Source organism: Actinomadura gamaensis, assembly GCF_042652125.1.
Classification (GTDB): Bacteria; Actinomycetota; Actinomycetes; order Streptosporangiales; family Streptosporangiaceae; genus Spirillospora; species Spirillospora gamaensis.
Map to the genome: position 1 here is coordinate 787,664 of NZ_JBHSIT010000001.1, position 113,940 is coordinate 901,603.

99 protein-coding genes and 2 pseudogenes (2 of these 101 only partly in view) are annotated in these 113,940 nt (G+C 72.9%); 56 read left to right on the forward strand and 45 right to left on the reverse strand.

What is annotated here, in order from left to right; all coding sequences use genetic code 11:
* A protein-coding gene (locus tag ACFPCY_RS03685; protein ID WP_378252111.1) for a hypothetical protein crosses the window boundary here: on the forward strand, positions 1–160 show its 3' end. Its footprint begins 170 nt before the window's first position; the window shows 160 of its 330 coding nt (coding positions 171–330); its start codon lies beyond the left edge, outside the window; the stop codon is at positions 158–160.
* The gene (locus ACFPCY_RS03690) at positions 150–545 is read left to right on the forward strand and encodes an ATP-binding protein (protein WP_378252112.1); all 396 of its coding nucleotides are present in this window, start codon (positions 150–152) and stop codon (positions 543–545) included. Before ACFPCY_RS03685 ends, ACFPCY_RS03690 begins: the two co-directional genes overlap by 11 nt.
* 36 nt (positions 546–581) lie before the next feature.
* On the opposite strand, the gene ACFPCY_RS03695 is transcribed toward ACFPCY_RS03690, so the two are convergent.
* The 4 genes from ACFPCY_RS03695 to ACFPCY_RS03710 all read right to left on the reverse strand — a co-directional run bounded on the left by ACFPCY_RS03695 (position 582) and on the right by ACFPCY_RS03710 (position 5,724).
* Entirely contained in the window at positions 582–2,165 is a 1,584-nt protein-coding gene (locus tag ACFPCY_RS03695) for an AMP-binding protein (protein WP_378252113.1), read from the reverse strand.
* A complete protein-coding gene (locus tag ACFPCY_RS03700) occupies positions 2,165–3,217 on the reverse strand; it encodes a hypothetical protein (protein ID WP_378252114.1) in 1,053 nt (350 codons plus the stop codon). The genes ACFPCY_RS03695 and ACFPCY_RS03700 overlap by 1 nt, the downstream gene beginning before the upstream one ends.
* Entirely contained in the window at positions 3,214–4,281 is a 1,068-nt protein-coding gene (locus ACFPCY_RS03705; RefSeq protein WP_378252115.1) for an LLM class flavin-dependent oxidoreductase, read from the reverse strand. The genes ACFPCY_RS03700 and ACFPCY_RS03705 overlap by 4 nt, the downstream gene beginning before the upstream one ends.
* Positions 4,282–4,404: 123 nt before the next feature.
* Positions 4,405–5,724 (reverse strand): lysylphosphatidylglycerol synthase transmembrane domain-containing protein, encoded by a 1,320-nt coding sequence (locus tag ACFPCY_RS03710; RefSeq protein WP_378252116.1) that lies wholly within the window; start codon positions 5,722–5,724, stop codon positions 4,405–4,407.
* Positions 5,725–5,944: 220 nt separating this feature from the next.
* On the opposite strand from ACFPCY_RS03710, the gene ACFPCY_RS03715 reads away from it, so the two are divergent.
* A complete protein-coding gene (locus tag ACFPCY_RS03715) occupies positions 5,945–7,432 on the forward strand; it encodes a hypothetical protein (RefSeq protein ID WP_378252117.1) in 1,488 nt (495 codons plus the stop codon).
* 53 nt (positions 7,433–7,485) lie between these two features.
* Here ACFPCY_RS03715 and ACFPCY_RS03720 read toward each other — a convergent pair whose 3' ends face one another.
* Complete coding sequence (locus ACFPCY_RS03720) at positions 7,486–9,054, reverse strand: NHL repeat-containing protein (protein ID WP_378252118.1); 1,569 nt, start codon at positions 9,052–9,054, stop codon at positions 7,486–7,488.
* Positions 9,055–9,179: 125 nt separating this feature from the next.
* On the opposite strand from ACFPCY_RS03720, the gene ACFPCY_RS03725 reads away from it, so the two are divergent.
* Positions 9,180–9,869: an HAD family hydrolase gene (locus tag ACFPCY_RS03725; protein WP_378252119.1), complete on the forward strand. Its 690-nt coding sequence runs from the start codon at positions 9,180–9,182 to the stop codon at positions 9,867–9,869.
* A 129-nt stretch (positions 9,870–9,998) separates the two neighbouring features.
* Here the strand turns inward: ACFPCY_RS03725 and ACFPCY_RS03730 are convergent, their stop codons facing one another.
* From ACFPCY_RS03730 to ACFPCY_RS03740, 3 genes are all read right to left on the reverse strand, one after another.
* Entirely contained in the window at positions 9,999–10,349 is a 351-nt protein-coding gene (locus ACFPCY_RS03730) for a hypothetical protein (RefSeq protein ID WP_378252120.1), read from the reverse strand.
* Between the two features lie 121 nt (positions 10,350–10,470).
* Positions 10,471–10,959, reverse strand: a complete 489-nt coding sequence (locus ACFPCY_RS03735; protein WP_378252121.1) for a ferritin-like domain-containing protein — start codon at positions 10,957–10,959, stop codon at positions 10,471–10,473.
* A complete protein-coding gene (locus ACFPCY_RS03740) occupies positions 10,956–11,510 on the reverse strand; it encodes a hypothetical protein (protein WP_378252122.1) in 555 nt (184 codons plus the stop codon). The genes ACFPCY_RS03735 and ACFPCY_RS03740 overlap by 4 nt, the downstream gene beginning before the upstream one ends.
* 184 nt (positions 11,511–11,694) lie before the next feature.
* Between ACFPCY_RS03740 and rimP the strand changes: the two are divergent.
* The 8 genes and pseudogenes from rimP to truB all read left to right on the forward strand — a co-directional run.
* Positions 11,695–12,297, forward strand: a pseudogene (gene rimP, locus ACFPCY_RS03745) (ribosome maturation factor RimP); the annotation flags it as partial.
* A 253-nt stretch (positions 12,298–12,550) separates the two neighbouring features.
* A complete protein-coding gene (gene nusA, locus ACFPCY_RS03750) occupies positions 12,551–13,675 on the forward strand; it encodes a transcription termination factor NusA (RefSeq protein ID WP_378252575.1) in 1,125 nt (374 codons plus the stop codon).
* 4 nt (positions 13,676–13,679) lie between these two features.
* A complete protein-coding gene (locus tag ACFPCY_RS03755; RefSeq protein ID WP_378252123.1) occupies positions 13,680–13,982 on the forward strand; it encodes a YlxR family protein in 303 nt (100 codons plus the stop codon).
* A gap of 108 nt (positions 13,983–14,090) precedes the next feature.
* On the forward strand, positions 14,091–17,222 hold the full coding sequence (gene infB / locus ACFPCY_RS03760; RefSeq protein ID WP_378252124.1) for a translation initiation factor IF-2: 3,132 nt from the start codon (positions 14,091–14,093) through the stop codon (positions 17,220–17,222).
* A gap of 229 nt (positions 17,223–17,451) precedes the next feature.
* The gene (locus tag ACFPCY_RS03765; RefSeq protein WP_378252576.1) at positions 17,452–17,748 is read left to right on the forward strand and encodes a DUF503 domain-containing protein; all 297 of its coding nucleotides are present in this window, start codon (positions 17,452–17,454) and stop codon (positions 17,746–17,748) included.
* Between the two features lie 37 nt (positions 17,749–17,785).
* Positions 17,786–18,265 (forward strand): 30S ribosome-binding factor RbfA, encoded by a 480-nt coding sequence (rbfA, locus tag ACFPCY_RS03770; protein WP_378252125.1) that lies wholly within the window; start codon positions 17,786–17,788, stop codon positions 18,263–18,265.
* The gene (locus tag ACFPCY_RS03775) at positions 18,262–19,314 is read left to right on the forward strand and encodes a DHH family phosphoesterase (RefSeq protein ID WP_378252126.1); all 1,053 of its coding nucleotides are present in this window, start codon (positions 18,262–18,264) and stop codon (positions 19,312–19,314) included. Before rbfA ends, ACFPCY_RS03775 begins: the two co-directional genes overlap by 4 nt.
* Entirely contained in the window at positions 19,311–20,183 is an 873-nt protein-coding gene (gene truB, locus ACFPCY_RS03780; protein ID WP_378252127.1) for a tRNA pseudouridine(55) synthase TruB, read from the forward strand. Before ACFPCY_RS03775 ends, truB begins: the two co-directional genes overlap by 4 nt.
* A gap of 13 nt (positions 20,184–20,196) precedes the next feature.
* Here the strand turns inward: truB and ACFPCY_RS03785 are convergent, their stop codons facing one another.
* From ACFPCY_RS03785 to ACFPCY_RS03795, 3 genes are read right to left on the reverse strand one after another with little or no spacing between them, the layout of a single operon-like run.
* Complete coding sequence (locus ACFPCY_RS03785) at positions 20,197–21,219, reverse strand: SCO family protein (RefSeq protein WP_378252128.1); 1,023 nt, start codon at positions 21,217–21,219, stop codon at positions 20,197–20,199.
* A 41-nt stretch (positions 21,220–21,260) separates the two neighbouring features.
* Entirely contained in the window at positions 21,261–21,872 is a 612-nt protein-coding gene (locus tag ACFPCY_RS03790; protein ID WP_378252129.1) for a hypothetical protein, read from the reverse strand.
* 26 nt (positions 21,873–21,898) lie between these two features.
* Positions 21,899–22,855 (reverse strand): endonuclease/exonuclease/phosphatase family protein, encoded by a 957-nt coding sequence (locus ACFPCY_RS03795; protein WP_378252130.1) that lies wholly within the window; start codon positions 22,853–22,855, stop codon positions 21,899–21,901.
* A gap of 260 nt (positions 22,856–23,115) precedes the next feature.
* Here ACFPCY_RS03795 and ACFPCY_RS03800 point away from each other — a divergent pair, with 260 nt between their 5' ends.
* The 8 genes from ACFPCY_RS03800 to ACFPCY_RS03835 all read left to right on the forward strand — a co-directional run bounded on the left by ACFPCY_RS03800 (position 23,116) and on the right by ACFPCY_RS03835 (position 31,470).
* Positions 23,116–24,087, forward strand: a complete 972-nt coding sequence (locus tag ACFPCY_RS03800; protein WP_378252577.1) for a bifunctional riboflavin kinase/FAD synthetase — start codon at positions 23,116–23,118, stop codon at positions 24,085–24,087.
* 268 nt (positions 24,088–24,355) lie between these two features.
* Positions 24,356–24,625 (forward strand): 30S ribosomal protein S15, encoded by a 270-nt coding sequence (gene rpsO, locus ACFPCY_RS03805; RefSeq protein WP_378252131.1) that lies wholly within the window; start codon positions 24,356–24,358, stop codon positions 24,623–24,625.
* A 354-nt stretch (positions 24,626–24,979) separates the two neighbouring features.
* A complete protein-coding gene (locus ACFPCY_RS03810; protein WP_378252578.1) occupies positions 24,980–27,313 on the forward strand; it encodes a polyribonucleotide nucleotidyltransferase in 2,334 nt (777 codons plus the stop codon).
* A 91-nt stretch (positions 27,314–27,404) separates the two neighbouring features.
* Positions 27,405–28,754 (forward strand): M16 family metallopeptidase, encoded by a 1,350-nt coding sequence (locus ACFPCY_RS03815; RefSeq protein WP_378252132.1) that lies wholly within the window; start codon positions 27,405–27,407, stop codon positions 28,752–28,754.
* 78 nt (positions 28,755–28,832) lie between these two features.
* On the forward strand, positions 28,833–29,213 hold the full coding sequence (locus ACFPCY_RS03820; RefSeq protein ID WP_378252133.1) for a phage holin family protein: 381 nt from the start codon (positions 28,833–28,835) through the stop codon (positions 29,211–29,213).
* Between the two features lie 61 nt (positions 29,214–29,274).
* Positions 29,275–30,021, forward strand: coding sequence for a 4-hydroxy-tetrahydrodipicolinate reductase (gene dapB / locus ACFPCY_RS03825; protein WP_378252134.1), 747 nt, complete (start codon positions 29,275–29,277; stop codon positions 30,019–30,021).
* Complete coding sequence (locus ACFPCY_RS03830; RefSeq protein ID WP_378252135.1) at positions 30,018–30,596, forward strand: transglutaminase domain-containing protein; 579 nt, start codon at positions 30,018–30,020, stop codon at positions 30,594–30,596. The genes dapB and ACFPCY_RS03830 overlap by 4 nt, the downstream gene beginning before the upstream one ends.
* A gap of 16 nt (positions 30,597–30,612) precedes the next feature.
* On the forward strand, positions 30,613–31,470 hold the full coding sequence (locus ACFPCY_RS03835; protein WP_378252136.1) for an SCO6745 family protein: 858 nt from the start codon (positions 30,613–30,615) through the stop codon (positions 31,468–31,470).
* Here the strand turns inward: ACFPCY_RS03835 and ACFPCY_RS03840 are convergent.
* From ACFPCY_RS03840 to modA, 3 genes are all read right to left on the reverse strand, one after another.
* Complete coding sequence (locus tag ACFPCY_RS03840) at positions 31,467–32,144, reverse strand: Uma2 family endonuclease (protein ID WP_378252137.1); 678 nt, start codon at positions 32,142–32,144, stop codon at positions 31,467–31,469. The two genes, ACFPCY_RS03835 and ACFPCY_RS03840, sit on opposite strands and share 4 nt — an antisense overlap.
* 74 nt (positions 32,145–32,218) lie before the next feature.
* On the reverse strand, positions 32,219–34,363 hold the full coding sequence (ftsH, locus tag ACFPCY_RS03845) for an ATP-dependent zinc metalloprotease FtsH (RefSeq protein ID WP_378252138.1): 2,145 nt from the start codon (positions 34,361–34,363) through the stop codon (positions 32,219–32,221).
* Between the two features lie 183 nt (positions 34,364–34,546).
* Positions 34,547–35,320, reverse strand: coding sequence for a molybdate ABC transporter substrate-binding protein (gene modA / locus ACFPCY_RS03850; protein ID WP_378252139.1), 774 nt, complete (start codon positions 35,318–35,320; stop codon positions 34,547–34,549).
* A gap of 211 nt (positions 35,321–35,531) precedes the next feature.
* Between modA and ACFPCY_RS03855 the strand changes: the two genes are divergently transcribed.
* A complete protein-coding gene (locus ACFPCY_RS03855; RefSeq protein WP_378252579.1) occupies positions 35,532–36,218 on the forward strand; it encodes a uracil-DNA glycosylase in 687 nt (228 codons plus the stop codon).
* 330 nt (positions 36,219–36,548) lie between these two features.
* Here ACFPCY_RS03855 and ACFPCY_RS03860 read toward each other — a convergent pair whose 3' ends face one another.
* The 4 genes from ACFPCY_RS03860 to ACFPCY_RS03875 are packed head-to-tail and all read right to left on the reverse strand — an operon-like array spanning position 36,549 to position 40,515.
* Entirely contained in the window at positions 36,549–37,415 is an 867-nt protein-coding gene (locus ACFPCY_RS03860) for a 1,4-dihydroxy-2-naphthoate polyprenyltransferase (protein ID WP_378252140.1), read from the reverse strand.
* A 60-nt stretch (positions 37,416–37,475) separates the two neighbouring features.
* Positions 37,476–39,218: an MFS transporter gene (locus ACFPCY_RS03865; RefSeq protein WP_378252141.1), complete on the reverse strand. Its 1,743-nt coding sequence runs from the start codon at positions 39,216–39,218 to the stop codon at positions 37,476–37,478.
* Positions 39,219–39,276: 58 nt separating this feature from the next.
* Positions 39,277–39,822 (reverse strand): GNAT family N-acetyltransferase, encoded by a 546-nt coding sequence (locus ACFPCY_RS03870; protein WP_378252142.1) that lies wholly within the window; start codon positions 39,820–39,822, stop codon positions 39,277–39,279.
* A 21-nt stretch (positions 39,823–39,843) separates the two neighbouring features.
* On the reverse strand, positions 39,844–40,515 hold the full coding sequence (locus ACFPCY_RS03875; protein WP_378252143.1) for a CGNR zinc finger domain-containing protein: 672 nt from the start codon (positions 40,513–40,515) through the stop codon (positions 39,844–39,846).
* A gap of 127 nt (positions 40,516–40,642) precedes the next feature.
* Here ACFPCY_RS03875 and ACFPCY_RS03880 point away from each other — a divergent pair, with 127 nt between their 5' ends.
* The gene (locus ACFPCY_RS03880) at positions 40,643–41,002 is read left to right on the forward strand and encodes a VOC family protein (protein ID WP_378252144.1); all 360 of its coding nucleotides are present in this window, start codon (positions 40,643–40,645) and stop codon (positions 41,000–41,002) included.
* Between the two features lie 58 nt (positions 41,003–41,060).
* On the opposite strand, the gene ACFPCY_RS03885 is transcribed toward ACFPCY_RS03880, so the two are convergent.
* Positions 41,061–42,455, reverse strand: a complete 1,395-nt coding sequence (locus ACFPCY_RS03885) for an aminotransferase-like domain-containing protein (protein ID WP_378252145.1) — start codon at positions 42,453–42,455, stop codon at positions 41,061–41,063.
* Between ACFPCY_RS03885 and ACFPCY_RS03890 the strand changes: the two genes are divergently transcribed.
* Positions 42,454–43,533, forward strand: coding sequence for a DMT family transporter (locus ACFPCY_RS03890; protein WP_378252146.1), 1,080 nt, complete (start codon positions 42,454–42,456; stop codon positions 43,531–43,533). The two genes, ACFPCY_RS03885 and ACFPCY_RS03890, sit on opposite strands and share 2 nt — an antisense overlap.
* 76 nt (positions 43,534–43,609) lie before the next feature.
* On the opposite strand, the gene ACFPCY_RS03895 is transcribed toward ACFPCY_RS03890, so the two are convergent.
* Positions 43,610–43,771, reverse strand: a complete 162-nt coding sequence (locus ACFPCY_RS03895; protein WP_378252147.1) for a hypothetical protein — start codon at positions 43,769–43,771, stop codon at positions 43,610–43,612.
* Positions 43,772–43,883: 112 nt separating this feature from the next.
* Here ACFPCY_RS03895 and ACFPCY_RS03900 point away from each other — a divergent pair, with 112 nt between their 5' ends.
* From ACFPCY_RS03900 to ACFPCY_RS03960, 13 genes and pseudogenes are all read left to right on the forward strand, one after another.
* Complete coding sequence (locus ACFPCY_RS03900; protein ID WP_378252148.1) at positions 43,884–44,894, forward strand: glycoside hydrolase family 18 protein; 1,011 nt, start codon at positions 43,884–43,886, stop codon at positions 44,892–44,894.
* Positions 44,895–45,038: 144 nt separating this feature from the next.
* Complete coding sequence (locus tag ACFPCY_RS03905; RefSeq protein ID WP_378252149.1) at positions 45,039–45,233, forward strand: hypothetical protein; 195 nt, start codon at positions 45,039–45,041, stop codon at positions 45,231–45,233.
* Positions 45,234–45,610: 377 nt separating this feature from the next.
* Positions 45,611–46,534 (forward strand): 4-hydroxy-tetrahydrodipicolinate synthase, encoded by a 924-nt coding sequence (gene dapA, locus ACFPCY_RS03910; protein WP_378252150.1) that lies wholly within the window; start codon positions 45,611–45,613, stop codon positions 46,532–46,534.
* Positions 46,531–48,219 carry a ribonuclease J gene (locus ACFPCY_RS03915; protein ID WP_378252151.1) on the forward strand — a complete coding sequence of 563 codons (1,689 nt, stop codon included), beginning with the start codon at positions 46,531–46,533 and terminating at the stop codon, positions 48,217–48,219. The genes dapA and ACFPCY_RS03915 overlap by 4 nt, the downstream gene beginning before the upstream one ends.
* Positions 48,220–48,442: 223 nt before the next feature.
* The gene (locus ACFPCY_RS03920; protein ID WP_378252152.1) at positions 48,443–50,239 is read left to right on the forward strand and encodes a bifunctional protein-serine/threonine kinase/phosphatase; all 1,797 of its coding nucleotides are present in this window, start codon (positions 48,443–48,445) and stop codon (positions 50,237–50,239) included.
* A 127-nt stretch (positions 50,240–50,366) separates the two neighbouring features.
* Entirely contained in the window at positions 50,367–53,081 is a 2,715-nt protein-coding gene (locus tag ACFPCY_RS03925) for an FtsK/SpoIIIE family DNA translocase (protein WP_378252153.1), read from the forward strand.
* Positions 53,082–53,320: 239 nt separating this feature from the next.
* A complete protein-coding gene (locus ACFPCY_RS03930) occupies positions 53,321–54,082 on the forward strand; it encodes a helix-turn-helix domain-containing protein (protein WP_378252154.1) in 762 nt (253 codons plus the stop codon).
* Between the two features lie 49 nt (positions 54,083–54,131).
* A pseudogene (gene rimO, locus ACFPCY_RS03935) lies at positions 54,132–55,625 on the forward strand (30S ribosomal protein S12 methylthiotransferase RimO); the annotation flags it as partial.
* 5 nt (positions 55,626–55,630) lie between these two features.
* The gene (pgsA, locus tag ACFPCY_RS03940) at positions 55,631–56,227 is read left to right on the forward strand and encodes a CDP-diacylglycerol--glycerol-3-phosphate 3-phosphatidyltransferase (RefSeq protein ID WP_378252155.1); all 597 of its coding nucleotides are present in this window, start codon (positions 55,631–55,633) and stop codon (positions 56,225–56,227) included.
* A gap of 86 nt (positions 56,228–56,313) precedes the next feature.
* The gene (locus ACFPCY_RS03945; protein ID WP_378252156.1) at positions 56,314–57,612 is read left to right on the forward strand and encodes a CinA family nicotinamide mononucleotide deamidase-related protein; all 1,299 of its coding nucleotides are present in this window, start codon (positions 56,314–56,316) and stop codon (positions 57,610–57,612) included.
* A 111-nt stretch (positions 57,613–57,723) separates the two neighbouring features.
* Complete coding sequence (locus ACFPCY_RS03950; protein ID WP_378252157.1) at positions 57,724–58,080, forward strand: helix-turn-helix domain-containing protein; 357 nt, start codon at positions 57,724–57,726, stop codon at positions 58,078–58,080.
* 219 nt (positions 58,081–58,299) lie between these two features.
* A complete protein-coding gene (locus ACFPCY_RS03955) occupies positions 58,300–58,767 on the forward strand; it encodes a Dps family protein (protein WP_378252158.1) in 468 nt (155 codons plus the stop codon).
* Between the two features lie 256 nt (positions 58,768–59,023).
* The gene (locus ACFPCY_RS03960; RefSeq protein ID WP_378252159.1) at positions 59,024–59,743 is read left to right on the forward strand and encodes a GNAT family N-acetyltransferase; all 720 of its coding nucleotides are present in this window, start codon (positions 59,024–59,026) and stop codon (positions 59,741–59,743) included.
* Here the strand turns inward: ACFPCY_RS03960 and ACFPCY_RS03965 are convergent.
* The gene (locus tag ACFPCY_RS03965; protein WP_378252160.1) at positions 59,725–61,992 is read right to left on the reverse strand and encodes an ATP-binding cassette domain-containing protein; all 2,268 of its coding nucleotides are present in this window, start codon (positions 61,990–61,992) and stop codon (positions 59,725–59,727) included. The genes ACFPCY_RS03960 and ACFPCY_RS03965 overlap by 19 nt on opposite strands.
* Before the next feature lie 71 nt (positions 61,993–62,063).
* On the opposite strand from ACFPCY_RS03965, the gene ACFPCY_RS03970 reads away from it, so the two are divergent.
* Positions 62,064–62,852, forward strand: coding sequence for a TetR/AcrR family transcriptional regulator C-terminal domain-containing protein (locus ACFPCY_RS03970; protein WP_378252161.1), 789 nt, complete (start codon positions 62,064–62,066; stop codon positions 62,850–62,852).
* Positions 62,853–62,935: 83 nt separating this feature from the next.
* Here ACFPCY_RS03970 and ACFPCY_RS03975 read toward each other — a convergent pair whose 3' ends face one another.
* On the reverse strand, positions 62,936–63,832 hold the full coding sequence (locus ACFPCY_RS03975) for a LysR family transcriptional regulator (protein WP_378252162.1): 897 nt from the start codon (positions 63,830–63,832) through the stop codon (positions 62,936–62,938).
* A gap of 75 nt (positions 63,833–63,907) precedes the next feature.
* Between ACFPCY_RS03975 and ACFPCY_RS03980 the strand changes: the two genes are divergently transcribed.
* Positions 63,908–65,152: an MFS transporter gene (locus ACFPCY_RS03980; protein ID WP_378252163.1), complete on the forward strand. Its 1,245-nt coding sequence runs from the start codon at positions 63,908–63,910 to the stop codon at positions 65,150–65,152.
* On the opposite strand, the gene ACFPCY_RS03985 is transcribed toward ACFPCY_RS03980, so the two are convergent.
* The 7 genes from ACFPCY_RS03985 to ACFPCY_RS04015 all read right to left on the reverse strand — a co-directional run bounded on the left by ACFPCY_RS03985 (position 65,120) and on the right by ACFPCY_RS04015 (position 72,410).
* The gene (locus ACFPCY_RS03985) at positions 65,120–66,010 is read right to left on the reverse strand and encodes a LysR family transcriptional regulator (protein ID WP_378252164.1); all 891 of its coding nucleotides are present in this window, start codon (positions 66,008–66,010) and stop codon (positions 65,120–65,122) included. The genes ACFPCY_RS03980 and ACFPCY_RS03985 overlap by 33 nt on opposite strands.
* A 229-nt stretch (positions 66,011–66,239) precedes the next feature.
* Positions 66,240–67,019: an Fpg/Nei family DNA glycosylase gene (locus ACFPCY_RS03990; protein WP_378252165.1), complete on the reverse strand. Its 780-nt coding sequence runs from the start codon at positions 67,017–67,019 to the stop codon at positions 66,240–66,242.
* A gap of 4 nt (positions 67,020–67,023) precedes the next feature.
* On the reverse strand, positions 67,024–67,488 hold the full coding sequence (locus ACFPCY_RS03995) for an RrF2 family transcriptional regulator (RefSeq protein WP_378252166.1): 465 nt from the start codon (positions 67,486–67,488) through the stop codon (positions 67,024–67,026).
* A 181-nt stretch (positions 67,489–67,669) separates the two neighbouring features.
* Complete coding sequence (locus ACFPCY_RS04000) at positions 67,670–69,124, reverse strand: glycoside hydrolase family 3 protein (protein WP_378252167.1); 1,455 nt, start codon at positions 69,122–69,124, stop codon at positions 67,670–67,672.
* Positions 69,121–69,978 (reverse strand): carbohydrate ABC transporter permease, encoded by an 858-nt coding sequence (locus ACFPCY_RS04005; RefSeq protein WP_378252168.1) that lies wholly within the window; start codon positions 69,976–69,978, stop codon positions 69,121–69,123. Before ACFPCY_RS04005 ends, ACFPCY_RS04000 begins: the two co-directional genes overlap by 4 nt.
* Positions 69,975–70,997: a carbohydrate ABC transporter permease gene (locus tag ACFPCY_RS04010; protein ID WP_378252169.1), complete on the reverse strand. Its 1,023-nt coding sequence runs from the start codon at positions 70,995–70,997 to the stop codon at positions 69,975–69,977. The genes ACFPCY_RS04005 and ACFPCY_RS04010 overlap by 4 nt, the downstream gene beginning before the upstream one ends.
* A gap of 123 nt (positions 70,998–71,120) precedes the next feature.
* Positions 71,121–72,410 (reverse strand): extracellular solute-binding protein, encoded by a 1,290-nt coding sequence (locus tag ACFPCY_RS04015; RefSeq protein ID WP_378252170.1) that lies wholly within the window; start codon positions 72,408–72,410, stop codon positions 71,121–71,123.
* 260 nt (positions 72,411–72,670) lie between these two features.
* Here ACFPCY_RS04015 and ACFPCY_RS04020 point away from each other — a divergent pair, with 260 nt between their 5' ends.
* Positions 72,671–73,888: an ROK family transcriptional regulator gene (locus tag ACFPCY_RS04020; RefSeq protein WP_378252171.1), complete on the forward strand. Its 1,218-nt coding sequence runs from the start codon at positions 72,671–72,673 to the stop codon at positions 73,886–73,888.
* Between the two features lie 313 nt (positions 73,889–74,201).
* On the opposite strand, the gene ACFPCY_RS04025 is transcribed toward ACFPCY_RS04020, so the two are convergent.
* Positions 74,202–74,333, reverse strand: a complete 132-nt coding sequence (locus ACFPCY_RS04025; protein ID WP_378252172.1) for a hypothetical protein — start codon at positions 74,331–74,333, stop codon at positions 74,202–74,204.
* 209 nt (positions 74,334–74,542) lie between these two features.
* Between ACFPCY_RS04025 and secA2 the strand changes: the two genes are divergently transcribed.
* Positions 74,543–76,945 carry an accessory Sec system translocase SecA2 gene (gene secA2 / locus ACFPCY_RS04030; protein ID WP_378252173.1) on the forward strand — a complete coding sequence of 801 codons (2,403 nt, stop codon included), beginning with the start codon at positions 74,543–74,545 and terminating at the stop codon, positions 76,943–76,945.
* Between the two features lie 207 nt (positions 76,946–77,152).
* On the opposite strand, the gene ACFPCY_RS04035 is transcribed toward secA2, so the two are convergent.
* Complete coding sequence (locus tag ACFPCY_RS04035; RefSeq protein WP_378252174.1) at positions 77,153–82,009, reverse strand: Lhr family helicase; 4,857 nt, start codon at positions 82,007–82,009, stop codon at positions 77,153–77,155.
* A 116-nt stretch (positions 82,010–82,125) separates the two neighbouring features.
* On the opposite strand from ACFPCY_RS04035, the gene ACFPCY_RS04040 reads away from it, so the two are divergent.
* Positions 82,126–83,379 (forward strand): alpha/beta hydrolase fold domain-containing protein, encoded by a 1,254-nt coding sequence (locus tag ACFPCY_RS04040; protein ID WP_378252175.1) that lies wholly within the window; start codon positions 82,126–82,128, stop codon positions 83,377–83,379.
* A gap of 9 nt (positions 83,380–83,388) precedes the next feature.
* Positions 83,389–83,583 carry a DUF3046 domain-containing protein gene (locus ACFPCY_RS04045; protein ID WP_378252176.1) on the forward strand — a complete coding sequence of 65 codons (195 nt, stop codon included), beginning with the start codon at positions 83,389–83,391 and terminating at the stop codon, positions 83,581–83,583.
* Positions 83,584–83,689: 106 nt separating this feature from the next.
* Here ACFPCY_RS04045 and ACFPCY_RS04050 read toward each other — a convergent pair whose 3' ends face one another.
* From ACFPCY_RS04050 to ACFPCY_RS04065, 4 genes are all read right to left on the reverse strand, one after another.
* Complete coding sequence (locus ACFPCY_RS04050; protein ID WP_378252177.1) at positions 83,690–84,157, reverse strand: DUF350 domain-containing protein; 468 nt, start codon at positions 84,155–84,157, stop codon at positions 83,690–83,692.
* 94 nt (positions 84,158–84,251) lie between these two features.
* Positions 84,252–85,409 (reverse strand): glutathionylspermidine synthase family protein, encoded by a 1,158-nt coding sequence (locus tag ACFPCY_RS04055; RefSeq protein ID WP_378252178.1) that lies wholly within the window; start codon positions 85,407–85,409, stop codon positions 84,252–84,254.
* Between the two features lies 1 nt (position 85,410).
* Positions 85,411–85,791, reverse strand: a complete 381-nt coding sequence (locus ACFPCY_RS04060) for a hypothetical protein (RefSeq protein WP_378252179.1) — start codon at positions 85,789–85,791, stop codon at positions 85,411–85,413.
* A gap of 75 nt (positions 85,792–85,866) precedes the next feature.
* A complete protein-coding gene (locus tag ACFPCY_RS04065) occupies positions 85,867–86,727 on the reverse strand; it encodes an ATP-grasp domain-containing protein (protein WP_378252180.1) in 861 nt (286 codons plus the stop codon).
* 250 nt (positions 86,728–86,977) lie between these two features.
* Between ACFPCY_RS04065 and recA the strand changes: the two genes are divergently transcribed.
* Together recA and recX are read left to right on the forward strand one after the other, a co-directional pair.
* Entirely contained in the window at positions 86,978–88,126 is a 1,149-nt protein-coding gene (recA, locus tag ACFPCY_RS04070; RefSeq protein ID WP_378252181.1) for a recombinase RecA, read from the forward strand.
* 139 nt (positions 88,127–88,265) lie between these two features.
* A complete protein-coding gene (gene recX, locus ACFPCY_RS04075; protein WP_378252182.1) occupies positions 88,266–89,900 on the forward strand; it encodes a recombination regulator RecX in 1,635 nt (544 codons plus the stop codon).
* A gap of 184 nt (positions 89,901–90,084) precedes the next feature.
* Here the strand turns inward: recX and ACFPCY_RS04080 are convergent, their stop codons facing one another.
* The gene (locus ACFPCY_RS04080) at positions 90,085–90,990 is read right to left on the reverse strand and encodes an LLM class flavin-dependent oxidoreductase (RefSeq protein ID WP_378252183.1); all 906 of its coding nucleotides are present in this window, start codon (positions 90,988–90,990) and stop codon (positions 90,085–90,087) included.
* A 92-nt stretch (positions 90,991–91,082) separates the two neighbouring features.
* On the opposite strand from ACFPCY_RS04080, the gene ACFPCY_RS04085 reads away from it, so the two are divergent.
* The 5 genes from ACFPCY_RS04085 to ACFPCY_RS04105 all read left to right on the forward strand — a co-directional run bounded on the left by ACFPCY_RS04085 (position 91,083) and on the right by ACFPCY_RS04105 (position 95,800).
* Complete coding sequence (locus ACFPCY_RS04085; protein ID WP_378252184.1) at positions 91,083–91,535, forward strand: MarR family winged helix-turn-helix transcriptional regulator; 453 nt, start codon at positions 91,083–91,085, stop codon at positions 91,533–91,535.
* Between the two features lie 9 nt (positions 91,536–91,544).
* Positions 91,545–91,964 (forward strand): hypothetical protein, encoded by a 420-nt coding sequence (locus ACFPCY_RS04090; protein WP_378252185.1) that lies wholly within the window; start codon positions 91,545–91,547, stop codon positions 91,962–91,964.
* Between the two features lie 731 nt (positions 91,965–92,695).
* Positions 92,696–92,887, forward strand: coding sequence for a hypothetical protein (locus tag ACFPCY_RS04095; RefSeq protein WP_378252186.1), 192 nt, complete (start codon positions 92,696–92,698; stop codon positions 92,885–92,887).
* 52 nt (positions 92,888–92,939) lie between these two features.
* Positions 92,940–94,547 (forward strand): ribonuclease Y, encoded by a 1,608-nt coding sequence (gene rny, locus ACFPCY_RS04100; RefSeq protein WP_378252187.1) that lies wholly within the window; start codon positions 92,940–92,942, stop codon positions 94,545–94,547.
* A gap of 407 nt (positions 94,548–94,954) precedes the next feature.
* Complete coding sequence (locus ACFPCY_RS04105; RefSeq protein ID WP_378252188.1) at positions 94,955–95,800, forward strand: trypsin-like peptidase domain-containing protein; 846 nt, start codon at positions 94,955–94,957, stop codon at positions 95,798–95,800.
* A 111-nt stretch (positions 95,801–95,911) separates the two neighbouring features.
* On the opposite strand, the gene ACFPCY_RS04110 is transcribed toward ACFPCY_RS04105, so the two are convergent.
* The 6 genes from ACFPCY_RS04110 to ACFPCY_RS04135 form a co-directional block, all read right to left on the reverse strand.
* Complete coding sequence (locus ACFPCY_RS04110; protein WP_378252189.1) at positions 95,912–97,879, reverse strand: S9 family peptidase; 1,968 nt, start codon at positions 97,877–97,879, stop codon at positions 95,912–95,914.
* 88 nt (positions 97,880–97,967) lie between these two features.
* Positions 97,968–99,095: an NAD(P)-binding domain-containing protein gene (locus ACFPCY_RS04115; RefSeq protein ID WP_378252190.1), complete on the reverse strand. Its 1,128-nt coding sequence runs from the start codon at positions 99,093–99,095 to the stop codon at positions 97,968–97,970.
* 68 nt (positions 99,096–99,163) lie between these two features.
* Positions 99,164–100,141, reverse strand: coding sequence for an amino acid ABC transporter permease (locus ACFPCY_RS04120; protein WP_378252191.1), 978 nt, complete (start codon positions 100,139–100,141; stop codon positions 99,164–99,166).
* Complete coding sequence (locus ACFPCY_RS04125) at positions 100,138–100,824, reverse strand: amino acid ABC transporter permease (protein ID WP_378252192.1); 687 nt, start codon at positions 100,822–100,824, stop codon at positions 100,138–100,140. The genes ACFPCY_RS04120 and ACFPCY_RS04125 overlap by 4 nt, the downstream gene beginning before the upstream one ends.
* A gap of 74 nt (positions 100,825–100,898) precedes the next feature.
* On the reverse strand, positions 100,899–101,768 hold the full coding sequence (locus ACFPCY_RS04130; protein WP_378252193.1) for a glutamate ABC transporter substrate-binding protein: 870 nt from the start codon (positions 101,766–101,768) through the stop codon (positions 100,899–100,901).
* A gap of 265 nt (positions 101,769–102,033) precedes the next feature.
* Positions 102,034–102,816 (reverse strand): amino acid ABC transporter ATP-binding protein, encoded by a 783-nt coding sequence (locus ACFPCY_RS04135; protein ID WP_378252194.1) that lies wholly within the window; start codon positions 102,814–102,816, stop codon positions 102,034–102,036.
* Positions 102,817–103,037: 221 nt separating this feature from the next.
* On the opposite strand from ACFPCY_RS04135, the gene miaB reads away from it, so the two are divergent.
* Complete coding sequence (gene miaB / locus ACFPCY_RS04140; RefSeq protein ID WP_378252195.1) at positions 103,038–104,576, forward strand: tRNA (N6-isopentenyl adenosine(37)-C2)-methylthiotransferase MiaB; 1,539 nt, start codon at positions 103,038–103,040, stop codon at positions 104,574–104,576.
* Positions 104,577–104,738: 162 nt separating this feature from the next.
* Here the strand turns inward: miaB and ACFPCY_RS04145 are convergent, their stop codons facing one another.
* Positions 104,739–105,014, reverse strand: a complete 276-nt coding sequence (locus tag ACFPCY_RS04145) for an antitoxin (RefSeq protein ID WP_378252196.1) — start codon at positions 105,012–105,014, stop codon at positions 104,739–104,741.
* A 123-nt stretch (positions 105,015–105,137) separates the two neighbouring features.
* Here ACFPCY_RS04145 and miaA point away from each other — a divergent pair, with 123 nt between their 5' ends.
* Together miaA and dapF are read left to right on the forward strand one after the other, a co-directional pair.
* The gene (miaA, locus tag ACFPCY_RS04150; protein ID WP_378252580.1) at positions 105,138–106,025 is read left to right on the forward strand and encodes a tRNA (adenosine(37)-N6)-dimethylallyltransferase MiaA; all 888 of its coding nucleotides are present in this window, start codon (positions 105,138–105,140) and stop codon (positions 106,023–106,025) included.
* A gap of 32 nt (positions 106,026–106,057) precedes the next feature.
* A complete protein-coding gene (gene dapF / locus ACFPCY_RS04155) occupies positions 106,058–106,894 on the forward strand; it encodes a diaminopimelate epimerase (protein ID WP_378252197.1) in 837 nt (278 codons plus the stop codon).
* Positions 106,895–107,159: 265 nt separating this feature from the next.
* Here dapF and ACFPCY_RS04160 read toward each other — a convergent pair whose 3' ends face one another.
* Positions 107,160–109,217: a sensor histidine kinase gene (locus ACFPCY_RS04160; protein WP_378252198.1), complete on the reverse strand. Its 2,058-nt coding sequence runs from the start codon at positions 109,215–109,217 to the stop codon at positions 107,160–107,162.
* A gap of 141 nt (positions 109,218–109,358) precedes the next feature.
* Positions 109,359–109,970 (reverse strand): TetR/AcrR family transcriptional regulator, encoded by a 612-nt coding sequence (locus ACFPCY_RS04165; protein ID WP_378252199.1) that lies wholly within the window; start codon positions 109,968–109,970, stop codon positions 109,359–109,361.
* Between the two features lie 105 nt (positions 109,971–110,075).
* Here ACFPCY_RS04165 and ACFPCY_RS04170 point away from each other — a divergent pair, with 105 nt between their 5' ends.
* The 4 genes from ACFPCY_RS04170 to ACFPCY_RS04185 form a co-directional block, all read left to right on the forward strand.
* A complete protein-coding gene (locus tag ACFPCY_RS04170) occupies positions 110,076–111,122 on the forward strand; it encodes a hypothetical protein (protein WP_378252200.1) in 1,047 nt (348 codons plus the stop codon).
* A gap of 106 nt (positions 111,123–111,228) precedes the next feature.
* Positions 111,229–112,227: an ABC transporter permease gene (locus ACFPCY_RS04175; protein WP_378252201.1), complete on the forward strand. Its 999-nt coding sequence runs from the start codon at positions 111,229–111,231 to the stop codon at positions 112,225–112,227.
* Complete coding sequence (locus ACFPCY_RS04180) at positions 112,224–113,141, forward strand: ABC transporter permease (protein ID WP_378252202.1); 918 nt, start codon at positions 112,224–112,226, stop codon at positions 113,139–113,141. Before ACFPCY_RS04175 ends, ACFPCY_RS04180 begins: the two co-directional genes overlap by 4 nt.
* Positions 113,138–113,940, forward strand: partial view of a dipeptide ABC transporter ATP-binding protein gene (locus ACFPCY_RS04185; RefSeq protein WP_378252203.1) — the 5' portion only. 1,243 nt of this gene lie beyond the right edge of the window; the window shows 803 of its 2,046 coding nt (coding positions 1–803); its start codon is at positions 113,138–113,140; its stop codon lies beyond the right edge, outside the window. Before ACFPCY_RS04180 ends, ACFPCY_RS04185 begins: the two co-directional genes overlap by 4 nt.

Genomic DNA, 113,940 nt, shown 5'->3' on the forward strand with positions numbered 1-113,940 from the left:
CGGGGCCATGGTGTGGTTCGGAGCGCATACCGGACGCTGGTGGGCCGTCCTCGGCGGGTGCTTGGTCGAGGCCGACGATCCTGCGGGATTGGCGCGTGCTTTCGACATCATCGCGCCCGAGGTGCGGCGGCGTGGGAGCGGTGGCCGGAATGGGCGCTGAGTTCATGGCGCTCGAACGCCTGGGGACGGCCACGTTCGCGTCCGAGGCCGCGCAGGTGGCGGCGGCGCGACGCTGGGTTCTCGAAGCGGTCGGGCGGGCGCATCCCGCTGCGGACGACTGCGTCCTGCTCGTCTCCGAGGTCTTCACCAACGCGTTGCGGTACGGCGCGGGTGACAGCATCGAGGTCGGCGCGTTCGCCGACGCTCAGGCCGTCCGCGTCGAGGTGGTGGACGGCGGCGGCGACACCTTGCCGCACCTCGTCGATGATCCGTGCGGCGAGAACGGTCGGGGCTTGCCGATCATCCGGGCGCTCGCCGCCGACTGGGGATGCGAACGTCTCGGTGACGGGCGTCTGTGCGTCTGGTTCGTGGTGGAGGCGAACTGAGGACCGTCGGCGAGTCGCGGGGCGGCTCGCCGACGGTCAGGCGCGGGCGGCTGCGGCCCGGCGGTGGAGGGTCGGTTTGTCGATCTTGCCGTTCGCGTTCACGGGCAGGGCGTCCACCGGGACGACGCGGCGGGGGACCTTGTAGTTCGACATGTTGTCGCGGGCCCAGGCGATGATCGCGTCCGGGTCGGCCTTCTCGCCGGGCGGCGGGACGACGTAGGCCCAGCCCACTTCGCCCTGCTGGTCGTCGGGGACGCCGATCACGGCGACCTGGGCGACCTGCGGGCAGCTCAGAAGGAGACCCTCGATCTCCGCCGGGTAGGCGTTGAAGCCGGAGACGATGAACATCTCTTTCTTGCGATCGACGATCGCCACGTTGCCGGCGTCGTCGATGACGCCGATGTCGCCGGTGTGCAGCCACCCGTCAGGGTCGATGACCTCGGCCGTCCTGTCCGGGTCATCCCAGTAGCCGCGCATCACGCCGTAGCCGCCGACCAGGATCTCGCCGGGTTCGCCCGGAGCGAGATCGTTGCCGTCGTCGTCCACGACGCGCACCGAGACGCCCGGGACGGGACGGCCCGTCGAACCGGCGATGACCTCCACCGGGTCCTCGGGACGGGTCATGGAGACGACCGTGCCCTCCATGAGGCCGTAGGCGTTGATCATGCGCTCGATGCCGACGCGGTCGACCAGGCGGCGGATCAGCTCGGGCGGTACGGCGGCGGCACCGCAGATCAGGACGCGCAGGGACGACACGTCGCGGCCGTCCAGCTCGTCCAGGATCTTGAAGAACATCGGCGGCGCGCCCGCCAGGATGCTCACCCGGTTCTCCTCGATCAGGTCGAGGAGGCGGGCCGGGTCGAACAGGGCGATCGGCATCATCGTGGCGCGGCGCAGGACGCAGGCGAGCAGGCCCGCGTTGATCCCGAAGCCGTGCGAGAACGGCGCGATGATCGGATAACGATCGCCCTCCCGCAGGGTGACGATCTCGGCCCAGTCCCAGTAGCCGCGCAGAAGCTGCGAGTGGTGCAGCATGACGCCCTTCGGCGTGCCCGTCGTGCCGGACGTCGCCATGATCGAGGCGATGTCGTCCTGGCCGACCGCGGCGGCCCGCTCCTCGGCCTCCGCTCGGGAGATCTTCTCTCCGGCGGTCAGGAAGTCGTGCCAGGACATGGCTCCCGCGGGCGGCTCGCCCTCGCCCAGGACGACGCGGTGGCGCAGGTCGGGCAGGTCGGCGTCCGCGATCATGCCGAGGTAGGACGCGCCCATGAAGCCCTCGGCGGCCAGGAGCGCCGTCGCGCCGACCTTGGCGAGCTGGGCCGCCGCCTCCAGGCCCTTGAAGCGGGTGGACACGGGGGCGATGATCGCGCCGGCGTCCCAGATGCCGTAGGCGGCGACGACGAAGTCCGGGGTGTTGGGTGCCCAGACCGCGACCCGGTCACCCGGCCGGACGCCGAGCGCGATCAGCGAGCGGGCCACCTCGGACGCGCGTTCCGCCAGCTCGCCCAGGGTGAGCCGGACGTCCCCGGCGACCACCGCCTCGACCGCCGGGTGGTTCGCGGCCTGGTCGCGCAGCATCCGCGGGATCGTGCCCCAGGCCGGGACGGGCTCAAGGTCCATCAGACCCCCAGCGCGGAGCGGTCGCGGCCGAGGTGGTGGCCGCGGGCGTCGGTGACGGTGCCGGGACCGCGGGTCTCGGCGACCTCGTCCGCGACGACGACCTCGATCGAGACCGGCGTGAGCGCGTAGAGGGCCTGGGCGACGCGTCCCTTCCACATCGGGTTCTTGACGAGCGTGTCGCGGTTGAACCGGACGTGCAGCGCGGCGGCGTCGAGGGTACCTTCGCGGGTGATCTTCAGGTCCCAGGTCGCGATGCCGTCGATCTTCGACAGCGCCGCCTCGATCTTCGGGACCGACAGCCAGCGGCCCCGGACCAGGACGTGTTCGCCCGCGGTATGCGTCGGCGCTGGAATGCCCTGCTCGCCGCCGGAGAGCCGCACCGCATGGCCGGTGCGACGGATCTCATCGCCCGCGAAGACGACCAGCTCGGCGAGCCCGGCATCGTAGGGCGCGTCCAGGACGATGTCCTTGTCGAGCGGAGCCAGCCCGAGCAGGCCGTCCCGGACGGGCGTCAGCGCCTTTTCGGACGGCTTCCGCTGCGCGATCGGGACGCCCAGGAACGGGTCGGCGTACAGCTCTCGGACGTCCGCCTCGAACTCGGCGGCGAGCTGCGCGGCCGTGTTCGGCGACGGGATCTCGCCGACGATCAGGATGTGGTCCAGCTCCAGATCGAGCGGATCGAGCAGGAATTCCAGGTGCAGCCGGGCGAGGAAGTCCATGGCTCCGGTCGGCGTGATGATCAGCGTCGTCGCGCCGACCGACTCCAGCGCGGAGTGCAGGCGCAGACGCCCCCGTGCCCCGACTGAGGCGGACGCGGCGGCGACGGACGCGGCGGCCCGCGCGATCAGCGATCCGCTCGGCTCGCCGTCGTCGTTCAGCGCGACGACCACCCGGTCGGACGGCCCGATCCCGGCGGCGCGCAGCGTCTCGGCGGCCGGCTCGACCGCGTCGTCCGGGAGCGGCACCACCAGGTCGCCCTCGGACGAGACCGCGAGCGGCCCGCGCGCGTTTCGGCCGGCCGGGAAACCGTGCCTGGTCAGCCAGCGGCTCACTGCGCGACCTCCTGCATGAAGAGCTTCATCGAGTTGCACACGTGCTCGTGCCCGAGCCCGCCGACCTGCGCCTGGAGGATCAGGTCGGTCGCCCCGGCCGCCTCGATCGCCTCGACGGCCTTCCGCGAGCCCGCCACGTCGTCGATGACGACCATGGTCTGCTCGCGCAGCACGGCCATCGCCTCGTCCGGCGGCATCCCGACCGCCTGCTGGCCGAGGACGCGGTGGGTGGCGTGCCGGGCGTCGGTGTAGCCGGGCGGCGCGACCAGGTTGATCTGGCGGCGCAGGTACCACAGGACGGGGTCGGCGGCGGTGTCCACGGCCTCCTGCTGCGTCGGCGCGACGTACCAGGGGATCATCAGCGCGATCCGCCGGGACTCGGGGTCGAACCCGTTGTCGGCCAGGCACTCCTTGTACTTGGCGATGTCGGCGGCGACGTCGTCCAGGCCCTTGAGCATCGTCATGCCGAGCAGGTTGTAGCCCTGCTTGGCGGCGGCGAGGTAGCCGTCCAGGGACGTCGAGGCCACCCACACCGGCGGATGCGGATCCTGGACGGGACGCGGGTAGACGCCCACGTCCGGGATCTCGAAGAACTCGCCGCTCCTGGTCACCGGCGCGCCGTCCGCCTCCCAGATCGCGAGGACGGCCTCCAGGTGCTCCTCCCAGAGCTTGCGCGACTGCTCGAACGGCCGCTGGAACGCCTGGTACTCCAGCGGGGACGCGCCGCGCCCGGTGCCGAACTCGACCCGTCCGTTCGAGATCACGTCCAGCGTGGCGACCCGCTCGGCGGTGCGGATCGGGGACTGGAACGGCAGCAGCACCACGCCGAGGCCGAGGTGGATCCGCTCGGTCCGCTGCGAGATCCCGGCCAGCACCAGGTCCGGCGCGGACGAGTGGGAGAAGCCCCGGGTGAAGTGGTGCTCGACGAACCAGGCGGTGTCGTAGCCGAGCTGGTCGGCCAGCACCACCTGCTCCATGACGTTGTGGAACGCCTGCCGCTCCACCTCGCGGGAGCGACCGCGCACCTCAAGTTCGTAGCCAAGGCTGACCCGTAGCGACGTCATGGAGCCTCCGTGCCGTTTCAGGCTGAGTTCGAGCGACCTGCTGTGCTGACATGTGAAATATAACCAAGCGCTCGCTTGGGATGCTAGTCAGTGCAGCACCGGAGAGCCCTGTCAGGGAGGACGTCAGCTAGGCGGCGGTTCGGCGGGCGTGGATGAAAGGACCGCCGCATAGGGGCTGAGCGCGGTGAATCCGCTGCAACCGCGGAGCAGTGCATGACCCGAGCGGCCGAGGAACGCGCGCGCACGAGCGCCGGCGCGGTCCTGGAGGGCGAGCCAGGCGACCCAGCCCGCACCGACGACGCCCCAGTACGAGACCAGGCGGTAGAGGCCCACGGCCGCGGCGGCCGGGGCGACCGCCGCGCCCATCGCGACCAGGGACGCGGCCATGCTCGACTCGATCGCGCCGATGCCGCCGGGAAGCAGCGGGAGCAGGCTGCCCGCCGCCTGCGCGGCGAAGTAGGCGAGCGTGACGCCGGTCGGGTCCAGGTCGAGGCCGACCGCGCGGGCCGCCGCGAACAGCGCGAGGATGTCGCACACCCAGTTCATCACCGCGAGGACGGCCAGGACGCCGACGTCCCGCACGCTCGGACGCAGCAGGACCGCCGCGTCCAGCAGCTTCTCCACCCAGGGCGCGATCTTCGGGTGCGCCGTCAGGCGGCGGTGCAGGTACCGGAACGGGACGGCCAACCGGACCCGCAGCGGACGCCACAGCAGCGCGGGCGCGAGCACGGCCGCCAGGACCGCCGGGTAGGACAGCGTGGTCAGCGCCGGACCGCGCGCGACCGGGTCGGTGAGCAGCGCCAGCAGCCCGATCAGCGTGTAGGTGCCGGTCGTGATCACGCCGCCGACCACGATCACCGCCGTGGCCACCCGCGCGGACGCGCCGGACCGCCGGAACTGCTGGAACGTGAAGACCACGCTCACCGCCGGGCCTGCCGGGAGCGTGGTGGACAGCGCGTTGCCCGCGTAGGTGATCGCGAACGCGCGGCGCACCGGCATGCGGTGCCCGCCGATCCGCAGCAGGCGGCGCTGGAGCCGGGCGAACGCGCCCATCGACAGCGCCTCGGCGAGGACCACGACGACCAGCCACAGCCGATCGGCGTCGAGGGTGGCGCGCCACATCGCGTGGAAGTCGGGGAGCTCGTCGCTGAACAGGAAGAGCGACCCGAGCGCGGCGGCGACGAGCCCCCACTGCACGAGCGCGCCGATCCGCCTGGCGCGGCGCGACCGCGTGTCGCGCGACGGCGAGGCGAGCGGAAGATCCGGGACGACCGGCAGGTCGGGGGCTTGCGGGGCCGCGGCCTCGGCCGAGGCAGGCTCGGCCGGAGCGGGCTCGGCCGGGAAGGTGTCGGCCGGGGCGGGCTCGGCGGGAGCGGGCTCGGCCGCCGGCAGGGAGGGGACGGAGTCCTCGGGGGAGGCCGGGACCGCGACGGACGCTGTCATGTCACGGTCACCTCGCAATGCTCCCTCAGCTGGGGCAACTCCGCGATCAGTAAGAGTGTTCCCGCCGTCCGGTCACGGAATCGCAAAGTGAGTCCCGTCACAAAGCGTTACAGTCCAGGAGTGTCCGACCTGCACTGAATTGCCGGATTCCGTACGCTTTCCGCGATCTTCGCCCCTGCCAGGGGCCGAGCCCCGTGGGAAGGACGTCATGCCCCCCAGCGTGCCCACCCCCCGACTGCGTTCCCGGCGCGTCACCCTCCTGCTCGGCGTCGCCTCCGGCGCGCTGGCCACCGGCCTGCTCGCGGCCGGGATAGCCGCGGCGCACGACTCGCCCGGCACGGTCGCGGCCGCCCCGCGCGCCGCGGTGTCCGCGACGCCGGGGCAGACGACGACGCTGTCCGGCGTCTCGTTCAAGCTGCGCTGGAAGCCCACCGACGCCGCCGCGATGACCGCGCTCGACCGCCTGGTCGCCGACAGGCGCACCGCGATGAAGGCCGTCTCGCTGCGCGACGTCGCCGCCGACCGCACCGACCTGCGCCGCCTGACCTGGAAGAACAGCGGGTGTTCGAGTACGGCCAGGTCGGCGGTCGCGGCGCTGGACGCGAGGATCAAGGTCGGCGCGTGGTGTCCGGACTACCGCAGCGGCAAGAACGATGAGGGCACGGCCAACTGGATCCCGCAGGGCGTCGCGATCAGCCGCGGCGCCGCCTTCGACGGCCTCGCGCTCAGCTGGTACCACCTGAAGGATCCGAACGCCGCCGAGCCGGTCACCGACATGGCCCGGCTGACCGTCGGGACGCGTCCCGAGGTGAACAAGACGGGCGGCTACCACGCCGTCCAGCTCGCGATCCCGACGCGCGACGCGTCCGGGAAGGTCGTCGCGAAGGACGTGGACATCCGCCTCGGCGAGGCGGGAACCGGGACCGGAACCGCGGCCGGGGCCGGGGCCGGCGGGATGGGCGCGCAGGGCGTCGCCGAGGCCCCGCAGCACGCGGGCGGCCTGTCGATCGTCGGCAACTACGCCTACCTGCCCGACACGTCCGCCGGGCTGCGGGTCTACGACCTGCGCCGCACCTACCGGATCACTCCGGGCGGGGGCCTCGGCGTCGGCTCGGACGGGAAGTTCCACGCGCACGGCGAGCGGTACGTGCTGTTCGAGGTCGGCCGCTACGTGATCGACCAGAAGGCCACGGGAACGTGCCCGGCCTGGAAGACCAAGCCGTCCGCGCTGAACAAGCAGCTCTGCTTCAGCACGGTCTCCTACGACCCGAGCTACCCGACGCCGAGCCTGCTGACGGCCGAGTACAAGCTGAGCGGCGGGGTCGGCTCGGCCCGGCCGATGCGCGTCGTCCGCTGGCCGCTCGCCGCGAACGGGACGCTGGCCGCGAGCGGCGGGGTCGTCACGTCCAAGGTCGTCTACGGGACGGTCACCCCGAACGTGCAGGGCGTCGCGGGCTTCTACAAGGCGGGGCAGGGCGCGACGATCTACTACTCGGTCAGCGGCGGGGGAGCGGTCCGGCCGGGGACGATCTTCAGTGACCGGGCCGGACGGAACCCGTTCTCGATCGTCGGCGTGATCGGCGGCGAGTCGTTCGCCTACGACCACTACTCGGGCGGCGACCGCATCTGGGGCGTCACCGAGCACGCCGGTAAGCGGATGGTCTTCTGGGCGTACCGCAAGAACCTTCAGCCCAAGGGCGACGGCTGATCCGTAGGGAACCGGGGGCGTCCGCACATGTCGCGGACGCCCCCGACGCGTTCTCAGGAGCCGTCGCGCACGGAGACGATGCCTCCCAGGACGCCGACGTAGACCGTCCGGTCGGGCCCGACCGTGATCGGCGCCCAGTCGTTGTCGAACCACTTGCCGGTGCCGGTGAGCACCTTGTAGACGGTCTTCCCGGTCTGGACGTCCACGGCGGTCAGGTACCAGGCGTCGATCAGGTCCTTCCGGGGCTTCTTGGTGTAGAGGTACAGCAGCCCGGACGGCACGGACACCTTCGCGACCGTGGACGGCGACCGCTCCGGGCTCGTCCAGACCGTCCGGCAGCCGGACGCGGTCACGTCGACACGGCTCACGCCGCCCACCGACGATCCGCCGGGCGGCAGCTCCAGGAAGTTCTTGTAGCCGTAGTTGTTCTCGACGAACAGGCTGTTCCCGTAGCCGATCAGCGAGTTCTCGGTCGAGCTCCGGCTGTGCCCGAACACCGGCACGCGGCAGACGACCTTCCCGGTGTCGCGGCGCAGCACGAGCACGTGCATCCGGTCGTCGGCGTTGTCGGTGATCGCCACGTAGCGGTCGCCGAGGAAGGTCGGGGTCGTCCCCGATCCCTGGTTGATCTGGCCCGACTTGCGCGCGGTGCCCCGATCGTAAGGCGTCCGCCAGACGATCTTCGGCGTCCCGTCGGATGCGGCTCTGAGCTGGTACAACGCGTGGTCGGAGACGATGGAGACGCCGTTCTCCGCGGCCGCGAACGAGTTCTCCACCTCCTCGCCCGCCGGGAGCCGCAGCGTCCGGACGGCTCCGGTGCGCGGGTCGATCGTGCCGACGCGTCCGTGGTCGGTCGCCCACCAGATCAGGCCCGTCCAGTCGGGACCGACGCCGGTGACCGGGTCGCATTCGCCTTTCGGCCACGGGTTCGTCCAGCTCGCGCACGCATGGGGGACGTACGGGTTCAGGTCCCAGTCGTCGGTGACGGTGAAGCGCCACTTGCCCTTGGCGTCCTTGCCGTGCGCGAAGCGCCGCACGTGGTGGGCGGCGTCGGCGATGACGATCCGGTCCTGCGCGTCGAGGTAGTAGTACGCGCCACCGGACGTGTCGGTCAGCACCTTGTCGAGGTTCCCGGACACCACGGCCTGCACGGTGGACGGTCTAGGCGGCAACTGGAAAGTGGCCAGATCGTCCAGCGTCTTCGGATCGATGAGGCGGAGCGTGAAGTTCTGGCCGCGCGTGCACTGCGCCAGGATCAGGCCCGTCCGCTTCGAGAACGTGACCGTGGAGCAGAGCCCGGGAAGAAGCCCGCCGCCCTTGGCCGCCGAACGGACGACCGGACGCTTCCCCAAAGGACCTGGGAACGGGTAGGTGTCGGACGCGTAGCTGTCGGCGTGCATCGAGGACATCCCGACCGGGCCCATGAACGGATTCGCGGGCACCGGGCGTCCGGGTAGGGGGTTCGGCTTGGCGGGGCCGCCCACGTACGCGGGCACGAGGCCGCGGCCCGGGCCGTCCGGCACGGGAGTCACAGCGGCGGAGGCGGGGATCGGGGCGAGCGCGAGCACGGCCGTGGCGCCGAGCGCGCCCGCGCCGGCGCCGAGCGAGCGGAAAGGGGGCAAGACGGGACTCCTCACGAGCCGGTCGGGGACTGGCCGAGTCCGGACCGCCCCGGCCGCGCCTGCCGGAGTGATCCGCCTCATGGGGAGTGCAACGGCTGTCGGAGCCACTGGTTACGCTTTCCGCCATGAGCGTCAAGGCGGTGATCTTCGACTGGGGCGGCACGCTGACCCCCTGGCACGACATCGACATCCCCGACATCTGGAAGCGGATCTGCGCCGCCGGGCTGTCCCCGCAGGACGCCGCCGACGCCGCGACGCGCCTGCTCGCCGCCGAGGAGGAGCTGTGGCGGCGCTGCAAGGACGAGCACCGCAGCGCGACCCTCGACGAGGTGTTCGCGATCGCGGGCGTCGAGCCCAGCGACGCCCTGCTCGACGCCGTCTACGACCTGTGGACGCCGCACACCCTCATCGATCCCGCCGCCCCCGGCCTGCTGCGCGAGTTGCGGGAGCGCGGGCTGAAGGTGGGCGTGCTGTCGAACACCATGTGGTCGCGCGACTGGCACGAGCGCATCTTCGACCGCGACGGCGTGCTCGGGCTGCTCGACGGCGCGGTCTACTCCAGCGAGATCCCGTGGACCAAGCCGCACGCCGAGGCGTTCCGCGCCGCGATGGCGGCCGTCGAGGTGGACGACCCGTCCGCTTGCGTCTTCGTCGGCGACCGTCCGTTCGACGACATCCACGGGGCCAAGTCGGTCGGGATGCGCGCCGCCCTCATGCCGAACAGCACCGTCCCGTCCTGGCAGACCGAACCCGATGCCGTCCTGCACGGCGGGCTCGGCGACCTGCTCGGCCACATCGAGCGCTGGTCGCTCTGACGGGCCTGCCGGTGGGTCCGACGACGGCCTGCAGGTGTCCGACGACGGCCTGCTGATCCGTCTGACGGCGGCCTGACGTGCGACGGCGGGGAGCCCCGTGGCCGGGGTCCCCGCCGTCAACGGTCGGGCTCAGGCGGCCTTGCCGACCGTCCTCGCCGCGTCCTTCCGGTTGGCGGCCTCGCCGTTCCGGTCGGCGGGCTTGTCCGCCGGGTCCGCCGCCGTCCTCTTCTGCGTGAGGTCGGCGTCGGTCGCGACCGGGAGGCCGAGTTCGCTCCGGACGGTGCCGAGCAGCCGCTCCACGCGCGCCTGGAGGCTGGCCAGGTTCGCGCGCGCCACGTCCGCCTCGGCCTTGGCCCGACGCGCCTGGCGGCGGGCCTCGTCGCGCTCGGCGGCCAGGTGCGCGAGCTGCGCCTGGTACGCCGCCTTCAGCTCGTCCAGCGTGGACGAGCCGGTTCCGGACTTCTCCTGCATCACTGCCATCTGGACTGGATTCCTTCCCCCGACGGCCCCAGTACCCCTTTGCGAAACGGACTAACGAGAACTGGAGCCTCACAGTTCCCAAAGTAGGGCGACCTGGCGGAAGGTCGAACCGAGCCCGGCGTCAGTCGTTGCCGCCGCCCGGTTCCGGGGCGGGGGACAGGGACGAGTCCGGAAGCCCGGGGAACGCGCCGGACGGCCCGGTCACCCGGCCCGTCCCCGCCGAAGCCTGCCAGCGCACCGACCGCGCCATCGCCTGCTGCATCTCGCGGGCCGCCATCGTCCGCAGCGCGGGGTCCGGCGCACCGGCGAGCCCCGCGTAGGCCGTCACGACGTCACGTTCCAGGACCGTCGCGAGCTGGGCGGCCGTCCGTCCGGACGTGGGCCGCACGGGCAGCTTGTAGGCGGGCGCGGCGGCCTCGGCGCGCACCCCGAGCGCCGCCAGCCGCGAGATCAGCTCGTCGCGCTGCGCGCGGTGGTCGTCCCACAGCGAACGCGCGGCGTCCTGGCTCGCTCCACGCAGCTTCGCGCCGAGCACCCCGTACCCGTAGACGGCGGCGTGCTCGGCCTTCAGCGCCTCCTGGAGCGCCGAGACCGTCGTCACCTCGCTCACGACGCCCTCCCCAGCGCCTCGGCGTGCCCGGCCTCGCACGCGCCGATGCTTGCCAGCACCTGCGCGAGGCCCGCGTCCACCTTCGCCACGGCCGCGGTGAGCCGCGCCGCCGCGCTCGTCTCCGCCTGGCGCAGACCGGCCAGCACCGCGCGCGGACCGCCGCCGGGCGGCGCCACCGGCGCGGACGGCGGGATCCTGCCGCCCTCGCCCGCCCGGTTGCCCGAACCGGACACGTAGTGCCGGCGCAGGACCGCCAGATGCTCGCGGTGGTGCGCCAGCGCCGGATCGAGCAGCCAGGCCAGCTCGGCGTGCGCCGAGCGCGCCGCCTCGTAGCGGGCGACGAGGTCCTGCTCGGACGTGATCGCCGCCACCAGCACGGGCAGCCCGGCGGTGTCGGCCTTGGCGGGCGCGACCGACCCGCAGCCCGCGAGCAGCGGCGCGGCGGGCAGCGCGAGCGCGGCCGACCAGCCGATCAGAGCCCGGCGCGACGGCGCGGGCACGTCCCGGAGCGACGGCGTGGACGGGCCCTTCCCGGCCCCGGCCTCGGGCACGCGCGACTCCTCACCGGATCGTGATGGTGGGCAGAGTGCCCCAGCATTCCACATCCGGAGCCGCGGAAAGGCCCGGCGGCACGCCGGTGAGCTGTCCGAAAGGCCGCTGAGGTGTCCGGCTGTCGATAGTCTTGAGGGGTCAACGGACACACGGTTTCGAGTCCGCACAACAGGAGGAGGTCCCATGAGCGTCGAGTCCCGTGGCGGCAGCGCTCACCGGGGCCGTGCCGGCGCGGCCGCCCCGACCGGCGGCAGGGCCGCGGGCGCCGGGGCCAGGAGGTCCCGCGACGAGACGGCCGTCGAGCTGACCCGGCTGCTCACGCCCGCCGTGACCGGCGCCGGGTTCGACCTGGAGGCGGTCGAGGTGCGCCCGGCCGGGCGCCGCCGGCTGGTGAAGATCGTCGTGGACGGCGACGGCGGGGTCAGCCTCGACGACGTCGCCGACCTGAGCCAGGCGGCCTCGGAACTGCTGGACGCCTCCGACGTGATGGGCGCCTCGCCGTACGTGCTGGAGGTCACCTCGCCGGGCGTCGACCGCCCGCTCACCGAGGCCCGGCACTGGCGGCGCGCCGCCGGGCGGCTGGTCGTCGTCCCGCTGGAGGGCGAGGACGGCGGCCGGATCGAGGGCCGCGTGGTCTCCGCCGACGACGAGACCGTCGTCATCGACGTCACGCCCGCCAAGGGCAGGTCGGCCAAGGGCCGTCCGGTGAAGCCGGTCCGGCGCGAGTTCGCGCTGGCCGACCTCGGGCCGGGCCGCGTCCAGGTCGAGTTCCGCAGCGAGGCCGAGACCGGCAAGGGCGGCTCCGGCAACGGCGCGTCCGCCGGCGCGGACGCCGAGCCCGGCGACACCGGCGACCTCGACGAGTTCGATGACGCCGACGACGAAGTCGACGCCGACGTCGACGCCCAGATCGACGCTGAGATCGACGCGGGGACGGACGGGCGGCACGGGGAGCCCGCGGACGACCTCGCGGGCGAGGCCGAGGAAACGCGTTCTCCGGCCGAGCCGGAATAGAGGGGGGAGCCTCGTGGACATCGACATGACAGCCCTGCGGCTGCTGGAGAGCGAGAAGGACATCTCGCTCGACGTCGCCGTCAAGGCCATCGAAGACGCCCTGCTGATCGCCTACCACCGCGGCGAGGGCGCGGCCGCCCGCGCGCGCGTCGAGCTCGACCGCTCGACCGGGCACGTCACGGTCTGGGCGACCGAGACCGACGACGAGGGCGCGGCCGTCCGGGAATACGACGACACCCCGGACGACTTCTCACGTATCGCGGCGACCACGGCGAAGCAGGTCATCCTGCAGAAGCTGCGCGACGCCGAGGACGAGCTGACGCTCGGCGAGTTCGCCGAGCGCGAGGGCGACATCGTCTCCGGGATCATCCAGCAGGGCAAGGACCCGCGGAACGTGCTGGTCGACCTCGGCAAGCTGGAGGCCGTCCTGCAGCCGCAGGAGCAGGTGCCCGGCGAGCGGTACGAGCACGGCGAGCGGCTGCGCGCCTACGTGGTGCAGGTCCGCAAGGGCCACCGCGGCCCGTCGGTGCAGCTCTCGCGCACCCACCCGAACCTGGTGAAGAAGCTGTTCGCGCTGGAGGTCCCGGAGATCGCCGACGGCACCGTCGAGATCGCCGCGATCGCCCGCGAGGCCGGCCACCGCACCAAGATCGCGGTCCGCTCGCGCAAGCCCGGCGTGAACGCCAAGGGCGCGTGCATCGGCCCGCTGGGCAGCCGGGTCCGCAACGTGATGGCCGAGCTGCACGGCGAGAAGATCGACATCGTGGACTGGTCGGACGATCCGGCCGAGTTCGTCGGCAACGCGCTGTCGCCCGCCCGGGTGAACAGCGTGACCGTGGTGGACGAGGGCGCCCGCACCGCCCGCGTGGTGGTGCCCGACTACCAGCTGTCCCTGGCCATCGGCAAGGAGGGCCAGAACGCCCGGCTCGCCGCGCGGCTGACCGGCTGGAAGATCGACATCCGGTCCGACACCGAGTCGGCCGGTGGCGAAGCGCCCGGATCGTCCCGGAACCGGGCCGAGGAGCAGTCCTCGGAAGGGGCCTCGGGCGGGTCCGCGGGCGGGGCGGAGAAGGCCGCCGAATCCGACGAAACGGGAGCTTCTTCGCCTGCCGCCCCGGCGGCAGGTCCCGCCGACGCCTCGGCGCGGTAGACTGATGGGTGGTGACCGGGCGGTCCCCGTGCGAACGTGCGTGGGCTGCCGGGTTCGCACGGCCAAGTCCGACCTGTTGCGCCTGGTGGTTCGAGGCGATGAGATCGTCCTCGACCCTCGAGGGCGGCTTCCGGGCCGGGGTGCTCACCTGCACCCCGATCCGAAGTGCCTCCAGCTCGCCGTCAAGCGTCGGGCGTTCCCCCGGGCCTTTCGCGTCCAGGGGCCGCTCGATCACGGCGGGCTGGATTCCGCACTTGCGGCTCGCGCCGCGCAGCAGCAGGATGGCCGAACGGTAAGCGACGTCTAGTCGGAAGCAGGTCGAGATTGCTATGAGCGCTCGATGAGCACGCCGCGATGAGTACGGCAAGGTAACGACGGTCCGGAGGCCGCACCCCCGGACCGAGTAGGGAGTGCAGTGGCCAAGGTCCGGGTATACGAACTCGCCAAGGAGTTCGGTGTAGAGAGCAAGGTCGTCATGGCCAAGCTCCAGGAGATGGGCGAGTTCGTCCGGTCGGCGTCCTCCACGATCGAGGCGCCGGTCGTTCGCAGGCTCACCGAAGCTTTCAACCAGGGGTCGGGCAAGTCCGGCTCCAAGGCCGGGAAGAAGCCGCAGGCTCCCCGGCCGTCCGCGCCTCCGCGTCCGGCCCCTTCGGGCAACGGCGCGGGTGCGCCCGCTCAGACGGGCGAGTCCCGTCCCACGCCGGGACCGCGTCCCGGCCCCCGTCCGACCCCCGGTCCGCGCCCGCAGGGCGGCGGCCAGCAGGGCGGACAGCAGCAGCCCGGTGGCCAGCAGCCTGGTGGTCAGCAGCCTGGTGGTCAGCAGCCCGGCGGCCAGCCGTCCGGCGGCCAGCAGGGCGGCGCGCCGCGTCCGGGCCCGCGTCCGGGTCCGGTTCCGCCGGCCCCCGGCATGCCCGGTGGCGGCACCCCCGCCCCGGCGCCCGCGCCGCGTCCGGCCGCCGCGAGCGGCGGCGACCAGGTCCGCGGCGAGCGCACCGAGCGTCCGGAGCGCACCGAGCGTCCGGAGCGCGGCGACCGCGGTGACCGCGGTGGCGCGCGTCCGGGACCTCGCCCGCAGGGCGGCGCCGGTCCGAAGCCCGGCCCGCGTCCGGGTCCGCGCCAGGGCGGCGGTGGCCGTCCCGGCGCGCCGCGTCCCGGCAACAACCCGTTCAGCTCGACCAACTCCGGCATGGGCCAGGCGCCCAAGCCGGGTCCGCGTCCCGGCCCGCGTCCGGACGGCCCGCGCGGCGGTGACCGTCCCGGCGGTCCGCGTCCGGGCGGCGGCGCCCGTCCCGGCGGCGCTCCCGGCGCCGGCGGCCCGCGGCCGAACCCGGCGGGGATGCCCCCGCGTCCGGCCGGTCCGCGTCCGAGCCCGATGAACATGCCGTCCTCCCGTCCGGCCGGTGCGCCCGGCCGCGGCGGACCCGGCGGCGGTGGCCGTCCCGGTGGCGGCGGTGGCCGTCCGGGTGGCGGCGGCGGTCGTCCCGGTGGCGGCGGTCGTCCGGGCGGCGGCGGTGGCGGCTTCGGCGGTCCCCGCACCGGCGGCGGCCCCGGTGGCGGTCGTCCCGGCGGTGGCGGCGGCTTCGGCCCCCGTCCCGGTGGCGGCGGTCGCGGTCGCGGGGGCACGCAGGGCGCGTTCGGCCGTCCGGGCGGACGCCCGGCCCGCGGCCGCAAGAGCAAGCGCGCGCGCCGTCAAGAGTTCGAGGCCATGCAGGCCCCGACGACCGGTGGCGTGCTCGCCCCGCGCGGCAACGGCAAGACCGTCCGGCTGCCGCAGGGCGCGTCGCTGACCGACTTCGCCGAGAAGATCGGCGCCAACCCGGCGTCGCTGGTGCAGATCATGATGCACCTCGGCAAGATGGTCACCGCCACCCAGTCGGTGGACCCCGACGACCTCCAGCTGCTGGGCGTCGAGCTGGACTTCGACGTCCAGGTCGTCTCCCCGGAGGACGAGGACCGCGCGCTGCTCGAGTCGTTCGACATCGAGTTCGGCGAGGACGAGGGCGGCGAGGAGAACCTCCAGCCGCGTCCGCCGGTCGTGACCGTCATGGGTCACGTCGACCACGGTAAGACCAAGCTGCTGGACGCCATCCGGCACGCCGACGTCCAGGCGGGCGAGGCCGGCGGCATCACCCAGCACATCGGCGCCTACCAGGTGCAGACCGAGGTCGACGGCGAGCCGCGCAAGATCACCTTCATCGACACCCCGGGTCACGAGGCGTTCACCGCCATGCGTGCCCGCGGCGCCGACACCACCGACCTGGTGGTGCTGGTGGTCGCCGCCGACGACGGCGTCAAGCCGCAGACCACCGAGGCGATCGACCACGCCACCGCGGCGGGGGTCCCGATCGTGGTCGCGGTCAACAAGATCGACGTCGAGGGCGCGGACCCGACCAAGGTCCGGGCGCAGCTCACCGAGTACGGCCTGGTCGCCGAGGAGTTCGGCGGGCAGACCCAGTTCGTGGACGTGTCCGCCAAGCAGGGCACGAACATCGAGGGCCTGCTGGAAGCGGTCGTCCTGACCGCCGACGCCGAGCTCGAGCTCGTCGCGAACCCGGACATGCCCGCCCAGGGCACGGCCATCGAGGCCCACCTGGACAAGGGCCGCGGTTCGGTCGCGACGGTGCTGGTGCAGCGCGGCACGCTGCGGGTCGGCGACTCGATCGTCTGCGGCGTGGCCCACGGCCGCGTCCGGGCGATGCTGGACGAGAACGGCAACAACGTCGAAGAGGCGCTGCCGTCCCGTCCGGTGCTGGTGCTCGGCCTCAACGCCGTGCCCGGCGCGGGCGACAACTTCCTCGTCGTCGAGGACGAGCGGGTCGCCCGGCAGATCGCCGACAAGCGCACCGCGCGCAAGCGCAACGCCGAGCTCCTGCGGTCCCGCAAGAGCAGCTCGCTGGAAGAGCTGTTCAAGGACCTCGAGCGCGGCGAGCGGGAAGAGCTGCTGCTCATCCTCAAGGGCGACGTGTCCGGTTCGGTCGAGGCGCTGGAGGACTCCCTCCTCAAGATCGACGTGGGCGACGAGGTGTCCCTCCGGGTCATCCGCCGCGGCGTCGGCGCCATCACCCAGGACGACGTCAACCTGTCGCTCGCCTCGGACGGCGCGGTCATCATCGGCTTCAACGTGCGTCCCGAGCGGAACGCGCAGGAGCTGGCCGACCGCGAGGGCGTGGACATCCGGTACTACTCGGTCATCTACCAGGCGATCGAGGAAGTCGAGGCGGCCCTCAAGGGCATGCTCAAGCCGGAGTTCGAGGAGCACCAGCTCGGCACCGCCGAGATTCGCGAGATCTTCAAGGTCCCGCGGATCGGCAACATCGGCGGCTCGATGGTCACCTCGGGCGTCATCCAGCGCAACGCCAAGGCGCGCCTCGTCCGCGACGGCGTCGTGGTCGCCGACAACCTCACGGTGTCGTCGCTGCGCCGCTTCAAGGACGACGCCACCGAGGTCCGCGAGGGCTTCGAGTGCGGTATCGGTGTCGGCTACAACGACATCAAGCTCGGAGACACCATCGAGTGCTTCGAGATGCGCGAGAAGCCGCGGGACTGATCCCGTGGGCGGTGAGGCGCCCCTCTTCAGGGAGGGGCGCCTCACCCCTGCCCGCCTCCGGGTGGGGCGAGTGCGTTAAAGCAGGTGAGAGCGTCAGGTTGATCCACTAGCCTGGCGCTCTCGATATGGGCGGCCCCGTCCGGATCATCCCGTGTTCGCTGGACGCGGAGGCGGGAACACGGGGTGTGGCCGCCGTCGTTCACAGTTACGGAAACCAGGGGTGGTCGTCCTGTTCGTGGGTGCGTTGACGCTCGATCTGCTGCTCGGCGACGTACGGTCGCTGAAGCAGAAGCGGGCGGTGGTCCGTCCGATCGTCGCGGAGGTGCGCAAGCACTTCCCCGGCGTGGCGGTCGCCGAGACCGGCGACAACGATCTGCACCGCCGGGCCGAGATCGGGGTGGCGGTGGTGTCCGGGACCGCCGACAACTGCGCCCGCGTGCTGGAGCAGTGCGAGCGGCTGGTGGCCGGTCGCCCCGAGATCGAGCTGCTGTCGGCCAGGCGGCGGCTCTTCAACGACGAGGACTAGGCGCCCTTCCGGGGGGCCGTGGAAAGGGAGTGCGACCATGGTGGACGCAGCCCGGGCGCGCAAGCTCGCCGACCGCATCCAGCAGATCGTGGCCGAGACGCTGGAGCGGCGGATCAAGGATCCGCGGCTCGGCTTCGTGACCGTGACCGACACCCGGATCACCAACGACCTGCGGGACGCGACCGTCTTCTACACGGTCTACGGGACCGAGGAGGAGCGGGCCGGGACCGCCGCCGCGCTGGAGAGCGCCAAGGGGATCCTCCGCTCCGAGGTCGGGCGGCAGACCGGCGTGCGGCACACGCCGAGCCTGACGTTCAAGCTCGACTCCCTCATGGAGAACGCCGCGCACATCGACGACCTGCTCGCCAAGGCGCGCCGGCAGGACGCCGACGTGGCCGCCGCGGCGGCGCGCGCGAAGCCCGCCGGCGACGCGAACCCCTACCGGGAGGACGCGGACGAGGCGGACGGCGAGGACGACGACCCCGGCGACGACGGCGTCGCCCGAGCCTCCTCGTGAACACCGGGGCCGGACTCGACTGGGACCGGGCCCTCGACCTGATCGACGCGGCCGGCGAGATCGTGCTCGCGTGCCACATCGGGCCGGACGGCGACGCCCTCGGGTCGATGCTGGCGGTCGCGCAGGTGCTGCGGGGGCTCGGCAAGTCCGTGGCGGCCTCGTTCGGCGAGCCGTTCACGGTCCCGCCGAGCCTGCGCTTCCTGCCCGGCATGGAGCTGCTGGCCGGGCCGGGCGAGCTGCCGCGCCACCCGGCGCTGATGATCGCGCTGGACGCGGCCGGCCCGGACCGGCTCGGCTCGCTCGCCGCGACCGCCGCCCGCGCCGACGCGCTGGTCGTCCTGGACCACCACGCGTCCGGACGGTCGTTCGCGGCCGAGCGCGCCGGGGAGACGGTGATGCTCGCCGATCCCGAGGCCGCCGCCACGGCCGTCCTCGCGGACGAGCTGATCCGGCGGCTCGGCGTCCCGCTCACCCGGGACGTCGCGCAGGGCCTGTACGCGGGCCTCGCCAGCGACACCGGCTCGTTCAAGTACCCGTGCACGACCCCGCAGGTCCACGATCTGGCGCGGCGGCTGCTGGAGGCGGGCGTCCGGCCCGACCAGATCAGCCGCGAGCTGTGGGACCGAGCCCCGTTCGGCTACCTCCAGGTGCTGTCGGCGGCGCTCGGCCGGGCCCGGCTGGAGCGTTCCGCCGCGGGCGGGCGCGGCCTGGTCTGGACGACCGTGCAGCGCGGCGACCGGTCCGTCCTCGGCGTCACCTACGAGCAGCTGGAGGGCGTCATCGACCAGCTCCGGCGCACCGAGGAGGCCGAGGTCGCGGTGGTCTGCAAGCAGACCGACGCGGGCGACTGGTACGTCTCGACCCGCTCCAAGGGCGGCGTGGACGTGGGCCGGGCCTGCGCGCTGCTCGGCGGCGGCGGGCACCGCACCGCCGCGGCGTTCAACGCGGCGGGCGAGCCCGCCGAGATCATCGACCGGCTCCGCGCCGCGCTCGGCGCGGTCGAGGAGCCCGGTTCCGGCTTCACCACCGACTCGGAGCGCATCGCGTGACCACCTCTGGACTCGTCATCGTCGACAAGCCCGCCGACTGGACGTCCCACGACGTCGTCGGCAAGATGCGGCGGCTCGCGAGGACCCGCCGCGTCGGCCACGCGGGCACGCTCGACCCGATGGCGACCGGCGTGCTGGTCGTCGGCGTCGAGAAGGCGACGCGGCTGCTCGGCCACCTCGCGCTGACCGAGAAGCAGTACGACGCGACGATCCGGCTCGGCCAGACCACCAACACCGACGACGCGGAGGGCGAGATCACCGCGTCCGCGCCCGCCGGGCACGTCACCGACGCCGCGGTCATGGCGGGCGTCGCCGCGCTCACCGGGCCGATCAGCCAGGTCCCGCCGCAGGTCAGCGCGATCAAGGTGAACGGCGAGCGGGCCTACAAGATGGCCCGCAAGGGCGAGGAGGTCGAGCTCAAGGCGCGGCCGGTGACCGTGCACGCCTTCGAGGTGACCGCCATCCGGCGCGAGGGCGACCTGGTCGACGTGGACGCGTCGGTGACCTGCTCGTCCGGCACCTACATCCGCGCGCTGGCCCGCGACCTCGGCGCCGCGCTCGGCTGCGGCGGCCACCTGACCTCTCTGCGCCGCACCCGCGTCGGCCCGTACGACCTCTCCATGGCCCGGACGATCGACCAGCTGGCCGAGTCGCTGGAGGTGCTCCCGATCGGCGACGCGGTCGCGGCGGCGTTCCCGCGCCGGGACGTGACCGACGACGACGCCCGCAAGGTCGTGCACGGCGGCAAGCTGCCCGCCGCCGGTCTCGGCCCGGGCCCCGTCGGGGTGTTCGCCCCCGACGGGACCCTGCTGGCGCTGGTCGAGGAGCAGGGCCGCGCGGCCAAGCCCCTCGCCGTCTTCGCCTCCTGACCGTCCGGGGTTCCTAGCCGGTCACGGGGACGACCCGGGCGGTGACCTTGACATCGCCCGCCCGGGCGAAGTGCAGCGTCAGCTCGACGCTCTGGCCCGCCTTGAGATCGCGCGGCTTCATGAGCATCAGGTGCAGGCCGCCCTGGGCGAACTCGACCGTCCCCTTGCCGACCGGGACGGTCCTGACCTGCTCCATCTTCATGCCGTTGCCGTTCATCGACATCCGGTGCATCTCGACGCTCCCCGCCGCGGGGGAGTCCGCGCCGGTGAGTGTGTCGGGCTGCCCGGTGTTGGTGATCGTCAGGTATCCGGCGGTGACGTCCGGCGAGGACGGCACGCGCACCCGCGCCCCGTCCACCCTGATCGACCCGGCCGTCGCGGCGGAACCGGCGGACGGCGCCGCCGCCATGAGCGCCTTGAGGTCGTGCGCCATCTCCGCGCTGCCGAACTGGTAGGGGAACATGAGCGCGCCCGAGCCGTCCGGGCCGTAGACCATGACGTTGCTGCCGTGCTGCACGGCGTAGTCGCCCTTGGCGCCCGCGGGCGGCGGGCTGATCGGGGTCTTCGCGTCCGCGGCGGCCTTCCTGATCTCCGCGTACGGGCCGGTGAGGCCGACGAACGAGGTGTCGAACTTGCCGAGGAACTCCTTCAGGACGTCCGGCTTGTCCCGCGCCGGGTCGGCGGTGACGAAGACCACGCGCGTGCGGGCCTTCTCGGCGGGGGACAGCAGGCTCATCGCGCCCGCCGCGTCCGCCATGGTGGTCGGGCAGATGTCGGGGCAGTGCGTGTAGCCGAAGAACAGCATCGTGATCTTGCCCTGGCCGCGGGCGGCGAGATCGTAGGGGCGTCCGTCCTGGTCGGTGAGCCGGACGTCCGGGATCTTGTAGGCCGCGGGCAGCCGGGTGGACTTGTACGGGCTCTTTCCGGCGGGCCGCTCGGCCGCCGCGGGGGCGTCCGAGTGACCGGAGCCGGAGCCGGAACAGGCGGCCGTGCCGAGCAGGACCCCGGCAAGGCCGAGCGCGAGGAATGCGCGCATGCGAGAACTCTCCACGTGAACTGGTGAAACGCAAAAGGTGATCAGGCGATGGAGAGCGTCCGCGGTGGGCCGCGCCGCGAGACCGAATGGCGCAGCGGGGCCGTCCGCAAAGGCAGGACCCGGACCGCCGGCCGGACGGACGGCCGCGCCGGAACCCGGACGTCCGGAATGACGAGCCGGGGCGGACGAGCCGCGGCGGCGATCCGGCGGGCCAGCGACCACGCCGCCGCCTCGCCGCGCCGCAGCCACCAGGCGGCGGCCAGCGCGGCCAGCCCGTGCGCGAGCGTCATCGTCGCCCCGCCGTGCGGGTGCCGGAAATGTGCGACATGCGCCAGGCTGTGGTGGACGGCCGCGGCCCCCTTGTCCGGCGTGGCCGTGGCCTGGACGAACAGCACGTGCAGGCCGAACTGCGCGCCGAGCAGGCCGCCGAGGATCGTGGGATAGGTCCGTTCCGTCCCGGCGAGGAGCGCCGCGAACCCGGTGACCAGCAGGAATCCGAGCCCGATCGCGCCCGGCGGCACCGGAACGCCCGCCGAGTACGCGTGACCGGCGACGGTCAGCGTCAGGCAGACCGTCGCGAACAGCACCGCGCGGGCGAGGCGGGCGACGGGGAGGGCGGGCCCCGGAACGGGCTCGGACGTGCGCTCGGACATGGGCGGACCCATCGTCCCACGGCCCCTCAGGAGCCGACGCTGAAGTCCGCCTGAACGGCCCGGTGGTCGCTGCCCGGAGTGCGCAGCGTCGTCGCCGCCTCGGCCTTGACGCCCTTGAAGAGCACGTGGTCGGGGCGGGTGACCGGGAACGAGGACGGCCAGGTGAACCCGAGCCCGGTGCCCGCCGCGAGCTGGGCCTCGCTCAGCATCGGCACGAGCCGTTCGAGCTCCCGGTCGGTGGTCGCGGTGTTCAGGTCGCCGAGCAGCAGGATGCGCTTCGAGGGGTCGGCGCGGACGGCGTCGGCGAGCCTGTCCACGCTCGTGTCGCGCTCGCGGGTCGCGCCCGGCCGCGCCGACCCGGCGTGCGCCACGTACACCGTGACCGGCCCGCGCGGGGTCTGCGCCGTCACCCTGAGCGCGCGCGGCCAGCCGAGCCCGAGATCCACGACCTTGGCGTCGCGCAGTGGGAACCTGCCCCACAGGGCGACGGTGCCGCGCCGCGCGCCGTACGGGTAGGCGGCGTCGAGCCTGGCCGCGAACGGGCCGTCCCGGAACTCCTGGACGGCGATCAGGTCGGCCCTGGTGGCGAGGAGCCGGTCCACGGTGGCGCGCGGGTCCTTGTTGCCGGCGTAGAGGTTCTGGCTGACGACGCGCAGGTCGTGCCGTCCGGCGGACGCCCCCGGCACGAACGCGACGCCGAACAGGACGACCCAGACCACCAGCGGGACGAGCGCGACGGCCAGCCCCGTCCAGGCGCGCCGGTACGCGGCCGCCGCGATCAGCAGCGGCACCGGCAGGCCGAGCCAGGGCAGGGCCGTGTCCACGATCGTTCCGAACGCGCCGGGCACCGCGCGGTGCCCGGCGATGAGCATGGCCAGCGCCAGCGCCAGGACCGCGATCAGCGGCCCGCGCGGACGCGTGCGGGACAGCGGAACGCACCGGTTCCGGGCGTTCCGCGCGCTGCTTCGGCTCTGCGCGGTCACCCAGCAGACGCTACCCCGCGTGATCAGGTGCGCCGTCCTCCGGCACCCCGGACGCGCCGAAACCCGTTACCCCGGGCCCTCCGCGGGCCGGTGCGCCGGGCTCGGCGGCAGGCGGGGACGGGCGGGTTGTCCGGGGCGTCGCCGATTCGCCCGACCCGGCGGATTGCGCATCCGGCCGCGCATGGCACCCTTGGGCGGAGACGGAAGCGGCGGGCGGTCCGGCGCGGGGCCCGGCGAGGGCCCGAGGCAGGGAGGGCATGGTGCGGCGCTGGCAGGGCCTCGACGAGGTTCCCGCCGACTGGGGACGGTCGGTGGTGACCGTCGGCGTGTTCGACGGGGTGCACCGGGGGCACGCGCGCATCGTCCGCGCCGCCGCCGGGCGCGCCCGCGAGCGCGGCCTGCGCTCGGTCGTGGTGACCTTCGAGCCGCACCCGGACGAGGTCGTCCGGCCGGGCGGCCACCCGCCCCTGCTGACCGGCGCGCGCCGCCGCGCCGAGCTGCTCGAGGAGCTCGGCGCCGACGCCGTCCTGGTGCTTCCGTTCACGGCCGACCTCGCCGGGGAGGCGGCGGACGACTTCGTCCGGCGCGTCCTGGTGGACGGCCTGCACGCCGAGCACGTGATCGTCGGCGCGGACTTCCGCTTCGGCCACCGTGCCCGGGGGGACGTCGCGCTGCTGACCGAGCTGGGCGACAAGTACGACTTCACCGCCGAAGGGATGCCGCTGGTGGCCGAGACCGACGCCCGCACGGACGCCGAAACCGAGACCATCACCTCCACGCGCGTCCGCGCCGAACTGGACGCCGGGGACGTGGAGGCCGCCGCGCGGGCGCTCGGCCGCCCGCACCGCGTGGAGGGCGTCGTGGTCCGCGGCCACCAGCGGGGCCGCGCGCTCGGGTTCCCGACCGCGAACCTGGAGACCCCGCCGCACACCGCCGTCCCCAAGGACGGCGTGTACGCGGGCTGGCTGGTCGCCGACACCGAGCGCTTCCCGGACTTCCGGTGGCCCGCCGCGATCTCCATCGGCACCAACCCGACCTTCGACGGGGTCGAGCGCACCGTGGAGGCCTACGCCCTGGACCGCGACGACCTGGACCTCTACGGCGAGCACATGGCCGTGGACTTCCTGGCCCGCATCCGCGACACGCTCAGGTTCGACTCGATCGAGGCGCTGATCGAGGAGATGCACCGCGACGTGGCCCGCGCCCGCGACCTCACCGCCGCCGAGTCCTGACCCTCAGCCCGGAGGACGGCGGAATCCGCCGCGTCCGGCCGGGCCGGGGCCGGAATCCGCACGTGGACGGGGGTTCCGGGGAGTGATCACCGAGCGCCTCCGCTCCGTGACAGGGGCCGTCCGGGGCGTGGTACGGTTGATAGTCGCCGGGACGAGGTCCCGGCGCGGCGGGCTGCACCCTCATGCGGCTCGCTCACGCATCCCTGACGCATCATGCGGACTCCGGGCGGCCGGGGCCTGCGGATGACGAGAACACAGAAGGAGCCACGTGTCGCTCGACACCGCCACCAAGAACAAGATCATCGCCGAGTACGCGACCACTGAGGGTGACACCGGTTCCCCGGAAGTCCAGGTCGCGCTGCTGACCAAGCGGATCAACGACCTGACCGAGCACCTCAAGGAGCACAAGCACGACCACCACAGCCGCCGTGGTCTGCTGCTCCTGGTCGGACGTCGCCGCCGTCTGCTCAAGTACCTGCAGAACAAGGACATCAGCCGCTACCGCTCCCTGATCGAGCGGCTCGGCCTGCGCCGATAGCGGCGCCAGAGGGGGAGTGGTCCGGACGGGGCCACTCCCTCCTCGCATAAGGAACCCCCATACGACCCCCGGTTCCTGGGAATGACACTTGGGCATGACAGTTCCCGGGGGCACCCGGCCGGTCGTCCGACCGGCCGTCCCGGCCGGCCGTGAGGCCGGTCACCGAAGTAAGCCTCGCGGACACCGCTGCTGCGGCCGGTCCTCGGTAGTGGCCTCCGGATCGCGGTCGCGAACGCGCGACCCCCATCCGGGCGCTTCGATCGAAGACCGGCACCGCCTGCCAGCACAACGGGAAACGACCGCGAGGCGACGTCAACCGGAAACAGGAGGTTTCCCGTGACCGAAGCTCCGCGCATCGAGGGCGCGACCGTCGCCGAGGCCGTGATCGACAACGGCGAGTTCGGCAAGCGCACGATCCGGTTCGAGACGGGCCGGCTGGCCCGCCAGGCGGCCGGTAGCGCCGTCGCCTACCTGGACGACGAGACCATGGTCCTGTCGGCCACCACGGCGTCGAAGAAGCCCAAGGAGAACCTGGACTTCTTCCCCCTCACCGTGGACATCGAGGAGCGGATGTACGCCGCCGGGCGCATCCCCGGCTCGTTCTTCCGCCGCGAGGGCCGTCCCTCCGAGGACGCCATCCTCACCTGCCGCCTGATCGACCGTCCGCTGCGCCCGTCCTTCAAGAAGGGCCTGCGCAACGAGATCCAGATCGTCGGCACCATCCTCGCGCTGAACCCCGACGACCTGTACGACGTCGTCGCGATCAACGCCGCGTCGATGTCGACGCAGCTCGCCGGGCTGCCCTTCTCCGGCCCGATCGGCGGCGTCCGCGTCGCCCTGATCGACGGCCGCTGGATCGGCTTCCCGCGCCACTCCGAGCTGGAGCGCGCGACGTTCGACATGGTCGTCGCGGGCCGGCTGCTGGACGACGGCGACGTCGCGATCATGATGGTCGAGGCCGAGTCCACCGCGGGCACCCTGAAGCTCGTCGGCGAGGGCGCGACCGCCCCGACCGAGGACACGGTGGCCGAGGGCCTGGAGGCCGCCAAGCCGTTCATCAAGGTCCTGTGCGAGGCGCAGAGCGCGCTCGCCGAGACCGCGGCCAAGCCGACCGCCGAGTACCCGATCTTCCTGGACTACCAGGACGACGTGCTCGACGCCGTCACCGCCGCCGTCAGCACCGAGCTGGCCGAGGCGCTGACCATCGCCGACAAGCAGACCCGCGAGTCCCGGCTGGACGAGATCAAGGCCGGCGCCGCGGAGAAGCTCGGCCCGGACTTCGAGGGCCGCGAGAAGGAGATCTCCGCCGCCTTCCGCGCCGTCACCAAGAAGCTGGTCCGCGAGCGGATCATCCGCGACGGGCTGCGCATCGACGGCCGCGGCGTGAAGGACATCCGGCAGCTGTCGGCCGAGGCGCACGTGATCCCGCGGGTGCACGGCTCGGCGCTGTTCGAGCGCGGCGAGACGCAGATCCTCGGCGTCACCACGCTGAACATGCTCCGCATGGAGCAGATGATCGACACGCTCAACCCCGAGCGCACCAAGCGCTACATGCACAACTACAACTTCCCGCCCTACTCGACCGGTGAGACCGGCCGGGTGGGCTCGCCGAAGCGGCGCGAGATCGGGCACGGCGCGCTCGCCGAGCGCGCGCTGCTCCCGGTGCTGCCGACGCGCGAGGAGTTCCCCTACGCGATCCGGCAGGTGTCGGAGGCGCTCGGCTCCAACGGCTCGACCTCGATGGGCTCGGTCTGCGCGTCCACGATGTCGCTGCTGGACGCGGGCGTCCCGCTGAAGCAGATGGTCGCGGGCATCGCGATGGGCCTGATCCACGAGGGCGGCGAGTACGTCACGCTGACCGACATCCTCGGCGCCGAGGACGCGTTCGGCGACATGGACTTCAAGGTCGCCGGCACCCGTGACCTGATCACCGCGCTCCAGCTCGACACCAAGCTCGACGGCATCCCCGCCTCGGTGCTGGGCGCCGCGCTGAAGCAGGCCAAGGGCGCCCGCCTGGCGATCCTGGACGTGATGGCCGAGGCCATCGAGGGTCCGTCGGAGATGTCGCCGTTCGCCCCGCGGATCATCACGATCAAGGTCCCGGTCGACAAGATCGGCGAGGTCATCGGCCCGAAGGGCAAGATGATCAACTCGATCCAGGACGACACCGGCGCGGACATCACGATCGAGGACGACGGCACCATCTACGTCGGCGCGACCGACGGCCCGTCCGCCGAGGCGGCGCGGCAGGCGATCAACGCGATCGCCAACCCGCACATGCCCGAGGTGGGTGAGCGGTTCCTCGGCACGGTCGTGAAGACGACCACGTTCGGCGCGTTCGTGTCGCTGCTGCCCGGCAAGGACGGCCTGCTGCACGTCTCGCAGATCCGCAAGCTGCACGGCGGCCAGCGGATCGAGAACGTCGAGGACGTCATCTCGGTCGGCGAGAAGATCCAGGTCGAGGTCACCGAGATCGACCAGCGCGGCAAGCTGTCGCTGGTCCCGGTCGAGGTCGTGGAGCGCGAGGCCGCCGACCGGGAGTCCGCGGGCGAGCCGGCCCAGGCGTCCGACGCCGACGCCGACAGCGCGCCGCGCGCGGCCGAGGGCGACGGCGACTCCGGCGACAAGCGCGCCCCGCGCCGCCGCCGCACCCGCCGTCCGTCCGGCGACGACAGCCGCAACTCCTGATCGCCGTCACCCTCCGGTCCGGCCGGCCCGTCCCGTCAGCGTTGACCGGGACGGGCCGGTCGGTCCGTTCGACCCCTGGGAGATCCGCCCCGTGACCAGCCTGCCCGAGCCGGGCCGCACCCCCGAGCCCGGCCGCACCGCGGCGACCGGCCGCCCCGACACCGTGACCGACGGGGAGGGGGCCGTCCGCCGGACCGTGCTCCCCGGCGGGCTGCGCGTGATCACCGAGACGCTGCCGACGGTCCGCTCGGCGGCGTTCGGCATCTGGGCCGGGGTCGGCTCCCGCGACGAGGACGTCGCGGACGCGGGCGCCAGCCACTACCTCGAACACGTCCTGTTCAAGGGCACGGCGAGGCGCTCGGCGCTGGAGATCTCCGCGGCGGTGGACGCGGTGGGCGGCGACCTGAACGCCTTCACCGCCAAGGAGTACACCTGCTACTACGCGCGGGTGCTGGACAGCGACCTGCCGCTGGCGGTGGACGTGGTGTCCGACATGGTCGCCGCGTCGACGAACCGGCCCGAGGACGTCGAGGCCGAGCGCGGGGTGATCCTCGAAGAGATCCACATGCGCGACGACGACCCGGGCGACCTGATCCACGACGAGTTCTCGCTCGCGCTGTACGGGGACGTCCCGCTCGGCCGACCGATCCTCGGCACCGAGGAGTCGATCAACGCGCTCGCCCGGGACCGGATCCACGGCTACTACCGCGAGCACTACACGCCGTCCAACCTGGTCGTGTCGGTCGCGGGCAACATCGACCACGACGAGGTCGTCCGGCTGGTCGAGGCGGCCTGGAAGCCCTACCTGTCCGCCGAGGGGGCGCCCGCCCCGGCCGCGCCGCGCGTCGGCGGGCCGGACGTGCCGGTCGACCCGTCCGTCCGGGTGCTGGACAAGGACACCGAGCAGGCGCACATCGTCCTCGGCTGCGAGGGCGTGCGCCGCACCGACGACCGCCGGTTCGCGCTCGGCGTGCTGAACGCGGCGCTCGGCGGCGGCATGTCGTCCCGGCTGTTCCAGGAGATCCGCGAGAAGCGCGGCCTGGCCTACTCGGTGTACAGCTTCACCTCGCAGTACGCCGACAGCGGCGTCTTCGGCGTGTACGCGGGCTGCCAGCCCGGCAAGGCCGAGGAGGTGCTGGCGATCTGCCGCGAGGAGATCGACCGGGTGCTGACCGGCGGGCTCACCGACGAGGAACTGGAGCGGGGCAAGGGCCAGCTCCGCGGCGGCATGGTGCTCGGCCTGGAGGACACCGGCTCCCGGATGTCCCGGATCGGCAAGAGCGAGCTGGTCTACGAGTCGCTGCTGCCCGTGGACGAGGTGCTCGCCCGCATCGAGGCCGTGACCCCGGACGACGTCCGCGCGGTCGCCGCCGACGTGCTGGCCCGGCCGCAGGCGCTCACCGTCATCGGCCCGTTCGAGCACGCCGACTTCGACCTCTGAGCCCGCCTCGGACCCGCTCGCCGTGACGGTGCGGGTCCGTCCCGTTACCGCCCGTTCTCGATCGGGTAGGGGACGGGCATGAGATTCCTGCTCAGGACCGTGATCTGCACGGTCGCGCTCTGGGTCGCGACCGCGCTGGTCCACGGCATCCACGTCACCGCCGCGAACGGCGCCCGGCAGGCGCTGACCCTGCTCGGCGTCGCGGTGATCTTCGGGCTGGTGAACGCGTTCATCAAGCCCGTCGTCAAGGTGCTCGGCTGCGCCTTCTACGTGCTGACCCTCGGGCTGTTCGCGCTGGTCGTCAACGCCCTGCTGCTGCTGCTGACGAGCTGGGTGGCCGGGAAGCTGCACCTGCCCTTCCACGTGGACGGCTTCTGGGCGGCGTTCTGGGGCGCGATCATCGTCGGCGTGGTGAGCTGGCTGCTCAGCCTGTTCGTCTCCGGCGGCGACGAGGACTGAGCGGTCCCCGCGGCGGCCCGCGATAGGCTCGGGCGGACGTACGGAGACCTGGAGGAACATCGTGATCAGGGTTGGGGTGCTGGGCGCGCGCGGGCGGATGGGCGCCGAGGTGTGCCGGGCCGTCGAGGCCGCGGACGGGCTGGAGCTCGTCGCCGCGATCGACCAGGGCGACGCGCTCGACGAGCTGACCAAGGCGGGCGCCGAGGTCGCCGTCGACTTCACCCACCCCGACGTCGTCATGGACAACCTTCGCTTCCTGGTCGAGAACGGCGTGCACGCGGTGGTCGGCACGACCGGGTTCGACGCGTCCCGGCTGGAGACCGTCCGGTCCTGGCAGGCGGCGACGCCGGGCGCGAAGGTGCTGATCGCGCCGAACTTCGGCATCGGCGCGGTGCTCATGATGAACTTCGCCGCCAAGGCCGCCCCCTTCTTCGAGTCGGTCGAGATCGTCGAGCTGCACCACCCGAACAAGGCGGACGCGCCGTCCGGCACCGCGCGCCGCACGGCCGAGCTGGTCGCCGCGGCCCGCGCCGAGGCCGGGGCGGGCGCGTCCCCCGACGCCACCAGCCAGGAGATCCCGGGCGCGCGCGGCGCGGACGTCGAGGGCGTCCGGGTGCACGCGGTGCGGCTGTCCGGGCTGATCGCGCACCAGGAGGTGCTGCTCGGCGGGCATGGCGAGACGTTCACGATCCGGCACGACTCGATGAACCGCGAGTCGTTCATGCCGGGCGTGGTGCTCGGCGTCCGGCGCGTCGCGGACCTGCCCGGCCCGCTGACGGTCGGCATCGAGTCGCTGCTCGGCCTGTGACGCCGTCCCTGGCCTTCGCGGCCGAACCCTGGGAGTACCTCGGCGCGGACGAGGCGGTCGACGTCGAGCACCCGCTCGTCCAGTCGATCGCCTCCGAGCTGCGGACCGGCGACGACCTCACCTACGCGCGCCTGGCGTTCGAGTACGTCCGCGACAATGTGAGCCATCCCGCCGACGTCCCGAATCCCCGCGTGACCTGGCGCGCGTCCGACGTCCTGGAGCACGGGACGGGGTTCTGCCACGCGCAGGCCATCGCCCTGGCCGCCCTGCTGCGCGCGGGCGGCATCCAGGCCGGCCTCTGCTACCAGCGGCTACGCGACGGCGACCGGTACTTCCTGCACGGCCTGACGGCGACGCTCGCCGACGACCGCTGGGTGCGCCTCGACCCGCGCGGCGTGAACCTGGAGTTCTCCGCGTCCGAGGACAGGCTGGCCTACGAGGCGGACGCGTCCGCGGGGGAGATCGACTATCCCACGGTCTACGCCTCGCCTCCGGACGTCGTCCTCAACGCCCTTCGCGAGAACACCGACGCGCTGGCGATGATGCGGGACGCCCTCCTCCCGTCGGAGTTCTGACGGGCAGAATGTCCGCATGGACGAATCGTTGCCGCGGCGCCTGTGGACGCTCTTCGAGCCCGTGCACGCCATCACCTACTTCGCCCCGGAATGCTCCGAGGCGAACAAACGGATCGGCCTGCGCGGCTACTGGATGGGCTACTTCGGGAGCCGCGCCGCGCCCATGGGAGCCGTGCCGGCGGGCGTGGTGACGGCCACGTTCCACGGCTTCCACCCGTCCCGCGTCGAACGGGCCATCCCGGACGCCTGGACGTTCGCCTCCCCCGAACAGATCATCACCGCGCGCGCCGGGGCCGCGGCAGCGGCCCTACGCCGGATCTACCCTCAAGCGGACGAAACGGCCGCGCTCGCCAACCCTCTGATCGAGCGCGTCGTCCGCGAGGCCGACCCGAGCGGCCGCCCGCTGTTCGCCGCCAACCGCGCGCTGCCCTGGCCCGACGACCCGGTCGCGGCCCTGTGGCAGGGGACCACCTCGCTGCGCGAGGAACGCGGCGACGGCCACGTGGGGATCCTGACCGCCGAGGGCCTGGACGGCTGCGAAGCGAACATCCTGGCCGGTGCGACGAGCGAGAACTCGCCGTCCGACTGGCTGAAGGAGGCCCGCGCCTGGCCCGACGCCGAATGGACGGCCGCCCAAGACCGCCTCAAAGCCCGCGGCCTCCTGGACCCCCGAGGAACCGCGACGGCCGAGGCCCACAGCCTCAAGGCCCACATCGAGTCCCGCACGGACGCCCTGGCCGCCCGTCCCCTCCGAGCCCTCACCGACCCGGACCACCTGGCCAAGGCCCTGGAACCCCTGGCCCTCGCCGTGGCAGCCTCCGGCGACCTACCGTTCCCCAACCCCATGGGCGTCCCGCGACCCGCCGCGTCCTAGTCCCAGGCTTCCCACTCGTCGGTCGGGACGGTGATACCGAACGGAGCCGGGAGCTGGATGCTCTCGCCGAACTTCCAGCTCGTGGACTCCTCGTAGCGGCCGCCGAAGCCCGGCTCGGTGAAGAGCGTGCTGGTCATCACCTGGGGGTCGCGGTCCACGATGAGGTAATAAGGGATTCCGGTGCGCGCGTACCCGTTCCACTTGCTCGGCCGCTGGCGCCGGGCGCCGGGCTCGCGGTCCTCCGCGAAGTTCGAGCGGGAGGTCACCTCGACGGCGAGTGTCAGTTCATCCGGAAGGATTTTCGACGACCTCCGGCTGCGGGCTTTCTGGACGTCGGCTTCCGACATGACGCACAAGTCGGGGATGTAGCCCTCATGGATCTCGCTGAGGTTCACGTCCTGCGTCTGGACGCATCGCCAGCCGGCCGCCTGCCCGACGGCTTTCGCGGCGGCGAACGCGTCTTGAAGGTCACTGACGATCAAGTTGTGGGCGAAGTCCGGCCCTGGTGACACGACGATCTCCCCACCGACGATCTCGACACGGGTGCCATCGTGGGGAATGCCGAGGAGGTCGCCGAGTTCGTCCCGAAGCCAGAGTTCGTAGGGGTCCGCGGGCAGCGGCTGATGACGGTGTACGACAGCCATGACGCTCACTTGGGGTGATTCCTCCCTCACGCTGGGCTCCCGTCATCGTAGGGGTGGATGTGACTCAGCGTACCCATTTCGTTCGATCACGTGCGCGGGGCGCGCTAGGCGGGCGCGGGACCGGTGCCGTTGCTCCGGCCGTCCGTGGGAGCGGGGAGGGCTTCGGTGGTGGGGTGGCCGTCCGCGGTGACCAGGGCGGGCTGGGTGTCGGAGGGGCGGGGAAGGCCGGCGGCGGCGTAGGCGCCCGCTTCGTCCAGGGTCTCGGACTCCAGGAGCGTGGTCGCGAGGGCGTCCAGCTTGTCGCGGTTGTCGCTCAGGGTGCGCAGCGCCTCCTGGTAGCACTCGTCGACGATGCGGCGGGCCTCCTCGTCGACGGCGTCCAGGGTGCCCTGGGAGGCGTACTGGTTCACGGGGTCGCCGCCGTCCGGGGGGAGGACGGAGAGCGGGCCGATGCGGCCGGACATGCCCCAGCGGCCGACCATGCCGCGGGCGATCTGGGTGACCTGCTGGAGGTCGCTCTCCGCGCCGGTGGTGATCACGCCGAAGACCAGCTCCTCGGCGGCCATGCCGCCGAGCGCGCCGATGATCCGGCCGCGCAGGTACCTCTCGTCGTAGGCGTAGCGGTCGCTGTCCGGGGTGGACACGGTGACGCCGAGCGCGCGGCCGTGCGGGACGATCGTGATCTTGCGGACCGGGTCGGCGCCCGGGTAGAGCATGCCGAGCAGCGCGTGCCCGGACTCGTGGAAGGACGTGCGGCGGCGCTCCTCCTCGGGCATCACCAGGGAGCGGCGGGTGCCGAGCTGGATCTTCTCCAGCGCCGTCGCGAAGTCGGAGTTGTCGGTCGCGGTGTGCTTGCGCTTGACGGCCATCAGCGCGGCCTCGTTCACCAGGTTCGCCAGCTCCGCGCCGGTCATGCCGGGCGTCATCTTGGCGAGCTCGGTCAGGTCCACCTCGGGGGCGAGCGGGACGTCCCGGACGTGCACCTTGAGGATCGCGACCCGGCCGTCCAGGTCGGGCGGGGAGACGGTGATCTGCCGGTCGAAGCGGCCGGGACGCAGCAGCGCGGGGTCGAGGATGTCCGGACGGTTCGTTGCGGCGATCACCACCACGCCCTCGGAGCCGGAGAAGCCGTCCATCTCGGTGAGGATCTGGTTGAGCGTCTGCTCGCGCTCGTCGTGCCCGCCCAGGCTGGCGCTGGAGCTGCGGGTGCGGCCGATCGTGTCGATCTCGTCGATGAAGATGATGGACGGCGCGGTCTTGCGCGCCTCGGTGAACAGCTCGCGGACGCGGGCCGCGCCGACGCCGACGACCATCTCGATGAACTCCGACGCCGCCGCCGAGTAGAACGGCACGTCGGCCTCGCCCGCGACCGCGCGGGCGAGCAGCGTCTTGCCGGTGCCGGGCGGGCCGGTCAGCAGCACGCCGCGCGGGGCGCGGGCGCCCATCCGACGGTACTTGTCGGGGTCCTTGAGGAAGTCGACGACGTCCTCCAGCTCGCCCTCGACCTCGTCGATCCCGGCGACGTCGGCGAACGTGGCGCGCTTCTCGTCGGCGGTGACGGGCTTGGGGGAGCGGCCGAACCCGCCGAGCATCCCGCCGCCGCGCCCGCCGCCGGTCATGCGGCGCTGGAGCCAGACCATCGCGCCGATCCACAGGCCGACGAACAGCAGCGTCGGCAGCAGCGACAGCAGCAGGTTCGCGAGCAGGCCGCGGTCCTGGTTGACGGGCTTGGCCTCGACGACGACGCCCTTGGCGACCATCTCGTTGTAGATGTTGTCGTTGGCGAACTCGGGACGCAGCGTCCGGAAGTCGGTGTAGGTCTTCTTCGCGTCGTCCTGCCCGGGCACCTGGACGGCCTGCTTCAGCTTGCCCTGGATCGCGAAGCCCTTGGTGTAGACGTCCTTGACGTTCCCCTGCTGCACCTGCCGGGTGAACGCGGTGTAGGGGATGTCGGCGCGTTCCTTCTGGCCCGCGACGTGCATGGACGTGTAGCTCAGCGCGAACACGAGCAGGAGCAGCAGCCAGAAGACGAAGGTGTTGCGGTTCGGCTTGAAGCCGCCGCCGCGCCCGTCGTCGTCGCCGTTCCGCTTCTCGGGCGGGTTCTTCACGCCCTCGGCGCGCCACGGCTGGTCGGGCTTGTCGCGGGGCGGGACCGACTGCCTCCGGTCGGGCTGCCTCGGATCGGGCCGTCCTTCCGGACGGGCCCGGTTCGGCTGGCCCGGCGGGGTCTCCGCTGGCTTCGACGGCACCTTCGCTCCCCTGCGTCCCTCAGCGCGCCCCCGGAGCGGGAGCGAGCAAGATCTTCCCTGGTCGGCGGTGCCGAAACCCGGCCCGCCGGCCGCGCCCGCCCGTCCGGCGGGCGGTCCTCGCCGGCCCGCCGCCCCGGTCGCGGACGGGCGACGCCGGCCTTGCGCCGCAGTGGCCGCCCGGCGTCATCCGCCCGCCGCCGGAGCGGCGAACCCGTACTTACCGAACAACGAACGAGCGGCCGGAGATGTCAGCCATGAGACGAACGCCTCAGCCTGCTCCGTGTGGCCGCCGCGCACCGCGGCCGCCGGATAGGACGCCACGACGTTCAGCGCCGTCGGGATCGCCACGCTGTCCGCCGCGACCCCGGCGGAACGGAGGTCGGTGACGTAGACCACGCCCGCGTCCGCCTCCCCGACGCGGACCCGGTCCAGCACCGCGCGCGAGCTGACCTCCTGCGACGACGTCCGGACGGTCACCCCGGCGCGCGCGAACAACTGCTGCGCGTACCGTCCGACCGGGACGATCGGCCCGCCCGTCACCACCCGCAGCCCCGGACGGCCCAGATCGTACGGCGTGCGCAGGCGCTGCGGGTTCCCCGGCCGGACGGCGATGGTCAGCGAGTTGTGCGCCACGATCCGCGGACGGTCCGCCAGGTGGTCGGCGGCCTCCTTCATCGACGGCTCGTCCGCCGTCACCAGCACGTCGGACGGCTGGTGGTCCCCGGCCCTCTCGGCCATCTCCTGCGAGCCGCCGAACACCGTCCTGATCCGGACCTCCGGCCGTTCCCGCTGGTAGGTCGCGCCCAGCTCGTCCATCACCTCGGTCAGCGAGGACGCGGCCAGCACGGTCAGCGTCACCGGCCCCGACGACCCGCCGCAACCCCACACGACCGCGCCGAGCACGGCGATCAGGGACGGACCGGCGACGAGCCGGTGCCATCGGAGTCTGTCGGGCATATCGCGCCATCCTAGGGTTGGTTCGCCTTCGCTCCGGTGATTCGCGCCGGGCGTGTCAGTGCCCCGGACTAGGGTTCTGGAATGGAGGCGGAACGCGGGCGTGCAGGCCGCGTTCGCGCCGTCCCGCCGCACGCGTCCGGCCGTCCTCCGGCGCCGGGCGCGCGGCGGCGCGTCCGCGTTCCCGGTGACATTCCGGCTGGAGAGGCCCCCGATGACGTTCGACCTGATGGAGCAGCTGCCCGACGACTGGCGGGCACGCCTCGAACCGCTGCTCGACCCGATCCAGACGGCCGCGCTGAGCGCGTTCGTCGCCGCGGAGTACGAGGAGCACACCGTCTACCCGCCGCGCGACGACCTGTTCAACGCCTTCCGGCACTGCCCGTACGACAAGGCGCGCGTCCTGATCCTCGGCCAGGACCCCTACCACGGCCCCGGCCAGGCGCACGGCCTGTCCTTCAGCGTCCGGCCCGGCGTGCGGCTGCCACCGTCGCTGCGCAACATCTACAAGGAGCTGGCGACCGACCTCGACGTCCCGGTGGCGACGCAGGGCGACCTGACGCCGTGGGCCGACCAGGGCGTCCTGCTGCTCAACGCGGTCCTGACCGTCCGCGCCGGGGACGCGGGCTCGCACGCGAACAAGGGCTGGGAGGAGTTCACCGACGCGGCCATCCGCGCGCTGAACGACAAGTCCGACCGGGTCGTGTTCGTCCTGTGGGGCGCGTACGCGCGCAAGAAGGCCCGCCTGATCACCGGCGTCCAGCACACGGTCATCGAGTCGGCGCACCCGAGCCCGCTGAGCGCCAAGAAGTTCTTCGGCACCAAGCCGTTCAGCGCCGTCAACAAGTCCCTGGCGGACGCCGGAGAACCGCAGATCGACTGGGATCTCTCCGCCTCCTGACCCGCCGTCCAGGGCGCCCGCCCGCCGGACTCCCGCGCCCGAGCCCACCGTGCCCGGGGCTTCCCGTGCCCGGCGTTTCCCGTGCCCGGGGTTTCCGGGGCCGGGGTTTCCGGGTCCGAGGTTCTCGCGTGCGGGACTTCCGCGTCCGGAGTTTCCGTGCGGCGGGCTCGCGAAGGCCGATCTCGCGCTTTCCGGGCGGGCCGAGTGGGTGGTCGCGGCCTGACCGGTTCCCGTGCCCGGGAACCGGTCCCTGCGGAATCGCGAAGGACGGGAGCGCCGCGCCTCCGTCCGGACGGGGCGTCCCGTCCGGACAGAGCTCAGCGCGTCGCGTCAGAGGGCGAGGCCCACCGCGAGCAGGACGCCGTAGACGATCTGCAGGCGGGCGGTCTCGCCGAGGACGGGGATCAGGTCCCGGCCCGTCGCGCCCTGGCTCACCTTCTGGGTCGGCTTGACCGAGAACGGCGCGGCGGCCAGGGCGATCAGCACCCACGGGTGCGGGGCGGCCAGGGCGAGGACGAACATGAACGGCACCGCGCAGCAGGCCGCGTAGAGGATGCGCGTCCAGGGGCCGCCGAGCACGACCGCGAGGGTCCGCTTGCCGGACTCCTTGTCGTTCGGCAGGTCCCGCAGGTTGTTCACGACCAGCAGCGCGCACGCGAGCAGCCCGATCGGGACGGCCGCCGCCCACGCCTCCCACGGCAGCGTCTCGGTCTGCACGTAGACCGTGCCGACGACCGCGACCAGCCCGAAGAACACGAACACCGAGATCTCGCCGAGCGCCCGGTAGCCGTAGGGGTTCTTGCCGCCGGTGTAGAACCACGCGGCGAGGATCGCGAACGCGCCGACCAGCAGCAGCCACCAGGTCGTCACGGCGGCGAGCGCCAGACCCGCGACGGCCGCGACCGCGAAGCTGCCGAGCGCCGCGGCGAGCACCTGCTTCGGCGGCGCGACCTTGGAACCCACCAGCCGCAGCGGCCCGACCCGGACCTCGTCGGTGCCGCGCACGCCGTCGCTGTAGTCGTTGGAGTAGTTCACGCCGATCTGGAGCACGAGCGCGACGACGGCGGCCAGCAGGGCGCGCCACCACACGGCGTGGCCCGCGCCGATCGCCACGCCGGTTCCGACGACGACGGGCACGAGCGAGGTGGGGAGGGTGCGGGGCCGCGAACCGGCGACCCATTGGGAGAGCGTGGCCACAGTGATACCGCTAGTTCTCGAGGACGACAGGGGACGATCTCTGATTCTCGCCGATGACGATCACTGCTCGGGCGCCGCGGTGACCACTCGTCCGGGTGGTCCCGCCTGACCTGCGCCCGCGTCACCGCGATCGGCGGCGGTGGTGCGGGAGCCGCCGGACGGACGGAGCCGGAGGGAGAGCAGCAGGCCCCCGGCGAGGATGATCGCGGTGGCGAGCGCGCCCGCGCGGGACGCGGCGGCGAGGCTCTCGTCGGCGGACCGCGCGGCCTCGGACATGCCCGGCGTCCGGTGCAGGTCGCGGGCGTACGTCCCGGCGCTGTGACGCAGGTCATGGGTGATCGCGGCCCGGCGCTCGGCGGGCAGGCCGTCGTGCGCGAGCCGTCCGGACATTGCGTGGCCGAGCGTGGTGGCGAACACCGTCCCGATCACCGCGACGCCGAGCGCCGCGCCGATCTGCCGGGCCGTGGACTGGGTGCCGGACGCCTGCCCCGCGCGGTCCGGCGGGACGTCGGCGAGCGAGACGTTGGTGAGCTGCGCGGAGGTCAGGCCGAGGCCGAACCCGTAGAGCAGCATCCACGGCGCGAGGCCGAGCCCGCCGGTCGTGGGGGAGAGCGTGGCGGCGAGCGCGAGCACCGCGGCGACCTCCAGCGCCATCCCGGCCTGGACGACCCGGTGCGCGCCGTACCTGTTGGCGAGGACGTGCGCGACGGCCCCGGACACGAAGGCCCCGGCGGCGAGCGGCAGGATCGCCAGGCTGATCTCCAGCGGAGCCGTCCCGTGCACGCCGAGCAGGAACAGCGGCAGGACGAACAGCAGCCCCAGCTCGCCGACGTTGATCAGCGCCGAGGAGAGGTTGCCGTTCCGGAAGTTCGGGATCGTGAACAGCGAGAGATCGAGCATGACGGGCCGTCCGGCGGCGGCGCGCGCCCGCTCGACCGTGACGAGGGCGGCCAGCAGCGCCAGACCGCCGACGATCATCAACGGGATCGGGGACAGCCCGCCGACCGCGACGTGCGCGGTCGCCGTCCACCAGCCGAACGTGGGGCCCTCGATGATCCCGCACACCAGCAGGCCGAACGCGAGTGCCGACAGCACCGTCCCGGGCCAGTCGATCGCCCCCGCGACCCGCCGCACGCTCGTGGCGTGCGGCGCGCTCGTGGTGCCGTTCGCGGGGAGGGCGGCGTCAGAGCCTCGCGTTTCGGGGACGACGCGGAGCACGCCGAAGATCAGCGCGGCCCCGAAGAGCAGGTTCACGCCGAACGCCCAGCGCCACGTCCCGCCGGAGGCGAGCGCGCCGCCGAGCAGCGGGCCGAGCGCGGACATCCCGGCGATCGTCGCGCCCCAGATCCCGAAGGCGTGCGCGCGCTCCTTGCCGGTGAACATCGCGTTCAGCGTCGAGAGTGTGGCGGGCATCACCATCGACGCGCCGACCCCCTGGAGCGCCCGCGACCCGATCAGGGTCGTCGAGTCCACCGACAGCGCGGCCAGGACGCTCGCGACCGTGAAGACGGCCACCCCGAGGACGATCATCCGGCGGCGTCCGAAAAGGTCGCCCGCGCGCCCGAACGGGATCAGCAACGCCGCGAACACCAGCGAGTAGACCGAGGTCACCCACTCCGCGCTCGCGGTGCTCAGCCGCAGGTCGTCCACCATGCGCGGCAGCAGGACGCCCACGATCGTGGCGTCCACCACGATCAGCGAGACGCCGAGGCTGATGACGACCGCGCCGAGCAGCGCCCGGCGCGCGGTGCGGGCGTCCGCGCCCGGGGCGATCGGCGGCGTCATGGCGGCGAGTCGGGACACGGCTCCAAAAATATGCCCGCCGCCGCGGTGACCTTCACCGCCCCCGGGATAGGGAGGTTCACCCCTGGGGCGTGATGTCGGTGTGGAGGCGGATCTGGCGGACCGGTTCGCCCATGTCCAGGTCCCTGGCGGTGCCGTCCGGGGCCCAGCCCGCCGACCCGAGGAACCGGCGGAGGACGTCGTCGCCCTCGAACGCCCAGGACACGAGCGTGCCGAAGCCGTCCTCGCGGAGGAGATCGACGGTCGCGGCGAGCAGCCGGCTGCCGTGCCCCGCGCGCGCGTGCAGCGGATCGACCAGCAGGGTGAGGAGCTCGGCGGCGGTCGCGGCGTCCAGGTCGGCGTCCTCGGCGGGCCCGTGGGCAGCGAAACCGACGACCAGCTCGGACGAGACGGCCACCAGCAGCCGGTGCCGGGGGCTCGGCGGCTCGACGATCGCCTGCGTCCAGCGCTCCCGCCAGGCGTCCTGAGCCTCGGCGCTGGTCACGCGTTCGAGCGCGGGCGCGGGCAGCAGCCGCGCGTACCCCTGCCGCCACGCCCGCACCTGGATCTCGGCCACAGCCCCGGCGTCCGCACGCCGAGCAGGACGGACTCCGACGTCAGCCATCCGCCACCTCCGCCCAGCAGCCTAGTGCTCGGCGGACCGCTCTCCGGCCGCCTCCTGGGTCGTCTCCCCGGCCGTCTCCCGGGTCGTCCCTTCGGCCGTCTCTTCGGTCGTCCTCATGCGCGCGCGATAGGCGCGGGTCTTCGTCCGGTTGCCGCACACCCGCATCGAACACCAGGCTCGCGACCGGTTCTTGGACGTGTCGAGGAACGCCCAGCGGCACGTGCTCTCCTGGCAGACCTTCAGCCGCGCCCAGGTTCCGTCGGCCACGGCCTCCATGACGGCCGCCGCGACGTGAGCGAGCCCCGCCCGGACATCCTGGTTCGAACGGTGATCGGCGGGGATGAGGCGGGGATGGCCATCGCTGAGCGTCACCCGAAGCGGCAGCGCGGCGAACGCGTCTTCCAGCGACCGGGGCATCAGCGGAGCGGACGGGCCGTGATGCCCGAGCATCGCCGTCCGGAGCCCTTCGCGCAGGTCACGGGCGAGTGCCAGGTCCGCGTCCGTCGCGCCGGCGGCGCCGCTCGCTCTGCCGGTGCCGGGCGCAGGGGCCGTGAGGGCGGGGACGAGGGCGTGTTCGCGCAGCCAGGCGTCGAGGCGGCCCGGCGTCTCGATCTGGTCGATGCGGGTCTCGACGTCCAGCGTGTTCACGAAATCCCGCAGCAGCGAGGCCGCGTCGCGGGAAGCGTCGTTCATCGGAGCTCTCCTGCCTTCATTGGGCAGCGTACCAGCGCCGACACCGCCGTCCGAGGATCACCGGTTGCGAGATCGCGCGACACCTGCATACGCTCTTAGCTGGTGTCAATCGAAGGGGTGAGCGGAGATGTTCCCGTACGTGCGCGCCGTCGCGATCGACTGCAACGACCTCGAGGCGCAGGCCCGCTTCTGGTGCGCCCTGCTCGGCATGAAGATCACCGAACGCGAGGACGACGGCTGGTACGAGCTGGAGCCGATGTCCGACCACGGGCCCGTCCTGTGCCTCCAGGAGGTCCCGGAAACAAAGACGACCAAGAACCGCATCCACCTCGACCTGGCCGTTCCCGACTTCCAGACCGCCGGGGAGCGCGCCCGCGCCCTCGGCGCGACGCTTCGGAACCGCTCCGACTGCGGGACGTTCGAGGTCTGGCAGGACCCGGAGGGCAACGAGTTCTGCTTCGTCTGCAACCACCCGACCCCCGCCTAGCGCGGACGGCCCGACGAGCCCGCCGGACGGCCGCGCCGAGCCCGCCGGGACGGCGCGATCAGGACTTGAGGAGCGCGCTGAGGCGACGGACGCCCTCGGCCAGTTCCGCTTCGGACGAGGCGACGGCGTAGCTGAGGCGGAGGAACGGTGCGGGCGGTTCGGCGGGGAAGAACGGGCGGCCCGCGCTGACCAGGACGCCCGCCCGGAGGGCCTCGCGGGTCAGCGCCTCGTCGTCGGTGCCGTCCGGGAGGCGGAGCCAGAGGTGCATGCCGCCGTCCGGGCGGGAGTGGTGGAGTTCGGGCAGGTCGCGGGCGAGCGCGGCGGAGAGGGCGTCGCGCCGGGAACGCAGCGCCGCGTGGACGGCGCGGAGATGCCGGGGCCAGCCGGGGGACGTCACCAGCTCCAGCAGCGTCTCCTGGAGCGGACGGGCCGGAAAGAACTCCGCGACCAGTTGCGTCGAGCGGATGCGCTCGGCCACCGGGCCGCGCGCGACCACGCCGGCGACGCGCAGGCTCGGCGCGGTGGCCTTGGTGAGGGACGCGATGTGCACGACGCGTCCGTCCGGGTCCTCGGACACGAGCGGGGGCGGGGCGGGCGGACCGAAACCCAGGTGCCGGGCGTAGTCGTCCTCGATCACGAATGCGCCCGCCGAGCGCGCCGCCGCCAGGATCCCGGCGCGGCGCTCGGCGGCGAGCGTCGCGCCGGTCGGGTTCTGGTAGGTGGGCTGGAAGTACAGGACGCGCGCCCCGGTCAGCGCAAAGGCCTCGGCCAGCAGGTCGGGACGCAGGCCGTGCTCGTCCGCCGGGACGGGCACCGGGTGCAGGCCGCTGGCCCGCGCGACGGAGAGCGCGCCCAGGTAGGTCGGCGACTCCACCAGGATCGGCGATCCGGGCGGCGCGATCGCCCGCAGGACGGTCGTGAGCGACTGCTGCCCGCCGCTGCTGATCAGCACGTCGGACGGCGAGACGGCGCCTCCGATGGACCGGGCGTACCAGGCGCGCAGCTCGGGCACGCCGCCGAGCGGGGGGATCTCCCACGCGTCCGGACGGCGCGCCGCGCGTGCGGCGGCGGTGGAGAGCGCGCGTAGCGGTTGCAGGGTCGGATGCAGGTACCCACCGCTGAGTGCTACCGCTCCCTCCGGCGGCGCCGTCAGCAACCAGGACAGTCCCGACGGATCCACGGCGCGGTCGCCGAGCGCCACCGCCTGCCAGCCGTGATCGGCGGGCTCGGGTGCGGGCGCCGGCCGCTCGGCCGCGTACGCGCCGCTTCCCGGACGCGTGACGACCAGCCCTTCCGCCGCCAGCACCGAAAGCGCCCGCGTCACGGTCACCGGACTGACGCGGTAGCGGTCCACCAGCGTCCGGCTCGACGGCAGGCGCTGGCCAGGGCGCAGTGCAGCCACCTCCGCCCGCAGCCGATCGGCTAGCGAGAGCGCACTGCTATCCTGTTGCATGAAGCACAAGGATAGCGCTACTGACGCCAGGCCGATAGCGGTCGGCGGGTTCGGGCTCGCCGCGCTCGGCGTCCTGACGTTCTCGTTCACCCTTCCCAGCACCGCCTTCGCGCTGCGCGGCCTGGACCCCTACCTGATCGGCGTCGGCCGCTCCGGCGTGGCCGCCGTCCTCGCGGCCATCGCCCTCCTCGCCGTCCGCCCCCGCCGCTCTCGAAGGAGTGAGCGGGCACTCACGCACTCTTCCCGAGGTTCGTCATCCGCTTCGGAGCGGTGGTTGCCGACCGGGCGCCAGGTGCCCGCGCTGCTGGCGGTCGCCGGAGGCGTCGTGTTCGGGTTCCCGGTGCTGAGCACGCTGGCGCTCGACCACGGCTCGTCCTCCGCGCACGCGGCCGTCGTGATCGGCCTGCTGCCCGCCGCGACCGCCGTCGCCGCCGTCGTGCGCGCGGGGGAGCGGCCGTCCCCGGCCTTCTGGGCGGCGAGCACCGCCGGGCTCGTCTGCGTCACCACCTTCGCGCTCGTCGGCGCGGGCGGCCACGTCACCGCCGCCGACCTGCTGCTCTTCGGCGCGCTCGTCGCCGCCGCCATCGGCTACTGCGAGGGCGGACGCCTCGCCCGCGAGATGCCGGGCTGGCGCGTGATCTCCTGGGGCCTCATCCTCGCCGCGCCCGTGTCGATCCCGGTCACGGTCTGGCTCCTGTTCACGACCCATCCGCACTGGACGGGCGACGCGGCCCTCGGCTTCGGCTACGTCTCGCTCTTCTCCGCCTACCTCGGCTTCTTCGCCTGGTACGCGGGTCTCGGCCGCGCCGGGATCGCCCGCGCCAGCCAGGTGCAGCTCACCCAGCCCGTCCTGAACCTGCTCTGGTCGGCCCTGCTCCTCGGCGAGTCCGTGGACGCCGCGACCGGCCTCACGGCCGTGCTCGTCCTCGTCTGCGTCGCCCTGACCCAACGCGCCCGCATCACCCACCGCCCCGCCCCGGCCTCCGCCGCCGGCTCGGCCTCCCGGGCCCTTCGTGTCTCCGACGAACCGCGCGCCGCCGGAGACCGCCTCGTCCCGCAGGACACCCCCGGCGCCTGAGAACGCGACCACCCACGTCCCCCAGATTCCAGGCGGGTGAGGCCGCGCCCGGGTGCGGAATGCGGACGTGGGTGGGTCAGTCGCGGACTATCTGCGCCAGCAGGGTCATCACGGTGGCGGCCAGGGTGAGGATCAGCAGGGCGCGGGTGGTGAGCACCGGCCGCGGCTCGCGGGCTCGGTCCCGGCGCGTCGAGCGCGTGGACGTCGAGCGTGTCGACGACGTCGAACGGGTTGACATGGCCTTCGCCTCCTTCTCGGAGTCGGTCGCCTACCCGCAGTGTGCACCCGGCCGAGTTGATCTCCGCGCGATCCGTTCGGCGTGTCGTGCGAGGTTCCGGAATGATGCCGGAATGCGGCGGATCGTACGGTGGACGGGCTGGTGCGCGGCCTACGCGGTCGGCCTCGTCCTGCTCCTCGGGGCCGGGGCGTGGACATGGTGGCAGGGCGAGCCCAGGGCGTCCGGGACCGGGACGAACGCCCTCTGGGCCCGGCATCAGTGGGTCGGGGAGGCGCACACCGGCGCGGAGTACCGGGCGTTCGGACGGCTCCTCGCGCAGAACCGGATCACCGATGTCTACTTCCACGCCGGGCCGGTCGAGAGCGACGGGACGGTTCCGGCGGTCAAGTACCGCAACGCCCCGGCCCTGCTCAAGGCGCTGCGCACCTACGCGCCGGGCGTCCGCGCGCACGCCTACCTCGGGCAGATCCGCAAGGTGGACGGGCACGGCGTCATCGAGATCGGCGACGCGCGCGTGCAGGAGCGGATCCTGCGCACGGACGCGGCACTGCTCGATCTCGGATTCGACGGGATCCACTACGACTTCGAGCCGATCTACCCCGACGACACCGCGTTCCTGCGCCTCCTGGAGCGCACCCGCGACCTGGCCCACGCGCGCGGAGGCCTCGTCTCGGCGGCGCTCGAACAGCCCACGCTGGCCGACGGGCTCCAGCCCGTCTTCAAGGCGCTGGCCCCGCGCGTCGGCGCGGGGCACTATCCGCCGCGTCCCACCGAGCGGTACCTGCGGGACGTCGCCGACCGCGCCGACCAGGTCGCGATCATGACGTACGACACCGAGATGCCCACGCAGGCCCTCGCCGGATGGCACTTCGCGCACCACACCGAGGAGGTGCTGCGGCTCATCGGGGACCGCACGACGGTGTTCCTCGGCGTCCCGACGTACCGGCCGGTCACGGGCTGGGCGGAGAACCTGGAGGTCGCGCTGCGGGGCGTCCGGCGCGGGGTGGACGCGCTGCCCCGCCCGCCGCGCCGCCCGTTCGGGGTCGGCGTGTACGCCGACTGGACGACGAGGCCCGCGGACTGGGCCCGTTACCGCGCCAACTGGCTCCCGCCGGGGACATAGAACCTAGGCCTTTCGGCCACCCCGCTTGTCACGTTCCGAAACACCGGTTCGTGCAGGTAGAAAGCGTCGTATAGCGGGGCGTTCCGGGGGTAGTCATCGTGCGTATCGCCCTTCTGGCGGATGGTAAGGGAAGTGGGGACGCCGATGAGCAACCAGCACTCCGCGCACGACGGCGACCGGCTCAGCCAGCTGACGACAGAGTTCGACGGCTGGCATTTCGGACGCGGCGGTTCCGGCCACTGGTGGGCCGTCCGCGGCAACGACCTCGTCCGGACGGCGAGCGTCGAGGAGCTTCGCCATCGGGTTCGGGAACTCACCGCCGTCCGGCCGTGCACCTGACGGCCATCGCCTGATCGGCCCGCCGGCGGTCCCCGTCGGCGGGCCTCCCCGTCTCAGAGGGCCGCTCCGACCAGCGGAAACGGCGGTGAGCGCGGTGAGTGAAGCCGTCCGCCACACGCTCGGGGGCATGATGAGGAAGCCGTCCGCCCCACGCCGCGGGTGGGGCCGGGGAAGCCGCCCGCCACACGCTCGGGGGTACGCGTGGCGGGCGGCTTCCCTCACACATCGTGGCCCGCAAATGCCCCGTTACGGGGCAGTCCGGCGCGCCGCCGGGGCCCGGTCCGGGCGTCCCGCCGACCGGACCCGGACGGGCGCGTCCGGCCCGTCGGCGGACCTGCGGGTCCAAGGGGGGCGGCCGGAACGGTACCGTTCGGTGCATGGCACCCAGCACAACGAGTGACGCGCCGTTCGGACGGATGCTGACCGCGATGGTCACCCCGTTCCGCTCCGACGGCGGCGTCGACTACGACGGCGCCGCCCGCCTGGCGACCCACCTGGTCGACCGGCAGCGCCATGACGGCCTGGTCGTCAACGGGACCACCGGAGAGTCCCCCACCACCAGCGACGCCGAGAAAGAGCGGCTGGTGCGCACCGTGGTCGAGGCCGTGGGCGACCGCGCCGTCGTCGTCGCCGGTGCCGGGACCAACGACACCGAGCACAGCCGCCACCTGGCCCGGCAGGCCGAGGCCGCCGGGGCGCACGCGCTGCTCGTGGTCACCCCGTACTACAACAAGCCGCCGCAGGAGGGCCTGCTGGCGCACTTCACGTCCGTCGCCGACGCGTCCGGGCTGCCCGTGATGCTGTACGACATCCCGGGCCGGACCGGGGTGCCGATCGCGACCGACACGCTGATCAAGCTGGCCGACCATCCCCGGATCGTCGCCGTCAAGGACGCCAAGGGCGACCTGTTCGGCGGCTCGGTCGTGATGGCGAACACCGACCTGGTGTTCTACTCCGGGGACGACGCGCTGAACCTGGCCTGGCTGGCCATGGGCGCGGCGGGCTTCGTCAGCGTGGTCGGCCATGTCGTCGGCGCGGACCTGCATGAGATGATCGACGCGTACCGCGCGGGAGACCACGGACGCGCGCTGGAGATCCACCGGCGCCTGCTGCCCGTGGTCACCGCGATCATGACCCGCACGCAGGGCGCGATCGCCGTCAAGGCCGCCCTGAGGCTTTTGGGCCTGCCCGGGGGTGGGGCGCTGCGACCCCCGCTGGTCGAGGCCACATCCGAATTCGCGGCGCGCCTCGCAGAGGACCTCACGATTGGGGGAGTGCAAGTGCCGGAGGTCACTAGGTGAGCCATCCTCACCCTGAACTGTCGGACCCGCCGCCCATGCCGGCGAACGGGCTGCGCATCGTCGCACTGGGCGGCCTCGGGGAGATCGGCCGCAACATGACGGTCTTCGAGCACGCCGGAAGGCTGCTGATCGTCGACTGCGGCGTGCTCTTCCCGGAGACCGAGCAGCCCGGGATCGACCTGATCCTGCCCGACTTCGAGTACATCCGAGACCGCCTGGACCAGATCGAGGCGGTCATCCTCACGCACGGCCACGAGGACCACATCGGGGCCGTCCCGTACCTGCTGCGCGAGCGGCCGGACATCCCGCTGGTCGGCTCCAGGCTGACCCTCGCGCTGCTGGCCGCCAAGCTCCAGGAGCACCGGATCCGGCCGACGCTCCGGGAGGTGAAGGAGGGGGACCGGCAGTCGTTCGGGCCGTTCGACGTCGAGTTCCTCGCCGTCAACCACTCGATCCCGGACGCGCTGGCCCTCGCCATCCGCACGCCCGCCGGGCTCGTCCTGGCGACCGGCGACTTCAAGATGGACCAGCTCCCGCTGGACGGCCGGCTGACCGACCTGCCCGGGTTCGCCCGGCTCGGCGCCGAGGGCATCGACCTGCTGATGTCCGACTCGACCAACGCCGAGGTGCCCGGGTTCGTCACCAGCGAGCGGGCCATCGGCCCGGTCGTGGACGAGGTGTTCCGCACCGCGGAGGAGCGGCTCATCGTCGCCTGCTTCGCCTCGCACGTGCACCGCGTCCAGCAGGTCCTCGACGCGGCCGTCGCCAACGGCCGCAAGGTCTGCTTCGTCGGCCGGTCGATGGTCCGGAACATGGGCGTCGCGCGCGAGCTCGGCTACCTGGACGTCCCCGACGACATCATGGTCGACGTCAAGGACCTCGACTCGGTCCCGCCGGACCGGCTGGTGCTGATCTGCACCGGCTCCCAGGGCGAGCCGATGTCGGCGCTGTCCCGCATGGCCAACCGGGACCACCAGCAGATCCGGATCACCGAGCGCGACACGGTCATGCTCGCCTCGTCCCTGATCCCGGGCAACGAGACCTCGGTCAACCGGGTGATCAACGGCCTGACCCGGTGGGGCGCCCGCGTCGTGCACAAGGGCAACGCCCTGGTGCACGTGTCGGGGCACGCCTCGGCGGGCGAGCTGCTGTACGTCCTCAACATGACCAAGCCGGGCAACTTCATGCCGATCCACGGCGAGTGGCGGCACCTGCGCGCGCACGCGAAGCTCGCCGCGCAGACCGGCGTCCCGGAGGAGAACATCGTCATCGCCGAGGACGGCGTGGTCGTCGACCTCGTGAACGGCCAGGCCAAGATCGTCGGCGCGGTCCCGGCGGGCTACGTCTACGTGGACGGGCTGTCGGTCGGCGAGGTCACCGAGACCTCGCTGAAGGACCGCCGGATCCTCGGCGAGGAGGGCTTCGTCTCCATCGTCGTCGGGATCGACTCCACCTCCGGCAAGCTCGTCGCCGGGCCGGAGATCCACGCCCGCGGCGCGGGCATCGTCAACGAGGACTTCGACGAGATCATCGACCGCCTCGAGGACGCGCTGCGCGACGCCGCCGCCAACGGCGTCAACGACCAGCACCAGATCAACCAGATCATCCGCCGCACCGTCGGCAAGTGGGTCAGCGACAGCTACCGCCGCCGCCCCATGATCATCCCGGTCGTCGTCGAGGTCTGACCCCGCCGGCCACCGCTCGCCCCGGCCCCGGAACGTTCCGCGTTCCGGGGCCGTCGCGCGCCCGCCCCCTCTCCGCGGGCCGTCGCGCGCCCGCCCCCTCTCCGCGGGCCGTCGCGCGCCCGCCCCCTTTCCGCGGGCCTTCGGGCGCCGGCTCCGCGGACCCCTCGTCCGATCCGGGCGCGTCGCGCTAGTTTGAGCGGAGACGGCGGCGGCGGAGGGCTGAGTGGCACGCGGGGCTGCGACGGTGGCGTACCGGTACGCCGCGCGATCGGACGCGGGCATGCTCCGCGGGGTCAACGGCGACTCGGGCTACGCGGGCCCGCACCTGCTCGCGGTCGTGGACGGCGGCGCCGACGTCGCGCGAGCGGGCGCCGTCAGCTCCGCGGTGATCGGCGCGCTGCGGGAGCTGGACGCGGGGACGGTCCGCCGGACCAGGCTGCTGAGCGCCCTCGAACGGGCCGTCGCGTCCGCAGACCGGCATCTCGGTGAGACGGGCCTGGCCCAACCGTACGTGCCGGGGTCCGGCGCGTCGCTGACCGCGATGCTCTGGTCGGGCGACCACCTCGCCCTGGCCCATGTCGGCAACACGCGCGGCTACATGCTGCGCGACGGGGAGCTGTTCCAGATCACCCACGACCACACGCTGGCGCGGCTGCTGGCCGACGACGGCCGGATCGGCGAGCACGAGGTGATCACACATCCGGATCGCTCGGTCCTGCTGCGCGCGCTGGTCGGGCGGGGCGCGGCCGACCCCGATCTGAGCCTGCGCGAGGCGCGGCTCGGTGATCGTTACCTCCTCTGCAGCGACGGGCTGCACACCGTCCTCGGCCCCGAGCAGATCTTCGAGGTCCTCGCGGGCGTGGCCGATCTCGACCGCGCGGTCCGGCGGCTCGTCGAGCAGGCCAACCGGCGCGGAGGTCCGGACAACATCACCTGCGTCCTCGCCGATGTCGTGACCGGCGAGGAGCAGGACGACGTCGCCCACGTCGCGGGCGCGGTCGCCCGGGCGAACTCCGGCGACGGAGGCTCCGTGGCGGTGCTCGGGGCGCCGCTCCCGCCGCCGGGGCCCGCGCCGTCGGATTTCGGGGAGTCCACGCTGCACCTGCCGTCCGGGCCGGAACGGGGGCCTTCGGTGCCGTGGGCGGCGCCTCGGCCGCCGATGCCGTGGGAGGCGGGGGCCGGGACCGCGAGCGCGGGGGCGGAGCCGGCCGGGTTCTCGCTGGACGGGTACGAGGTCTTCGAGAAGCTCGGCGAGGGCGGGAACGCGGCGGTCTACCGGGCGCGGCGGACGGCCCTGGGCCGCGAGGTGGCGATCAAGCTGGTGCACCAGCGGATCGTCGACGAGCGCGACCGGCGGCGGTTCCAGCGGGAGCTGGACGCGTGCGTGCGGCTGTCGGAGCATCCGAACGTCGTGACGCTGTACGACGCCGGGACGCTGCCCGAAGGCCGCCCCTACCTGGTCATGGAGCTGTGCCCGGGTGGGTCCCTCGCGGACGGGCTGCGCACGCGCGGCCCGATGCCGGCGGTGAGCGCGCGGGAGATCGGGATCCAGGTGGCGGACGCGCTGGACGCCGCGCACTCCCACGGCGTCCTGCACCGGGACATCAAGCCCGCCAACCTGCTGCTGACCAGGTTCCACCGGGTGGCGCTCGCCGACTTCGGGATCGCCGCGCTGCCCGTCCCCGGCGAGCACGTGTCGATCACGCTGGCGATGACGCCGGTGTACGCGGCGCCCGAGATGTTCGACGACGCGCCGCCGTCTGCGCAGGCGGACGTGTACTCGCTCGGCGCGACCGTGTACGCGCTGCTGGCGGGGCGTCCGCCGCACGCCCCGGAACGCGCCCTGCCCGCCGCCGCGCTGGTCGCGCATCTGCTGCGCAGCCGCGGCGTCCCGATCGAGGACGCGCCGGGCGTGCCCGCGCCGTTGATGGCGGTGCTCCGGCGGGCCCTGGACGCCGACCTCGGACGCCGCTACCGGACGGCCGCCGAGTTCCGGGACGCGCTCGCCGCCACCCGCTGACGGCCGCCCACCGCCCCCGGACGCGGCGGCCTATCGTGCCTCGCTGGACATAACGGATTCAGGGGGCCGCACTGACACGCCGGGGCGATCCTGGGAACGCCGGTCGGACTTGGTTAATCTCATCAGCATGGCCACACGTGCGTCCGGGGGAGCGAAGACCACATCGTCGTCCTCGCGTACCGGAAGCGGCGGTGGGGCGGGCAAGGGAGGCGGCGCGCGGTCGGGAGGCGGCGCGCGGTCCGGGAGCGGCGCCAAGTCCGGCGGTGCGAGGTCGGGGGCCGGGAAGGCGCCCGCGCCGCGCAAGCCCCGGGCGTCCTCGGCCAAGGGGCGCGCTCCGGCGCGGCGGCAGCCGAGCCAGCCCGATCCGGTGCCCCAGCTCGTGCTGGGCCTGTTCAAGCTGCTGTTCAAGCTCTACCACCTGGCCGCCGTGGCGGTCGGGTCGATCTTCCGCGCGTACGGGAACGGCGCCCGCGACCTCGACGAGGAGCACCGCCGGGACGGCCTCGGCCTCGCCCTGCTCGGCGCGGCGATCGTGCTCGCCTCGGTCACCTGGTGGACGCCCGAGGGCGTGGTCACGGTCGCGCTCGAACGGGTCGTGCGCGGCGCGCTCGGCGTGCTCGCGATGACGCTGCCGGTCGTGCTGACCGTCCTCGCCTGGCGCACGCTGCGGCATCCCGAGCACAACGAGGACACCGGACGGATCGTCATCGGCCTCACGGCGCTCGGCGTCGGCGTCCTCGGCATCATCCACATCGCGTCCGGCAGCCCGACCCCGGCGCACGACATGGCCGGGGTGCGCGGCGCCGGCGGCGTGATCGGCTGGCTCGTCGCCGCGCCGGTGAAGGCGGCGCTGTCGGGCTGGGTGGCGGTGCCGCTGCTGATCCTGCTGTCGGGCTTCGGGCTGCTCGTGGTGACCGCGACGCCGATCGCCCGCGTCCCCGACCGGCTCGCCGAGCTGTGGTCGCTGGCGACGCTCCAGGGCCGTCCGCCGCGTCCGGAGGACGAGACCGACGACGCGGACGGCGGCAAGCCCAAGCGCCGCCGCAAGAAGAAGAGCGAGGACGACGAGCTGGAGGTCGGGGAGCACTCCCGGCCGTACGACACGCCCGTCCTGGACGAAGAGACCGCGAAGAAGGGCAAGAAGGGCGACCTCGCCGACGACATCTTCGGCCCGGACCCGCTCGGCGTGGACTCCGGCGCGGACACCGGCGCGAACTCCGCCGCGGACGACTTCCCGCCGCCCCCGCCGCCGGTCGAGGACGACATCCCCGACACCCTGATCGTGTCGCCCGGCACGCCCCCGGACGCCCCTGACGTCCCGGACCCGAGCCCCGCGCCGTCCCGCACCGAGCAGCTGCCGCTGTCGTCGTCCGGCGAGATCTACGAGCTGCCGGACCCGGCGACCCTCCGGCCCGGCAGCGTCGCCAAGCCGCGCACCAAGGCGAACGACGCCGTGGTCGCCTCGCTCACCGAGGTGCTGGAGCAGTTCAACATCGACGCGCAGGTCACCGGGTTCACCCGGGGGCCGACGATCACCCGGTACGAGATCGAGCTCGGCCCGGCGGTCAAGGTCGAGAAGATCACCGCGCTGACCAAGAACATCGCCTACGCGGTCAAGTCGTCCGAGGTCCGGATCATCTCCCCGATCCCCGGCAAGTCCGCGATCGGGGTCGAGATTCCGAACGTGGACAAGGACATCGTCAGCCTCGGCGACGTGCTCCGCTCGCCCGCCGCGACCAACGAGCACCATCCGATGATCGTCGGCCTGGGCAAGGACGTCGAGGGCCGCACGGTGGTCGCGAACCTGGCCAAGATGCCGCACATCCTGATCGCGGGCGCGACCGGCGCGGGCAAGTCCACCTGCATCAACGGGCTGATCACCTCGGTCATGATGCGGGCCACGCCGGACGAGGTGCGGATGATCCTGGTCGACCCCAAGCGGGTCGAGCTCACCATGTACCAGGGCATCCCGCACCTGATCACCCCGATCATCACCAACCCGAAGAAGGCCGCCGAGGCCCTCGAATGGGTCGTCGGCGAGATGGACCGCCGCTACGACGACCTCGCCGCGTCCGGGTTCCGGCACGTGGACGACTTCAACAAGGCCGTCCGCGCGGGCAAGCTCACCGCGCCGCCCGGCAGCGAGCGGGTCTACACCCCCTACCCGTACATGCTCGTGATCGTGGACGAGCTGGCCGACCTGATGATGGTCGCTCCGCGCGACGTCGAGGACTCGGTCGTCCGCATCACCCAGCTCGCCCGCGCCGCCGGGATCCACCTGGTGCTGGCCACCCAGCGTCCGTCGGTGGACGTCGTGACCGGCCTGATCAAGGCGAACGTGCCGTCCCGGCTGGCGTTCGCGACGTCCTCGCTCGCCGACAGCCGCGTCATCCTCGACCAGCCCGGCGCGGAGAAGCTGGTCGGCCAGGGCGACGCGCTGTTCCTGCCGATGGGCGCGTCCAAGCCGATGCGGCTGCAGAACGCGTACGTCTCCGAGAAGGAGATCCACGCGGTCGTCGCGCACTGCAAGTCGCAGATGGAGGCGTCCTACCGGGAGGACGTCGCCGCGGCGGCGGGCCCGAAGAAGGAGATCGACGAGGAGATCGGCGACGACCTGGACCTGCTCGTCCAGGCGATCGAGCTCGTCGTGACCACGCAGTTCGGCTCGACGTCCATGCTCCAGCGCAAGCTGCGCGTCGGGTTCGCCAAGGCGGGCCGCCTGATGGACCTGATGGAGTCCCGCGACATCGTCGGGCCGAGCGAGGGTTCCAAGGCGCGCGACGTCCTCGTCAAGCCGGACGAGCTGGCCGGCGTCCTCGCCGACGTCCGCGGCGGCGCCTGACCTCCCTGGCCGGTTCCGGCGCGCCGCCGTGTCCGCGGGCCGCGAGCATGATCCACTCGTGTCGGGGCCGGGTCCGCCGTGGACCGTTCCGCTCGATGATCGGAACGTGGACGGAATGATGCGAAATCTTGCCCCGTTTCGCATGTGTTGGCTATCGCCCCGCGGGCATGGCGCTTCCTAGACTGGAACCATCGGCATGGGGGTTGGTCGCCTGATGGTGCGGCTCTAGGGAGGCTCGCGTGAGCATCGGTGAGACCTTGGCGAGAGAGCGCGAGCGAGCCGGGCTCACCATCACCGAGGTGAGCCTGCGCACCCGGGTCCGCGAGACCGTCGTCAGCGGAATCGAGCACGACGACTTCACCACGTGCGGGGGCAACTTCTACGCGCGCGGCCACATCCGCAGCATCGCCCGGGTGATCGGCATCGACCCGGAGCCGCTCGTCCGCGAGTTCGACGAGGCGCACGGGGGCGCGCCGCAGCCGGTGTCCGCGGTGGCCGCGTTCGAGCCCGAGACGTCGGTCCCGCTGCGCGAGCGACGCTCCCCGAACTGGACGGCCGCCATGGCGCTGGCGCTCGTCCTCGTGGTCGGATACGGGATCTTCCACGTGCTGAGCGGCGGCGGTGGCGAGCACCACGCGGCCCAGCAGGTCGCGGGCACGCCCGCCGCGCCCGCGCCGAGCACGCCCGCCCCGAGGCCGTCCACGCCGACGCCGAAGGCCACGCCGCACAAGGGCGTCCAGATCAAGCTGAAGGCCCGCCGCGCGACCTGGGTGGACGTCCGGGGCGACAAGGGCAGGTCGCTGTTCACCGGCACGCTGGCCGCCGGGTCCACCCGCGCCTGGTCGGCGCGCAAGGTGATCAGCATCGTGATCGGCAACGGCGGCGGCGTCCGGGTGATCGTCAACGGCCGGGACATCGGCGCGCCGGGCGCGAGCGGGAACGTCCTGACGATGCGGTTCACCCCGTCCGATCCGAAGCCGCAGGACACCCAGTCCGCCTGACGGGCTCCCGTGGTCCGATGCGGCCCCGGCGCCCACTACCTTTGGATGCATGTCCACTCGCCGCAAGGTCTCCCTCGTCACGCTCGGCTGCGCCCGTAACGAGGTCGACTCCGAAGAGCTCGCCGCCCGGATCGAGGACGCGGGCTGGGACCTCACCGACAGCTCCGACGGCGCCGACGTGGTCGTGGTGAACACCTGCGGGTTCATCGACGCGGCCAAGAAGGACTCCATCGACACGCTGCTCGCCGCGCACGACTCCGGCGCGAAGGTCGTCGCCGCCGGGTGCATGGCCGAGCGGTACGGCGCGGAGCTGGCCGAGGCGCTGCCGGAGACCGACGCGGTGCTGAGCTTCGACGACTACGCCGGGATCGGCGAGCGGCTGGACGACGTCATGGCCGGACGGCGGCACCGCGCGCACACCCCGCGCGACCGCCGCACGCTGCTGCCGATCTCGCCGGTCGAGCGGTCCGGGTCCACGGCGTCCGTGGCGATTCCGGGCCACGGCACGGGCCACGGCCACGGTCACGGCGCGGGGCATGGTCACGGCCACGGTCCCGGCGTGGGCGAGGCTCAGGCGGCCCCTGCGGGGAGCGTCCCGGCCGACCTGCCGGACGGTGTGGCCCCGGCGTCCGGGCCGCGCGTGCTGCGCCGCCGGCTCGGCGGGGGACCGGTCGCGCCGCTGAAGCTTGCGTCCGGCTGCGACCGGCGCTGCACCTTCTGCGCGATCCCCGCGTTCCGCGGCGCGTACGTGTCCCGGAACCCGGCCGAGGTGCTGGAGGAGGCGCGCTGGCTCGCCGGACACGACGTCCGCGAGCTGGTGCTGGTCTCGGAGAACTCGACGTCCTACGGCAAGGACCTGGGCGACCTGCGCGCGCTGGAGAAGCTGCTGCCGCAGCTGGCCGCCGTGGAGGGGATCGAGCTGGTGCGGGCGTCCTACCTCCAGCCCGCCGAGCTGCGGCCGGGCCTGCTGGAGGTGCTCTGCCAGACGCCCGGCGTCGCCCGCTACTTCGACCTGTCCTTCCAGCACGCCTCCGGGCCGGTGCTGCGCTCGATGCGCCGGTTCGGCGACCGCGAGCGGTTCCTGGAACTGCTCCAGCGGGTGCGCGAGCTGGCCCCCGAGGCGGGCGTCCGGTCGAACTTCATCGTCGGCTTCCCCGGCGAGACCGAGGACGACCTGGAGGAGCTCATGGCGTTCCTCACCGACGCGCGGCTCGACGCGATCGGCGTGTTCGGCTACTCCGACGAGGACGGCACCGAGGCCGCCACCCTGCCGGGCAAGCTCGACCCGGCCGAGGTCGCCCGGCGCGTCGAGGAGGTGTCGGCGCTGGCCGAGGAGCTCACCGCCCAGCGCGCCGAGGACCGGATCGGCACCGAGATCTCCGTGCTGGTCGAGGAGAAGACCGGCGACGGCTACGAGGGCCGCGCCGAGCACCAGGCCCCCGACGTGGACGGCATGGTGCTCGTGCGCGGCGAGGGCCTCACGATCGGGGAGTTCGTGACCGCGACCGTCGTGGACAGCGACGGCGTGGATCTCGTGGCGGAACTCTCATGACCACCGGCGCGCCGGGGCCGGTGGCCGAGCCGCCGTCCCCGCCGCCCGCGAGCCTCTACAACGTCGCGAACCTGCTCACGCTGCTGCGGATCCTGCTGGTGCCGCTGTTCGTGTGGCTGCTGCTGCGCGACACCACGGCCTGGCGGCTCGGCGCGTTCGCGGTGTTCGCGGTCGCGTCCGTCACCGACAAGATCGACGGGGACCTGGCGCGGAAGAGGAACCTGGTCACCGACTTCGGCAAGATCGCCGACCCGATCGCCGACAAGGCCCTGACCGGCGCGGCGCTGGTCACCCTGTCGGTGCTGGGCGAGCTGTGGTGGTGGGTGACGATCGCGATCCTCGTCCGCGAGATCGGGATCACCCTGCTCCGGTTCGTCGTGATCAGGTACGGGGTGATCCCGGCGAGCAAGGGCGGCAAGCTGAAGACGACGCTGCAGATCCTCGCGATCGGGCTGTACATCCTGCCGCTGCCGGAGATCGTCCAGCCGGTCGCGTGGGTCGCGATGGCCGCCGCGCTCGTCGTCACGGTCGTGACGGGCGTCGACTACCTCTTCCAGGCGTGGCGCCTCCGCAAGACCGCCGGAACCCGCTGAGCCCCGCTACGGGGACCGCCTGCGGGACGCGCGGGACTGTCGGGGACGGGCAGTAGGTTGGTACGTGGACGGAAGGGGACGCTCACGTGCTGCGAGTGGAACTGCTGACGGTCGGGGACGAGCTGCTGCTCGGCGACACGATCAACGGGAACGCGGCCTGGCTGGGGCAGCGGCTCGCCGAGCGCGGCGTCCAGGTGACGCGCAGCGTGGTGGTGGCCGACGTGCTCGACGAGATCATCGAGGCCGTCCGGGAGGCGCTGGCGCGCGCGGACGCCGTGATCACGACCGGCGGGCTCGGCCCGACCTCCGACGACCTGACCCGCGACGCGCTGGCGAAGGCCGCGGGCGTGGCGCTGGTGCGCGATCCGGAGCTGGAGCGGCGGCTGCGCGAGCGGGTGGCGGCGGCCGGGCGCGAGCTCCAGCCGATGGCGCTGCGCATGGCGGACGTCCCGGCGGGCGCCCGCGTGCTGGCGAACTCGGCGGGCAGCGCGCCGGGCCTGCGGGTCGAGCTGCCCGGCGGCCCGGTCTACGCCCTGCCCGGCGTGCCGTTCGAGATGCGCACGATCATGGACGAGCTGGTCCTGCCCGAGCTGGCCGAGCGCGCGGGCCTGCCCGCCGTGGCGCGCCGGACGCTGCGCACGGCCGGGCTCTGGGAGTCGGTCGTCGCCGCGCGGCTCGCGCCGGTCGAGGAGATGCCGGGCGTCACGCTGGCGTACCTGCCCGACCCGTCCGAGGTGCGGGTGCGGATCACCGCCGCCGGGGACGACCCGTCCGGGCTGCTGGCCGACGCCGAGGCGCGCGTGCGCGAGCTGCTCGGCGACGCCGTCTACGGCGAGGGCGAAGAGACGCTCGACCGGGTCGTCCACCGGCTGCTGGCCGAGCGGGACGCGACGGTCGCGACGGCCGAGTCGCTGACCGGAGGGCTGATCGGCGCGGAGCTGACGAAGATGCCCGGTTCGTCCGCGACCTACGCCGGCGGCGTCGTCTCCTACGCCACCGGGCTCAAGCACCGGCTGCTGGGCGTGGACGACGCGCTCCTGGCGAGGGAGGGGGCCGTCCACCCGGACGTGGCCCGCCAGATGGCCGAGGGCGCGCGCGACCGGCTGGGCGCCGACTACGGTGTCGCGGTGACCGGAGTGGCCGGGCCGGAGCCCCAGGACGGCCGTCCGGTCGGAACGGTCTACATCGCCGTGGCCGGACCCGGAAATGCGTTCTGCGTCACGCGACCGCGACTCCCGGTGCCCGGCACCGGGGCCGAGAGCCGCGCCGCGCTGCGCCGCATGACCGTGGTCCACGCCCTTGACCTGGTACGTCGCGTCCTGCTCGGGCTTGACGCGGAGCCCGCCGCCGGGGACGCTCAGAAAGATCGGGAAGGATCGGGCTGATTACAGCGTTACGTTCCGAGCGAACACGAAATCGACGGTCTGCCACGGCCACGCTCCGGGCGGGTACGGTGGAACCGGCAGATGGTCCGAACTGAGGGAGGGAGCGAGACGATGGTCCTGCTTCGCAGCCTGCTCGGTGACGTCCTGCGGGCGCTGCGGCTGCGCCAGGGACGCACCCTCCGCGAGGTGTCGGCGGCGGCCCGGGTGTCGCTGGGCTACCTGTCCGAGGTGGAGCGTGGGCAGAAGGAGGCGTCCTCCGAACTGCTGTCCTCGATCTGCAAGGCCCTCGGGGTGCCGCTCAGCCACGTCCTGCGAGAGGTGGCCGACCAGCTCGCGCTGGCCGAGCTGCAGCACGAGCCGGTGATGGCCGGCGCGCCGCCGGAGCACGAGCGGATCAGCACCGACGCGGTGCCCGATTCGCCGGAGGAGATCGCGGGCGAGTTCCGGGCCGACATGGTGGCCGCCTGACGGTGGTCCGGGACGGCGACCGCGGCAGCGGTCGCCCCGCCGTGATTCCGCATGGGCTTCCGGCCCGGCCGATCGGCCGGGCGCGCGCCGGATGAGCCGCGCGCCGCGGCGGCGATCCTTGACCGGGCCTGTGTGGTGTCTCACGAGTGAGAAGGGCATTTCAGGGCAGGTTTCGCGTTGTACCAGTCAGTGGACGAACAACGCGGAAGGAGCTCATCGATGACCGCCGTGAAGAGCCCCCTTTCCGAGGCCGCGCAGAAGACGACCGGCGAGGCCCTCCAGGGCGCCCTGGTCGACCTGATCGACCTCGCCCTCTACGCCAAGCAGGCGCACTGGAACCTCGTCGGACCGCGGTTCAAGGTGGTCCACGAGCACCTGGACGAGATCGTCGACCTGGCCCGGCAGGCCCAGGACGACGTGGCCGAGCGCGCGATCGCGATCGGCGTGAACCCGGACGGCCGGTCCCGCACGGTCGCCGACCGCACCGAGATCCAGCAGCTGGAGGCCGGCTCCCTGGCCGACGACAAGGTCGTCGCCGCCGTCACCGGCACCCTCTTCGAGATCATCAAGCGGTTCCGCGAGCGCGTCGCCGCGACCGACGAGCCGGACCCGATCACCCAGGACCTGCTCATCAGCATCACCGCGGACTTGGAGAAGCAGCACTGGATGTTCCAGGCTCAAAGTTGATTGCCTCCGCGACTTCGGGGCCTCGCCTGGCGGCTCGGCCCCGAATCGCTGGGGCGGCGAGCGCGGCATCGCTTCGCGATCAACCGGCCGGAGCCTCGCCTCCGGCTTCGGCTCCGCCCGGTTGGTCACGCGCTCGCGGTGCACCTTGAGGCGGTCTGATCACCCCGCTCCGGTATTGCTCGGGGCGGGGTTTCGGCTGTTCGGGGACCGGTCGTCCGCGGAGCCCTGCTTGGGTGGACGGCGCTAGTATCGCTCGATGATCCGGTTCGACCTGCTGCTGCACGAAGCCTGGCCCGCTGTTGAGAACGTCCGGCGGGAGGGGTGGGTCTTCCGGAGCGCGGGCGGTGTCACCAAGCGTGCCAACTCGGTCTGGCCCGCCGGCCCGGCGGACGATCCGGAGGCGTTGATCGAGGCGGCAGAGAAGTTCTACGCCGATCGCGGGCTGCCCGCCGTCTTCTCCCTCCTGGACGATCCGGCACTCGATGAACTGCTGGCGCGGCGCGGGTACGAGCTGGTCGATCCGACGCTGCTGATGGTCCGCGAGCTGGACGCTGCGGAGCCCGCGGACGGCGACGGGATCGGAGACGGCGTCGAGATCGCGGAGGAGCCGTCCGACGCCTGGGTGGACGCCTGGTGGTCCGTGGACGGACGCTACGCCGACCAGGGGCCGGCCGCGCGAGCGATCATCACCGGCGTCCCCGCCGACTACGCCGGCGTTGGACCCGGTGTCGCGGGCGTGGGGCGGGGCGTGCCGCAGGGGGACTGGTACGGGATCTACTGCATGGCCGTCCGTCCGGAGGCGCGGCGGCAGGGGTTGGCCCGCGAGGTGCTGCGGGCCCTCCTGCATCGCGGCCGGACGGGCGGCGCGAGCCACGCCTACCTCTGCGTCACCGAGGGGAACGCGGCCGCGCGGGCGCTATACGCGTCCGAGGGCTTCGAGGTGGCGGGCGGATACCACTATCGCGTGCGGACGTAGTCGCGGAGGTGGACGGCGGTCAGCGTGTCGCCGTTCGCGACCAGGTCGGCGGGGGTGCCGGTGAAGACGATCTCGCCGCCCTCCGAGCCCGCGCCGGGGCCGAGGTCGATGATCCAGTCCGCGTGCGCCATGACGGCCTGGTGGTGCTCGATCACGACGACCGAGTTGCCCGCGTCCACGAGGCGGTCGAGCAGGGCGAGGAGCTGGTCCACGTCGGCGAGGTGCAGGCCGGTGGTCGGCTCGTCCAGGACGTAGGTCGCGGCCTTCTCGGCCATGTGGATCGCCAGCTTGAGGCGCTGCCGCTCGCCGCCCGAGAGCGTGGTGAGCGGCTGGCCGAGGCCGAGGTAGCCGAGGCCGACGTCGGCGAGGCGGCCGAGGATCGCCCCGGCCTGGCCGGTGCCGAAGACCTCGCGCGCCTCGTCCACGGACATTGCGAGCACCTCGCTGATGTTCCGGCCGTCCAGGGTGTAGCCCAGCACTTCGGGAGTGAAGCGGCGGCCCTCGCATTCCTCGCAGACCGTAGCGACTCCGGCCATCATCGCGAGGTCGGTGTAGACCAGTCCGAGGCCCTTGCAGTTGGGGCAGGCGCCCTCGGAGTTCGCCGAGAACAGCGCCGGCCGGACGCCGTTGGCCTTGGCGAACGCGGTCCGGATCGGGTCGAGCAGGCCGGTGTAGGTGGCCGGGTTGGAGCGCCGCGAGCCGCGGATCGGCGACTGGTCGACGGCGACGACCCCGTCGCGTCCGGCCAGGTAGCCGTGGATGAGCGAGCTCTTCCCGGATCCGGCGACGCCCGTGACGACCGTCAGGACGCCGAGCGGGACGTCCACGCTGACGTTCTTGAGGTTGTGCCGCGTCGCGTTCTCGATGGCCGCGTGCCCGGTCGGGGCGCGGACGGTCTCGCGGAGCCGCGCGCGGTGGTCGAGGTGCCGTCCGGTGAGGGTGCCGGACGCGCGGAGCCCCGCGACGTCGCCGGTGTAGCAGATCCGGCCGCCCGCCGCGCCCGCGCCGGGGCCGAGGTCCACGACGTGGTCGGCGATCTCGATCGTCTCCGGCTTGTGCTCGACGACCAGCACGGTGTTCCCCTTGTCGCGCAGCCGCAGCAGCAGGTCGTTCATGCGTCGGATGTCGTGCGGGTGCAGGCCGACGGTCGGCTCGTCGAACACGTACGTCACGTCGGTGATGCTGGAGCCGAGGTGCCGCACCATCTTGACGCGCTGCGCCTCGCCGCCGGACAGGCTGCCGGACTCGCGGTCGAGGCTGAGGTAGCCGAGCCCGACCTCGACCAGCGAGTCGAGCGTCTCGCGGAGGGTGGCGAGCAGCGGCGCGACCGAGGGCTCGTCCAGCTTGCGGGCGAACGCGGCCAGGTCGCTGATCTGCATCGCCGAGCAGTCGGCGATGTTCAGCCCGTCGATCCGGGACGACAGCGCCGCCGGGTTCAGCCGCGCGCCGCCGCATCCGGGGCAGGCGGTGAACGTGACGGCCCGCTCGACGAACGCGCGGATGTGCGGCTGGAGGGCGTCCTTGTCCTTCGCCAGGTACAGCCGCCGGACCTTGACGACCAGGCCCTCGTAGTTGGTGTTCAGCCCGCCGAGCTTGATCTTCGTGGCGGGCTTGTAGAGGAGGTCGTCCCACTGCTGCCGGGTGTAGTCGCGCAGCTTGACGTCCGGGTCCACGAACCCGGAGTGGGCGAGGTTCTTCCAGTACCAGGAGTCGACGGCGAAGTTCGGGACGGTGATCGCGCCCTCGTTCAGCGACCTGTCGCGGTCGACGAGCTGGTCGACGTCGATGTCGGAGACCTTCCCGAGGCCCTCGCAGCGCCGGCACATGCCGTCGGCGGTGTTGAAGCTGAACGCGCTGGACGTCCCGACGTGCGGGACGCCGAGGCGGCTGAACACGATCCGGAGCATGGTGGACGCGTCGGTGGCCGTCCCGACGGTGGACCGGGCGTTCGCGCCCATGCGCTCCTGGTCCACCACGATCGACGCGGACAGGTTGCGCAGGACGTCCACGTCCGGGCGGGGGACGTACGGCATGAAGGACTGGACGAACGCGGTGTAGGTCTCGTTGATCAGGCGCTGCGACTCGGCCGCGATCGTGCCGAACACCAGCGACGACTTGCCGGACCCGGAGACCCCCGTGAACACGGTCAGGCGGCGCTTGGGCAGGTCGAGCGAGACGTCCGCGAGGTTGTTCTCGCGCGCCCGGCGGACCTCGATGACGTCGTGGCTGTCGGCGATGTGCCGGGTCATGCGCGTCCTCCCGTTGATATCCTTAGGGCATAAAGTGTTGCTCGATCAGCTTATGCCATAAGGAGTCCGGGATGGCCGTCTTCGCGGGACAGGGCGATCCGCGCCGCTCGATGGAGCTGCTCTGGCGCGATGCGGTCCCGGCGGCGCGGTCGGGGACGCCCGGACCGAAACCCGGCCTGTCGGTGGACGCCGTCGTGGACGCGGGCATCGCGGTGGCCGACGAGGTCGGCACGGCCGCGCTGTCGATGCGGCTGGTGGGCGAGCGACTCGGGCGCACCGCGATGGCGCTCTACACGTACGTGCGGGGCAAGGCCGAGCTGGTCGACCTCATGTACGACAAGGTCCTCGGCGAGCTGCCGCCGTCCTTCCCCGAGCCCGGGTGGCGGGACGCGCTGGTCTCCTGGGCCGAGGCCACGCGCGCGTTCCACCTGCGGCATCCGTGGGTGTCCCGGGTGTCGCAGGCCCGTCCGGTGCTGGGGCCGAACGAGTACACCGCGTACAACGCGCTGGCCGGCGTCCTGCGGCGGGCCGGGCTGCGGCCGGACGAGGCGCGCGCGGTCGTGCCCGTCCTCGTCCGGTACGTCGAGGGCGCGGTGCGCGCGGTGAACGAGGCGCGCGAGGCCGCCCGCACGACCGGCGTCCCCGACGAGGAGTGGTGGCACGCCCGCGCCGCCGCGCTGGAGGAGATCGCGCCCGACTTCCTCGACGGCGTCCCGGACATGGCCTGGCTGGAGTCCCGCGACGCGCCGCCGCCCGACCACGACGGTCCCTACCTGGAGATGCTCGTCGACGAGAGCTTCCACCAGGGCCTCGCCGTCATCCTCGACGGCATCGAGGCGCGCCTGACCGCCCGCGCCTGACCGCCCGCGCCTGACCGCCCGCGCCCGATCGGGGAGTGCCTGACCGGCCGCCCCCATCGAAGCGCGTCTGGCCGGCCGGGCGGTCAGCCCCGGTAGTCGCCGGCGGCCTCCAGGCAGGCGCGGACGAAGTCGCGCAGCACCGGGTCGGCGTCGCCGCGCGGCCAGACGACGGCGAGCTCGCTCTCCGGCGCGTCCACGACCGGCCGGTAGACCACGCCCGGACGCCGGTACACGCGGGACGTCATCTCCGAGAGCATCGCGATGCCGCGCCCGGACTGGACGGCCTGGAAGTAGTCCTCGGAGTTGTGCACCTCCGCGCCGATCTTCGGCAGCGTGCCGAGCCGGTCCAGCGCCAGCCAGAAGTCGCGCAGCGGGCCGGCCGACGCGGGCAGGGCCACGAACGTCTCGTCCCGCAGGTCGCGCAGCCGGACGGTGTCGAGCGCGGTGAGCCGGTGCCCTTCCGGCAGCGCGACGCACCGCCGCTCGGTGACGATGACCTCGTGATCCAGCCGGTTCGCGCCGGGCAGCGGCAGGCGCAGCAGCGCCGCGCGGTCGCGCCCGGACAGGACGGTGCCCGCGGGGTCGTCCCAGTCGTTCAGCCGCAGCTCGACCCGCCGGTCCGGGCGCAGCGCGGCGAACCGCTCGGTCACGCCGCGCAGCAGCGTCGGATCGACGGCGGAGTGGTAGCCGACCGGCAGGACGCGGGCGGCGGCGTCGCGCTCGGCGCGGGCCCGGCGCTCCCAGTCGTCCAGCGACTCGACGGCGGCGCGCGCGACGGGCAGCAGCGAGCGGCCCGCGTCGGTCAGCGCGACCGAGTGGCGGGTCCGGACGAACAGCGGCGCGCCCAGCTCGTCCTCCAGCCGCCGGACGGCCTTGGACAGCGCGGGCTGCGCCACGTACAGGCGCTCGGCGGCGCGCGTGAAGTGCAGCTCTTCGGCGACGGCGACGAAGTACCGCAGCGAGCGGGTCGAGACGTCCATTCCGTCACGGTAATGCCTTTCCGGCATGACCGTGGGTCTTGGCGCGCGCCGGGCCGCCGGGCGCATGATCCTTCCATGACTCCCTGGAAGGGCCTGGCAGCCGTCGTCCTCACCACCGTCGCCGCGATGACCCCCGTGTTCGGCGTCGCGGCGCTGGCCACCCCCGTCGAGCACGGTCTCCCGGTCTCCGGAACCGTCTTCGGCCTCATCCTGAGCGGCTTCTTCGCCGTCAGCGCGGTGGGCGCGCCGCTCGCCCGCAAGATCGCGGCCCGGCTCTCCGTCCCGGCCGTGCTCGTGCTGGTCAACGTGCTCGCGGCGGCCGGGCTGGCGCTCGCCGCCCTCGCGCCGAACGGGCTCGTCCTCGGCGGCGCGCTGGTGATCGCGGGCGCGGGCAGCGCGCTGACCCAGCCGGTCGCGGGACGGTTCATCGCCGGCCGCGTCCCGGCGCAGCGGCTCTCGCTGGCGTCCGGGCTGGTCAGCGCGGCGCTCGGGGTGAGCCCCCTGCTGCCGGGACTGCTCGCGGGCCTCGTCGCCGGCCCGCACGGCTGGCGCGCGGCGCTCTGGGCCGCGCTGGTCTGCCCCGTCCTCGGCCTCGCCGTGACGCCGCTCGTCCGGGCTCCTGAGCCCGCCGACGACGCGGTGACCGCCCGTCCGGCGAACAAGAGCGAGGCAGGGACGGGCTCCGTTCCCGGCATCCGGACCGTGCTCGTCCTCTGGACGCTCGCGGCGGCGCTCGCGACGATCGGGTCCAACGCGACCGCCTCGTACTTCATCCAGATCGGCACCCACTCGGGCCTGTCCACCGGGCTGGCCGGGATCATGCAGTCGGTCGCCGGGCTGCTCGCGGTGGCCGTCCGGCTCGTCGCGGGCGTCGCCGCCGACCGCGCGCCGCGCCGCAACCCCGCGATCGTCGCGGGCATGATGCTCGCGGGCGGGCTCGGCCTGCTGATCACCGCCGCCGGGAACCCGGTCTGCTTCGTCGCCGGCGCCGCGCTGACCGTCGCGGGCGGCTGGGGCTGGACGGGCCTGCTGTTCGCCGCCGTCCTGCGGGTCCTGCCCGGCGACGGCGCCCGCGCGGGCGGTCAGGTCCAGCTCGGCCTGTTCACCGGGGCCGCGATCGCGCCGTTCGCGTTCGGCGCCGTGACCGGCGCGCTCGGACTCGCCCCGACCCTGCTGATCGCCGCCCTCGTCGCCGGGCTCGGCGCGCTCGCCATGACGGCCGGGACCGCCCTGCTGCGCCGCGCCGAGGCCCCGCGCCCCGCGCCCGCGCCCGAGCCGGCGCTGGTCTCACTCGGCGGCGAGATGGCGGATCACGGTTGACGCGAACTCCAGCGCGACGGGGGTGAGCGCGTCCCAGCGGCGCGCCGCCCATCCGGCCGACAGCGGCGCCAGACCGGGGATCGGGACGAGCCGGACGACGCTCCCCGGCCCGTGCTTCAACCCGGGGAGCGCGGGCAGGATCGCGTGGCCGAGGCCCAGCTCCGCGAGCAGGAGCGCGGTGTCCCAGTCGGCGACGCTCGCGCTGGACGTCGTCCGGACGCCGTGCCGTTCGAGCTGGGCGTCCAGGTGCCGCCGGGACGTCGAGTGCTCGGGCAGCCGGATGCGGTGGATGCCGCTCAGCTCGTCCAGCCGGAGGGACGAGCGGGCCGACAGCGGATCCGAGACGTGCACGGCCAGCACCCACGGGAGGCGGCAGGCGGGGCGCTGCTCCACGCCGTCCGCGTCCGGGCCGATCGTCACCCACGCGAGGTCGGCGTCGTGCGCGCGGACGGCCTCCAGGCAGCGGCGGCTGGAGTCGGCGGTGACGAACTCCAGCGCGACGCCGGGATGCCGGGCGCGGAAGTCGGCGATGCCGCCCGCCATGAAGTGCCGGACGGTCGTCGCCCCGGTCGCGATCCGGACCGTCCCGCCGACGCCGCGCCGCAGGTCGTCGAGCCTGGCGAGGGCGGCGGTCAGCCCGGCGATGCCCTCCGCCGCCGCCCGGTGCAGCACCCGGCCCGCCTCCGTCGGGGACACCCCGCGCGGCCGCCGCTCCAGCAGCGCGAGCCCGGTCTCCCGCTCCAGCCGCTTCACGTGCTGGCTGACGGCCGACTGGCTCCGGTCGAGATCGCGCGCGACCGCGCTCAGGCTGCCCGCCTCGCACACCGCCACGAACACGCGCAGGTCGTCCAGGGTCATGCGCTCCAAGGTAGAGCTTGGAGATCAGCAAGTGAATCCGGGAATTGACTTGGGTCGGGCCGGACGGCGACGATGAGCGCACGGGCGCGCACCGCGGCGGCGACCCGCCCCGGACGCGGGGCGGGCGTCGACCACCCGAACCGTCGACCACCCGAACCGACGACCACCCGAACCGACGACCATCCGAACCGACGACCATCCGAACCGACGACCATCCGAACCGTGGAGGTCAGATCTCCGGCTGGCAGCGAGGGCACCAGAAGGTGACCCGCTCGCCGACGACCGACTCCTGGTCGGCGCGGCGGATCCGGGTGCCGCAGCGCAGGCACGGACGGCCCGCCCGCCCGTAGACCCAGTGGCGGCGTCCGGGCCGCAGGTCGCCCGTCGTGACGTGGCCGTGCCGCAGCTTGTTGGCGTCCAGCAGCCGCCTGGCCAGGCCGACCATGCCGTCCAGGTCCCGGACGGCGCCGACCGGCGTCCACGGGTGCACGCCGCGCAGGAAGAGGATCTCCGACTTGTAGACGTTTCCGATCCCCGCGAGCAGGGTCTGGTCGAGCAGGGCCTCGCCGATCGCGCGGCCCGGGTCGCGGGCCAGCCGCCGGACGGCCTCCGCGGCGTCCCAGCCGGGGCCGAGCAGGTCAGGGCCGAGGTCACCGACGGCTCGTTCCTCCTCGCCGGTGGGGAGCACCTCGACCGTGCCGAGCGAGTAGCCCGCCGCCATCCACTCGGCGTTCGCGAGCACCAGCCGCACCCGGTGGTCGCGCGGCGGCGTCCCGGCCGGCCGGATCCGCCACTCGCCCTCCATCTTCAGATGGGTGTGGACGGTCAGCCCGCCCTCGATCCGGGCCAGCAGGTGCTTGCCGCGCGGGACCACCTCGTCGACGACGCGTCCGCGCAGGTCGAGCGTGGCGTACCGGGGGACGCGGAAGTCCGAGAGCGTGAGCGGCCGCCCGGCGAGCGCGTCGCGCAACCGCCGGGCGGCCAGGAAGATCGTGTCGCCCTCGGGCATCGGACTAGATCAGGGAGGGGCTCTCCCAGGCGGCCGGATCCTCGGCGAGCTTGCGGACCTGCTCGGGCAGCTCCCCGGCCGCGATGTGCGCGAGCGTCACCTGCTCCAGGATGGCCCGCTCGCTGGCGCGCAGCGCGATCCACACCTCCTGCAGCGACGCCGCCGGGCCCTCGTAGCCGACGTGCTCGGGGCGCTCGCCGCGGACGCCGAGCAGCGGCCCGTCGATGGCGCGGATGATGTCGGCCAGCGAGATCCGGTCGGCGGCGCGCGCCAGCCAGTAGCCGCCCTCCGGTCCGCGCTGGCTGCGCACCAGCCCCGACCGCCGGAGCTGGCCGAGGATGTTCTCGAGGAACTTGGGCGGGATCTGCTGCGCCTCCGCGAGCTGGACGGCGGTCACCGGATGACTCCCGGCCACCGACAGCTCCGCGGCGGCACGCAACGCGTAGTCGACCCGGGCGGACAATCGCATGAACGTATTATCCCTTGCCGATCGGACTGGTTGGGCTTTGACCCCGCCCCACGCCCCATCGGCCCCGCCCCCGTGCCGCCTCGGCTCGCCTCCACGCCCCATCGGCCGCGCGTCGGCTCCGTGAACGCGAGAGGGCGGACGCCGGGTCGCGGCGTCCGCCCTGGTGCGGTGCGGGCTCGGCTCAGTTCGTGAGGCCGAGGATCTCGGCCACCGCGCGGGCGTTGGCCTGGGCGGCGCCGTAGGTGGCGACGTGGACGGCGCCCTCCGGCCGCCAGACCGGCAGGCCCATGTCCACGAGCACCGCGTCCGGACGGGCCGCCAGGAGCGCGGACGCCAGCGCGCGCTGCCCGGCGTGCCGGTGCGCGTCGCGCAGCACGACGACCAGGCCGCGTCCGGTGGCACGTTCCAGCACGTCACCGGCCTCGTCCGGGGTCCCCTCCGCCCGGACGGCGTCGGCGGCCCAGGCGGACAGCCCCCACGGCGTCGGGCCGACCGCGATGTTGCCGTTCGCGGCCAGCTCCACCACCAGCGGCGCGGCGGGGAAGGCGGGCAGGTCGCCGGTGATCCGCACGGCGCGGCGGGCGGCGTCCAGCCCGGCGGCCCGGTCCACCGGCACGGGAGCGCTCCCGGCCAGCCAGTCCTTCAGCGCGGCGGTGCGGGCGGCGGCGTCGGCGAGCCGCTCGACCGGCAGCCGCCCGGACGCCACCGCGTCCTCGATCGCGGCGAGCACCGCCAGCAGCGACTCGTGGTGCTCGCGCGGGCCGAGGCAGAGCAGGTCCGCGCCGGCGAGCAGGGCCCGGACGGCCGCCTCCGGAATGCCGATCGCGCCGCTCGCGCCCTTCATGTCCAGGGCGTCGGTCACGATCACGCCGCGGTAGCCGAGGTGCTCGCGGAGCAGCCCGGTGATCACGGCGGGGGAGAGGGTGGCCGGGACCCCGGCGGTGATGCCCGGCAGGTCGAGGTGCGCGGTCATCACCGCCCGGGTCCCGGCCTCGATCGCCGCCCGGAACGGGACCAGCTCGCGCCGGTCCAGCAGCTCCAGGTCGGCGTCGACGACGGGCACGCCCAGGTGCGAGTCCTCCACGGTGGCCCCGTGACCGGGGAAGTGCTTGGCGCAGGCCGCGACCCCCGCCTCCTGGGTGCCCGCGACGGCGGCCGCCGCGTGCCGCGCCACCAGCTCCGGGTCGGACCCGAACGAGCGGGTGCCGATCACCGGGTTGTCGGCGGCGGTGTTGACGTCCACCGACGGCGCGAAGTTCAGGTTCACGCCGACCGCGCCCAGCTCCGCGCCGAGCGAGCGGTAGACGCGCCGGGTGAGCGCCACGTCGTCGACCGCGCCGAGCGCGGCGTTCCCCGGGTACGGGCTGGCCTGCTTGTGCCCGCCGAGGCGGGTGACGTCGCCGCCCTCCTCGTCGATGGTCACCAGGGGCGCGCCCGCGGTCCGCATCCGGGCGGTCAGCGCCGCCAGCTCGTCGGTCCCCGGGACGTTGCCGTTCAGCGCGAACAGCGTGACGCCGCCGAGGCCGCGCTCCAGCTCGTCCAGCACCCAGCGCGGCACGCTCGGGCCGTCGAAGGACGGCAGCAGGGCGCCCCGCGCGAGCCGTCCGACCTCGTCGTTTCCGATCCGCTGGCTCATCCCTTGACTGCCCCCGCTACCAGGCCGGACACCATCCGGCGTTGCACGATCAGGAAGAAGACCATCACCGGGATGGTGAACAGCGTGGAGGACGCCATGATCGAGCCCCACTCCACCTGCGTCCGGCCGAAGCTGTAGGACAGCGTCAGCGGCAGCATGTACTTGTCCTGGTCCTTCAGGAACGCGAACGCGATCACGAACTCGTTCCACGCGTTCACGAAGGAGAAGATGCTGGTGGCGACCAGGCCCGGCGCGACCAGCGGGAACGTGATCCGCCAGAAGGTGGTGAACTTCGACGCCCCGTCGATCGACGCGGCCTCCTCCAGCTCCTTCGGGACGGCCGCGACGAACCCGCGCAGCATCAGCGTCGAGAAGGCCAGCATCGACCCGACGTACACGACGATCACGCCGCCGAGGTTGTTCAGCAGGTGCATCCGCTGCGCGTTGAGCATCAGCGGCAGCATCAGCGCCTCCAGCGGCACCATCTGCACGACGAGCAGCATGAGCAGGAACGCGACCCGGCCCCGGAACCTCGTGCGCGCGACCGCGTAGGCGGCCAGCACCGAGATCACGCAGGAGGCCGCGACCGTGACGACGGCGACGATCAGGCTGTTGAGGAAGAAGTGGAACAGGCCGTAGTCCAGGCCCTGCCCGTCGATGACCGCCTTGAAGTGCTTCAGCGTCCAGTGGACGGGCACCGGCAGCGGCGTCTCGGAGTTGATGTCCTCGTCGGTCTTGAACGCCGACGACACCATCCAGAAGACGGGGAAGACGGCGAACATGAAGACCAGGATCCCGGCGGTGTTCAGGGCGATGCGCGTGCCGCGCCCGCCCGCGTTGCCCGGCGCGCTCACGCGACCTCCCCCTGCCTGACCAGGACCCGCACGTAGAAGCCGGTGAACACCAGCAGGATGGCGGTGAGGACCAGGGCGATCGCGCCGCCCAGCCCGTACTTGGCCGGGAACGCCACGGCCTCGGAGTAGGCGTACATCGCGAGGTTGAACGAGTCCCGGTTGGCGGTGCCGCCGGACAGGAAGTACAGCTGGGTGAACACCTTGAAGTCCCAGATGATCGACAGCACGGTGAGCACCATGAACACCGGCTTGAGCAGCGGGAAGGTGATCTGCCAGAAGATCGTCCAGGGGGACGCGCCGTCCACCCGGGCGGCCTCGTACAGCTCGCTCGGCACGCTCTTCAGACCGGCGAGGACCGACACCGCGATGAACGGGAACGACTGCCACACCACGCACAGCACCAGCACGACGTAGGTGGTCAGCGGCTCGGAGAACCAGTTGTAGTCCTCCCATCCGCCGCCGACGAGCCAGTCCGGCAGCAGGTCCAGGAACCAGGGGACCAGGCCGCCGCCGGGCGTGAACAGCCACTTGTAGACGATCGCGGACGAGATCGCCGGGGTCGCCCACGCGAGCAGCGCGCCCGACGACACCAGCAGCGACATCCTCTTGCCGAGCCGGTTCAGCAGCAGCCCGATCAGGGTGCCGACGATCATCGTGAGCACCACCATCGCGGCGGCGGACAGCACGGTGTTGAGGAAGACCTTCCAGAAGAAGTCGTCCCCGAGGACGGTGCTGAAGTTCTTGAACCCGACGTTCTGCGCCGGGTCGAGGCCGCGGACCTCGCGGGTGCCGATCTTGTGGAACGACATCCAGACGAGCTGGCCGATCGGGTAGAGGATGAGCACCGCGATGATCGCGACGGTGGGCGCGATCAGCAGGTACGGGCCCGGACTGAACCGGACGGGGCGGCGGCGCGACGGGCGCGGAGCGTCGCTCCGCCGCCCGCGCGGGCCGGGCCGGTCGGCCCGGCCGGGAGCGCGCGGGGCCGCCGTGCTCGCCGTGGAGGCGGTGTTCGCCATGGGCTGGCCTATCCCTCGGGGACTCTGGAGGCCCCGGCCGGTGACGCGTGTGCGGACGCCGTCACCGGCCGGGACGCTTGCGGCGGGCCGGGCAGCGGTCCCGGCCCGCCTGGCTGGCGGTGATCAGCTCTGGTTGAGCGTGTCGGTCATGGCCTTGCTGGCCTTGGCGGTCGCCGAGTCCACCGACGCCCCGTTCATGATCTCCTTGAGCATGGTCGGGATGATCTTCTTGTTCTGGTCCGCCTCGGTCCAGTTCGGGGTCTTCGGCGCGCCCTTGACGTTGGCCATCTGGAGGGAGGCCGGGCCCTGGATCGGGTCCTTGGCGTAGGAGTCGTCCTTCAGCAGGTCGGTGAACTGCGGGAAGAACTTGAGCTGGTCGGCGAACGCCTTGGCGTTCTTCTTGCTGGCGACCGAGGTCAGGTAGTCGAACGCGACGCCCTTGTTCTTGCTGTCACGCCAGACCGCCAGGTGCGAGCCGCCCGAGAACGCCGGGCCGACCTGGCCGGACGGCGTCGGGATCGTGAACGCGCCCATCTCCTTGGTGTACTTGGTGCTGATCTTCTCGATCTGCGGCAGCGTCCAGGCGCCGTCGATGTACATGCCGAGCTTGCCGTTGGCGAAGTCCTTCTGCGGACCGGCCAGCTCGTTCACGCCGATGTACTTCTTGGGCGCGACGCCGTCCTTGACCAGGCCGGTGTAGAACTCGGCGGCCTTCTTGGCCTCCGGCGTGTCGAGCTTGCCGACCCACTTGCCGTTCTCCTTGGCGGCGATGTCGCCGCCGGCGCCGAACAGGAAGCTGGCGAAGCCGTTGGTGAAGTCGGACGGGGCGGCGATGCCGTCGACCTTGCCGCCCTCCTTGTCCTGGATGGTCTTGGCGGCGGCCTTCAGCTCGTCCCAGGTCTTGGGGACCTGCACGCCGTCCTTCTGGAACAGGTCCTTGCGGTACCAGACGACCCGGACGCCGGCGTACCACGGCACGGCGTAGGTCTTGCCGTCCAGCTGGCCGAGGTCGAGGGAGCCCTTGACCAGGTCCTTGCCCTCGGACCAGCCGTTCACCTTGTCGGTGATGTCGGCGAGGGCGCTCTGCCCGGCCCAGGTGACGGCCTGGTCGTTGCCGATCTCGACCACGTCCGGGCCCTGCCCGGTGTTCAGGGCGTCCTGGAGCTTCTTGGTCGCGTCCGGCCACGGGACGTAGACGACCTCGACCTGGGTCTTGGGGTGCTTCTGCTGGAAGTCGGCCTTGGCCTGGGCGAGGACGCCGTCCTCCTCCTTGTTGGCCGCGCCCATGAACCAGGCGGTCAGCTTCGCGGGCTCGCCGCCCGAGTCCTTGTCCTTCTTGTCACCGCCGCCGCCACAGGCGGTCAGCCCGATCGCCAGGGCGGCGCTCACGGCCGCGATTTTCGCGATCTTCAAGGGGTTCTCCTTCTTCCGGCCGCCCCTCGCGGGCGGGACTTCTCGGCGCGATGCGGGAAACCGGAGCCCGACCGTTTAGGGTCCAGCCATGCCCGGTGTTCCGCGCACCGGCCGCGGGGGGTGCTCGCGAGTCGGTGCAAACGCTCGCGTCCTGCTCCGTTCGCCTGGGGCGGTGGGACGCTTGCGCGTAAACTAACAAGAAACTTTCCTAAACAAAACCGCCCGTTAGCGGATTGAGACTTCGAGGGGACGACACGAGCATGGAGAGCCGCCCCGGGACGCCGCGCCTGCTGCGCGAGCTGAACGACCGGGCCGCCCTGGACCTGCTGGTCGCGCGCGGTCCGCTGACCCGCGCCCAGATCGGCGCGCACACCGGGCTGTCCAAGGTCACCGCCTCCCAGTTGCTGGCCCGGCTGGAGGAGCGCGGGCTGGTCGAGGTCGTGGGGGAGCAGGCGGGCGGGCGCGGGCCCAACGCCGCCCTCTACTCGGTCGTCCCGGACGCCGCCTACGTCGCGGGCCTGTCGGTCGGCCCGGAGGGCGTCACGGCGGGCGTCGCCGACATCACCGGGAGTGTCGCGGCCCAGGTTACCGTCGATCCGAACAACGGCGGCGATCCCGTCAAATCCGTCCACAACGCCGTCGTCAAGGCCGCCCGCTCGGCCAAGGTCGCGCTGCGGAAGCTGACCGTCCTGGTGATCGGGACGCCCGGCGTCGTCGACCCCGGGACCGGCGACGTCCAGTTCGCCTTCGACCTGCCGCACTGGCACGAGGGCGTGCTGTCGGCGCTGCGCCACGACCTGCGCCGTCCCGTCGTCATCGAGAACGACGTCAACCTCGCCGCCCTCGCCGAACGCGCCTACGGCGTCGCGCGCGAGCACGAGGACTTCGCGCTCATGTGGCTCGACCGCGGCATCGGCCTGTCGGTCATGCTCGGCGGGCGCCTCATCCGCGGCCGGTTCGGCGGCGCGGGCGAGATCGGCTACCTGCCGGTCCCCGGCGCGCCGCTGCCCCTCGGCACCGCCCGCCGCGCCCCGATGGACGGCGAGGAGGGCGTCACCGAGTCCACGTCCTGGGGCATCCCGGCCCTCGCGGGCGGCTACGGCTCGCTCGTCGGCGCCGACGCCGTCCGCGACCTGGCCCACCGGCACGGCATCACCGGCGCCACGGCCGTCGAATGCGTCCGCGAGGCGGCCGGGGACGAGACGCGCGGCGGGGACTTCCTGGACGAGCTGGCCGTCCGCATCTCCTACGGCGTGACCTCGGTCAACATCGTCCTCGACCCGGGCCTCGTCGTCCTGTCCGGCGAGCTGGGCCGCGCCGGCGGACGCCCCCTGGCCGAACGCATCGAGCGCGCCGTCGGCCGCCTCAGCCCGACCCGCCCCACCGTCGCCGTCACCGAGATCGACGGCAACCCCGTCCTGCGCGGCGCCCTCCACGCCGCCCTGGAACAGGCCCGCGACGAGGTCTTCTCAACCTGACCACGCCCGCTGGAGACCGTTCGTCAAGCGCTGGGACATACCCGCTCCGCCGGGCCTGCGCAGGGCAGCGTGTCCAGGTCGGCGTATAGCTCAGCCACGCACCGCGAACGCGCTAACTGAACGGAGGGGGCGAAGGCGAAGCCGAGCCCCCGGAGGGAAGATCGCGAAGCGATGCCGCGTTCGCCGCCGCAGCGGTTCGGGGGGCGAGCCGCCAGGCGAGCCCCCCGAAGCCGCGTAGGCAAATAAGCAGGCGCCGCCGCGGAGGGGGTGCGACGGCGCCTGCGTGGGAGGATGGTTCTTGTGCCGGGCGCGGCTACTTCTCCGCGGCCTGCGGCGCGGGTTCCTCGAAGCGGCGCGGATCGCGCAGCGCTCGGTCGATGATGACCTGGTTGATGACATGCCGCCTGCGCCGCTGCGCGGCGGCCCACCGTGCCGTCGGTGTCATGCTGACCCCCGTTCCGCGGTGACGCCTTCCTTCCCAGTGCCACCGCAACCCCATGTACCGCAATGCTGTCACTCCGGCGGCCGTCCGGGATCCACCCACGGGATGAATCTCCGTCAGACCTTCAGCGGAGGAGCAGGGGTGGATCATGATGGGAAGGGACCCGGTGACGGGACCGCTGGGAGACACGTGACCGACCTCGGGGGGATGCCATGGCGCTGCGCGACCGGTTGAGAAGGATGGTGCAGAAGCCCGGCAGCGCCGACCTGGCGCCGCTGCGCGCCCTGGTCGAGGACGCCGGGGAGCGCGAGGACCGGGTGCGCGCGCTGTCCGACGCGGACCTGACCGCCGCGGCCACCGCGCTCCGCCCGACGGCGCCCGGTGCCGAAGCCGGCAAGAAGCGGTCGGCGGGTGGGAAGGGCGGGGCCGACGACGACATCGACCTCGCCGAGCTGTGCGCGCTCGGACGGGAGGCGGCGCGGCGGACGCTGGGGGAGCGCCCGTACGACGTCCAGCTCGTCGGGGCGCTGGCACTGCTGCGCGGCCAGGTCGCGGAGATGGCCACCGGCGAGGGGAAGACGCTCGCCGGGGCGATCGCCGCCGCCGGGTACGCGCTGCGCGGACGGCGCGTCCACGTGATGTCGGTGAACGACTACCTCGCGCGCCGCGACGCCGAGTGGATGGGGCCGCTGTACGCGCTGCTCGGCGTGTCGGTCGCGTGGATCGGGCAGACCTCCACGCCCGAGGAGCGCCGTGCCGCCTACGCCGCCGACGTCACCTACGCCCCGGTCAGCGAGGTCGGCTTCGACCTGCTGCGGGACCGGCTCGCGACGTCCGCCGAAGACCTCGTCCTGCCCGAGCCCGAGGTCGCGCTGATCGACGAGGCCGACTCGGTGCTGGTGGACGAGGCGATGGTGCCGCTCGTCCTCGCCGGGGCCGCCGACACCGCCGGGGCCGACCCGTCCTACGCCGACCTGGTGCGGCGGCTGCGGCCCGGACGCGACTACGGCACCGACACCGAGGCGCGCAACGTCCAGCTGACCTCGGCGGGCGCGCGCGAGGTCGAGCGGTCCCTCGGCGGCATCGACCTGTACGCGCCGGACAACCTGGACGTCCTGACCGCCGTCAACGTCGCCCTGCACGCCGAGGTGCTGCTCCAGCGGGACGTGGACTACATCGTCCGGGACGGCGCGGTGAAGCTGATCAACGAGTCGCGCGGCCGGGTCGCGCTGCTCCAGCGCTGGCCGGACGGCCTCCAGGCGGCGGTCGAGGCGAAGGAGGCCCTGGACGCCTCGCCGAGCGGCGAGATCCTCGACTCGGTCACCGTGCAGGAGCTGATCGGGCGGTACCCGGTGCGGTGCGGCATGACCGGCACGGCGATGGCCGTGGCCGGGCAGCTCCGCGAGTTCTACGGCCTGGACGTCGCGGTCATCCCGCCGAACCGGCCGTGCGTCCGCGACGACCGTCCGGACCGGCTGTACGCCACGTCCGCCGACAAGGAGGTCGCGGTCGTCGAGGAGATCGCCGCCGCGCACGCCACCGGACGGCCCGTGCTCGTCGGCACCGGCGACGTCGCCGAGTCCGAGCGGCTGGCCCGCCGCCTCGTCCGCGCCGGATTCGAGCCGGTCGTGCTGAACGCCAAGAACGACGCCGAGGAGGCGGCGATCATCGCGCGGGCGGGCGCGCCGGGCGCGATCACCGTGTCCACGCAGATCGCCGGGCGCGGCACCGACATCCGCCTCGGCGGCCCCACCCCGGAGCGGGCACCCGGCACCGCCCCGCTGGACGGCCCGGACGCCGCGTCCCACCAGGAGGTCGTCGAGGCGGGCGGCCTGCTGGTGATCGGCACCGGCCGCTACCACAGCAGCCGCCTGGACGACCAGCTCCGCGGACGCGCCGGACGCCAGGGCGACCCCGGCGCGTCGGTGTTCTTCACCAGCCTCCAGGACGACCTGGTCACCCGGTACGCCCCGGACGAGGAGTACAAGGGCGGCGCCGGCGACGACGGCCTGATCGACGCGAAGTCCGCGCACTGGATCGTCGGCCATGCCCAGCGCGTCGCCGAGGGCGTCGACCTGGAACTGCACCGCAACACCTGGCGCTACAACCACCTCATCGGCCTGCAGCGCGCCGAGCTGCTGGCCGAGCGCGAGGAGGTCCTGCGCGGCGACGCCGGCGACCGCCTGATGGCCGAGAAGGCTCCCGCGAAACACACCGAACTGGTCGGACGGGTCGGCGCGGGCGAGGTCGCCCGCGCGGCCCGCCAGCTCCTGCTGTTCCACCTGGACCGCCGCTGGTCCGACCACCTCGGCTTCCTCACCGACGTCCGCGAGGGCATCCACCTGCGCTCCCTCGGCCGCGGCATGGACCCGCTGATCGAGTTCAACAGCGAGGCCGTCCCGGCGGGCAAGCGCCTCCTCCCCGACGCCCGCGCCGCCGCCGTCGCGGCCTTCGAGAAGCTGGAGGTCGCCGGCGACGGCACCCTCGACCTCGCGGGCGCGGGCCTCCAGCGCCCCTCCGCGACCTGGACCTACCTCGTCCACGACAACCCCTTCGGCTCCCTGGACGAACGCACCCTGAAGGGCCTCATCTCCCTCTTCAAGGGCCGCAAGTAACCCGACCGCACCCCCGCCGACCAGCCGCGGACCCGCAACCCGCCCGCACGGTCTCCCCGGGTCCCGAGCACGAAGCCGCAGCCCACGCGGGCTCCGCGGTTGCCCGCGTAGGCGCAGCCCGCGCCGGCTACCGCGGTCAATGCGGGGCCGCGGTGCGCGCGGGCTCTCGTGCTCAGGCGCGGAGCCGCGGGCTGCGGGGTTCCGGGGTCAGGCGCGGAGGCGGAGGCCTCGGGGGGTGGGGTGGAAGCCGGCCGCTTCGAGCGCGGCGGCGAGGGGGGAGTCGTTGATGGACTCGCCGTCCGCGCGTTCGACGGTGAGCTTGCCGAGCGCGCCCTCGCGGACGGCCAGGGCCAGCGCGTCCACCGCAGGTTGCAGGACGTCCGGGGCGTCGTCCCAGGTCAGCAGGGTTTTTCCGCCGCGTTCGACGTACAGGACGAGGCGGCCCTCGACCAGCACGACGAGCGCGCCCGCCTTGCGGCCGGGCTTGTGGCCGCTCGCGACCTCGTCCGGCCGGTCGGGCCAGGGCAGGGCCGCGCCGTAGGGGTTCGCGGGGTCGGCCGCCGCGAGCACCAGGGCTCGCTCGCCCGAGTCGTTCCCGCGCGCGGACGCGAGCGGGGCGACCGGGCCGCCCAGCGAGGCGGGCCGTCCGTGGCGGGTGCCGCCGGACGCTCCCTTCGGCGACGGACGCTCCCAGCGGTCGTCCTCCGTTTCCCAGCGGTCCGGCCCCGGCGGCTCCGGAGTTTCCCAGAGGGACGGGTCGGGAGCGGCGGGCGCGGAGGGCGGACGGAGCGCGCGCAGGCGGTCCACCGCACCGGGCAGGGCGAACTGGGCCGCGCCCAGGCCCTCCACGAAGTAGCCCCGGCGGCAGCGCCCGGACTCCTCGAACGCGCGCAGCACCGGGTAGACGGCCGAGAAGCCGCCCGGCGTGCGCTCGGCGGCCACCGCACCGCGGATGACGATGCCGTAGCGGTCGAGCAGCGCCTCGGCGAGGGCGTGGGAACGCAGCGTGGAGGCGGTCTCGCGTCCGGGCAGCGGCCACCAGCGCCCGGCGACGGTGGGCGGGCCCGTGCGGGACGGCAGCACCGGACGGCCCCGGCGGGTCCCTCGCTCGCGGTGCGCGGGACGGCCGGAACCGAGCGCGGCGCGGAGCGGAGCGAGGGTGTCGTTGGTGAGCAGGCCCGCCCAGACCAGGTCCCAGATGGCGGTGACGAGGTCGGCGTCGGCGACCGTGACCTGCTGGTTCACCCGGTCGGAGAGCATCCGGAAGAACAGCGCGCCGCCGCCGTCCAGCAGGTCGAGGACGGCCTGGTGGACGGGCGTCAGGGTGATCTCGGCGGGCTCGGGCATCAGCAGCGGCGCGGTGTCGGCGAGGTACAGGGAGACCCAGCCGTCGCCGCCGGGCAGGCTGCCCTGGCCGGCCCAGACCACCTCGCCGGAGGACGTCAGCTCGTCCAGCATGGCGGGCGAGTAGCCGGGCACGCGGGACGGCAGGATCAGCGACTCCAGCGCGGACGCCGGGACGGCCGAGCCCTGGAGCTGCTCGATCGCCTGGACGAGCGCGTCGATGCCGCGCAGCCGCGAGCCGCCCGTGATGCCGTGCCAGGCGGGCAGGAACCGGCCGAGCGCCTCGGGTGGGGACGGCTCGACCTCGGCGCGCAGCCGCGCGAGGGACCGGCGGCGCAGCGTGCGCAGCACGCCGCTGTCGCACCATTCGGACGTCAGCGGCCCCGACACGGCTTCGACCGGAAGGAACTCGCCCTCGACCACGCGTCCGTCGGCGGCGAGCCTGCGCAGCGCCTCGGTCGCCACGGCTGCGCCGAGCCCGAAACGCGTCGCCACGTCGTCGGAACGGAACGGCCCGTGCGTGCGCGCGTAGCGGGAGACGAGATCGCCGAGCGGATCGTCCACGGGTTCGAGGAACGCTTCGGGTACGCCGACCGGAAGGGGCACGCCCAGCGCGTCGCGGAGGCGTCCGGCGTCTTCGATCGCGGCCCAGCGTTCCTCGCCGGCGACGCGGACGCGGATGACCCGCCGCTCCTCTTCGAGGCGGGCCGCGTAGGGCGCGGCGTCGAGCGGGCGCGTGAGCCGGAGTCCGATCTCGGCCGTGGTCAGCGGCCCGAGCTGGCGCAGCAGGTCGGCGACGCCTTCGAGATCGTGGGCCCGGCGGTCGGGCGCGAGCCGCTGGAGCTCGCGTTCGGTGTCGGCGACGACCTCCGGGTCGAGCAGCTCGCGCAGGTCGGCCTGGCCGAGGAGCTCCGACAGCAGCGCCGTGTCGAGCGCGAGCGCCTGGGCGCGCCGCTCCGCGAGCGGTGAATCGCCCTCGTACATGAACGCGCCCACATAGTGGAACAGCAGCGAGCGCGCGTAAGGGGACGGCTCGTGCGTCTCGACCTCGACCATCCGCACCTTGCGCCCGGACAGGTCGCGCATGAGCTGGACGAGCCCCGGGACGTCGAACACGTCCTGAAGGCATTCGCGCATCGTCTCCAGGACGATCGGGAACGACGGGTACTTGCTCGCCACCGCCAGCAGTTGCGCCGCGCGCTGCCGCTGCTGCCACAGCGGCATGCGCTTGTCGGGGCGGCGGCGCGGCAGCAGCAGCGACCGTGCCGCGCACTCGCGGAAGCGCGCCGCGAACAGGGCCGACCCGCCGAGCTCGTCGACGACGATGCGCTCGATCTCGTCGGCGTCGAAGGCGCACAGGTCCATATTGGGCGGGTCGTCCATGTCCGGGATGCGGATGACGATGCCGTCGTCGGCGTGCATGGCCTGCGCGTCGACGCCGTAGCGTTCGCGCAGGCGGCCCGCGATCGCGAGCGCCCACGGCGCGTGCACGCGCGCGCCGAGCGGCGAGTGCACGACCATGCGCCAGTCGCCCAGCTCGTCGCGGAACCGCTCGACCACGATCGTGCGGTCGTCCGGGACGTGCCGGGTCGCCTCCCGCTGCTCGCCCAGGTAGGACACCAGGTTCTCGGCGGCCCACTCGTCCAGCCCGGCGCTGTTCACGCGCGCACGCGCCCGGTCCTGCGGGAGGGCGGCCAGCTCGCGGGTGAACGCGCCCAGCGCCCGGCCCAGCTCGGCCGGACGGCCCGGCGAGTCACCGTGCCAGAACGGCAGCTTGCCGGGCTGCCCCGGCGCCGGGGACACCAGGACGCGGTCGGGCGTGATGTCCTCGATGCGCCAGGAGCTCGCGCCCAGCACGAACACGTCGCCGACCCGCGACTCGTAGACCATCTCCTCGTCGAGCTCGCCCACCCGCGAGGACTTCTCGCCCACGAGGAACACCCCGAACAGGCCGCGGTCGGGGATCGTGCCGCCGCTGGTCACCGCGAGCCGCTGCGCGCCCGGGCGGTCGCGCAGGACGCCGGTCACCCGGTCCCAGACGAGGCGGGGACGCAGCTCGCCGAACTCGTCGCTCGGGTAGCGCCCGGCGAGCATGTCGAGCGTCGCCTCCAGCGCGGAACGCGGCAGCGTCGCGTAGGGCGCGGCGCGCTTGACCAGGGAGTCGAGCTCGTCGACGGTCCACTCGTCCATCGCGACCATGGCCACGATCTGCTGCGCGAGGACGTCGAGGGGGTTGCGCGGGTAGCGCAGCTCCTCGATCTCGCCGCCGCGCATGCGCTCGGCGACCACGGCCGTCTGCACGAGGTCGCCCCGGTACTTGGGGAAGATCACGCCCTTGGACACCGCGCCGACCTGGTGCCCCGCGCGCCCGACCCGCTGCAGGCCGCTCGCCACCGACGGCGGCGACTCCACCTGGACGACCAGGTCGACCGCGCCCATGTCGATGCCCAGCTCCAGGCTGGACGTCGCGACCACGGCGGGCAGCCTGCCCTCCTTCAGCGCGTTCTCGATGCCCGCCCGCTCCTCCTTGGACACCGACCCGTGGTGCGCCCGCGCGATCTCCGCCGGCACCCCCTTGGCGGCCCCCGCCTGCGCCATCATCTGCGCGGGCATCCGCCCGGGGCCGGCCGGAGGCTCGGGCATCCGCCCTGGGTCGGGCGAAGGCTCGGGCTGATCGCCGGGCCCGAGGCCGAGGGCGCGTTCGATGTCGTCCGGGCCGAGGCGGCGCGGCTCGGCGGACGCCCCGGTTCCGGCCTGCTCCTCGCGCGCGATCGTGGCGCGCTCGAAGGCGAGTTCGTTGAGGCGGCCGCAGAGGCGTTCGGCGAGCCGCCGCGAGTTGGCGAAGACCAGCGTGGACCGGTGCGCCTCGATGAGGTCGAGGAGCCGGTCCTCCACGTGGGGCCAGATGCTGCGCTGGCGCGGGTCGGCCTCGCCCGTCCCGTCCACGAACCGGGCGATCTCGCCGAGATCCTCCACCGGGACGACCACGTCGAGGTCGAAGACCTTCTCGGACGGAGGCTGGACGACGGCCGCGGGCCGCGCGCCGCCCAGGAACGCCGCGACCTCGGCCGCCGGGCGGACGGTCGCCGACAGCCCGATGCGCTGCGCGGGACGGTCGAGCAGCGCGTCGAGCCGTTCGAGGGACAGCGCCAGATGGGCGCCGCGCTTGGTGCCCGCCACGGCGTGCACCTCGTCGACGATCACGGTCTCGACGCCGCGCAGCGCCTCGCGCGCCTGCGAGGTGAGCAGCAGGAACAGCGACTCCGGCGTGGTGATGAGGATGTCCGGCGGCTTGGTGGCGAGGCGGCGGCGCTCGTCGGCCGGGGTGTCGCCGGACCGGATGCCGACCCGCACGTCCGGCTCGGGCAGGCCGAGGCGGCGCGCCGCCTGCCGGATGCCGGTCAGGGGCGCGCGCAGGTTGCGCTCGACGTCCACCGCGAGCGCCTTCAGCGGCGACACGTACAGCACGCGGCACCGGTGTTTCGGGTCGTCGGGGAGCGGTTCGGAGGCCAGCCGGTCGAGCGACCACAGAAACGCGGCGAGCGTCTTGCCGGAGCCGGTGGGCGCGACCACGAGCGTCGGGTCGCCCGCCGCGATGGACCGCCACGCCCCGGCTTGCGCGGCGGTGGGCGCGGCGAACGCCCCGGCGAACCACGCGCGGGTCGCCGGGGAGAAGCGTTCGAGCACGTCAGCGGGGCTGCCGTGCGGCTGGCTGGTCATGCGTCCCATCCTGCCTCGCGGGTCCGACAAAACCGCGCCGGGGTGGTCCGCGTCACCTTGTAAGCAAGTGATTGCTTGGGGCAGGCTGGAGGTCCGGCACGACCCCGGGAGTCCCGATGCCCCACGTCCTGCTCGCGGTAGGCGCGGTGAGCCTGCTGCTGGCCGTGAACGCCCGCCGCCCCCGCCACGGCGCGGTCCTGCTGGTGCCCAGCTTCTTCGCGGGCTGGCTCACCATCGAGCTGGCCCCGCACCTGCTCGTCCTGGAGGTCGCCGGCCTCGCCTGGACGGCCGCCGCGGGCGGCCTGGACGGCCGGGCCGGATGGCTCGGCCTCGCCCTGGGCCTGGCCGGGACCGCCGGGACGGTCGCCACGATCGCGGCCTCTCGCAAGACCCTGGTGACGCTACGGGACAGTGGCGTCCCGCTGGATCTCGATCCGCAGAAGGCTCCGCCCTATCCGCGCAGCCACCTCGTCCTACCGCCGCTCTGCCTGATCCCCAGGCGGGGCGTCCGGGTGGACCGGAACGTCGTGTTCCGCCAGGAAGGACGCCTGCGCCTGAAACTGGACGTGTACCGGCCCAAGGAGGACGGACGGCTGCGCCCCGGCCTCATGGAGATCCACGGTGGCGCCTGGGTCATCGGCGACAAGCGCGAGCAGGGGCTCCCGCTGCTGAACCACATGGCCGTCCAGGGATGGGTCGGGTTCAACGTCAACTACCGGCTGAGCCCGCGGGCCACCTGGCCGGAGCACCTCATCGACCTGAAGCACTTCCTGCGCTGGTACCGCGAGCACGCCGAGGAATACGGGGCCGACCCCGACTTCCTCTGCGTGACGGGCGGTTCCGCAGGCGGGCACCTGGCCGCGCTGGTCGCCCTCACGGCGAACGTCCCGAAGTTCCAGCCCGGCTTCGAGGACGTGGACACCTCCGTCCAGGGCGCCGTGACCTTCTACGGGGTGTACGACCTCATCGAACCGGGAGCTCTGCCGATTCCCTTCGGAGAGACCAAGCTGCTGCAGAAGTATGTGATGAAGCGGTCTTTCGCCGAGCATCGCGAAGTTTTCGCCGAGGCGTCCCCGGCGACCTACGTGCGCGCGGACGCGCCGCCGTTCTTCGTCATCCACGGGAGCCACGACTCGCTGATCCCCGTTCTGGAGGCCCGCCGCTTCGTGGAGAAGCTGCGGGACGCCTCCGACTCGCCCGTCCTGTATGCCGAGATGCAGGGCGGGCAGCACGCTTTCGACGTGTTCCCGTCCTACCGGACGGCCCGCGTGGTCGAAGGCGTCGAGCGGTACCTGACGGGCCTGCACAGGCAGTACGTCCAGGGAAAGGCCCCCAGCGTGCCGGACGAGGTGGACGAGTCCGTCGGATAGCGTGGGCGCGTGCGTCTCACAGTGTTCTGGCAACGGATGAACGAGCAGTTCGGCGAGGGATACGCCCAGAGCGTCGCCAAGGACTACGTCCTGGCCGAGCTCGGCGGGCGCACGATCGAGCAGGCCCTGGCCGACGGCGAGCCCGCCAAAGCGGTGTGGCACGCCGTCGTCGCCACCTTCGACGTCCCCTCGCGCCTGCGATAACGACCACGGGCGGAAAGCCGCGGCCCTGCGAAGGCACTCGCCTCCGCAGGGCCGCGCCGCTTCCGGCGTCTGATACCAGTATCCGCGGCGTCACGTACGCGCGGTGTCAGTACACGGCGACGGCGGTCACGAACCCGATCATCAGGTTCGCCACCGCGAGCAGGATCGCGGCGGGCTCCAGCTTGTCCTCCGGGCCGTCCGCCAGCTCCCGGACGTTGATCCCGACGATCCGGTTGAAGGCCATCGTCGCCGCCGTCTGCGCGACGATGCCGACCAGCCCGAACACGAGCGTCCGGGTCAGGCCCTCGGCCAGGTCCCCGCCGGCGGCGAAGATCGAGACGGCCGTGATCAGGCCGACGCCGACCGTGGACGCGCAGGCCAGCAGCGTGGCGTTGGGGTTGCGGTGCCGGCGGATCACGTGGATCAGGCGGCCCGGCGTCGCCAGGTCGGTCATGTAGAAGCCGACGACGAACAGCACGAGGCCGACCGCCGCGTACGCGAGCAGCGCGCCGGAGCCGTGCAGCAGCACGTGGCCGAGACTGTCGTCGCCGGAACCGGCGGCGAGCGGGGTCATGGATCTCCTCAAGGGTGACAGCGGGCGTGCGGGTGAGGTGGCAGCGCGACCGAGCGCTGCAGCGGAACCGGGTGCTGCAGCGCTCGATCGGGCGTTACAGCGGGATGCGGTGCGGGACGAACGACGAGGTGTCGTCGGTGATGAGCCCCGAGGTCTCGCGGATGCCGAGGCCCGCGGACTCGTCGTGCACCATCCACGCGCCGAGGACGGGGTGCTCGCCCTCGAAGTCGGGCAGCGGGCAGAACTCCTGGAACACGAAGCCCTCGCGGCCGTACTCACCCTCGGTGACGACCTCCGGGACGTCCGGGGCCACGATGCGCATGCTCGCGCCCTCGCGTCCCAGCAGCGGCTTCTGCACGTACGAGGTGAGGTTCCCGGGCGTGTTCAGGTACGTCGGCAGCAGGTTCGGGTGGCCCGGGAACAGCTCCCAGAGCAGCACCAGCAGCGCCTTGTTCGAGAGGATCATCTTCCAGATCGGCTCGATCCACCTCGTGGGCGCGCCCGGGATGTTCCGGCCGAACGGCTCGGCGACGATCCACTCCCACGGATAGAGCTTGCAGAGCGTCTCGATCTCGCGCGCCTCGATGTCCACGAACCGGCGGCGGACGGTGTCCCAGCCGATGTCCTCCATGGCGATCGCCTTCCCGCGCAGGCCCGCCTCGTCGGCGGTCTCCTGCAGGTACGCGACCGTCATGACCTCCTCGCCGGTCTCGTCCTCGTTCGTCCAGGCGAAGTGGGCGGGGCCGTCGGGCAGCGTCGCCGCGATCTCCTTCCAGCGCGCCACCAGCCGCTCGTGGATGGAGTTCCACTGGTCGTCGCCCGGATGGACGTCCCGCAGCCAGTACCACTGGACGATCGAGCTCTCCACGAGGGACGTCGGGGTGTCGGCGTTGTACTCCAGCAGTTTCGCCGGACCCGTCCCGTCGTAGCGCAGGTCGAACCGGCCGTAGAGGTGCGGATCGCGCCGCCGCCAGGACTCCTCGATGAGCGGGGCCACCCAGTCGGGGATGCCCAGCATGTTGTACCGGCCGGTGGTGACGACGTGCTCCACCGCCTGGAGGCACATGCGGTGCAGCTCCTCGACGGTCTCCTCCAGGGCCAGCACCTCGTCCATGTCGAAGACGTAGTGCACGGACTCGTCCCAGTAGGGACGCGTCAGATGCTCGGGATGCGACGTCCGGTGGTACGCCAGGCCCTGCGCCTCCACGCGCGCGGGCCAGTCCGGACGCGGGTCGCCGTGTTCGCGCCGCATCTCAGCCGCCGCTCCGGCCGTGGCCGCCGAAGCCGCCCCGGATCAGCGTGTGGCCGCTGCTCGACTTGATCCGGTGGCTGCGCGGCGCCGAGTAGCTGCCGCCCCGCACGTACCCGCTGCGGTCCCGCTTCCCGCCGTAGTACCAGAAGTACCGTCCGTAGCCCACGGTGCCGTTCTCGATCTCGCGCCGGTCGCAGTAGGAGTCCGGGACGACCTTGTAGCCGCCCTTGGTCATGCCGGTGGGCGGGGCCATCCGGTCGACGCACCAGGCCGTGGTGGACTTGGTGCCGCAGGCCGAGGTCACGGCGATGGACAGCACGCTGACCACGCCGATCTTCACGGCACGCGAGCTGAGGCGGCGGGCGGGTTCCTGAGGGGGCAACGAGGACACGTCCTTACCAGACGACGTTACGGGCGTACCTGAGACGAAACCGTACCGAATCTGGTTTCGCCCCCGTCAATCCGGAACCGGCAGGTGAGCGTACAGATCCATGGGATCGACCGTCGCGGGGAGGTCGCTCACCTGGCCGTCGCCGACCTCCACCACGCGCCACGCGCCGTCCGCGCGGCGCGCGAGGTCGGTGGTGATGAACCGGCAGCCCAGCGACCGGACGACCGGGGCGACCTCCGCCAGCTCCGGCTCGGGCTCCGAACCGGGAGTGTCGGGATGCGGGCCGACGAGCGCGGGCTCGCCGTCCACCCACCACACCCTGGCCTCCCCGTCACCGTCGAATTGCTCGTACTCGCGCACGACCAGGCCGCCCGCCAGGTAGTCCTCCTGGAGGGCGATCATCTTGGTGACGACGGCGCGCAGGCGCGCGAGGTCGTGAACGTCGGGGACGAAGCACGCCTCGTCCCACTCGTGCTTGCGGGACTTGACGTAGTCCTTCACTATCCCCGGCCCGCCGCGCAGCGGGCGCACGAGCTCGGCCAGGTCGCCCGGGTCCTCGCCGGGGGAGAGGTCACGCCACACGCTGTACGGAGTGAGCCCGGCGAACGTGTCGTGCCAGCCCGGTAGCTCGTGCGCGCGCCGGTAGTCGTCCGGATGGGTGAGCAGGACCGTGCCGCGCCGTCGCAGCGCCGCCGCCATCGCGGCGTATTCGGCGCTGGAGACCATCCAGCCGCGGTACCAGGTGGGCCCGAGGTCGCGCGGGACGGCCCGGACGGCGGCGTCGGGGTCGCCGCGGCGCAGCTCGTCGTGGTCGATGAGGCCGATCTCGCCGTAGTGGTCGCGCACGGCCGCGGCCTCGCGGGAGAAGTGGGGGTCAACGCGCCGGGGATGGAGCGGATCGACGCAGAAGAGGACGGTCAGCGTCATGATGGAAGCCTCCGTGTGCGGCGCCGCCAGCGTACGGTGTCGAGGGTGTCCGGCGCACGGATAATCCGGGGCGAATCGGAACCTCCGTCCATGATCGAACTGATGTTCGGTAGGCTGTGCGCGGCGAGCGACGTTATCCACAGATCCGGTGCGGGCTCGAAAACTGTCGGAGGCACCTCGTAACGTCGCCCTCGACATCGCGAAGCCGAGAGCCGGCAATCCCGGCGACCGACCAAGACAAGGGGCAGACATGGCAGCGAACGACCGGGAGAAGGCTCTGGAGACCGCGCTCGCCCAGATCGAGCGGCAGTTCGGCAAGGGCTCGGTCATGCGGATGGGTGAGGAGGCGCGCGCCCCGGTCGAGGTGATCCCGACCGGCGCCATCTCGCTCGACATCGCGCTCGGCATCGGCGGCCTGCCGCGCGGCCGGGTGGTCGAGGTCTACGGCCCCGAAGGGTCCGGCAAGACCTCCATCGCGCTGCACGCGGTGGCGAGCGTGCAGAAGAAGGGCGGCATCGCCGCGTTCGTGGACGCCGAGCACGCGCTCGACCCCGAGTACGCGGCCAAGCTCGGCGTCGACATCGACGCCCTGCTGGTGTCCCAGCCCGACACCGGCGAGCAGGCGCTGGAGATCACCGACATGCTGATCCGCTCCGGCGCGGTCGACGTCGTGGTCATCGACTCGGTCGCCGCGCTCGTGCCGCGCGCCGAGATCGAGGGTGAGATGGGCGACAGCCACGTGGGCCTCCAGGCCCGGCTGATGTCCCAGGCGCTGCGCAAGCTCACCGGCGCGATCAACCAGACCAAGACCACCGCCATCTTCATCAACCAGCTGCGCGAGAAGGTCGGCGTCATGTTCGGCTCGCCGGAGACCACCACCGGTGGCCGCGCGCTGAAGTTCTACGCCTCCGTCCGGCTCGACGTCCGCCGCATCGAGACGCTGAAGGACGGCACCGAGGCGGTCGGCAACCGGGTCCGGGTCAAGGTCGTCAAGAACAAGATGGCCCCGCCCTTCCGGGTCGCCGACTTCGACCTGCTCTACGGCCAGGGCATCTCCCGCGAGGGCGGCCTGATCGACCTCGGCGTCGAGCACGGCTTCGTGCGCAAGTCCGGCGCCTGGTACACCTACGAGGGCGACCAGCTCGGCCAGGGCAAGGAGAACGCCCGCAACTACCTCAAGAGCAACCCCGACACCGCCGACGAGATCGAGAAGAAGATCAAGGAGAAGCTCGGCGTCGGCCCGCGCGTCGACAAGGAGGCCGCCGAGACCGCGGCCAAGCCCGCCGACGCCAAGGACGCCAAGCCCGCCGCGGCCAAGGCCGCCGACCCCAAGCCGGTCGTCGCGGCGGCGGCCCCGGCCGCGCGCAAGTCCGCCAAGGCCAAGGCCGGAGATTCCTGACGACGAATCCGTCGATTCGGGTGACTCCTGACGAAGACTGAGCAATGATCTCGTATGCAGGGCGGCGGCGCCTCCCCCGTCACCGGCTCACCGGTGCGCGGACCTTCCCCATCGGCGCCGCCGTCCCCGAGGGCCTCAGATGAGCACCCCACCCCCGCCGTGGCTCGACCCGTCCGGCGACCCCTGGGCTCCCAGCGGGCAGGACGCGTCCGCGCCGGAGCGGCACGACGCCACCCCGTCCACCCCGTCCACCCCGACCGAGCAGGCCGCGGACGAGGCGGCGCCCCCGGAGGCGCCGGGCGGCACCCCCGCTGAGCAGGGGAGTGAGGCGACGCCCGCGCAGGCCGCCGAGGGCGAACGCGTCCTGCCCTGGAACGTCGCCACGCCCCGCCTGGCCCCCAGCGAACTGCCCTGGAACCAGGCGAGCACGCCGCCCCCCGTTCCCTGGGGCTCCTCATCCGCCGACCCCTGGGCGGAGGCCGCAACTCCAGGCTCGTCCGGCCCCGCCTCCACCGCCCCGGCACCCACGGGCGAAAGCGGAAACCGCGGCGCAGCCGAGCCCTCCACGAAGAAATCGGCCTCACCCCGCCGTCCCCGGAAGTCCTCACCTTCCACAACGGACGCCGCCACTTCCCCATCCCGGACCGAACAGACCCCCACCTCCTCGGCCCCCGACACCCAGCCGGCACCTCTCACAGAGCCACCTCCCCAGCCAGAACCGGCCGTCCGCGCGACGGAACCCTCTCCCCCGAGGGAGGCGGCCACACGCGCGGCGAAGAAACCTGCCAGGGCTGAGGCGGCCACGCGCGCGGCGAAGAAAGCTGCCCAGGCTGAGGCGACCAGGCGCGCGGCGAAGGAACCTGCCCGGGCTGAGGCGGCCGTCCGCGCGGCGGAGCCTTCCCCACGGGGTGAGGCAGGCCCTCACGTGACGGAGGTGGCCGCGCGCACGACGGAACCGTCGCCACAGGCGGAGTCGGCCATAGCTGAGACGGGGCCATCTTCGGTGACGGGGGCGGTCGCGGAGGGTGCGGCTGGCACGGAGGACGCGGCTGGTACCGCCGCGAAACGGGCCGGTCGTGGTCGGCGGACTTCGGGGAAGAAGAGCGCTGAGAAGGCGTTCGGCGGATCTGGCTCGGCGTGGGGTGAGCGGGCCGCCCAGGGGGAGCGGAGCCAAGGTCGCAAGGGGACGCGAAAGCGTGCCCGGAGCAAGGACGATCCCGCCGACGAGCCGGGCGGCGGCGAGCCGGGCGGTGGCGAGCCGGGCGGTGGTGATCCGGAGGCGCGGGCTCGCGAGATCTGCCTGCGGCTGCTGACGGGGTCGCCGCGCACGCGGGCGCAACTGGCGGACGCGCTCCGGCGCAAGGACATCCCGGACGACGTCGCGGAACGCGTGCTCGGACGGTTCACCGACGTCGGCCTGATCGACGACGAGGCGTTCGCGGAGGCGTGGGTCCGGTCGCGGCACGCCGGGCGCGGGCTGGGACGCCGGGCGCTCGCGGCCGAGCTGCGGCAGCGCGGCGTGGACAACGAGATCGTCAGCGAGGCCGTCGAGGCGCTCGACTCCGACCAGGAGGAACGCCGCGCCCGCGAGCTCGTCGAGCGCAAGCTGCGCTCCACGCGCGGCGTCGAGCGCACCAAACGCGTCCGCCGCCTCGTCGGCATGCTCGCCCGCAAGGGCTACCCGGCCGGGATGGCGTACCGCGTGGTGAAGGAGGCCCTCGAAAGCGAGGGCGAGGACACCGAGGACTTCCCGGCGGACTGGAGCCTCGACTGACCCTCTTCCCGATCCTTGACCGCCTGGCTTCCGCCGCGCCGTCCCGCTAGGGGAGCCTCCGGCCACGATGGCCCGGCCCGCACAGGAGTCGCCGGGTCCGCCGGTCTCCGGGGTAGGGACTCCGGGCTGGGAGTCCGCTGGCCGGAACCTCGGGGCGGCCGGAAGCTCCGGGCGGGTTCGCCGGTCAGGTGGTCAGTGCGGGGGCGATGATCTCGTCGGTGAGGAGGCGGGCGGCGTTCGGCGGGTAGGGGGTCCGCAGGCCGAGGACGATGTGGGTGACGCCGATGGCCAGCAGCTCGCGGACGGTGGCGCGGGTGGCGTCGAGGTCGTCGTAGGAGACGAGGATCTGGGTCGAGCGGGTGATCTCGGCGGGGTCGCGGCCGAGGTCGGCGCAGTGGGCGTCGAGGACGCGGGCGCGCTCGGCGAGGCGGGCGACCGAATTGTGCGGCGGCCCGGGGATGTTCCAGATGTCGGCGTGGGCGGCCACCAGGCGCAGGACGCGGTCGCCCCAGCCGCCGACCAGCAGGGGCGGGCCCGACGGGCGGACGGGCCTCGGGTCGTTCCGGGTGCCGCGCAGCGTGGTGTGCGGGCCGTCGAAGTCGAAGACGTCCTCGGTCCACATGCGCTTGAGGATCTCGATGGTCTCGGCGAGCCGGGAGACGCCCTCGCCGGGGCCGACGAGCGGGAGGCCGTAGGCGGCGTACTCGGCGAGGGCCGGGTTCGGGCCGGGCACGCCGCCCGCGCCGTCGGGCTGGCGGGTGCCGCCGACGCCGAGCCCCATGATCAGCCGTCCGCCCGAGACGACGTCCACGGTGGTGGCGATCTTGCCGAGCACGGCGGGACGCCGCATCCGGTTGTTGGTGACCAGCATGCCGAGGCCGACGCGTTCGGTGCGGGCGGCCAGGGCGGCGAGCAGCGTCCAGCCCTCGAAGGCGGCTCCGTCGCGCGGGCCGGCGAGGGGGAGCAGGTGGTCCCAGAGCCAGCAGTCGGCGATCTCGGGGATGGCGTCCGCCTCCTCCCACACCCGCAGGATGTCGTCGTATCCGACATGGGCCGGGCTGGTCTTGAGGCCGAACCTGATCTCGGTCATGGGGCGCTCCGAATCTCGATCTCCGCAGGGTCGCGTCAGACTAGCTGATCATCAGTCATACTGACGATTCGTCGCGAGGTAGATTTTCGGGCATGGCGGAAACGGGATCGGGAGCTGCCGGGGATCTGCTCGCCCATCGTCTGGGCTACCTGCTGAAACACGTCCAGGCCAAGCTGGCCGGGGAGTCGGCGCGGGCGCTGGAGCCGTTCGGCGTGGACGGCCGGGAGCTGGCCGTCCTCGCGGTGCTGGGCGAGAGCCGGCCGATCTCGCAGCTCGAGGGCGCCGGCCGGCTGGGCGTGGACCGGACGACCATGGTCGCGCTCGTGGACCGGCTGGAACGGCTCGGCCTGGTCGAACGCCGCCGCAGCGAGCTCGACCGCCGCAAGAACGTCGTCGCCCTGACCGAGCACGGCGAGGACCTCCTGCGCCGCGCCGAGGACGCCCGCCGCCGCATGGAGCGCGAGTTCCTCGCCCCGCTCGGGGCGGAGGACGCCGACCGCTTCGTTCGCTCGCTTCGCCTCCTGCTGGCGGACGACTCGCGCTAGTTTGAGGCGATGGGCGAAGAAAAGGCACCGAGCGAGGGCCGGGCCCGGACGGAAGACCAGCCCCGGAGCGAGGACGGCGCGCAGGCGGCGGACACGACGCCGGCCGGCGAGACCTCGCAAGGCCGCGTTCCACCGCAGGGCGAGAAGCGGCCGGCTGACGAGAACCCCGGCGGCGAGGACTCCGGTGACGAGGACTTCGGCGACGAGAAGCCCGGTGACGAGGACTCCGGCGGCGAGAAGGAGCTGAAGATCTACTCGAAGCGGACGCGCACCGCCGACGGCCGGACGTACTACGACAACGTCAGGGCCGAATCCCTGGAGGACGCGTACCGCAGGTACGGGTCGAGCGCGTTCGAGAACGCCCAGATCGACATCGTCCTCGCGGACCCCTGGGACATCGACATGGGCGAACGCGGCCTGAGCTACTGAAGCGCCCGCGGAGGCGACGGCGGAGCGTGGGGCGACACGCCGGACGGTGATCGGCCGGGCGGGTCGGACGGGCCCCGGCGTCGCGGCAGGTGAGTGGGGGTGGGCGTCGCCAGCGCCCTACCGACGCCTGTCCGGAATGCCCTGGGTTTGCTTGCTCATTACCTGGATGCCGCTTACCGTTACGGCAGTGAGGAGTTACTCCGCGCGCCAGCGGATTGCCATACGAACGAGCGTGTTCTAGCAGGCGAGAGGCAGGAGGGGGAGCGACCGGAACCGGTCCGGAGCGGACCGGCCGGCCCGGCGGTGCCGTCCTGGGCGGCGGCCGGGCGTCGTCGTGCACCCGACGGTCCGCTCGGGTGCGGGTAGGTCCTCGCGAGGCAGGGCTCCAGAACCCCGTCAGGGGCCCGCGGGCGAGGAAGGATTCGGCCTCGTGACTCCACCCGCGAGTGGCCGCGCGGACCGCACGTCCGCTCGCCCGCGCGGCTGGAGGCGGCGCCGCCCGTCCGACCGGACGCCCGCACTTCCCCTCCGGCAGGCCGTGCCGAGTCCGCGGGGCCGGACGCAAGTCCGTCCCGCCTCGTTCCCCCTCGCGCACCCCGGCGTCACCCGTGCCACGGCGGCCTTCGCGGCCGTGGCGAGAGCGGGCCGACGGCGGGGTGTCGCTGTTTCTCGACCAGATAGCGGTGATCATTATGCGTGCCGTGGGTTCGTCGATAGTCGTGGGTTCGCCGGTGGCGCCGACAGTCGGATGCGGCTGCGGCGTCCGGGCGCGGAGACGTCCGCTGGACGCCACCTGCCCGCTGGACGTCAGCCGTCGGGTGGGCGTCAGCGGTCCGGTGGGCGTCGGCCGTCCGGTGGACGCGGCCCGTCCGGTGGACGCCACCGGCACCGGAGGCGCCGGAGGACGCGGGGTGCGCCGATGAGGGACGGACGGTTCGCCGCGGTCCGGCCCGTGTCGCCCGCGAGGAGGCGCTGATGGGGACGGCGCTGACCGGCGCGGCGCTGCTGGTGGCCCTGGTCGCGCTGGTGATCGTGGTGGTGCGGCGGCCGGGCGGTCCGGCCGGGCCGGATCCGGAGGAGACCGAACGGGCGAGGGAGGGCGCGGAGGAGATCCGCCGCGCCGCCCGCGAGGAGGCCGACGAGATCAGGAGGGCGGCCAGGGACGACGCCCGCGAGCTGCTCGCCAAGGCGGAGCGGCAGGCGGAGCGGCACGCCGGGACGGCGCGCGCCGAGCTGGAGGAGGAGGCCAGAGAGCTCCGCGAGGACCTCAGGACGCTCCGCGAGGACCTGGAGCGCCGCGAGGCCCGGCTGGCCGAGCGCGAGCAGCGCCTCGACGGCGAGGTGCGGCGCCTGGAGGAGTGGTCGGGCCGCCTGAACGAGACCAAGAAGGCCCTGGAGGCCCGCAAACAGGAGCTCGCGAAGCTGGACGACGAGCGGAAGGCCGTCCTGGAGCGGACGGCCGGGCTGACCGCCGAGCAGGCCAAGGCGGAGCTGGTCGCGGCGATCGAGAACCAGGCGAAGCGGGAGGCCGTCCCGATCACGCGGGAGATCGAGAGCGCGGCCCGCGCGGAGGGCGACAAGCGCGCCCGCAAGATCGTCACGCTGGCCATCCAGCGGGTCGCGAGCGAGCAGACGGCCGAGTCGGTGGTGAGCGTCCTGCACCTGCCCGGGGACGAGATGAAGGGCCGGATCATCGGCCGCGAGGGCCGCAACATCCGGGCCTTCGAGTCCACCACCGGGGTGAACCTGATCATCGACGACACCCCCGAGGCGGTGCTGCTGAGCTGCTTCGACCCGGTGCGCCGCGAGGTGGCGCGGCTGACGCTGGAGAAGCTCGTGCTGGACGGCCGGATCCACCCGTCCCGCATCGAGGAGGTCTACGAGCGCAGCAAGGCGGACGTGGAGCAGCTGTGCGTGCGGTCCGGCGAGGACGCGCTCGTCGAGCTGGGCATCACCGAGATGCATCCGGAGCTGATCGCGCTGCTCGGGCAGTTGCGGTACCGCACGTCCTACGGGCAGAACGTGCTGAAGCACCTGGTCGAGTCGGCGCACATCGCCGGGATCATGGCGCACGAGCTGCGGCTGCCCGCGGACATCGTGAAGCGCGGGACGCTGCTGCACGACATCGGCAAGGCGCTCACGCACGAGGTGGAGGGCAGCCACGCGCTGATCGGCGCGGAGATCGCCCGCCGCTACGGCGAGCACGAGGACGTCGTGCACGCGATCGAGGCGCACCACAACGAGGTCGAGGTGCGGACGGTCGAGGCCGTCATCACGCAGGCGGCGGACGCGGTGAGCGGCAGCCGTCCGGGGGCGCGCCGCGAGTCGCTGGAGGCCTACGTCAAGCGGCTGGAGCGGCTGGAGCAGATCGCGCGGGAGAAGCACGAGGGCGTGGAGAAGGTGTTCGCCATGCAGGCGGGCCGCGAGATCCGGGTGATGGTGCGGCCGGACACGGTGGACGACATCCAGGCCCAGGTGATCGCCCGCGACATCGCCAAGCAGGTGGAGGACGAGCTGACCTATCCCGGCCAGATCCGGGTGACGGTCGTCCGGGAGTCCCGCGCCACCGAGTTCGCCCGCTGATCGCGTCCGGCGAGGGGTCCGGAACCGACGTTCCGGGCCCCTCCCGCCCGACCGCCCGGCTTTCTCCCGACCCCTTGGAGCCGTGCTCGCAGCGGCTGTAGGCGCCCGGGACACGTCCGCCGCCGAGGCGGATCGCCCCGCGGCCCCGTCCGGAGCAGGCGGGCGCCAAGCGACGGCATGGACTGGGTCTATCCGAGGTGCGCCGGTCCGGGTGATCATGATCGGCTGACTAGGTTCTGGGACCAGAGTGATCATTCGCGTTGTGGCGTGACGGAAGAGTCGGTATTTTCGGGCAAATGCGAAAGGGTCGGATGCGGGTTACGTATGCGGCCGTTGCGGTCACGGGGGTCGCGGCGGTCACCACGGGTGGGGTGCTGGTCAGTCAGGGGAGTGCGAAGTCGCACACGGTGGCGGACACGTCCGCCAGCCTGACGATCAGCTCCGTCGACGCCCAGGACGCCGAGAAGTACTGGACGCCGCAGCGGCTCGCCTCGGCGACCCCGGTCGGCGGTCCGAAGGCCGCCGCCCCGACGGCGCCCTCGGCGGTCGGGCCCCAGATGGGCGAGCGCAGCGTGACGGCGCAGAGCGTGCCGAAGTCCACCACGTTCGGCGGGATCCCGACCGTCGGCGCGGTGTTCTTCAACAACGGCAAGGGCAACCACTACTGCACGGCCAGCGTCATCCACAGCTACTCGCAGAGCCTGCTGCTCACGGCGGCGCACTGCATCCACGGCGGCAAGGGCGGCGGCTACGCCAAGAACGTGGCCTTCGTGCCGAAGTTCGACAGCGGCAAGCGTCCCTACGGCATCTGGTCGGCGAAGACGCTGGTGGTGGACAAGCGCTGGGCGTCCAACAGCGACCCCGACCTCGACTACGGCTTCATCGGCGTCTACCCGCGCGGCGGACGCAAGATCGAGCAGGTCGTCGGGTACAACAAGCTGGCCATCAACCAGGGCACGGGCAACTGGGTGAACGTCACGGGCTACCCGAGCCGCAGCAACCGCCCGATCTACTGCAAGACCAAGACGGCCAGGCAGTGGAAGTACCAGATCCGGATGGACTGCACCGGCTTCTACGGCGGCACCAGCGGCAGCCCGTGGCTGCTCTGGTACAACACCCGCTCGCACACCGGCTACGTCAACGGCGTGGTCGGCGGCTACCAGGAGGGCGGCAGCGTCTCCTGGCGGTCGTACTCGCCGTACTTCGACGGGGACATCTACAACCTGCGGAAGGCCGCCGACAGCCGCGCGTGAGCCGACGGGACCGTCCAAGCCCGCTGAATCCCTGACGGTCTGGAAAAAGCAAAAAACTGCGGCGCGCCCCTGGCGCGCCGCAGTTCTCTTTTTTTTCCGCCCTGACGCGTGTCAGTCGAGCTCGATCGGCGCGACGCCCTGCGGTTCGAAACCGAGCGTCCGGCCGTAGAAGGCGAGTTCGGACTCCAGGCACTTGATGACCGTTTCGGCGCGCCGGAATCCGTGCGACTCGCCCTCGAACGTCAGGTACGCGTGCGGGACCTTCCGCTCGGCCAGCGCCTCGGCGAACCGGGCGGACTGGTCGGCCGGGACGATCGGGTCGTCCAGGCCCTGGAGGAGCAGCACCGGGCAGGACGCCTTGTCGGCGTGCCCGAGCGGCGACCGCTCCTCGTAGGCGCGCTCGAAGCCGGGCAGCGGCCCGATCAGCCCGAACAGGTAGTGCGACTCGAAGTCGTGCGTGGCCGCCGCGAACGACGCGAGGTCGCTGATCCCGAAGTAGGACGTCGCGGCGGAGAACAGGTCCGTCGTGGTGATCGAGGCGAGGGTCGTCCAGCCGCCCGCGCTGCCGCCGCGGATCGCCAGGCGCTCGGGGTCGGCGACGCCGAGCTCGGTCAGGGCCCGCGCGGCGGCGACGGCGTCCTCGACGTCCACGACGCCCCACTGGCGGCGCAGCCGCTCGCGGTAGGCGCGCCCGTACCCCGCCGAGCCGCTGTAGTTGACCTCGATCACGCCGATGCCGCGGCTGGTGAAGTACGCGCGCTCCAGGTCGAGCGTGCTGGACGCCCGCCCGGTCGGGCCGCCGTGCACGAAGACCACGTACGGCGGCTTCTCGCCCGCCGGTCCCTCGGCGTCGGGGTTGGACGGCGGGAACACCAGCGCGTGCACCGGACGGCCGAACGGCCCCTCCAGGCGCTCGGCGCGCGGCATCGACAGGTAGGCGGCGTTCGGCGGCGAGGCCAGCTCGCGCCGCAGGCTCTCGGCCCGGCCGGTCGCGACGTCCACCTTGACGACCGAGGCCGGCACCTCGGGCGCGCCCGCGACGCCGAGGACCGTGGACCCCGACACCGACAGCGCCGGGCGCCAGTCGGCGTACGGCAGGTCCAGGTCGGTCAGCTCCAGCGTCTCCGGGTCGTACACGCCGAGCCGCAGGTCGCCCTCGCCGTGCAGGACGGCCAGCCGCCCGTCGTCGAGGATCGCGTACGGCTTGCCGCCGAGCGTCCACAGCGGGCCGGCGAACTCCTCCTCGGCGGGGTAGAGCGCCTGCGGCGACTCGCCGTGCAGCCCGACCTGGTAGATGTTCCACCAGCCGGGCCAGTCGGAGATCACGTACAGGGTCTCGTCGTCGCGCCAGAGCGGCGCGAGCGCCGACTCGGTGAGGCCGCCCTTGACCGTGCGCGGCGCGACGGTCTCGCCGTCCTCCAGGGCGGCGACGCGCAGCTCCGTGCCGTCCCAGGGCATCCGGGGGTGGCTCCACTGCACCCACGCCAGGTGGCCGCCGCTCGGGGACGGCGTGGGCGAGGCGTAGAAGTCGGCCCCGGTGACCAGTTCGTGGATCGCGGCCGCGTCCTCGGCGGCGGACCCGTCCAGCGGCACGCCGACGATCGCGCGCCGGATGCCGTCCGGGGTGTGGCCCTCGCAGACGCACCACACCTGCGCGCCGTCCGGGGACAGGACGTAGTCGGCGTAGCGCAGCCCGGCGGGCTCGGCGGGCTCCGGGGTCAGCGGGCGCGGCTTGGGCTCGTTCGGGTCGGCCGGGTCGAGCAGGTAGAGCCGCTGGTCCTCGTAGTTGGAGAAGACGATCGCGTGACCGCCGCCGGACGGCACCGGCAGGTACGACCGCCCGCCGTACTCGTGCACGCGCGTTCGGGCGTCGAAGGGGGCCTGGAGCAGCTCGGCGCGGTGGCCCCCGGCGAGGTGGACGACCGTCGTCCGGCCGCCCTCCTCGGGCCGGGTCTCCTGCCACCACACGTCGTCGCCCGCCACGGTGGGGTAGCCGATCCGCAGCCGCGCGCGGGCGACGTCGGCGGCGGAGATGGGAGAGGGCCAGGAGCCGTAGGGGAGGGTCGCACGAGCGGTCATATGCGAATCGTCCCGCATCAGAGGATCGGTTGGGGCCATGACGGGGCAGTTGCCGCCGGAAAGATACGAGCCGCTCAGCGGGGAGATGTCACGCGGCCGGGGAGATCTCCGTACGGTCGGGACGAGCCGGAGGTTCTGGACGTTCGCCGACCGGGTTTGCGGCGGTCCGTCCCGCCTCCCGCAGTGCCCGCCGGACGGCCCGCGCCGCGCTGCGGCCCGCGCGGTTGGCCCCGATGGTACTCGCCGACGGCCCGTATCCGAGCAGATGGATCCGCGGATCGCCGGCGACGCGCGTCCCGTCCATCACGATCCCGCCGCCCGGCCCGCGCAGCCGCAGCGGCGCGAGGTGCGCCAGCGAGGCGCGGAAACCGGTCGCCCAGAGGATCACGTCTGCGTCGAAGGACGACCCGTCCGCCCACTCGACACCGGACGGCGTGACGCGCTCGAACATCGGCAGCCGGCGCAGCACCCCGGACGCCCGCGCCGCCCTCACCTCGTCGGTCAGCACGAGCCCGGTGACCGAGACGACGCTGCCGGGCGGCAGCCCGCGCCGGACTCGTTCGTCCACCCGCGCGACGGCCGCACGGCCTCGCTCCTCGTCGAACGGCCCCTCGACCCACTCCGGGGGACGCCGGGTCACCCAGCGGGTCTCAGCGGCCACCTCAGCGATCTCCAGCAGCGCCTGGACCCCGGACGCCCCGCCGCCCACGACCACGACCCGCTTCCCGGCGAACTCGCCGGGCCCCCGGTAGTCGTGCGTGTGCAGGTGACGGCCCCGGAAGGCCTCCATCCCGGCATAGCGCGGCCAGAACGGCTTCTCCCACGTCCCGGACGCGTTGATCAGGTGGCGGGCCGCGTACTCGCCCTCGGACGTCGAGAGCAGCAACCGCCCGTCCGGCAGGTTCCGGACCGACGACACGTCCACCGGCCGGCGCACATCGAGCCCGAACTCGCGTTCGTACCGCTCGAAGTACTCCGAGACGACCTCGGACGCCGGACGCGCCGGATCGGGCGTCCCCAGCGGCATCCCCGGCAGATCGGCGATCCGGTGCGCCTTCCCGAGCGTGAGCGTCGGCCACCGGAACTGCCACGCCCCGCCCGGACGGGGCGCATGGTCGAACATCACGAAGTCGAGCCCGTCCCGCCGCAGCTGGTAACCGGCCGACAGTCCCGCCTGCCCGGCCCCGACCACCGCCACGTCCACCTCGTACGTCACGCCCCCGAAAACCCCGAAGGGCGCCCCCGGATTCCCGGAGACGCCCTTCACGAGAGGCCGGCGGAGGATCAGTCCGCGGCGTCGGGCACCACGCCCACGGCGGGCACCGAGGTGTCGGCGCTCATCGTCGTGATCGACTTGCGGCTGCGGCGGCTGCGCCGCTCCAGCAGCGTGGCGATCCAGCCGACCAGCAGGTTGATCGAGATGTAGATCGCCGTGCAGACGATCGCGGCCTGCAGCAGGTTGTGGAAGTTGGCCGGTTCGATCTTGAAGCCCTGGGCCGTCAGGTCCTCGTAGCCGATGATGTAGCCGAGCGAGGTGTCCTTCAGCAGGACGACCAGCTGGCTCACGATCGCGGGCAGCATCGCCGTGACGGCCTGCGGCAGCAGCACCAGCCTCATCACCGCGTTCTTGCGCATGCCGAGCGCGAACGCCGCCTCGGACTGGCCGCGCGGGATCGACTGCACGCCCGCCCGGACGACCTCGGCGAGCACCGAGCCGTTGTAGAGCGTCAGGCCGAAGACGACGGCGGCGAACGCGGGCACGGTCACCGTGCCGTTGTTGATCGTCACGCCGAAGACCGTGAAGACGTTCTCCACCATGACGCGCTGGAAGTTGCCGAGCGGGCCGTCGGCGATCACCGGGCTGACCGTGGCGGGCACGAAGAACGCCAGGAAGATCAGGATCAGCAGCGGCATCGCGCGGAAGAACTCGACGATCGCCCCGGCCGGGATCCGGATCCACCAGTGGTCCGACAGCCGGGCCAGGCCGAACACCGCGCCGAAGACCAGCGCGAGCACCGCGCCGACGGCCGCGGCCTTCAGCGTGTTGATCGTCCCCTGGATGAAGTAGGTCTTCCAGACGTCCCACTGGGTGAAGGGCTTCCAGAGCTCGGCGGCGAACTGGCCCTTGTCGTTCAGGACGACCAGGACCCAGGCCACGATGCCGACGATCACCAGCGCGGACACGACGGTGAGGATGTTGTTGCGCATCCGGGCGCGCGGCCCGGGCGCGTCGAACAGGACGGTCGCCTGGTCGCGGCTCATCGCGCCACCGCCATTCGCTGGGACAGCCAACCGAAGAAGAACCCGGTCGGGAGGGTCAGGACCAGGTAGCCGACGGCGAAGCCGATGAACATCGGCAGCGTCGCGCCCAGGTCGAAGAACAGCTGCTTCATCTCGGAGGCGGCCTCCACGCCGTAGGCGACCGCGCCCACGACCGTGGTGTTCTTGATCATGGCGATCAGCACGCTGCCGAGCGGGCCGATCACCGACCGGATCGCCTGCGGCAGGATGATCAAGCGCAGCGACTGGGTGAAGGTCAGCCCGATCGAGCGCGCCGCCTCGGCCTGGCCGAGCGGGACGGTGTTGATGCCCGCCCGCAGCGCCTCGGCGACGAACGCCGAGGTGTAGAACGACAGCGCGGTCACCGCCCACCAGTAGCCGTTGACCGACGGCGTGCTGGAGAACGTCAGCTTCAGGATGTCGCTCAGCGCGGAGATGCAGAACGCCGCCAGCAGCGTGAGCGGGGTGTTGCGCAGCAGGTTCACCACGAACGTTCCGACGGCTCGCAGCACCGGCGTCGGGGACACCCGGAAGCTCGCCCAGACGATGCCGAGGATCATCGACAGGACCGCGGTGACGGCGGCCAGCCGGATCGTCGCCCAGAAGCTGATGACGATCTTGTCGAGGTTGTTGAAGACCTCGGTGAAGTCGAAGAGTTGGCCCATGGATTCCCACCTGTGAGAGGCCGCGCCGGCGCCCCCTCGGCAGGGGGCGCGGCGCGGCCGGCGGCGTCAGACGGTCAGGAGCAGCCCTCGAACTGCGGAACGGTGGTGTTCAGCTTCAGGCCGGTGCCGTTGAAGTACTTCTCCAGCAGGGTCTTGGCGGTGCCGTCGGAGTACATCTTCGTGATCGCGGCGTTCACGGCCTCGCAGCCCTTGGTGTCGCCCTTCTTGATGCCGACGCCGTACTTCTCGTCGGTGAACGGGTCGTTGATCACCTTGAACTTGCCCGGCTGCTGGGCGGCGAACCCGGCCAGGATCAGGTCGTCGGTGGAGACCGCGTCCACGGTGTTCGACTCCAGCTTGGCGACGCAGTCGGCGTAGCCGGTGGCGTCCACGGTGGTGGCCTTGATGTTGAGCTTGCCGTCCGGCGGGCCCTGCACGACGCGCTTCCACGAGTTGGAGCCGGCCGCCTTGCAGATCTTCTTGTCCTTGAGGTCGGCGGCCTTCTTGATGCTCGTGTTGCTCGCCTTGACCATGGTGTCCTGGTGGGCCACGTAGTACGGGCCGCCGAAGGTCACCTTGGGCTTGCGCGAGTCGGTGATGGAGTAGGTCGCGACGACCAGGTCCACCTGACCGGTCTGCAGGAAGGTCTCGCGGTTCTCCGAGCGGGCCTCCTTGAAGGTGATCCCGCTCTCCGGCACGCCGAGCTGCTGCGCGATGTACTTGGCGACGGCGACGTCGAAGCCGTCGATGGAGCCGTCCGGCTTCTTCAGGCCGAGCGACGGCTGGTCGAACTTGACGCCGACGACCAGCTTCTTGTCGTTCTTGGCCTTGTCCACGATGCCCGTCGACTCGGCCTTCTTCTTGGAGGAGTCGCTGCCACAGGCGCTCATCGTGAGCGCCAGGGAGGCGGCGGCCAGCGCGGCCACGATCTGACGTGCTCGCATGTGTCGTCCCTCTACTTTCGTGCGTTGCCCGTGCGGGAGGCCCCGCTCAACTCGGTCGCGGTTTCCCTGGTGCGTCCCCCGGGGCCGTCCTTGCGGTATGCCCCGCGGGAGCGCCCTGTCAGCGCTTCGTCTCGGTACGCGGTCTTTCCACGTCATGTCGGTGCGCCTGTGGCCGGTCGCTCGGAGAGCGGACCGGCGGGCGCGGATTCCGGGTGCGTCGGTGCGCCGGTGCGCGCGGATCGGTGTCACCGCCCGCGGACCGGCGTCAGTGCGTAAGGATCTTGGACAGGAAGTCCTTCGCGCGGTCGGTGCGCGCGTTGGTGAAGAACTCGTCCGGCGTGCTCTCCTCGACGATCTGCCCGTCCGCCATGAACACGACCTTCTGCGCCGCGCGGCGGGCGAAGCCCATCTCGTGGGTGACCACGATCATGGTCATGCCCTCGTGCGCGAGGTCGGTCATGACGTCCAGGACCTCCTTGACCATCTCGGGGTCGAGCGCGGAGGTCGGCTCGTCGAACAGCATGACCTTCGGCCGCATCGCCAGCGCGCGGGCGATCGCCGCGCGCTGCTGCTGGCCGCCGGACAGCTGGGCCGGGTACTTGTTGGCCTGCGTGCCGATGCCGACCCGCTCCAGCAGCTCCATCGCGTGCTTCTCGGCCTCGGCCTTGCCCACCTTGCGGACCTTCATCGGCCCGAGCGTGACGTTCTCGAGGATCGTCTTGTGGGCGAAGAGGTTGAAGGACTGGAAGACCATGCCGACGTCGGCGCGGAGCCGGGCCAGGTCGCGGCCCTCCTCCGGGAGCTTCTTGCCGTCGATGCGGATCGTCCCGCCGTCGATCGGCTCCAGCCGGTTGATCGACCTGCACAGCGTCGACTTGCCGCCACCCGACGGCCCGATGATCACGACCACCTCACCGCGGTTGATGGTGAGGTCGATGTCCTTCAGGACGTGCAGTTCGCCGAAGTGCTTGTTGACGTTCTCGAGCACGACGAGGGGCAGGTCGTCAGAGCTCCCCGCGTCACCAGCTCCCTTGCCGATGTCCACCATGAGCCCGGACTTTACGTGACTCTTATCGACGAAGAGGCCCGCGAGTGGTACCGATCCGGTCACGAATGCCCACGTAACCGCGTGGATGGCGGGTTCTCGCACTGATCGTCGGTGCTGGTGGGGCACGGTGTGTCGGCCGTAATGTGACCGGCCGGTAACCGGACGGTGATCGTTCCGGTCCGCGCCGGGCGCCCCGCGCGTCCGACTACGCTGGGTCCGTCATGAGTGCGCCTACTGAGAGCGGTCCCCGCACGTACGAGATCCGTACCTACGGGTGCCAGATGAACGTCCACGACTCCGAGCGGCTGTCCGGCCTGCTGGAGGACGCCGGATACGTGCGCGCGGACGGCGGGGAGCCCGACGTCGTGGTGTTCAACACCTGCGCCGTCCGGGAGAACGCCGACAACCGCCTGTACGGCAACCTGGGCCACCTCCGCCCGGTGAAGGACGGCCGTCCCGGCATGCAGATCGCCGTCGGCGGCTGCCTCGCGCAGAAGGACCGCGACGCGATCGTCCGGCGCGCCCCCTGGGTGGACGTCGTGTTCGGCACGCACAACCTCGGCGCGCTCCCGGTCCTGCTGGAGCGGTCTCGCGTCCAGGAGGAGGCGCAGGTCGAGATCGAAGAGTCCCTGGTGACCTTCCCCTCGACCCTGCCGACGCGGCGCGAGTCCCCGTACGCGGCGTGGGTGTCGATCTCGGTGGGCTGCAACAACACCTGCACCTTCTGCATCGTCCCGTCGCTGCGCGGCAAGGAGAAGGACCGCCGCCCCGGCGAGATCCTCGCCGAGGTCGAGGCGCTGGTCGCCGAGGGCGTCATCGAGGTCACCCTGCTCGGGCAGAACGTGAACGCCTACGGCTCGGGCTTCGGTTCGCTCGCGTCCGCCCCGGACGAGGTGCGCGCCATGACCGAGGGCGGGCAGAGCGCCTTCGCGGGCCTCCTGCGCGCGTGCGGGGGCGTCGAGGGGCTGGAGCGCGTCCGGTTCACCTCGCCCCACCCGAAGGACTTCACCGACGACGTGATCGCGGCCATGGCCGAGACGCCGAACGTCGTGCCGTCCCTGCACATGCCGCTCCAGTCCGGCTCGGACGCCGTGCTGAAGGCGATGCGCCGCTCCTACCGGCAGGAGCGCTACCTCGGGATCATCGAGAAGGTCCGGGCCGCCATGCCGGACGCGGCGATCACCACCGACATCATCGTCGGCTTCCCCGGCGAGACCGAGGCGGACTTCGAGCAGACGCTGCACGTCGTCCGCGAGGCCCGGTTCGCCTCCGCGTTCACCTTCCAGTACTCCAAACGTCCCGGCACCCCGGCAGCGACGATGGACGGCCAGATCCCCAAGGAGGTCGTCCAGGAGCGGTACGAGCGGCTGGTCGCCCTTCAGGAGGAGATCTCCTGGGCGGAGAACAGGAAGCAGCTCGGCCGCACCCTGGAGGTCCTGGTCGCCGAGGGCGAGGGCCGCAAGGACGAGGCGACCCGGCGGCTGTCGGGGCGCGCGGCCGACAACCGGCTCGTCCACTTCGCCGCGCCGGACGAGGACGTCCGGCCGGGCGACATGGTGACCGTCGAGGTCACCTACGCCGCGCCGCACCACCTGGTGGCCGACAGGACGATGTCGGTCCGCCGCACGCGCGCCGGCGACGCCTGGGAGGCGCGGCAGGGCCGGCCCGAGGGCGCCAAGGGCGTCGCGCTGGGCATGCCGTCGATCGGCCGTCCGGCCGCTCCGGCGCAGGCGGCCCCGTCGTGTTCACCGCGTCCGTAGAGGTCCTGTTCACCGCGTCCGTGGAGCGTCCGTACCGGTTCTGCGCGGTCATGCGTCCCTGAGGGCGTTTTCGGACATGCGTCAGGGGCGTCCCAGGTGGACTGGGACGCCCTCGTGACGCTTCGACGACGGCCTTGAGGGCGTCAGGGCCGCTCGGGCGGCCTAGGTTCCGCCGGCGCCGTCCTGGGGGCCTCGGGCGTTCGGCTGGGCGCCCTGCTGCGGGTCCTGCGCGGCGTCCTGCCCCTGGCCGGACGTTTGCTGACCCGGCGCACCGGAGCCCTCGATGTACTGCTTGGCCCTGTCCTGGACCTTGTCGACCTTGTCGGCGTACTTGCCGCCCGTCCTGTCGTCGAGCATGTCCCCGGCCTTGTCCACCGCGCCCTTCGCGGCGTCGGCGTTCTGGCCGAGCATCTGCTTCACCTTGTCGAGGATCGACATCGCAACCTCCCCCGAGGTCGTCGGCGACGTGCGCGCGTCGCGGCGGGCCGCGGCGCGCGACGCCCGTACGGTCCGATCCATACCCACCCCGTTGCCACAATTAAGCCCGTGAGCTCTCCTGACGTGATCGCCGTGGTCGGACCGACCGCCGCCGGGAAGTCCGACCTGGCCGTCGAGCTGGCCCTTCGCCTGCCCGGCGAGGCGGTGAACGCCGACTCGATGCAGTTCTACCGGGGCATGGACGTCGGCACCGCCAAGCTGACGCCCGGCGAGATGCGCGGCGTCCCGCACCACCTGCTCGACATCTGGGACGTGACGGTCACCGCCAGCGTCGCGGAGTTCCAGCGGCTCAGCGAGGAGGCCTTCGCGCGCGTGCACGAGCGGGGGCGGGTGCCGGTGCTGGTCGGCGGTTCCGGCCTCTACGTGCGGGCCGCGCTGGACGAGATGGAGTTCCCCGGCACCGACCCGTCCGTCCGGGCGCGGCTGGAGGACGAACTGGCCGAGACCGGTTCCGGGGCGCTCCACGCGCGCCTGCGCGAACTGGACCCGAAGGCGGCCGAGGCGATCCTGCCGAGCAACGGGCGGCGGATCGTCCGGGCGCTGGAGGTCATCGAGATCACCGGACGGCCGTTCACCGCGACCCTGCCCGAGCACCGCTACCGGTACGGGTCGGTCGTCCAGATCGGCCTGGAGGTGCCGCGCCCCGAGCTGGACGAGCGGATCGCGCTGCGCGTCGAGCGGATGTGGGACGCCGGGCTGGTCGACGAGGTCCGCGCCCTGGAGAAGCGAGGCCTGCGGGACGGCCTGACCGCCGGGCGCGCCCTCGGATACGCGCAGGTCCTGCGGTTCCTGGCGGGGGAGTGGTCCGAGGAGGAGGCCAAGGAGGAGACGATCCGCGCGACACGCCGTTTCGCCCGGCGGCAGGAGTCCTGGTTCCGGCGGGACCCGCGCGTCGTCTGGCTGCCCTACGACGCGCCCGATCTGGTGGAACGCTCCCTGAGCCTGCTGTAGGCGGCCGGCGGGCGGCCCCTAGGATCGTCACCATGCGTTTCATCAAGGGCCACGGCACCGAGAACGACTTCGTCATCCTTCCCGACCCGGACGGGGCCCTCGACCTGACCGCGGACGCCGTCGCGCGGCTGTGCGACCGGCACGCCGGGATCGGCGCGGACGGCGTGCTGCGGGTCGTCCGGACGAAGTCCGCCGGGGAGCCGGCCGTCGAGGTCCTGCCCGCGGAGTGGTTCATGGACTACCGCAACGCCGACGGCAGCGTCGCCGAGATGTGCGGGAACGGCGTCCGGGTGTTCGCGCGGTACCTGGTGGACGCGGGTCTCGCCGAGCCGGGCGAGTGGGACGTCGCGACCCGCGCCGGGCTGCGCCGGGTGACGGTCGGGGCGTCCGGCGACGTGCGGGTGGAGATGAGCGCGCCGGTCTACCTGGGTGAGGGCGAGGCCACCGTCGCGGGCGAGACGTTCGGCGGCGTCCGGGTCTCGATGGGCAACCCGCACCTGGCGTGCCGGGTGGACGTCCCGCTCGCCGAGCTCGACCTGTGCCACGCGCCGGGTTTCGACCCGTCCGTGTTCCCCGAGGGCGTGAACGTCGAATTCTTCCGTACGGTGGGCGAACGTCACGTGGAGATGCGAGTCTACGAACGTGGTTCGGGTGAGACCCGGTCCTGCGGCACCGGCACGGTGGCCGTCGCGGTGGCCGCCGCGCTCGGGGGATCGGTCCCCCGCGGCCTGACGGACCTGCCGACCGGGGAGTGGACCGTGGACGTCCCGGGCGGCCGGGTCACGGTGTCTCTCGAGGCCGGGACCAGCTACTTGACCGGTCCGGCGGTGCTCGTGGCCGAGGGCGAGACCCGGCCCGGATGGCTCTAGTCATATCTGACTATTTTTTGTCCCGGCCGACTCGGGACTTCCGTCCCTGACGGACGGGCCTCCCGGTCGCCTACTTTCTGGGTGCACACCTCGGGTGGCGAGCACACCTCAAGGTGCAGGCCGCGCGGGCCGGGATGGGAGCCTCGGAACCGCAGCGGTGTTCGAGGGCCGGTGGCGACCTTCTTGGCGGGGGGCGGTCACCGGCCCTCACCATGTCCACGGGCAGGCCACGGCCGCCCGGAGGCGCGTCCTCATCAGTGCCGGATCAGTGCCGGTCGGCTTCGGCGGGCGTCCGCACCGGGCTCTCCTTCGCCGGCCCGATCACCAGGGCGGGGTCCGAGGCGGCGGGATCGGGACCCGGCGGCGCGCCCGAGAGGGGCAGCCTCGCCCGGACGAGCGTCCCGCCCTCGGGCCGGCGGCGCACCGAGCACGTCCCGCCCAGCTCGGCGGCGCGCTCCCGCATCGACGACAGCCCCACCCCGGCCCGGACGTCGCGGGGCAGCCCGACGCCGTCGTCCCGGACGGTGACGTCCAGGTCTCCGCTCAGGTCCAGCCGGACGAGCGCGTGCCCGGCCCGCGCGTGCCGGTAGACGTTGGTCAGCGCCTCCTGCACGATCCGGTACGCCGCGACCTCGGCCGCCGCCGGGAGCGCGGCGAGGTCGCCCTCGACCTCGACCTCCACGTGGGGCCCGTGGCCGCCGCTGCCGACCACGCCGCCGAGCGCGCGGATCGCCCCGGCGAGGCCGAGGTCGTCCAGCGCGGGCGGGCGCAGTCCGTAGACGAGGTCGCGCAGCTCGCCGATCGTGCGGCCCATGGTGCTGCGCAGCCGCTCCAGCATGGCGTCGGCGGCCTCCGGGTCGGACCGCATCGTGATGCGGGCCGCGTCCACGGTCATGGCGAGGCTGGCCAGCGTCGGCCCGAGCCCGTCGTGCAGGTCGCGGCGGAGCCTGCGGCGCTCCTCCTCGCGGGTGCGCAGGATCCGCTCGCGCGAGCGCTGGACGTCCATGGCGAGCCGCGCGGCGTTGGCCAGCTCGGCGAGGTTGCGGGCGAGGATGCCGGCGAGCCGGGCGTCCGGGGCGCGCTCGCCGCCGAAGATCAGCCGTCCGACGGGCTCGCCGTGCCAGATCAGCGGGACGCGCTGCGGACGCTCCGGCGGCGTGCCGTCCTCGACGAGCGCGGCGAGCTTGCCGTCCCGGTCCAGCACCTCGATCGTGACGCCGGACGCGCGCAGCGCCTCCCGGACGGCCGAGGCCGCCGTGGCGAGCGCGGCGTTCGGGTCCGACGCCGTCTGCAGCCGGCGCTGGAGCCGGTCGGCCAGCCGGTACGGATCGCGCTCGCGGTGCAGCATCCGGTCCACGCCGCGTTGCAGCCGCCGCCGGGTCGGCTCGAACACCACGCCCGCCGCGACCGCGCCCGCGAGGCCCGCGAGCCCGCCGTTGCCGGACACGACCAGGCTCACCGCGCCGACGAGGGTGAAGTACACGCCGGTGATCACGCCGACCAGGCCGGCGTAGACCAGGGTCCGGTTGATCACCACGTCGATGTCGTACAGCCGGTAACGGGTGATCGCGATCGCGACGCAGACCGGGATGGTGACGATCGCGGTGTCCCGGACCGGGTCGCCGATCCGGGTGCTCTCCCCGATGTAGACGATCGCCTCGGCGACCAGGCCGGGGTAGACCACCCAGGCGATCTGGCGCCGCACGTCCGGCACGGCCCGCCGGAACCGGACGGCCAGCGAGACCAGGGCGAGCGTGAGCGCCGTCCCGATCAGCGCCGCGATCGGCAGCGGGATCGACTGGAGCGGGTACACCGAGACGCCGTTGTGGAAGCGCCGCGCGTCCGGATCGATCGTCAGGTGGACCGCCACCACGACCGGGACCAGGAAGGCCAGTCCCAGGACCGGGCGGAACCAGCGGGACACGAGCCGTCCGTCGGGGAACAGCATCGGCAGGGCGAGGGTGAGCACGTAGGTGTCGACCGCCCACAGCCAGTGGCTCAGCCACGTCGGCAGCCACGCGCCCGGCCAGTGGTGGATCTCGGCGAGCGGCGCGAGGTTCAGCGTCAGGACGTAGACCGCGGCGCTGATCCCGGCGCCGAGCATCAGCAGCCCGACCCGCCGTCCGGCGCGGTGCGCGGTGAGCAGCGCCCCGACCGGGCTCCACGACAGCGCCACGAACACCTCGGGATGCCACCACACCATCCGCCGTCCGGCCGGCACCCAGCGGCCGAGCAGCAGCGCGGCGGCGACGAGCAGCACGGCCGCCGCCGCGCCCGCCAGCGCCGCACCGCCGGTGCTCCGCCCGATCCTCGCGCTGCCCACTGCCTCTCCCGGGTCCTCAGGTAATGAGATGTTAAAACGCCGAGGTGACGGCCACGCCCCCGCGGACCCGTCCGGGAGCGGGCGGGGTGGGGCGTGTGAGGAGTTTCTAGCGCTTTTGAGGCGTCCGGGCGAGAGGGGCGGTCAGCCCCGCGTCACCGGGGCGGGCGCGGGGAAGAGGGCTCGGACACCGCGCGCCAGGGTCTCGGGCGTCGCGTCCCCGAGAAGGACGTACTGCAGGATGAACCCCGGGAACAGGCCGAACAATACCTGCCCGGCCGCCTCGGCATCGACGTCGGCGGGCAGCCGGCCGGCCGCCGCGAGGCGGCGCGCGTAGGCCGACCAGAGATCGCGGACGCCGACCATGGTCTCCCGGACGTGGGCGCCGACGTGCTCGTCGTGCGCGGCCATCGCCCACGCCTGGGCGGCGAGCCGGACCGGTCCGTTCCCCGACGCGAGGTCCCGGATGTGCTCGCACGCGGCCCGGCAGACCTCGTCGGGGGCGAGCAGCGGTTCGGCGTGCACCAGGTCGGACAGGACGCTCAGCAGGTCGCCGCGGGTGGACGAGACGATCTCGTCGACGATCTCGTTCTTGCTCTTGAAATAGCGGTAGACGGCCCCGGCGGACAGGCCCGACTCGGCGAAGATGTCCTGCATCGAGGTCTCGTGCAGGCCCTTGCGGATGAAGCAGGCGCGGGCCGCGTCGACGATCTGGCGGCGGCGGCGCTCCAGGTGCTCTTCGCTGACACGGGGCATGCCCCCAAAGTAAAACGAACGTCCGTTCTTGACAACTCGGCGGGGCGGTGCCACGGTGAACGGAGAGGTAAAGAGAACGAACGTCCGCTTTTATTGGAGGCGGTCATGACCGCAACCCCCGGCGCCGGGACCGGATCCGGCGTGTTCGCGCGCCGCGCGCTCGCCGTCGCCCTCGGCGCGGCCCTCCTGCAGATGCTGATGGTCACGGCGTTCGCCTGGCCGTCCGCCCGGATCGCACCGCGCGAGCTGCCGATCGTCGTGGCCGGTCCCGGCGCGGACGCGCTGGCCTCGCGGCTCGACCACGAGCGGCCCGGCATGTTCGACGTCACGGTCCGGCCGGACGAGGCGTCCGCCCGCGCGGACCTCACCGGCCGCCGGGCCTACGGCGCGATCGTGACCGGTCCGGCCGGGCCGCGGGTGATGGTGGCGTCCGCCGCGTCCCCGATGGTCGCGCAGCAGCTGAGCCAGCTGAGCCAGCTCGCCACGCCGCCCGGCCGGCCCGGGGGAGCGGCGGACGCGCCGGGACGCGCGGCCCCCGCCGCCGTCCAGGACGTGGTCCCCGCCGCGGCCGACGACCCGCGCGGAGCCGGATTCGGCGCGATGGTCCTCCCGCTGGTCATGTCCGCGATCGCCGGAGCGGCGCTGCTGACGCTGACCGTCCGGTCCGTGCCGTGGCGGTTCGCCGGAGTCGTGCTGTTCGCCGTCCTCGGCGGTCTCGCGACGGGCTGGCTCGCCCGGTACGGCCTCTCGCTGCTGCCCGGCTCGTACGTCGAGACCGCCGGAGGCGCGGCGCTGGCGATCCTCGCGGTCGCGGGCGCGGTCGTCGGCCTCGCCGACGTCCTCGGACGGCCCGGACTCGCCCTCGGCGGCCTGACGATGCTGCTGGTCGGCAACCCGCTGTCGGCCGCGACCTCGGCCCCCGAGCTGCTGCCCCGCCCGTGGGGCGAGATCGGCCAGTACCTCCCGCCCGGCGCGGCGGCCACGCTCCTGCGCGCGACCGCCTTCTTCGACGGCGCACGGATCGCGACGCCCCTCGCGGTGCTCCTCGCCTGGGCGCTCGGCGGGCTGGCGCTGCTCGGCGTCGCCGCGTTGCGCGCGCGGGGCCGCGGGACCGCCGAAACCGTCGCCGAGCGTGAAGCCGTGCCCGCCTAACGAAGCCCGGACCGGGGCCTCCCGTCCGCAAACTTCTCCGAACGCCTGCGCGGATCGTGAGTGCTGAGTAGCATTCCGTAACTGCCTAGGGTCTGGAGAGGGGCGGATGGGGGGCTTCCTGCTTCGGCGGCTGGCCAACTACGCGGTACTCGTGGTTCTGGCCACGAGCCTGGCCTACGTCCTCGCCGCCTGCGCGCTCAACCCGCGCGCCAACCTCATGGACCGCAGCCCGCGTCCGCCCGCGTCCGTCGTGGACGCGGAGCTGACCCGGCTCAACCTCAACGACCGCACGCCGCTCCAGCGCCGCTACGCGACCTGGGCGCGCGGCGTGCTGCACGGCGACTTCGGGCGTACCTGGGAAGGCGAGTCCGTCAACGGGGAGATGTGGCGGCGGGCCTGGGTGAGCCTGCGGCTGCTCGTCTTCGGCGCGGTGCTCGGCGGCGTGTTCGGCGTCCTGCTCGGCGCGTACGCGGCCGTGCGCCGCGACCGGCTCCCCGACCGGGTCGCCACCTACGGCTCCTACCTGCTGCTGTCGGTGCCGGTGTTCGTGCTGGCGGTCGTCCTCCAGTACGCCGCCGAGCGGGTCAACGCGATGGCCGGCACGCAGGTGTTCGCATGGGTCGGGGAGTCCACGCCCGGATCGGGCGACGGCACGTTCGGGGCGCTCGGCGCGTTCGCCGACCGGCTCCGGCACCTGCTGCTGCCGACGCTGACGATCGCGATCGGGCAGCTCGCCCTGTACGCGCGCTACCAGCGGGGCCTGATGCTCGACGTGCTGGGCGCCGACTTCGTCCGGACGGCGCGCGCGAAGGGACTGACCCGCCGGGGCGCGCTGCTGAGGCACGGGCTGCGGACGGCGCTGATCCCGATGACCACCTACTTCTCCTACACCTTCGGGATGCTGCTGCTCGGCTCGATGTTCACCGAGAAGATCTTCGGCTGGCACGGCATGGGCGAATGGCTGGTCGACTCCATCTCGCGCGGGGACGTGAACGTCGTCGCCGCGACCGCCTGCTTCGCCGCCGTGACCGTCCTGCTCGCCGGGGTGTTCTCCGACATCCTCTACGGCATCCTCGACCCGCGCGTGCGCACGAGGACTCGATGACCGGCGTGCTGAAAGGGCGTCCGGGCCGGGGACGGGCCGTCACGGGAGCCGTCCTGCTGGTACTGCTGTTCCTGCTCGCGTTCGCCGGGCCGCTGGTGTCGCCGTGGGGATGGGACGACATCGACTTCGGCGCGTTCCTGAGCCCGCCGTCCGCGCAGCACTGGTTCGGCACCACGCAGAGCGGCCGGGACGTGTTCGCGCTGACCCTGCGCGGGATGCAGAAGTCGCTGATCATCGGCCTGTCGGTCGCCGTGCTGTCCACCGGGCTCGCCGCGGTCGTCGGGACCGCCGCGGGCTACCTCGGCGGCTGGGTCGACCGGGCGCTGATGTGGGGCGTGGACCTGCTGCTCGTGCTGCCGTCCTTCCTGGTCGTGGCCATCCTGTCGCCCGCGCTCGGCGGCAGCTGGCAGGCGCTCGTGGCGCTGCTCGCGGCGTTCCTGTGGATGGTGACGGCGCGGATGGTGCGGGGGATGACCGTGTCGCTGCGCGAGCGCGAGTGGGTGCTCGCCGCGCGGTTCCTCGGCGTCGGCGCGGGGCGGACGATCGTCCGGCACGTCCTGCCGCACCTGGCGTCGCTGCTGCTGGTGGACGCGGCTTTGAACGTGAGCGTCGCGATCCTCGCCGAGTCGGGCCTGTCCTACTTCGGGTTCGGGGTGCGCCCGCCGGACACCTCGCTCGGCACGGTCATCGCCGAGAGCCACGGCGCGGCGACGGTGTTCCCGTGGCTGTTCGGCTTCGCCGCCGGGCTGCTCGTCCTGATCGTGCTGGCCGTGAACCTGCTCGCCGACGGCCTGCGGGACGTCCTCGACCCGCAGCTCACCCCGGCGGTGGCCACGGCCGAGCCGGAGGCCGAGACGGTGAGGTCCGCCTCCGCGGGCGCGGGGGAGCCCGTCGTCGAGGGGAGCGCTCCGTGAACGTGCTGGAGGTCCGCGACCTCAGCGTCACCTACCGTCCGGACGTGCGGGCCGTGCGCGGCGTGAGCTTCGCGGTCGGGCGCGGTGAGGTGCTCGGCGTGGTCGGCGAGTCGGGGTCGGGGAAGACCGCGATCGCCCTGGCCGTCCTCGGCCTGCTGCCCGAGCGGACGCGGGTCACCGGGTCGGTGCGGCTGCGCGACCGCGAGCTCCTCGGGCTCTCCGACGGCGAGATGTCCCGCATCCGCGGCAAGGACCTCGCGATGGTGTTCCAGGACCCGCTCTCCTCGCTGACGCCGGTGCATTCGGTCGGGGACCAGATCGCCGAGACGATCCGCATCCATTCCGGGGCGACCCGCGCCGCCGCTCGTGCGCGCGCGGTGGAACTGCTGGATCTGGTCGGCATCCCGAACGCCTCCCGCCGGGCGCGCGCGCATCCGCACGAGTTCTCCGGCGGCATGCGGCAGCGCGTCATGATCGCGATGGCGGTCGCCAACGACCCGGTCGCGATCGTCGCCGACGAGCCGACGACCGCCCTCGACGTGACGCTCCAGGCGCAGGTCCTGGACGTGCTGCGGACGGCGGGCGAGGCGTCCGGCGCGGCGATCCTGGTGATCACCCACGACCTCGGCGTCGTCGCCGGGTTCGCCGACCGGATGCTGGTGATGTACGCGGGCCGGGCGGTGGAGACCGGGCCGGTCGAGGACGTCTACCGGCGGCCCCGGATGCCGTACACGGTCGGCCTGCTGCGCTCGCTGCCCCGGCTGGACGGGGTGGGCGGCCGTCCGGTGCCGATCGACGG

Excerpts from the sequence above, each read along its gene's own strand:
- ACFPCY_RS03690 (WP_378252112.1), top strand. The coding sequence starts at position 150 with ATGGGCGCTGAGTTCATGGCGCTCGAACGCCTGGGGACGGCCACGTTC.
- ACFPCY_RS03695 (WP_378252113.1), bottom strand. The coding sequence starts at position 2,165 with ATGGACCTTGAGCCCGTCCCGGCCTGGGGCACGATCCCGCGGATGCTG.
- ACFPCY_RS03705 (WP_378252115.1), bottom strand. The coding sequence starts at position 4,281 with ATGACGTCGCTACGGGTCAGCCTTGGCTACGAACTTGAGGTGCGCGGT.
- ACFPCY_RS03710 (WP_378252116.1), bottom strand. The coding sequence starts at position 5,724 with ATGACAGCGTCCGTCGCGGTCCCGGCCTCCCCCGAGGACTCCGTCCCC.
- ACFPCY_RS03725 (WP_378252119.1), top strand. The coding sequence starts at position 9,180 with ATGAGCGTCAAGGCGGTGATCTTCGACTGGGGCGGCACGCTGACCCCC.
- ACFPCY_RS03730 (WP_378252120.1), bottom strand. The coding sequence starts at position 10,349 with ATGGCAGTGATGCAGGAGAAGTCCGGAACCGGCTCGTCCACGCTGGAC.
- nusA (WP_378252575.1), top strand. The coding sequence starts at position 12,551 with ATGACAGCCCTGCGGCTGCTGGAGAGCGAGAAGGACATCTCGCTCGAC.
- ACFPCY_RS03755 (WP_378252123.1), top strand. The coding sequence starts at position 13,680 with ATGGGTGGTGACCGGGCGGTCCCCGTGCGAACGTGCGTGGGCTGCCGG.
- rbfA (WP_378252125.1), top strand. The coding sequence starts at position 17,786 with ATGGTGGACGCAGCCCGGGCGCGCAAGCTCGCCGACCGCATCCAGCAG.
- ACFPCY_RS03785 (WP_378252128.1), bottom strand. The coding sequence starts at position 21,219 with ATGCGCGCATTCCTCGCGCTCGGCCTTGCCGGGGTCCTGCTCGGCACG.
- ACFPCY_RS03790 (WP_378252129.1), bottom strand. The coding sequence starts at position 21,872 with ATGTCCGAGCGCACGTCCGAGCCCGTTCCGGGGCCCGCCCTCCCCGTC.
- ACFPCY_RS03820 (WP_378252133.1), top strand. The coding sequence starts at position 28,833 with ATGAGATTCCTGCTCAGGACCGTGATCTGCACGGTCGCGCTCTGGGTC.
- ACFPCY_RS03835 (WP_378252136.1), top strand. The coding sequence starts at position 30,613 with ATGGACGAATCGTTGCCGCGGCGCCTGTGGACGCTCTTCGAGCCCGTG.
- modA (WP_378252139.1), bottom strand. The coding sequence starts at position 35,320 with ATGCCCGACAGACTCCGATGGCACCGGCTCGTCGCCGGTCCGTCCCTG.
- ACFPCY_RS03855 (WP_378252579.1), top strand. The coding sequence starts at position 35,532 with ATGACGTTCGACCTGATGGAGCAGCTGCCCGACGACTGGCGGGCACGC.
- ACFPCY_RS03870 (WP_378252142.1), bottom strand. The coding sequence starts at position 39,822 with ATGGCTGACGTCGGAGTCCGTCCTGCTCGGCGTGCGGACGCCGGGGCT.
- ACFPCY_RS03875 (WP_378252143.1), bottom strand. The coding sequence starts at position 40,515 with ATGAACGACGCTTCCCGCGACGCGGCCTCGCTGCTGCGGGATTTCGTG.
- ACFPCY_RS03880 (WP_378252144.1), top strand. The coding sequence starts at position 40,643 with ATGTTCCCGTACGTGCGCGCCGTCGCGATCGACTGCAACGACCTCGAG.
- ACFPCY_RS03890 (WP_378252146.1), top strand. The coding sequence starts at position 42,454 with ATGAAGCACAAGGATAGCGCTACTGACGCCAGGCCGATAGCGGTCGGC.
- ACFPCY_RS03885 (WP_378252145.1), bottom strand. The coding sequence starts at position 42,455 with ATGCAACAGGATAGCAGTGCGCTCTCGCTAGCCGATCGGCTGCGGGCG.
- ACFPCY_RS03895 (WP_378252147.1), bottom strand. The coding sequence starts at position 43,771 with ATGTCAACCCGTTCGACGTCGTCGACACGCTCGACGTCCACGCGCTCG.
- ACFPCY_RS03900 (WP_378252148.1), top strand. The coding sequence starts at position 43,884 with ATGCGGCGGATCGTACGGTGGACGGGCTGGTGCGCGGCCTACGCGGTC.
- ACFPCY_RS03905 (WP_378252149.1), top strand. The coding sequence starts at position 45,039 with ATGAGCAACCAGCACTCCGCGCACGACGGCGACCGGCTCAGCCAGCTG.
- dapA (WP_378252150.1), top strand. The coding sequence starts at position 45,611 with ATGGCACCCAGCACAACGAGTGACGCGCCGTTCGGACGGATGCTGACC.
- ACFPCY_RS03925 (WP_378252153.1), top strand. The coding sequence starts at position 50,367 with ATGGCCACACGTGCGTCCGGGGGAGCGAAGACCACATCGTCGTCCTCG.
- pgsA (WP_378252155.1), top strand. The coding sequence starts at position 55,631 with ATGACCACCGGCGCGCCGGGGCCGGTGGCCGAGCCGCCGTCCCCGCCG.
- ACFPCY_RS03950 (WP_378252157.1), top strand. The coding sequence starts at position 57,724 with ATGGTCCTGCTTCGCAGCCTGCTCGGTGACGTCCTGCGGGCGCTGCGG.
- ACFPCY_RS03955 (WP_378252158.1), top strand. The coding sequence starts at position 58,300 with ATGACCGCCGTGAAGAGCCCCCTTTCCGAGGCCGCGCAGAAGACGACC.
- ACFPCY_RS03960 (WP_378252159.1), top strand. The coding sequence starts at position 59,024 with ATGATCCGGTTCGACCTGCTGCTGCACGAAGCCTGGCCCGCTGTTGAG.
- ACFPCY_RS03965 (WP_378252160.1), bottom strand. The coding sequence starts at position 61,992 with ATGACCCGGCACATCGCCGACAGCCACGACGTCATCGAGGTCCGCCGG.
- ACFPCY_RS03970 (WP_378252161.1), top strand. The coding sequence starts at position 62,064 with ATGGCCGTCTTCGCGGGACAGGGCGATCCGCGCCGCTCGATGGAGCTG.
- ACFPCY_RS03975 (WP_378252162.1), bottom strand. The coding sequence starts at position 63,832 with ATGGACGTCTCGACCCGCTCGCTGCGGTACTTCGTCGCCGTCGCCGAA.
- ACFPCY_RS03980 (WP_378252163.1), top strand. The coding sequence starts at position 63,908 with ATGACTCCCTGGAAGGGCCTGGCAGCCGTCGTCCTCACCACCGTCGCC.
- ACFPCY_RS03985 (WP_378252164.1), bottom strand. The coding sequence starts at position 66,010 with ATGACCCTGGACGACCTGCGCGTGTTCGTGGCGGTGTGCGAGGCGGGC.
- ACFPCY_RS03990 (WP_378252165.1), bottom strand. The coding sequence starts at position 67,019 with ATGCCCGAGGGCGACACGATCTTCCTGGCCGCCCGGCGGTTGCGCGAC.
- ACFPCY_RS03995 (WP_378252166.1), bottom strand. The coding sequence starts at position 67,488 with ATGCGATTGTCCGCCCGGGTCGACTACGCGTTGCGTGCCGCCGCGGAG.
- ACFPCY_RS04000 (WP_378252167.1), bottom strand. The coding sequence starts at position 69,124 with ATGAGCCAGCGGATCGGAAACGACGAGGTCGGACGGCTCGCGCGGGGC.
- ACFPCY_RS04010 (WP_378252169.1), bottom strand. The coding sequence starts at position 70,997 with ATGGCGAACACCGCCTCCACGGCGAGCACGGCGGCCCCGCGCGCTCCC.
- ACFPCY_RS04020 (WP_378252171.1), top strand. The coding sequence starts at position 72,671 with ATGGAGAGCCGCCCCGGGACGCCGCGCCTGCTGCGCGAGCTGAACGAC.
- ACFPCY_RS04025 (WP_378252172.1), bottom strand. The coding sequence starts at position 74,333 with ATGACACCGACGGCACGGTGGGCCGCCGCGCAGCGGCGCAGGCGGCAT.
- secA2 (WP_378252173.1), top strand. The coding sequence starts at position 74,543 with ATGGCGCTGCGCGACCGGTTGAGAAGGATGGTGCAGAAGCCCGGCAGC.
- ACFPCY_RS04035 (WP_378252174.1), bottom strand. The coding sequence starts at position 82,009 with ATGACCAGCCAGCCGCACGGCAGCCCCGCTGACGTGCTCGAACGCTTC.
- ACFPCY_RS04040 (WP_378252175.1), top strand. The coding sequence starts at position 82,126 with ATGCCCCACGTCCTGCTCGCGGTAGGCGCGGTGAGCCTGCTGCTGGCC.
- ACFPCY_RS04050 (WP_378252177.1), bottom strand. The coding sequence starts at position 84,157 with ATGACCCCGCTCGCCGCCGGTTCCGGCGACGACAGTCTCGGCCACGTG.
- ACFPCY_RS04055 (WP_378252178.1), bottom strand. The coding sequence starts at position 85,409 with ATGCGGCGCGAACACGGCGACCCGCGTCCGGACTGGCCCGCGCGCGTG.
- ACFPCY_RS04065 (WP_378252180.1), bottom strand. The coding sequence starts at position 86,727 with ATGACGCTGACCGTCCTCTTCTGCGTCGATCCGCTCCATCCCCGGCGC.
- recA (WP_378252181.1), top strand. The coding sequence starts at position 86,978 with ATGGCAGCGAACGACCGGGAGAAGGCTCTGGAGACCGCGCTCGCCCAG.
- recX (WP_378252182.1), top strand. The coding sequence starts at position 88,266 with ATGAGCACCCCACCCCCGCCGTGGCTCGACCCGTCCGGCGACCCCTGG.
- ACFPCY_RS04080 (WP_378252183.1), bottom strand. The coding sequence starts at position 90,990 with ATGACCGAGATCAGGTTCGGCCTCAAGACCAGCCCGGCCCATGTCGGA.
- ACFPCY_RS04085 (WP_378252184.1), top strand. The coding sequence starts at position 91,083 with ATGGCGGAAACGGGATCGGGAGCTGCCGGGGATCTGCTCGCCCATCGT.
- ACFPCY_RS04090 (WP_378252185.1), top strand. The coding sequence starts at position 91,545 with ATGGGCGAAGAAAAGGCACCGAGCGAGGGCCGGGCCCGGACGGAAGAC.
- rny (WP_378252187.1), top strand. The coding sequence starts at position 92,940 with ATGGGGACGGCGCTGACCGGCGCGGCGCTGCTGGTGGCCCTGGTCGCG.
- ACFPCY_RS04110 (WP_378252189.1), bottom strand. The coding sequence starts at position 97,879 with ATGACCGCTCGTGCGACCCTCCCCTACGGCTCCTGGCCCTCTCCCATC.
- ACFPCY_RS04120 (WP_378252191.1), bottom strand. The coding sequence starts at position 100,141 with ATGAGCCGCGACCAGGCGACCGTCCTGTTCGACGCGCCCGGGCCGCGC.
- ACFPCY_RS04125 (WP_378252192.1), bottom strand. The coding sequence starts at position 100,824 with ATGGGCCAACTCTTCGACTTCACCGAGGTCTTCAACAACCTCGACAAG.
- ACFPCY_RS04130 (WP_378252193.1), bottom strand. The coding sequence starts at position 101,768 with ATGCGAGCACGTCAGATCGTGGCCGCGCTGGCCGCCGCCTCCCTGGCG.
- ACFPCY_RS04135 (WP_378252194.1), bottom strand. The coding sequence starts at position 102,816 with ATGGTGGACATCGGCAAGGGAGCTGGTGACGCGGGGAGCTCTGACGAC.
- miaB (WP_378252195.1), top strand. The coding sequence starts at position 103,038 with ATGAGTGCGCCTACTGAGAGCGGTCCCCGCACGTACGAGATCCGTACC.
- ACFPCY_RS04145 (WP_378252196.1), bottom strand. The coding sequence starts at position 105,014 with ATGTCGATCCTCGACAAGGTGAAGCAGATGCTCGGCCAGAACGCCGAC.
- dapF (WP_378252197.1), top strand. The coding sequence starts at position 106,058 with ATGCGTTTCATCAAGGGCCACGGCACCGAGAACGACTTCGTCATCCTT.
- ACFPCY_RS04165 (WP_378252199.1), bottom strand. The coding sequence starts at position 109,970 with ATGCCCCGTGTCAGCGAAGAGCACCTGGAGCGCCGCCGCCGCCAGATC.
- ACFPCY_RS04170 (WP_378252200.1), top strand. The coding sequence starts at position 110,076 with ATGACCGCAACCCCCGGCGCCGGGACCGGATCCGGCGTGTTCGCGCGC.
- ACFPCY_RS04175 (WP_378252201.1), top strand. The coding sequence starts at position 111,229 with ATGGGGGGCTTCCTGCTTCGGCGGCTGGCCAACTACGCGGTACTCGTG.
- ACFPCY_RS04180 (WP_378252202.1), top strand. The coding sequence starts at position 112,224 with ATGACCGGCGTGCTGAAAGGGCGTCCGGGCCGGGGACGGGCCGTCACG.